Source organism: Cribrihabitans marinus (assembly GCF_900109035.1).
In the GTDB taxonomy this organism is placed as follows: Bacteria; Pseudomonadota; Alphaproteobacteria; order Rhodobacterales; family Rhodobacteraceae; genus Cribrihabitans; species Cribrihabitans marinus.
In genome coordinates this window covers 114,037-225,352 of the sequence record NZ_FNYD01000004.1, presented here as the reverse complement: position 1 = coordinate 225,352, position 111,316 = coordinate 114,037, and the positions used below count along the sequence as shown (strand labels likewise).

At 66.8% G+C, this 111,316-nt stretch carries 109 protein-coding genes (2 of these 109 running past the window's edge); 52 read left to right on the top strand and 57 right to left on the bottom strand.

Going from position 1 to position 111,316, the window contains the following annotated elements; genetic code table 11:
* Positions 1–914: the end of a penicillin-binding protein 1C gene (gene pbpC, locus BMX57_RS08265; protein WP_177175418.1), read on the top strand. Its footprint begins 1,117 nt before the window's first position; only the last 914 of its 2,031 coding nucleotides appear in the window; its start codon lies off the left edge, out of view; it ends in the stop codon at positions 912–914.
* 25 nt (positions 915–939) lie between these two features.
* Here pbpC and BMX57_RS08260 read toward each other — a convergent pair whose 3' ends face one another.
* From BMX57_RS08260 to BMX57_RS08245, 4 genes are read right to left on the bottom strand one after another with little or no spacing between them, the layout of a single operon-like run.
* The gene (locus tag BMX57_RS08260; protein WP_092364973.1) at positions 940–2,982 is read right to left on the bottom strand and encodes a hypothetical protein; all 2,043 of its coding nucleotides are present in this window, start codon (positions 2,980–2,982) and stop codon (positions 940–942) included.
* Positions 2,979–5,741, bottom strand: a complete 2,763-nt coding sequence (locus BMX57_RS08255; protein WP_092364970.1) for a DUF4159 domain-containing protein — start codon at positions 5,739–5,741, stop codon at positions 2,979–2,981. Before BMX57_RS08255 ends, BMX57_RS08260 begins: the two co-directional genes overlap by 4 nt.
* The gene (locus BMX57_RS08250; protein WP_092364967.1) at positions 5,738–6,613 is read right to left on the bottom strand and encodes a DUF58 domain-containing protein; all 876 of its coding nucleotides are present in this window, start codon (positions 6,611–6,613) and stop codon (positions 5,738–5,740) included. The genes BMX57_RS08255 and BMX57_RS08250 overlap by 4 nt, the downstream gene beginning before the upstream one ends.
* The gene (locus BMX57_RS08245; protein ID WP_092364964.1) at positions 6,610–7,617 is read right to left on the bottom strand and encodes an AAA family ATPase; all 1,008 of its coding nucleotides are present in this window, start codon (positions 7,615–7,617) and stop codon (positions 6,610–6,612) included. The genes BMX57_RS08250 and BMX57_RS08245 overlap by 4 nt, the downstream gene beginning before the upstream one ends.
* Positions 7,618–7,680: 63 nt before the next feature.
* On the opposite strand from BMX57_RS08245, the gene BMX57_RS08240 reads away from it, so the two are divergent.
* On the top strand, positions 7,681–8,262 hold the full coding sequence (locus BMX57_RS08240; RefSeq protein ID WP_092364961.1) for a DUF1285 domain-containing protein: 582 nt from the start codon (positions 7,681–7,683) through the stop codon (positions 8,260–8,262).
* A 36-nt stretch (positions 8,263–8,298) separates the two neighbouring features.
* Entirely contained in the window at positions 8,299–9,054 is a 756-nt protein-coding gene (locus BMX57_RS08235) for a hydroxypyruvate isomerase family protein (protein ID WP_092364958.1), read from the top strand.
* Positions 9,055–9,066: 12 nt separating this feature from the next.
* On the opposite strand, the gene BMX57_RS08230 is transcribed toward BMX57_RS08235, so the two are convergent.
* From BMX57_RS08230 to ilvD, 4 genes are all read right to left on the bottom strand, one after another.
* Positions 9,067–9,444, bottom strand: a complete 378-nt coding sequence (locus BMX57_RS08230; protein WP_092364955.1) for a hypothetical protein — start codon at positions 9,442–9,444, stop codon at positions 9,067–9,069.
* An 11-nt stretch (positions 9,445–9,455) separates the two neighbouring features.
* On the bottom strand, positions 9,456–10,217 hold the full coding sequence (locus BMX57_RS08225; protein ID WP_092364953.1) for a DUF6478 family protein: 762 nt from the start codon (positions 10,215–10,217) through the stop codon (positions 9,456–9,458).
* Positions 10,218–10,333: 116 nt separating this feature from the next.
* The gene (locus BMX57_RS08220) at positions 10,334–10,918 is read right to left on the bottom strand and encodes a hypothetical protein (protein ID WP_143057913.1); all 585 of its coding nucleotides are present in this window, start codon (positions 10,916–10,918) and stop codon (positions 10,334–10,336) included.
* Entirely contained in the window at positions 10,899–12,662 is a 1,764-nt protein-coding gene (gene ilvD, locus BMX57_RS08215) for a dihydroxy-acid dehydratase (RefSeq protein ID WP_092364946.1), read from the bottom strand. Before ilvD ends, BMX57_RS08220 begins: the two co-directional genes overlap by 20 nt.
* Before the next feature lie 168 nt (positions 12,663–12,830).
* Between ilvD and BMX57_RS08210 the strand changes: the two genes are divergently transcribed.
* Genes BMX57_RS08210 through BMX57_RS08190 form a run of 5 tightly spaced genes read left to right on the top strand, consistent with a single transcriptional unit; the run spans position 12,831 to position 20,086 of the window.
* Positions 12,831–15,947 (top strand): ABC transporter transmembrane domain-containing protein, encoded by a 3,117-nt coding sequence (locus BMX57_RS08210; RefSeq protein WP_092364943.1) that lies wholly within the window; start codon positions 12,831–12,833, stop codon positions 15,945–15,947.
* Complete coding sequence (locus tag BMX57_RS08205) at positions 15,940–16,827, top strand: CPBP family intramembrane glutamic endopeptidase (protein ID WP_092364940.1); 888 nt, start codon at positions 15,940–15,942, stop codon at positions 16,825–16,827. Before BMX57_RS08210 ends, BMX57_RS08205 begins: the two co-directional genes overlap by 8 nt.
* A 58-nt stretch (positions 16,828–16,885) precedes the next feature.
* Positions 16,886–17,818, top strand: coding sequence for an acetyl-CoA carboxylase, carboxyltransferase subunit beta (gene accD, locus BMX57_RS08200; RefSeq protein WP_092364937.1), 933 nt, complete (start codon positions 16,886–16,888; stop codon positions 17,816–17,818).
* On the top strand, positions 17,815–19,089 hold the full coding sequence (locus tag BMX57_RS08195; RefSeq protein WP_092364934.1) for a bifunctional folylpolyglutamate synthase/dihydrofolate synthase: 1,275 nt from the start codon (positions 17,815–17,817) through the stop codon (positions 19,087–19,089). The genes accD and BMX57_RS08195 overlap by 4 nt, the downstream gene beginning before the upstream one ends.
* Before the next feature lie 40 nt (positions 19,090–19,129).
* Complete coding sequence (locus tag BMX57_RS08190) at positions 19,130–20,086, top strand: PLP-dependent cysteine synthase family protein (protein ID WP_092364931.1); 957 nt, start codon at positions 19,130–19,132, stop codon at positions 20,084–20,086.
* Between the two features lie 7 nt (positions 20,087–20,093).
* On the opposite strand, the gene BMX57_RS08185 is transcribed toward BMX57_RS08190, so the two are convergent.
* Entirely contained in the window at positions 20,094–20,822 is a 729-nt protein-coding gene (locus BMX57_RS08185; protein WP_092364928.1) for a metallophosphoesterase family protein, read from the bottom strand.
* 44 nt (positions 20,823–20,866) lie between these two features.
* Positions 20,867–21,826: a LysR family transcriptional regulator gene (locus BMX57_RS08180; protein WP_092364925.1), complete on the bottom strand. Its 960-nt coding sequence runs from the start codon at positions 21,824–21,826 to the stop codon at positions 20,867–20,869.
* Positions 21,827–21,920: 94 nt separating this feature from the next.
* On the opposite strand from BMX57_RS08180, the gene BMX57_RS08175 reads away from it, so the two are divergent.
* On the top strand, positions 21,921–22,313 hold the full coding sequence (locus BMX57_RS08175) for a heme-copper oxidase family protein (protein ID WP_092364922.1): 393 nt from the start codon (positions 21,921–21,923) through the stop codon (positions 22,311–22,313).
* 37 nt (positions 22,314–22,350) lie between these two features.
* On the opposite strand, the gene serA is transcribed toward BMX57_RS08175, so the two are convergent.
* Both serA and BMX57_RS08165 read right to left on the bottom strand, forming a co-directional pair.
* Positions 22,351–23,946 (bottom strand): phosphoglycerate dehydrogenase, encoded by a 1,596-nt coding sequence (gene serA / locus BMX57_RS08170; RefSeq protein WP_092364919.1) that lies wholly within the window; start codon positions 23,944–23,946, stop codon positions 22,351–22,353.
* Between the two features lie 93 nt (positions 23,947–24,039).
* On the bottom strand, positions 24,040–25,194 hold the full coding sequence (locus BMX57_RS08165) for a phosphoserine transaminase (protein WP_092364916.1): 1,155 nt from the start codon (positions 25,192–25,194) through the stop codon (positions 24,040–24,042).
* Between the two features lie 218 nt (positions 25,195–25,412).
* On the opposite strand from BMX57_RS08165, the gene BMX57_RS08160 reads away from it, so the two are divergent.
* Both BMX57_RS08160 and serB read left to right on the top strand, forming a co-directional pair.
* On the top strand, positions 25,413–26,468 hold the full coding sequence (locus BMX57_RS08160) for an AI-2E family transporter (protein ID WP_092364913.1): 1,056 nt from the start codon (positions 25,413–25,415) through the stop codon (positions 26,466–26,468).
* A 73-nt stretch (positions 26,469–26,541) separates the two neighbouring features.
* Complete coding sequence (gene serB / locus BMX57_RS08155; protein ID WP_092364910.1) at positions 26,542–27,417, top strand: phosphoserine phosphatase SerB; 876 nt, start codon at positions 26,542–26,544, stop codon at positions 27,415–27,417.
* Positions 27,418–27,431: 14 nt separating this feature from the next.
* Here the strand turns inward: serB and BMX57_RS08150 are convergent, their stop codons facing one another.
* Together BMX57_RS08150 and BMX57_RS20655 are read right to left on the bottom strand one after the other, a co-directional pair.
* The gene (locus BMX57_RS08150; protein WP_177175417.1) at positions 27,432–29,612 is read right to left on the bottom strand and encodes a caspase family protein; all 2,181 of its coding nucleotides are present in this window, start codon (positions 29,610–29,612) and stop codon (positions 27,432–27,434) included.
* A gap of 167 nt (positions 29,613–29,779) precedes the next feature.
* Positions 29,780–30,100, bottom strand: a complete 321-nt coding sequence (locus tag BMX57_RS20655) for a hypothetical protein (protein ID WP_177175416.1) — start codon at positions 30,098–30,100, stop codon at positions 29,780–29,782.
* A 222-nt stretch (positions 30,101–30,322) separates the two neighbouring features.
* Here BMX57_RS20655 and BMX57_RS08140 point away from each other — a divergent pair, with 222 nt between their 5' ends.
* Positions 30,323–30,637: a YciI family protein gene (locus BMX57_RS08140; RefSeq protein ID WP_092364901.1), complete on the top strand. Its 315-nt coding sequence runs from the start codon at positions 30,323–30,325 to the stop codon at positions 30,635–30,637.
* 24 nt (positions 30,638–30,661) lie between these two features.
* On the opposite strand, the gene BMX57_RS08135 is transcribed toward BMX57_RS08140, so the two are convergent.
* On the bottom strand, positions 30,662–31,663 hold the full coding sequence (locus BMX57_RS08135) for an asparaginase (protein WP_092364898.1): 1,002 nt from the start codon (positions 31,661–31,663) through the stop codon (positions 30,662–30,664).
* Between the two features lie 173 nt (positions 31,664–31,836).
* On the opposite strand from BMX57_RS08135, the gene BMX57_RS08130 reads away from it, so the two are divergent.
* The 5 genes from BMX57_RS08130 to BMX57_RS08110 all read left to right on the top strand — a co-directional run bounded on the left by BMX57_RS08130 (position 31,837) and on the right by BMX57_RS08110 (position 35,190).
* Positions 31,837–32,367, top strand: coding sequence for an invasion associated locus B family protein (locus tag BMX57_RS08130; protein WP_092364895.1), 531 nt, complete (start codon positions 31,837–31,839; stop codon positions 32,365–32,367).
* A gap of 168 nt (positions 32,368–32,535) precedes the next feature.
* Positions 32,536–33,105: a carboxymuconolactone decarboxylase family protein gene (locus BMX57_RS08125; protein WP_092364892.1), complete on the top strand. Its 570-nt coding sequence runs from the start codon at positions 32,536–32,538 to the stop codon at positions 33,103–33,105.
* Positions 33,106–33,211: 106 nt separating this feature from the next.
* The gene (gene rlmN, locus BMX57_RS08120; RefSeq protein WP_092364889.1) at positions 33,212–34,393 is read left to right on the top strand and encodes a dual-specificity RNA methyltransferase RlmN; all 1,182 of its coding nucleotides are present in this window, start codon (positions 33,212–33,214) and stop codon (positions 34,391–34,393) included.
* Between the two features lie 81 nt (positions 34,394–34,474).
* The gene (locus BMX57_RS08115) at positions 34,475–34,861 is read left to right on the top strand and encodes a phage holin family protein (RefSeq protein ID WP_092364886.1); all 387 of its coding nucleotides are present in this window, start codon (positions 34,475–34,477) and stop codon (positions 34,859–34,861) included.
* A 116-nt stretch (positions 34,862–34,977) separates the two neighbouring features.
* Positions 34,978–35,190 carry a hypothetical protein gene (locus BMX57_RS08110; protein WP_092364883.1) on the top strand — a complete coding sequence of 71 codons (213 nt, stop codon included), beginning with the start codon at positions 34,978–34,980 and terminating at the stop codon, positions 35,188–35,190.
* Between the two features lie 7 nt (positions 35,191–35,197).
* Here BMX57_RS08110 and BMX57_RS08105 read toward each other — a convergent pair whose 3' ends face one another.
* The gene (locus tag BMX57_RS08105; RefSeq protein ID WP_092364880.1) at positions 35,198–36,040 is read right to left on the bottom strand and encodes an LOG family protein; all 843 of its coding nucleotides are present in this window, start codon (positions 36,038–36,040) and stop codon (positions 35,198–35,200) included.
* A gap of 194 nt (positions 36,041–36,234) precedes the next feature.
* On the opposite strand from BMX57_RS08105, the gene dapD reads away from it, so the two are divergent.
* Positions 36,235–37,062, top strand: coding sequence for a 2,3,4,5-tetrahydropyridine-2,6-dicarboxylate N-succinyltransferase (dapD, locus tag BMX57_RS08100; protein ID WP_092364877.1), 828 nt, complete (start codon positions 36,235–36,237; stop codon positions 37,060–37,062).
* A 7-nt stretch (positions 37,063–37,069) separates the two neighbouring features.
* The gene (locus BMX57_RS08095; protein ID WP_092364874.1) at positions 37,070–37,420 is read left to right on the top strand and encodes a hypothetical protein; all 351 of its coding nucleotides are present in this window, start codon (positions 37,070–37,072) and stop codon (positions 37,418–37,420) included.
* On the opposite strand, the gene BMX57_RS08090 is transcribed toward BMX57_RS08095, so the two are convergent.
* Positions 37,417–38,991: a Hint domain-containing protein gene (locus BMX57_RS08090; RefSeq protein ID WP_092364871.1), complete on the bottom strand. Its 1,575-nt coding sequence runs from the start codon at positions 38,989–38,991 to the stop codon at positions 37,417–37,419. The two genes, BMX57_RS08095 and BMX57_RS08090, sit on opposite strands and share 4 nt — an antisense overlap.
* 273 nt (positions 38,992–39,264) lie before the next feature.
* On the opposite strand from BMX57_RS08090, the gene dapE reads away from it, so the two are divergent.
* The gene (dapE, locus tag BMX57_RS08085; protein ID WP_092364868.1) at positions 39,265–40,410 is read left to right on the top strand and encodes a succinyl-diaminopimelate desuccinylase; all 1,146 of its coding nucleotides are present in this window, start codon (positions 39,265–39,267) and stop codon (positions 40,408–40,410) included.
* Positions 40,411–40,475: 65 nt separating this feature from the next.
* Positions 40,476–42,737, top strand: coding sequence for a ribonuclease R (rnr, locus tag BMX57_RS08080; RefSeq protein WP_092364865.1), 2,262 nt, complete (start codon positions 40,476–40,478; stop codon positions 42,735–42,737).
* A gap of 15 nt (positions 42,738–42,752) precedes the next feature.
* Here the strand turns inward: rnr and BMX57_RS08075 are convergent, their stop codons facing one another.
* Together BMX57_RS08075 and BMX57_RS08070 are read right to left on the bottom strand one after the other, a co-directional pair.
* Positions 42,753–43,151, bottom strand: a complete 399-nt coding sequence (locus BMX57_RS08075; protein ID WP_092364862.1) for a DUF1801 domain-containing protein — start codon at positions 43,149–43,151, stop codon at positions 42,753–42,755.
* Positions 43,148–43,846, bottom strand: a complete 699-nt coding sequence (locus tag BMX57_RS08070) for a glutathione S-transferase family protein (protein WP_092365522.1) — start codon at positions 43,844–43,846, stop codon at positions 43,148–43,150. Before BMX57_RS08070 ends, BMX57_RS08075 begins: the two co-directional genes overlap by 4 nt.
* Before the next feature lie 83 nt (positions 43,847–43,929).
* Between BMX57_RS08070 and BMX57_RS08065 the strand changes: the two genes are divergently transcribed.
* The gene (locus BMX57_RS08065; protein WP_092365519.1) at positions 43,930–44,646 is read left to right on the top strand and encodes a helix-turn-helix transcriptional regulator; all 717 of its coding nucleotides are present in this window, start codon (positions 43,930–43,932) and stop codon (positions 44,644–44,646) included.
* A gap of 64 nt (positions 44,647–44,710) precedes the next feature.
* Positions 44,711–46,024 (top strand): lytic murein transglycosylase, encoded by a 1,314-nt coding sequence (locus tag BMX57_RS08060; RefSeq protein ID WP_092364859.1) that lies wholly within the window; start codon positions 44,711–44,713, stop codon positions 46,022–46,024.
* Between the two features lie 80 nt (positions 46,025–46,104).
* On the opposite strand, the gene BMX57_RS08055 is transcribed toward BMX57_RS08060, so the two are convergent.
* From BMX57_RS08055 to BMX57_RS08025, 7 genes are all read right to left on the bottom strand, one after another.
* Complete coding sequence (locus tag BMX57_RS08055) at positions 46,105–47,316, bottom strand: ABC transporter permease (protein WP_092364856.1); 1,212 nt, start codon at positions 47,314–47,316, stop codon at positions 46,105–46,107.
* A 4-nt stretch (positions 47,317–47,320) separates the two neighbouring features.
* On the bottom strand, positions 47,321–48,985 hold the full coding sequence (locus BMX57_RS08050) for an ABC transporter permease (protein ID WP_092364853.1): 1,665 nt from the start codon (positions 48,983–48,985) through the stop codon (positions 47,321–47,323).
* Entirely contained in the window at positions 48,982–49,272 is a 291-nt protein-coding gene (locus BMX57_RS08045; protein ID WP_092364850.1) for a DUF1330 domain-containing protein, read from the bottom strand. The genes BMX57_RS08050 and BMX57_RS08045 overlap by 4 nt, the downstream gene beginning before the upstream one ends.
* Positions 49,273–49,334: 62 nt before the next feature.
* The gene (locus tag BMX57_RS08040; RefSeq protein ID WP_092364847.1) at positions 49,335–50,441 is read right to left on the bottom strand and encodes an extracellular solute-binding protein; all 1,107 of its coding nucleotides are present in this window, start codon (positions 50,439–50,441) and stop codon (positions 49,335–49,337) included.
* Positions 50,442–50,553: 112 nt separating this feature from the next.
* Complete coding sequence (locus BMX57_RS08035; protein WP_092364844.1) at positions 50,554–51,654, bottom strand: ABC transporter ATP-binding protein; 1,101 nt, start codon at positions 51,652–51,654, stop codon at positions 50,554–50,556.
* A 211-nt stretch (positions 51,655–51,865) separates the two neighbouring features.
* Positions 51,866–53,263 carry an aspartate aminotransferase family protein gene (locus tag BMX57_RS08030; RefSeq protein ID WP_092364841.1) on the bottom strand — a complete coding sequence of 466 codons (1,398 nt, stop codon included), beginning with the start codon at positions 53,261–53,263 and terminating at the stop codon, positions 51,866–51,868.
* Positions 53,264–53,334: 71 nt separating this feature from the next.
* On the bottom strand, positions 53,335–53,988 hold the full coding sequence (locus BMX57_RS08025) for a GntR family transcriptional regulator (protein WP_229724216.1): 654 nt from the start codon (positions 53,986–53,988) through the stop codon (positions 53,335–53,337).
* A 170-nt stretch (positions 53,989–54,158) separates the two neighbouring features.
* Between BMX57_RS08025 and BMX57_RS08020 the strand changes: the two genes are divergently transcribed.
* From BMX57_RS08020 to BMX57_RS08000, 5 genes are all read left to right on the top strand, one after another.
* On the top strand, positions 54,159–55,244 hold the full coding sequence (locus tag BMX57_RS08020; protein ID WP_092364835.1) for a polyamine ABC transporter substrate-binding protein: 1,086 nt from the start codon (positions 54,159–54,161) through the stop codon (positions 55,242–55,244).
* A 108-nt stretch (positions 55,245–55,352) separates the two neighbouring features.
* On the top strand, positions 55,353–56,483 hold the full coding sequence (locus BMX57_RS08015) for an ABC transporter ATP-binding protein (RefSeq protein WP_092364833.1): 1,131 nt from the start codon (positions 55,353–55,355) through the stop codon (positions 56,481–56,483).
* Positions 56,483–57,364: an ABC transporter permease subunit gene (locus BMX57_RS08010; RefSeq protein WP_092364828.1), complete on the top strand. Its 882-nt coding sequence runs from the start codon at positions 56,483–56,485 to the stop codon at positions 57,362–57,364. The genes BMX57_RS08015 and BMX57_RS08010 overlap by 1 nt, the downstream gene beginning before the upstream one ends.
* Positions 57,361–58,179, top strand: a complete 819-nt coding sequence (locus BMX57_RS08005) for an ABC transporter permease (protein WP_092364825.1) — start codon at positions 57,361–57,363, stop codon at positions 58,177–58,179. The genes BMX57_RS08010 and BMX57_RS08005 overlap by 4 nt, the downstream gene beginning before the upstream one ends.
* Positions 58,176–59,477, top strand: coding sequence for an NAD(P)/FAD-dependent oxidoreductase (locus tag BMX57_RS08000; RefSeq protein ID WP_092364822.1), 1,302 nt, complete (start codon positions 58,176–58,178; stop codon positions 59,475–59,477). Before BMX57_RS08005 ends, BMX57_RS08000 begins: the two co-directional genes overlap by 4 nt.
* 62 nt (positions 59,478–59,539) lie before the next feature.
* On the opposite strand, the gene BMX57_RS07995 is transcribed toward BMX57_RS08000, so the two are convergent.
* Together BMX57_RS07995 and BMX57_RS07990 are read right to left on the bottom strand one after the other, a co-directional pair.
* Entirely contained in the window at positions 59,540–60,214 is a 675-nt protein-coding gene (locus BMX57_RS07995) for a flagellar hook capping FlgD N-terminal domain-containing protein (RefSeq protein WP_092364819.1), read from the bottom strand.
* A 1-nt stretch (position 60,215) separates the two neighbouring features.
* On the bottom strand, positions 60,216–61,565 hold the full coding sequence (locus BMX57_RS07990) for a flagellar hook-length control protein FliK (RefSeq protein ID WP_092364816.1): 1,350 nt from the start codon (positions 61,563–61,565) through the stop codon (positions 60,216–60,218).
* Here BMX57_RS07990 and BMX57_RS07985 point away from each other — a divergent pair.
* From BMX57_RS07985 to BMX57_RS07960, 6 genes are all read left to right on the top strand, one after another.
* Positions 61,564–61,860, top strand: coding sequence for a rod-binding protein (locus tag BMX57_RS07985; RefSeq protein WP_092364813.1), 297 nt, complete (start codon positions 61,564–61,566; stop codon positions 61,858–61,860). The genes BMX57_RS07990 and BMX57_RS07985 overlap by 2 nt on opposite strands.
* A complete protein-coding gene (locus BMX57_RS07980) occupies positions 61,841–62,200 on the top strand; it encodes a hypothetical protein (protein WP_092364810.1) in 360 nt (119 codons plus the stop codon). Before BMX57_RS07985 ends, BMX57_RS07980 begins: the two co-directional genes overlap by 20 nt.
* 208 nt (positions 62,201–62,408) lie before the next feature.
* Positions 62,409–63,251, top strand: coding sequence for a flagellin N-terminal helical domain-containing protein (locus BMX57_RS07975; protein WP_092364807.1), 843 nt, complete (start codon positions 62,409–62,411; stop codon positions 63,249–63,251).
* 67 nt (positions 63,252–63,318) lie between these two features.
* Entirely contained in the window at positions 63,319–63,690 is a 372-nt protein-coding gene (gene flaF, locus BMX57_RS07970) for a flagellar biosynthesis regulator FlaF (protein WP_092364804.1), read from the top strand.
* Between the two features lies 1 nt (position 63,691).
* Entirely contained in the window at positions 63,692–64,096 is a 405-nt protein-coding gene (gene flbT, locus BMX57_RS07965) for a flagellar biosynthesis repressor FlbT (protein ID WP_092364801.1), read from the top strand.
* Complete coding sequence (locus tag BMX57_RS07960; protein WP_092364798.1) at positions 64,093–64,890, top strand: DUF1217 domain-containing protein; 798 nt, start codon at positions 64,093–64,095, stop codon at positions 64,888–64,890. Before flbT ends, BMX57_RS07960 begins: the two co-directional genes overlap by 4 nt.
* Before the next feature lie 49 nt (positions 64,891–64,939).
* Here the strand turns inward: BMX57_RS07960 and BMX57_RS07955 are convergent, their stop codons facing one another.
* Positions 64,940–66,559 (bottom strand): DUF427 domain-containing protein, encoded by a 1,620-nt coding sequence (locus BMX57_RS07955; RefSeq protein ID WP_092364795.1) that lies wholly within the window; start codon positions 66,557–66,559, stop codon positions 64,940–64,942.
* A 145-nt stretch (positions 66,560–66,704) separates the two neighbouring features.
* On the opposite strand from BMX57_RS07955, the gene BMX57_RS07950 reads away from it, so the two are divergent.
* Positions 66,705–67,322, top strand: coding sequence for a ribonuclease HII (locus tag BMX57_RS07950; RefSeq protein WP_092364792.1), 618 nt, complete (start codon positions 66,705–66,707; stop codon positions 67,320–67,322).
* A gap of 107 nt (positions 67,323–67,429) precedes the next feature.
* Positions 67,430–68,530 (top strand): site-specific DNA-methyltransferase, encoded by a 1,101-nt coding sequence (locus tag BMX57_RS07945; protein ID WP_092364789.1) that lies wholly within the window; start codon positions 67,430–67,432, stop codon positions 68,528–68,530.
* Positions 68,531–68,672: 142 nt separating this feature from the next.
* Here the strand turns inward: BMX57_RS07945 and BMX57_RS07940 are convergent, their stop codons facing one another.
* Both BMX57_RS07940 and mutY read right to left on the bottom strand, forming a co-directional pair.
* Positions 68,673–69,824 carry an alkane 1-monooxygenase gene (locus BMX57_RS07940; protein WP_092364786.1) on the bottom strand — a complete coding sequence of 384 codons (1,152 nt, stop codon included), beginning with the start codon at positions 69,822–69,824 and terminating at the stop codon, positions 68,673–68,675.
* A 19-nt stretch (positions 69,825–69,843) separates the two neighbouring features.
* Entirely contained in the window at positions 69,844–70,920 is a 1,077-nt protein-coding gene (mutY, locus tag BMX57_RS07935) for an A/G-specific adenine glycosylase (RefSeq protein WP_092364783.1), read from the bottom strand.
* A 90-nt stretch (positions 70,921–71,010) separates the two neighbouring features.
* Between mutY and BMX57_RS07930 the strand changes: the two genes are divergently transcribed.
* The 3 genes from BMX57_RS07930 to BMX57_RS07920 are packed head-to-tail and all read left to right on the top strand — an operon-like array spanning position 71,011 to position 73,304.
* Complete coding sequence (locus tag BMX57_RS07930) at positions 71,011–71,517, top strand: DUF721 domain-containing protein (protein WP_092364780.1); 507 nt, start codon at positions 71,011–71,013, stop codon at positions 71,515–71,517.
* Between the two features lie 12 nt (positions 71,518–71,529).
* Positions 71,530–72,192, top strand: coding sequence for a DsbA family protein (locus BMX57_RS07925; protein ID WP_092364777.1), 663 nt, complete (start codon positions 71,530–71,532; stop codon positions 72,190–72,192).
* On the top strand, positions 72,192–73,304 hold the full coding sequence (locus BMX57_RS07920; protein WP_092364774.1) for a CaiB/BaiF CoA transferase family protein: 1,113 nt from the start codon (positions 72,192–72,194) through the stop codon (positions 73,302–73,304). Before BMX57_RS07925 ends, BMX57_RS07920 begins: the two co-directional genes overlap by 1 nt.
* Positions 73,305–73,313: 9 nt before the next feature.
* On the opposite strand, the gene lpxK is transcribed toward BMX57_RS07920, so the two are convergent.
* The 6 genes from lpxK to BMX57_RS07890 all read right to left on the bottom strand — a co-directional run bounded on the left by lpxK (position 73,314) and on the right by BMX57_RS07890 (position 79,647).
* A complete protein-coding gene (gene lpxK / locus BMX57_RS07915; RefSeq protein ID WP_092364771.1) occupies positions 73,314–74,312 on the bottom strand; it encodes a tetraacyldisaccharide 4'-kinase in 999 nt (332 codons plus the stop codon).
* A complete protein-coding gene (locus BMX57_RS07910) occupies positions 74,299–75,528 on the bottom strand; it encodes a 3-deoxy-D-manno-octulosonic acid transferase (protein ID WP_092364768.1) in 1,230 nt (409 codons plus the stop codon). The genes lpxK and BMX57_RS07910 overlap by 14 nt, the downstream gene beginning before the upstream one ends.
* Before the next feature lie 4 nt (positions 75,529–75,532).
* Positions 75,533–75,775 carry a DUF4170 domain-containing protein gene (locus tag BMX57_RS07905; protein WP_092364765.1) on the bottom strand — a complete coding sequence of 81 codons (243 nt, stop codon included), beginning with the start codon at positions 75,773–75,775 and terminating at the stop codon, positions 75,533–75,535.
* Between the two features lie 61 nt (positions 75,776–75,836).
* The gene (locus BMX57_RS07900; protein WP_092364762.1) at positions 75,837–76,661 is read right to left on the bottom strand and encodes an inositol monophosphatase family protein; all 825 of its coding nucleotides are present in this window, start codon (positions 76,659–76,661) and stop codon (positions 75,837–75,839) included.
* Positions 76,648–77,994 carry a TldD/PmbA family protein gene (locus BMX57_RS07895; protein WP_092364759.1) on the bottom strand — a complete coding sequence of 449 codons (1,347 nt, stop codon included), beginning with the start codon at positions 77,992–77,994 and terminating at the stop codon, positions 76,648–76,650. The genes BMX57_RS07900 and BMX57_RS07895 overlap by 14 nt, the downstream gene beginning before the upstream one ends.
* A 126-nt stretch (positions 77,995–78,120) precedes the next feature.
* A complete protein-coding gene (locus BMX57_RS07890) occupies positions 78,121–79,647 on the bottom strand; it encodes a DUF2125 domain-containing protein (protein WP_092364756.1) in 1,527 nt (508 codons plus the stop codon).
* A 132-nt stretch (positions 79,648–79,779) separates the two neighbouring features.
* Between BMX57_RS07890 and BMX57_RS07885 the strand changes: the two genes are divergently transcribed.
* From BMX57_RS07885 to BMX57_RS07875, 3 genes are read left to right on the top strand one after another with little or no spacing between them, the layout of a single operon-like run.
* On the top strand, positions 79,780–80,529 hold the full coding sequence (locus tag BMX57_RS07885) for an SDR family oxidoreductase (protein ID WP_092364753.1): 750 nt from the start codon (positions 79,780–79,782) through the stop codon (positions 80,527–80,529).
* Positions 80,526–81,134 carry an enoyl-CoA hydratase/isomerase family protein gene (locus BMX57_RS07880; protein ID WP_092364750.1) on the top strand — a complete coding sequence of 203 codons (609 nt, stop codon included), beginning with the start codon at positions 80,526–80,528 and terminating at the stop codon, positions 81,132–81,134. The genes BMX57_RS07885 and BMX57_RS07880 overlap by 4 nt, the downstream gene beginning before the upstream one ends.
* Positions 81,131–81,868 (top strand): VOC family protein, encoded by a 738-nt coding sequence (locus BMX57_RS07875; RefSeq protein ID WP_092364747.1) that lies wholly within the window; start codon positions 81,131–81,133, stop codon positions 81,866–81,868. Before BMX57_RS07880 ends, BMX57_RS07875 begins: the two co-directional genes overlap by 4 nt.
* A gap of 6 nt (positions 81,869–81,874) precedes the next feature.
* Here the strand turns inward: BMX57_RS07875 and BMX57_RS07870 are convergent, their stop codons facing one another.
* The 6 genes from BMX57_RS07870 to BMX57_RS07850 form a co-directional block, all read right to left on the bottom strand.
* Positions 81,875–84,325, bottom strand: a complete 2,451-nt coding sequence (locus BMX57_RS07870) for a GcvT family protein (protein ID WP_092364744.1) — start codon at positions 84,323–84,325, stop codon at positions 81,875–81,877.
* A 107-nt stretch (positions 84,326–84,432) separates the two neighbouring features.
* Positions 84,433–85,326 (bottom strand): homocysteine S-methyltransferase family protein, encoded by an 894-nt coding sequence (locus tag BMX57_RS07865; RefSeq protein WP_092364741.1) that lies wholly within the window; start codon positions 85,324–85,326, stop codon positions 84,433–84,435.
* Positions 85,323–87,773, bottom strand: coding sequence for a GcvT family protein (locus BMX57_RS07860; protein ID WP_092364738.1), 2,451 nt, complete (start codon positions 87,771–87,773; stop codon positions 85,323–85,325). The genes BMX57_RS07865 and BMX57_RS07860 overlap by 4 nt, the downstream gene beginning before the upstream one ends.
* A 12-nt stretch (positions 87,774–87,785) precedes the next feature.
* Positions 87,786–87,914, bottom strand: coding sequence for a hypothetical protein (locus BMX57_RS21085; RefSeq protein WP_268236000.1), 129 nt, complete (start codon positions 87,912–87,914; stop codon positions 87,786–87,788).
* Between the two features lie 2 nt (positions 87,915–87,916).
* A complete protein-coding gene (locus tag BMX57_RS07855) occupies positions 87,917–88,540 on the bottom strand; it encodes a LysE family translocator (protein WP_092364735.1) in 624 nt (207 codons plus the stop codon).
* Positions 88,540–89,109 (bottom strand): helix-turn-helix domain-containing protein, encoded by a 570-nt coding sequence (locus BMX57_RS07850; protein WP_092364732.1) that lies wholly within the window; start codon positions 89,107–89,109, stop codon positions 88,540–88,542. The genes BMX57_RS07855 and BMX57_RS07850 overlap by 1 nt, the downstream gene beginning before the upstream one ends.
* A 115-nt stretch (positions 89,110–89,224) precedes the next feature.
* Between BMX57_RS07850 and BMX57_RS07845 the strand changes: the two genes are divergently transcribed.
* Entirely contained in the window at positions 89,225–89,491 is a 267-nt protein-coding gene (locus tag BMX57_RS07845; protein WP_092364729.1) for a DUF1294 domain-containing protein, read from the top strand.
* Here BMX57_RS07845 and BMX57_RS07840 read toward each other — a convergent pair.
* Both BMX57_RS07840 and BMX57_RS07835 read right to left on the bottom strand, forming a co-directional pair.
* A complete protein-coding gene (locus tag BMX57_RS07840; protein WP_092364727.1) occupies positions 89,471–89,923 on the bottom strand; it encodes a GAF domain-containing protein in 453 nt (150 codons plus the stop codon). The two genes, BMX57_RS07845 and BMX57_RS07840, sit on opposite strands and share 21 nt — an antisense overlap.
* Before the next feature lie 71 nt (positions 89,924–89,994).
* Entirely contained in the window at positions 89,995–91,167 is a 1,173-nt protein-coding gene (locus tag BMX57_RS07835) for a thiolase family protein (RefSeq protein ID WP_092364724.1), read from the bottom strand.
* A 93-nt stretch (positions 91,168–91,260) separates the two neighbouring features.
* Between BMX57_RS07835 and BMX57_RS07830 the strand changes: the two genes are divergently transcribed.
* From BMX57_RS07830 to BMX57_RS07820, 3 genes are all read left to right on the top strand, one after another.
* On the top strand, positions 91,261–91,599 hold the full coding sequence (locus tag BMX57_RS07830; RefSeq protein WP_092364721.1) for an STAS domain-containing protein: 339 nt from the start codon (positions 91,261–91,263) through the stop codon (positions 91,597–91,599).
* 16 nt (positions 91,600–91,615) lie between these two features.
* Positions 91,616–92,074: an ATP-binding protein gene (locus BMX57_RS07825; protein ID WP_177175415.1), complete on the top strand. Its 459-nt coding sequence runs from the start codon at positions 91,616–91,618 to the stop codon at positions 92,072–92,074.
* Positions 92,075–92,322: 248 nt separating this feature from the next.
* Entirely contained in the window at positions 92,323–93,900 is a 1,578-nt protein-coding gene (locus BMX57_RS07820; protein ID WP_092364715.1) for a gamma-glutamyltransferase family protein, read from the top strand.
* Positions 93,901–93,913: 13 nt separating this feature from the next.
* Here BMX57_RS07820 and hspQ read toward each other — a convergent pair whose 3' ends face one another.
* On the bottom strand, positions 93,914–94,240 hold the full coding sequence (gene hspQ, locus BMX57_RS07815) for a heat shock protein HspQ (RefSeq protein ID WP_092364712.1): 327 nt from the start codon (positions 94,238–94,240) through the stop codon (positions 93,914–93,916).
* 222 nt (positions 94,241–94,462) lie between these two features.
* On the opposite strand from hspQ, the gene BMX57_RS07810 reads away from it, so the two are divergent.
* Positions 94,463–95,047 carry a transglycosylase SLT domain-containing protein gene (locus BMX57_RS07810; RefSeq protein ID WP_092364709.1) on the top strand — a complete coding sequence of 195 codons (585 nt, stop codon included), beginning with the start codon at positions 94,463–94,465 and terminating at the stop codon, positions 95,045–95,047.
* Between the two features lie 16 nt (positions 95,048–95,063).
* On the opposite strand, the gene BMX57_RS07805 is transcribed toward BMX57_RS07810, so the two are convergent.
* The 4 genes from BMX57_RS07805 to BMX57_RS07790 all read right to left on the bottom strand — a co-directional run bounded on the left by BMX57_RS07805 (position 95,064) and on the right by BMX57_RS07790 (position 101,174).
* The gene (locus tag BMX57_RS07805; RefSeq protein WP_092364706.1) at positions 95,064–95,657 is read right to left on the bottom strand and encodes a LolA family protein; all 594 of its coding nucleotides are present in this window, start codon (positions 95,655–95,657) and stop codon (positions 95,064–95,066) included.
* Positions 95,658–95,697: 40 nt separating this feature from the next.
* On the bottom strand, positions 95,698–98,541 hold the full coding sequence (locus BMX57_RS07800) for a DNA translocase FtsK (RefSeq protein WP_092364703.1): 2,844 nt from the start codon (positions 98,539–98,541) through the stop codon (positions 95,698–95,700).
* A 15-nt stretch (positions 98,542–98,556) separates the two neighbouring features.
* Positions 98,557–99,738 carry an aminotransferase class I/II-fold pyridoxal phosphate-dependent enzyme gene (locus BMX57_RS07795; protein WP_092364700.1) on the bottom strand — a complete coding sequence of 394 codons (1,182 nt, stop codon included), beginning with the start codon at positions 99,736–99,738 and terminating at the stop codon, positions 98,557–98,559.
* A 107-nt stretch (positions 99,739–99,845) separates the two neighbouring features.
* Positions 99,846–101,174 (bottom strand): amidase, encoded by a 1,329-nt coding sequence (locus BMX57_RS07790; protein WP_092364697.1) that lies wholly within the window; start codon positions 101,172–101,174, stop codon positions 99,846–99,848.
* 45 nt (positions 101,175–101,219) lie between these two features.
* Here BMX57_RS07790 and BMX57_RS07785 point away from each other — a divergent pair, with 45 nt between their 5' ends.
* Entirely contained in the window at positions 101,220–102,482 is a 1,263-nt protein-coding gene (locus tag BMX57_RS07785) for an FAD-dependent monooxygenase (RefSeq protein WP_229724213.1), read from the top strand.
* A 12-nt stretch (positions 102,483–102,494) separates the two neighbouring features.
* Here BMX57_RS07785 and BMX57_RS07780 read toward each other — a convergent pair whose 3' ends face one another.
* The 5 genes from BMX57_RS07780 to BMX57_RS07760 form a co-directional block, all read right to left on the bottom strand.
* Positions 102,495–102,680, bottom strand: coding sequence for a Trm112 family protein (locus BMX57_RS07780; protein ID WP_092364694.1), 186 nt, complete (start codon positions 102,678–102,680; stop codon positions 102,495–102,497).
* Complete coding sequence (locus BMX57_RS07775) at positions 102,677–103,321, bottom strand: LON peptidase substrate-binding domain-containing protein (RefSeq protein WP_092364691.1); 645 nt, start codon at positions 103,319–103,321, stop codon at positions 102,677–102,679. Before BMX57_RS07775 ends, BMX57_RS07780 begins: the two co-directional genes overlap by 4 nt.
* A 27-nt stretch (positions 103,322–103,348) precedes the next feature.
* Positions 103,349–104,269, bottom strand: coding sequence for a thioredoxin (trxA, locus tag BMX57_RS07770; RefSeq protein ID WP_092364688.1), 921 nt, complete (start codon positions 104,267–104,269; stop codon positions 103,349–103,351).
* 90 nt (positions 104,270–104,359) lie between these two features.
* A complete protein-coding gene (locus tag BMX57_RS07765) occupies positions 104,360–105,148 on the bottom strand; it encodes an exodeoxyribonuclease III (protein WP_092364685.1) in 789 nt (262 codons plus the stop codon).
* A 207-nt stretch (positions 105,149–105,355) separates the two neighbouring features.
* On the bottom strand, positions 105,356–106,042 hold the full coding sequence (locus BMX57_RS07760; RefSeq protein ID WP_092364682.1) for a response regulator transcription factor: 687 nt from the start codon (positions 106,040–106,042) through the stop codon (positions 105,356–105,358).
* A gap of 161 nt (positions 106,043–106,203) precedes the next feature.
* On the opposite strand from BMX57_RS07760, the gene ribA reads away from it, so the two are divergent.
* The gene (gene ribA, locus BMX57_RS07755) at positions 106,204–107,298 is read left to right on the top strand and encodes a GTP cyclohydrolase II (protein WP_092364679.1); all 1,095 of its coding nucleotides are present in this window, start codon (positions 106,204–106,206) and stop codon (positions 107,296–107,298) included.
* A complete protein-coding gene (locus BMX57_RS07750) occupies positions 107,295–107,795 on the top strand; it encodes a L,D-transpeptidase family protein (protein WP_092364676.1) in 501 nt (166 codons plus the stop codon). Before ribA ends, BMX57_RS07750 begins: the two co-directional genes overlap by 4 nt.
* Here BMX57_RS07750 and BMX57_RS07745 read toward each other — a convergent pair.
* Together BMX57_RS07745 and BMX57_RS07740 are read right to left on the bottom strand one after the other, a co-directional pair.
* Positions 107,779–108,438, bottom strand: coding sequence for a YggS family pyridoxal phosphate-dependent enzyme (locus tag BMX57_RS07745; protein WP_092364673.1), 660 nt, complete (start codon positions 108,436–108,438; stop codon positions 107,779–107,781). The two genes, BMX57_RS07750 and BMX57_RS07745, sit on opposite strands and share 17 nt — an antisense overlap.
* A gap of 107 nt (positions 108,439–108,545) precedes the next feature.
* Positions 108,546–109,496: a porin gene (locus BMX57_RS07740; protein WP_092365513.1), complete on the bottom strand. Its 951-nt coding sequence runs from the start codon at positions 109,494–109,496 to the stop codon at positions 108,546–108,548.
* 283 nt (positions 109,497–109,779) lie between these two features.
* Here BMX57_RS07740 and BMX57_RS07735 point away from each other — a divergent pair, with 283 nt between their 5' ends.
* Positions 109,780–110,262 carry a DUF3576 domain-containing protein gene (locus BMX57_RS07735; RefSeq protein WP_092364670.1) on the top strand — a complete coding sequence of 161 codons (483 nt, stop codon included), beginning with the start codon at positions 109,780–109,782 and terminating at the stop codon, positions 110,260–110,262.
* Positions 110,263–110,337: 75 nt separating this feature from the next.
* Positions 110,338–111,316: the beginning of a leucine--tRNA ligase gene (gene leuS, locus BMX57_RS07730; protein ID WP_092364667.1), read on the top strand. It continues 1,589 nt past the right edge of the window; 979 of the gene's 2,568 nt are visible here — the first part of the coding sequence; it begins with the start codon at positions 110,338–110,340; the stop codon falls past the right edge of the window.

Below are 111,316 nucleotides of genomic sequence, written 5' to 3'. Positions count from 1 at the left end.
ATGCGCCGCGCAATTTCGACGGGCAGTTCCGGGGCGATGTGCGGGTGCGCGAGGCACTGCAGCTGTCGCTGAACATCCCGGTCGTGCGCCTGACCGAGGCGATGGGACCGGTGCGGCTGATGGATGCGCTGCGGCGCTCGGGCGCGGATCCGGACCTGACCGGCGTGCCGGGACTGGCGGTGTCGCTGGGCGGGGTCGGGCTGAGTCTGCGGGATCTGGTGCAGCTTTATGCCGGGCTGGCCAATGGCGGGCAGGCGGTGCGGCTGCACCATCTGCCGGGCAACACCGAAACCGGGGGCCGGCTGATCTCGGAGGTTGCGGCCTGGCAGGTCGGCGACATCCTGGCCGGGCTGGCACCGCCGCCCGGCGCACCGGCGCGGGCATTGGCCTACAAGACCGGCACCTCCTACGGGCATCGCGATGCCTGGGCGGTGGGTTATGACGGGCGGCACGTGATCGGCGCCTGGATCGGCCGGCCTGACGGCACGCCGGTTCCGGGCGCGTTCGGCGGCGACCTGGCCGCACCGGTCCTGTTCGAGGCCTTCGGGCGGCTCAAGCCCGGTTTCGACCCGTTGCCGCCGCCACCGCCGGCCACGCTGATCGTCGGCGCGGCCGAGTTGCCGGCGCCGCTGCAGCGGTTCCGCCCGCGCGGCGCGCGTTTCGGCGATGCGCGGGACCGGGTTCAGCTGCTGTTTCCGCCCGATGGTGCAAGGCTGGCGGGCGGGGACGCGCCGCTGACCGTCAAGCTGCGCGGTGGCGCAGCGCCCTTCACGGTCCTGGTCGACGGACGGCCGTCCGCGACCGGGCAGCGGGCGCGGAGTTTCGAGATCCCGCATCCCGGACCCGGCTTTTCGGCGCTGGTGGTTGTCGATGCCGACGGGCGGTCGGACCGCGCGGCGATCCGGCTGGATTGACGGTTACGGCCCGGGCCAAGTCGGCTCAGCGGCGCCCCTCACGCAGCCAGCCCGCCACGATGAACCCGGCGGCCAGGAACAGCACCAGCCAGGGCGGCAGCAGCGCGCTCTGGGTCACGTCGCGAGTCTCATAGGCGCCGCGCGGGGTCAGCCCGATCCAGCCGCGCCCGGCCGCGGGACGTCCCTCGCGCACGTTGCGGATCGTGGGCAGGCCCTGCTCGAGCCGGAACACGCCGCCGCGCACCGCCTCGATCGCGGGAGCCAGCGCGACATCCGTGGCGATGGTCTGTTCGAACTCGCGCGGGGCGGCCGGGCCCAGGCCGATGACCGCCTCGTGGTCGCCCTCGGCCAGCCGGTAGAGACCGATCTCGGGGCCTTCATAAAGCGCCTCGTAACGTCCGGGCGAGACCTCGCGCAGTTCGACCTCGGTGGTGCTGCCGTCGGGGGTGGTGACGGTCACATCGCCGACCTCTTCCTCGAGCGTGCGGCGGATGATGCGCATGGTCTGGCCGACCGCCTCGGCCCAGAGCGCCTCTTCCTCAAGCTCGGGTTCCTTCATCATCCAATGTGCCAGCCGCCGCAGCAGGTCCAGCTGCGGCCCGCCGCCCTCGTATCCCCGGCTCCAGAGCCAGGCGTGATCCGAGGCCAGCAGCGCGACGCGGCCCTCGCCGACCCGGTCCAGCACCAGCAGCGGCCGCTCGTCGATGCCCTGCATCACCACATGGCCCGAGCGCGGCAGAAGGTCGACCTGGCGCAGCCACGATCCCCATTCGCCGTCCCAGTCCAGCCCGGACGTGACCGGGTGGCGCTCGCCCAGGTCGGTGACGGCGGGGCGGTACCGGTCCTCGATCACCCGCGCGCTTGGCTCGGCGGGCAGGGTGGTGCCCAGAGGCGAGCGGTAGATGCTGTCGGCGGTGGCAAAGTCCGGCCCCGCCGCGACCAGCACGGCGCCGCCCTTGGCGACATAGTCCGAAACGTTGTCGAGGTAGATCGCCGGCAGGATCCCGCGCCGCTTGTAGCGGTCGAAGATGATCAGGTCGAAATCGTCGATCTTCTCCAGGAACAGCTCCCGCGTGGGAAAGGCGATCAGGCTGAGCTCATCCACCGGCACGCCGTCCTGTTTCTCGGGCGGGCGCAGGATGGTGAAATGCACGAGGTCCACCGAGCTGTCGGATTTCAGCAGGTTGCGCCAGGTGCGCCCGCCGGGATGCGGCTCGCCCGAGACCAGCAGCACGCGCAGCCGGTCGCGCACGCCGTTCATCTGCACCAGCGCGGTGTTGTTGCGGTCGGTCAACTCACCCTCGGCCTCGGGCACGGTGAATTGCAGCACGTTGCGCCCGCCATGCGGCAGGGTGACGGGCAATTCGATGTCCTGCCCGACCGGCAGGGTGAAGCGTTCGGGCGGGCCGCCATCGACCGAGATCTCGAGCGGTGCGGTGGTGGCGCCGGGCGGCACCGCGCCGCTGTCCTCGATCCGCAGGGTCAGGGTGACCGGCTCGCCGATGATCGCGAAGGCCGGCGCGTTGTCGACGATCAGGCGACGGTCCCAATCGGTCTCGCGCCCGGTCAGCAGCAGGTGCATCGGCGCCGGAAGCTCGGGCAGGCGGTCCATGTCGTGCACGCGCCCGTCCGACAGCGCGATGATGCCGGCCACCCTTGCGCGCGGCTCTTCGGCCAGGGCGGCGGCCAGCGCGGTCATCATCTCGGTTCCGGCGTCGCCCTCGCCGTCCTTGACCGTCACGCGGCGCAGCTCGGTGTTGTCGCGCGCCTCCAGAGCCTCGACCAGTTCGGCGGCGGCACCGGCGGTCTGCGCGGGGCGGTCGGACAGTCCCTGGCTGGCGCTTTCGTCCTCGACCAGCAGCACGATGTCGGTGAGCGGCGCGCGATCCTCGATCTGGTAGACCGGCCCGGCCAGCGCGGCCAGCACCATCAGCGCGGCCAGCGCGCGCAGTGCCCAGCCCGAAAGCCCACGCCACAGCGCCAGGACAACGCCGGCCAGGGCGAGGGCGGCGACGGCGGCCAGCACCGACCAGGGGATCAGCGGGTCGAAGATCACGGTTCCGGTCATTGGCCCAGCCTGTCCAGCAGCGCAGGCACGTGCACCTGGTCGGATTTGTAGTTCCCGGTCAGCACGTGCATCACCAGGTTCACGCCGAAGCGGTAGGCCAGTTCGCGCTGGCGTTCGCCTGCAAAGCCACGCCCCACAGGAACCAGCGGATTGCCATTGCGGTCCACCGCCCAGGCCGCGGCCCAGTCATTGCCGCCGATCACCACCGGCGTGACCCCGTCATTGAGGTTGCGGAACGGCATCCCCTCGATCTGTTCGGCATCCGGCGGGGCGGCCTCGACCCAGACATCGCGGCCGGTGTGACGGCCGGGAAAGTCCTGCAGCAGGTAAAAGGTTCGGGTCAGCACGTGGTCGCCCGGCACCGGTTCCAGCGGCGGGATGTCCAGCGGCGCCGCCAGGTCCTGCAGCTTGCGGCCGTTGGGACTGGCCGCGCCGAACCGCGCGATATCGGCGTCGCGGGTGTCGAACAGGATCATGCCGCCCGAGCGCAGATAGGCGTTGAGCCTGGCATAGGCCTCGGCCGAGGGGGTCGGCTGAACTGGGGTGATCGGCCAGTAGAGCAGCGGGAAGAAGGCCAGTTCGTCGCGCTCCAGATCGACACCGATCGGGTCGGCAGGTTCGACCGACGTGCGGAAGAACAGCGTGTCCGACAACCCGCGCAGTCCGGCGCGGGCGACATCGTCGACCTCCTTGTCGCCGGTCAGCACATGGGCCAGCACCATCTCGCCGGTGGCGGACAGGGCAAAGTCGGTCTCGCTCGCCTGCTGGGCCTCGGTCGGGTGGGTCAGCATCATCGCCGCCAGCAGCGCGGCGGTGGCGCGGCCCGGACCCAGCCGGCCGGACAGGGCCAGGGCGGCGATCACATCGGCCACCAGCATGGCCAGGGCCAGGCTGAGCAGCATGCCCCCCAGCGGCAGCTCCGGGCGCACGGTCAGGCCCTCGACGGGAACGTCCGCGGGCCAGGCGGCCGGTTCCAGCGTGGCATCCGCGCCCAGCACATTGCGCGCCAGCCGCCGGTCGCCGCTGCGATAGAGGCCCGGCCGCAGGTCCGGGCCGACCGGCGCGGAGGCCAGATCGGCGCCATCCACACCGGGCAGGGTTTCGGCCTCGGAGAGGCGGCCATAGGCGTCCAGCACCTGCACCGGCGTCCAGGTCGTGCCTTCCAGGTCGGCGGCATCCGGCGCCTTGGCCATCGAGGACACCGCCAGCCGTTCCAGCATCTCGACGAACAGGCCCGAGAGCGGCAGGCTGGACCATTCCGCGTTGGCGGTGACGTGGAACAGCACCACCTGGCCCTGGCCCAGCGGCTTGCGGGTGACCAGCGGGGTGCCGTCGGCCAGGGCGGCGATCACCCGGTCGGCCAGCGTGGGATCGGGCTGCGCCATGACCTGCGCGGTGACCCGCACGTCGGGTGGGATCTGCAACCCGTGAAACGGCGAGGTCTCGGGGAAGGGCGCCAGCGTCTTGGGCTCGCCCCAGCTCATCGCGCCGCCCACCGAGCGCCCGCCCGACCGCAGCCGCACCGGCATCAGGGGATGCTCGTCGCTGCGGCTGACGTCGCTGGCCGCCAGTCTCGGCCCGGCGAAGCGCAGCAGCAGCCCGCCCTCGTCGATCCACTCGGTCAGCGCTGCCTCCTCGGCGGGTGAGAGCGTGGCGATATCGGCCAGCACCACGACATCCGGGTTCGCGGGCAGCACTTCGAGCAGGCCGCCATGCAGCAGGTCGGCGGTGGGCACCAGCGCCTGTTCCAGATAGTGCAGCGGCGCCAGCAGCTCCAGCCCCTCGCGATCCTCGCGCCCGGCGATCAGCGCCACCTCGCGGCGGCGCAGGGCGTCGTCGGCCAGCGTCACCGCCCCGGCCGATCGTTGCGCCTGCACCGAGAAGCCGGTGATGCGGGCCCGCAACTCGGCGGGCAGGGACAGCGCGGTCTCGGCCCGTGTCTCGCCTGCGGCGAAGCGCGCGGTGGCCGAGGCCAGCACCCGCGCCGTGCCGGCCGGATCGGTGCCGTCGGCCAGCAGCGTCACCTCGCGGTCCGGCCCCGCCGCCGCGCGCAGCGCCGACAGCTGGATCGCACCGTCGTCGTAGCTGGCGGGCAGCAGGCCGAACACGTCCGCGCCGGTCTGGTAGACCTTGAGGGCGCCGCGATCCTGCAGCGCCGCCAGCAGGCGGTCGCGCCCGGCATAGTCCAGGCCGTCCGAGACCCAGTAGCTGTCGAACCCGCTGTCGGTGCCGGCGATGGCGTCCAGCGCGGCGTCGATCTGCGGCGGTCCGGGTTGCCACGGCGCGGGCGAGAGGCCCGGCAGCCGGCTGCGCCAGGCCTCGGCGGATTGGAACAAGAGCGGCTCGGGCGCGCTCAGGCGCAGGACGGCCACCGGGCGGCCGGCGCGACCGGCTTCGGTCAACTGCGCCTCGGCCAGCTCGATCCGGTCGGGCCAGGTCGGCGCGCCGGCCCAGCTGGCGTCCATCACGATCAAGAGCGGCCCGCTGCCCGGCGCGTCGCGCGACGGGTTCAGCACCGGCCCGGCCAGGCCGATGATCACCGCGGCCACCGCCAGCATCCGCAGGAGCAGCAGCCACCAGGGCGTGCGGTCCGACACGCTCTCGTCGTCCTTGAGGCCCAAAAGCAGCGAGACGGCGGGGAACAGCCGGCGGATCGGCGCTGGTGGCACCGCGCGCAGGATCAGCCACAGGATCGGCAGCGCCAGCAGACCCAGCAGCAGCCAGGGCGCGGTAAAGCCGATGCCGCCCAGAACGGTCACCGCACACCCCCGTCCAGCGCGCGATAGAGCCACAGGAGCGCCGATTGCGCGCTGTCGCCGGTGTGGTGCAGGCCCAGCCGCCAGCCGGTCACCTGGCACAGGCTCTGCAAGGCCGCTTTGCGATCGGCCAGCCGCGCCAGGTAGCGGTCGCGCAACTCGCCGGCCTTCAGCGTCTCATGCCGGAGCGTTCCGCCGACGCTCTGAAAGATGGTGCGGCCCTGGTAGGGAAACGCCTCTTCGCTGGGGTCGAGCACCTGCAACAGGACGCCGCGCACGCCGCGATCCGCGGCCTTGGTCAGTGCCCGTTCCACTTCGGCCATGTCGCCCAGGAAATCCGACAGGAACAGGGCGCGGGCATGGGGTACCATCGCGCGGTGCTCGGGCGGGGCATAATCCGCTTCGGCATCATGCGAGAACATCTCGGCCAGGCGCAGCACCTGCGCATTGCCGCGCCGGGGCGGCAGCGTCGTGCCGGTCAGCCCGACCCGTTCGCCGCCGCGCACCAGCAGGATGGCGATGGACAGCGCCAGCAGCCGGGCGCGGTCGATCTTGTCGGGCAGGGCGGCCTCGGACGCGAAGCGCATCGAGGCTCCCTGGTCCACCCACAGCATCACCGACTGTGCAATCTGCCATTCGCGCTCGCGCACGAATTGCTGGTCGCCCTTGGCCGAGCGGCGGTGGTCGATCAGCCGCCGGCTGTCGCCCACCTGCGCCGGGCGGTATTGCCAGAAATCGTCACCCAGCCCCGCCCGCCTGCGGCCATGCTCGCCCAGAAGGACGGTGCCGGCCAGGTGCTCGGCGCGGGCCAGCAAGGGCGGAATCCGCGCCGCTTCGGCCTCGGCGCGCTGGCGAAGGGCGGGGGGTGTCGTCACGCGGCGGCCTCGGTCCGGGTCAGATCCCGCGCGGTGCTTTCGATCAGGTCGGACAGGCTGTCTCCACGGGCGCGGGCGGCGAAGTTCAGAGCCATCCGGTGCGACAGGACCGGGCGCGCCATGTCGATCACGTCCTCGGCGCTGGGCGCCAGCCGGTTCTGGAGCATGGCACGGGCGCGCACGCACATCATCAGCGCCTGCGCGGCGCGCGGGCCGGGGCCCCAGGCCACGGTTTCGGCCACCCGCTCCGAGGCGCCCGGCTCTTCGGGTCGGAACGCGCGCACCAGGTCGAGGATCAACTCGATCACCGACTCGCCCACCGGCATCCGGCGCAGCAGGGTCTGGGCCTTGAGCAGTTCCTCCTGGGTGAACACCTGCTGCGACAGCGCCTCTTCCACGCCGGTCGTGGCCAGCAGGATGTCGCGCTCGGTGTCCCGGTCGGGGTAATCCACGTCGATCTGCACCAGGAAGCGGTCGAGCTGCGCCTCGGGCAGGGGATAGGTGCCCTCTTGCTCGATCGGGTTCTGGGTCGCCAGCACGTGAAACGGCGCGTCCAGCCGGCGGTCTTCGCCGGCCACGGTCACCGTGCGCTCCTGCATCGCCTGGAGCAGCGCCGACTGGGTGCGCGGGCTGGCGCGGTTGATCTCGTCGGCCATCAGAAGCTGGCAGAAGATCGGGCCGGGAATGAAGCGGAAATGCCGGCTGCCATCCTCGGCGGTGTCCAGCACCTCGGAGCCGAGGATGTCGGCGGGCATCAGGTCCGGGGTGAACTGGATGCGGTTGCCGTGCAGGCCCATCACCGTGCTCAGGGTCTCGATCAGCCGGGTCTTGCCCAGCCCGGGAAGGCCGATCAGCAGGGCGTGACCGCCGCACAGAAGCGCGGTCAGGGTCAGATCCACGACCCTTTCCTGCCCGATGAACCGGCGGGTGATCGAGGCCTTGGCCTGCTGCAGCTTGTCTTCCAGCGCCTCAATCTCGGCGACCAGCTCGGCGGAGTCGGACATGGTTTTCCCTTCCCTGACACTATATGTAGGAGTGTATCGCGCTGAGAGGAAATGGCAAAAACAATGAGCGGACAAAATGCCGTGACACCCTCGCCCGAGGGCATCGCCGAGTCGATCAAGGCGGCTAATACGCGCGGGATCCCGCCGGTGCATGCGTGGAACCCGCCCTTCTGCGGCGATCTGGACATGCGGATCGCGCGCGACGGAACCTGGTTCTATCTCGGCACGCCGATCCAGCGTCCTGAACTGGTGCGGCTGTTCTCGTCCATCCTCAAGAAGGAGGGCGCGCGATATTACCTTGTCACGCCGGTCGAGAAGGTCGGGATCTCCGTCGACGACGCCCCTTTCGTGGCGGTGGATTTCGAGGTGGGTGGGCAAGGTGACGCGCAGGTTATGACCTTCGAGACGCAGGTGGGCGATCTGGCCGTGGCCGGGCCCGACCATCCCATCCGCGTCGAGCGTGATGCCGAGACCGGCGAGCCATCGCCCTATGTGCATGTCCGGGCGGAACTCGAGGCGCTGATCGACCGCAAGAGTTTCTACCGGATGGTGGAGCTGGGCACGCATCGGGACGGCTGGTTCGGCGTCTGGTCCTCCGGGGCATTCTTTCCGATCATCCCCTCGCGGGAGTTGGAGGCCGACTGACGCGCCGGGGGCGGTCCGACCACGTTGCGGGGAGCCATGCCCAGATTTGCCGCCAACCTGACCATGCTGTTTGCCGAGTTGCCCTATGCCGACCGGTTCCGGGCGGCCGCCGAGTCGGGGTTTCATGCGGTTGAGATCCTCGATCCCTATGGGTTTGCCGCCGAGGACACACGCCGCGCCCTGTCGGAAGCCGCTTTGGAATTGGTGCTGATCAACGCGCCGCCGCCCGACCGCGCTGGCGGTGTGCCGGGCTATGCCGCGGTTCCGGGCGGCGAGGGCCGTTTTGCCGAGGACCTGGAGCGCGTGCTGCGCCATGCGGCGGCGCTGGCTCCCGGGCGGATCCATCTCATGGCGGGTGACGCGGCGGGCGCGACGACGCGCGACACTTTCGTCGCCAATCTCAGGCACGCCGCCGACCTGGCGCCGCGGCAGGGCTTTACCATCGAGCCGCTGAACCCGGTGGCCCGGCCGGGCTATTTCCTCAATGACTACAGTCAGGCGGCGGAGGTCCTGGCGGCGGTGGACCGGCCCAACCTGGGGCCGCAATTCGACAGCTACCATGCCCAGATGATCCATGGCGACGCGCTGGCCGTGTGGCGCGAATACCGGCCGCTGATCGTGCATGCCCAGGTCGGTTCGGCCCCCGACCGGCAGGAACCGGGGCCGGGGCCGATCGACTTTGCGGCGCTGTTCGCGGCGATGGACGAGAGCGGTTATGACGGCTGGGTCAGCGCGGAATACACGCCCTCGACCGCGCGGACCGAGGATTCGCTGGGCTGGATGTCGGTATGACCGCGCCTGCCCTCAGGTCGTCTCCAGGCAATGCCGCCGGAAGGCGCGTTTGAGCATGTCCAACTCGGCGCGCAGCAACGCAACCTCGGCGCGCAGGTCGTCGGCCGCCGGTTCCCCGGCGATCAGCGTGAAGTCGCTCAGCCTCGTGTCGGTCTCGGCATCCACGATCAGAAAGGTCTGGACCCCCTCGGCGATGGCCTCGGCCGGGATCGGCACCGACAGCTCCCAGGTGCCGGGCGTATCGCCCTCGGTCAGGTCCACGCCCTCGATGTCGCGATCCAGGTGGCTGACCCGGATCTCGGGCCGGCGGCCGGTCTCGGGTGCGCCGGTGATCCGGCCTTCCCACAGGCCGTTGCGCAGGCGGATCGGGGTCAGCGTCAGGTCGGTCATCTGGGAGCCTCCTACAATGCGGCGCGGCGGACCCGGCACAAGGTCAGGTCGCGCAGCGTGACCTGGTTCATCTCGGGCGCCTCGAAGATCAGGTCGAGCCACGCCTTCTCGATCCGCTTCTCGTTGAGACTGGTATAGGCGAGATCGAACTCGACCATCACCTCGGGCTCGTGCAGGGGCAGCTCGCGCACCAGCTGCTCGGTGTTGGGTCCGTGGCGGATGTTGAGGCGGGCGAAGATCTCGATGGGTTTCTCCAGCTCGACAACCGTGTCCACCCGGATCAGGTGATCGCGGGTCAGCCCGTCGATGGCCTCGGGTGGCAGGTCCAGCACCAGCGACAGGAACGACCCGTCGAAGCGGAAGACATCCATGCGCAGGCCGAAGGGTGCAAGATCTTCCTCGCGCGTGTTGCGCAGCTGGCGCAGGGTCAGTTCCGAGCGGTCGCAATCATGAAACAGCGTGGCCTCGTCGCCCAGGGTCGAGCGCGAGGGCACCGAGGACAGGCCGGGCACCGGCAGCGGGCCGCGCCAAAGCTCGGGCCGCCAGGACCAGTCCCAGCCATGCGGTTTGGGAAAGAAGGTCGCGCCGATCCGGGGCAGCGCCAGACGTCCGTCGGCGACGTGGATCAGCCGGTCGAGATGGCTGCGCAACTCGCGCGCCCGGTTGCGCTGCTCGCGCAGGGCGGTCAGGTCGGTCCGGCCCGCCGAACGCGCGGCGCGGCGCCAGCGGCGCATGGCGCGCATATGTGACAGCCGGTTCAGTATCCTGCTCATACCTGTCTTGCCGCGTTTCGGACCTGTGCGTTCCGTTCTACCGAAATCAGGTCGGCGAGAGAAACACAATACCGCGGGCTTGCGGCGATTTCTGCCTGCCGCGCCCGTTCGCGCACTCAGGAGCCATCGGCGCTGGCGGCGCGGGTCGCCTCGGCGGTCTCGGCCAGGAGCCGCGCGCCGCCGGGACCAAGCGTGTCGCTGCCGTCGCCTGCATAGAGCGCAAGGCCCACGGCCTGCCCGTTGAGAACGAAGGCAGTGCGCCAATGGGTCGGGCTGGCGCCGTCGACCTTGTGGCCGGGATCGGCGAGCAGCAGGTAGGGCCGGCCGCCTATTGTGCGCCGCGCGGCCAGCCGCGCCGAGGGCTTGGCCGAAGCGATGGTGCGGGCGTCGGGCTGCGCGGCGGTGGTGGCGGGCTGCGTGGCCGCAGTGATGAGCGCCAGGTCGCGTGCTGCCGGGGTCCGGCCCATGCCCAGCGTGTCGCAGCGCGCGATCACCGCAAACCCGTCGCGCCCGCGCTGGACCGAGCGGGGGTCGATGCAATAGCCGCTGGGCGCGGCCAGCACGACATCCCCCTCGGCCAGCGCGATCCGTGTCACCCGCGGCGCCGCGCCCGGACCGCTGGGGAGTCCGGCCAGCTCGTCACAGCCGGCCAGAAGGAGGACAGCAGCGGCAGCGGCCCCCTTACAGGTCCATGTACTCATGCTTTTCGGCCTTGCCGCCGGGATGCGTCACCGCGCCCTTGTAGGTCTCGCCGACCAGCTGAGCGAATTTCCACAGCGACCCCGAGGCATAGATCGTCTCGCGCGGGCCGGCCCAGGACGCCTTGCGCGCGGCCAGGTCGTCATCGGACAGATCGACCGTCAGTTCGCCCTTTACCGCGTCGATGGTGATCATGTCGCCATCCCGAAGCAGCGCGATGGGGCCGCCATGCGCCGCCTCGGGGCCGACATGGCCCACGCAGAAACCGCGGGTGGCGCCGGAGAAGCGGCCGTCGGTGATCAGAGCCACCTTCTTGCCCATGCCCTGCCCGGACAGGGCGGCGGTGGTGGCCAGCATCTCGCGCATGCCGGGGCCGCCGGCCGGGCCCTCGTTGCGGATGACCAGCACTTCGCCCTCCTGGTAGCTGCGTGCCTTGACGGCGGCAAAGGCCTCTTCCTCACTTTCGAAGACGCGGGCGGGGCCGGTAAAGACCTGGTCCTCGGCCGCGATGCCCGCGACCTTGACGATGGCGCCCTGCGGCGCGAGGTTGCCCTTGAGCCCGACGACGCCGCCGGTCTTGGTGATCGGGGTCTCGACCGGATAGATCACGCGGCCGTCCGCCTTGCGCGTCACCTTGTCCAGTTCCTCGCCCACCGATCCCCCGCTGGCGGTCATGCAATCCTCGTGGATCAGCCCGGCCTTGCGCAGCTCGTTCATCACCACCGGCAGGCCGCCGGCGTCATAGAGGTCCTTGGCCACGTATTTGCCGCCCGGCTTGAGGTCGACGAAATAGGGTGTGTCGCGGAAGATCTCGCACACATCGTCGAGATAGAACTCGATCCCCGCCTCATGCGCGATGGCGGGCAGGTGCAGGCCGGCATTGGTCGAACCGCCGGTGCAGGCGACCACGCGGGCGGCGTTCTGCAGCGACTTGAGCGTGACGATGTCGCGGGCGCGGATATCCTTTTCGATCAGGTCCATCACCGCCTGGCCCGAGGCCTCGCCGTACTGGTCGCGGGATTCGTAAGGCGCGGGCATTCCGGAGGAATTGAACAGCGCCAGCCCGATCGCCTCGGACACGCAGGCCATCGTGTTGGCGGTGAACTGGCCGCCGCAGGCGCCCGCCGAGGGGCAGGCGACCCGCTCCAGCATGTCCAGGGCTGCATCCGACAGCTGGTTGTTCTGGTGCCGGCCCACGGCCTCGAACATGTCCTGCACGGTCAGGTCGCGGGTGCGGAAATCCTCGGGGATCTCGTCGACCTGCGGCGCCTTGCCCGGCAGGATCGAGCCGCCATAAATGAACACCGACGGCACGTTGAGCCGGACCATCGCCATCATCATGCCCGGCAGCGACTTGTCGCAGCCGGCAAGGCCCACGATGGCGTCATAGCTGTGGCCGCGCATGGTCAGCTCGACGGTGTCGGCGATCGCCTCGCGCGAGGCCAGCGAGCTGCGCATCCCCTCGTGGCCCATGGCGATGCCGTCGGTCACGGTTATGGTGGTGAACTCGCGCGGGGTGCCGGCAGCCGCCTTGACGCCCAGCTTGACCGCCTGCGCCTGACGGCTCAGCGCGATGTTGCACGGCGCGGCCTCGTTCCAGCAGGTCGCGACCCCGACCAGTGGCTGGTGGATCTCTTCCTCGCTCAGACCCATCGCGTAGAGATAGGACCGATGCGGCGCGCGTTCGGGCCCCTCGGTCACGTGGCGGCTGGGCAATTTCGTCTTGTCGAACTGGCGCTTGAGCATGGCGGGCCTCCCGGAGAACTGTCCTGTTGGCAATATCCTTGCGCCGGGGCGTAGACAAGGGCCAAGCGGTCGCGGCGCGGCTTGTAATCGGGCCCGCCAGTGCTTACCGTCTGCTCGGTCCGCTGGCGCCCGCGCCTTGGGCGGGCGCGGCAGGGACGAGGCGGCGGGATGGAGCGCACGCTCTTCTCATTCATCTGGAAACACTCCAAGCGTCAGCAATTCATGCTGCTGCTGCTGACGGTGATCTCTTTTCCCTTCCTTTACATCTCGCTGGAACTGCCCAAGCGGATCATCAACGACGCCATCGGCGCGCCCACCGAACGGGTTGATCTTTGGGGGATCGAGTTCACGCAGGTGCAGTTCCTGATGCTCCTGTGCTTCGCTTTCCTGGGCACGGTGATCGCCGGCGGCTTCATGAAGATGCGCATCAACACCATGAAGGGCGTGCTGGCCGAGCGCATGCTGCGGCGGCTGCGGTATCAGCTGATCGGGCGGATGATGCGCTTTCCGCGACCCTATTTCGCCACCACCAGCCAGGGCGAGCTGGTGTCGATGATCACGTCCGAGGCCGAACCGATGGGCGGGCTGATGGGCGACGCGGTGGCCCAGCCGGTGTTCCAGCTGGGCCAGATGCTGACCATCGTGTTCTTCCTGTTCATGCAGAGCGTCTGGTTCGGGCTGGCCTCGATCGCGCTGATCCCGCTGCAGGCCTGGCTGATCCCGATGTTGCAGCGGCAGATCAACCTGCTGAACAAGGACCGCATCCAGCAGGTGCGCCGCCTGAGTTCCGAGATCGGCGAAAGCGCCGCCGGCATCTCGGACCTGCGCGCCAATGGCGGCTGGCGCTATCGCATGGCGCAGATCAGCGACCGGTTGGGGCAACTCTTCGAGATCCGGTTCCGGATCTACCAGAAGAAGTTCTTCATGAAGTTCCTCAACAACCTGATCACCCAGCTGACGCCGTTCATGTTCTATGCCGCCGGCGGCTACCTGGCGATCAAGGGCGAGATCACCGTGGGCGCGCTGGTGGCGGCCCTGGCGGCCTACAAGGATCTGTCCAGCCCGTGGAAGGAGTTGCTGACCTATTACAACCAGGTGCAGGACATGTCGCTGCGCTGGGAGATCGTGACCGAGCGGTTCGCCCCGCGCGACATGATCGCGGCCGAGCTGTTCGAGGGCGAGCCCGAGGAGATCCCGCATCTGGATGGCGAGATCGAGCTGCGCAATGTCAGCGTGAACGACCAGGACGGCAATGTCGTGCTCGAGGACATCGACCTGACGATCCCGCCCGGCGCGCGGGTGGCGATCCAGTCGACCAAGCCCAACGAACGCACCGCGCTGGCGCTGCTGCTGACCCGCGAGGTGATGCCCAGCCGGGGCGAGATCATCCTGTCGGGCCATCGCCTGAACGATCTGCACCAGGCGGTGATCGCGGCGCGGATCGGTTATGCCCATTCGCGCCCCTACCTGTTCGACGGTACGCTGGGCGACAACCTGTTGATGCCGCTCAGGGTAAGGCCGCGGCAGGCCGAAGATGCGTCTGCACGCCCGAGCCGCACCCAGATCGAGGCCGTGCGTTCGGGCAACAGCCCCGAGCCGGTCGATGTCGACTGGGTGGATCCGGCTCTGGCCGGGCTGAACGACGGTGACGAGATCCGCGACTGGTGGTTCACCCTGGTCGAGGCCGTCGGCGTGGACGAGACGATGGTGCGCCGGATGCTGCGTGCACGCTTCGATCCGATGCTGCACCCGGGCCTGGCCCAGGAAATCGTGGCGCTGCGTCCCAAGGTGCGGGACCGGCTGCGCGAGCGCGGGCTGGACGACGCCTATTTCCGGTTCCATCCCGACCGGTTCAACCCGGCGGTGCCGATCGGGGGCAACCTGCTCTATGCCGCACCGGCGCGCGAAATCTCGCCCGACACGCTGATCGGCGATGGCCGTTTCGTGAAGCTGCTGGAGCGGCACGGGCTGGATGATGACGCGCGCGAGATCGCGGCCGGCGTCATCGGAACGCTCAGCAGGGTATTCGGCCGCGACGGCACCGACCATCCGCTGTTCCGCCGGCTGGGCATGGACGAATCCACATATCTTCGGCTGCTGGAGATCACCGAACGCCGTGCCGAGGGCGGCGATGCCGCGCTGAACGCCGAAGAGCGGGCGTTGCTGATGATCGTGCCCTTCCTGCTGACCGCCGAGCAGATCGGCCCCGGCTTCGACGACAGCTACAAGGAGAAGATCCTGGCCATCCGGCGCAAGCACGGCGAAACCCTGAGACGCGAGACCGCGGACCTGTTCCAACCGGTCGAAGAAGAAAGCTATGTGCCGCGGCTGACCTTGCTGGAAAACGCGCTGTTCGGGCGGGTGTCGCTGATGGCGGGCGCGCGCGGGCAGGAGATCGAGGACGTGGTCGCCGAGGTGTTGGCCGAGGCCGGGCTGCGCCGCCGCATCGCCGGGATCATCTACGACCTGCCGTCCGGTCTGGGCGGCACCAACCTGCCCACCGTGTTCCAGGAGCGAGCGGCCTTCACCCGTGCGGGGATCAAGCGCCCCGACATCCTGATCCTCGACAAGGCGCTGGCCAGCCACGATTCCGACAGCCGGCTGCGCACCCGCCAGAAACTGCGCGAGCTGCTGCCGAATTCGATCATGCTGTTCATGGAGGACAGTTTCGCCCATCCCGAGGCCTATGACCTGTTCATCGAGATCAAGGACGGGCGCATCGACGGCGTGTCGCGCCGCCAGGTCGAGGCGCTGGGCCAGGCCGGCGCGGCCGATTTCAGCCGCAAGCTGGCGGTGTTGGCCGAAACCGAACTGTTCCGCCGGCTGGATGCTCGCAACCAGCGCCTGCTGGCGTTCTCGGCGCAATGGTACGAGGCGGATGCCGGGCAGGTGATATTCAGCCACGGGCAACCCCCCGACGCGGCCTATCTGTGCCTGGAGGGGCGGGCCTCGCTACGTTGGCCGGGGGATCCGACCGGCGCGGAGCCGATCACCTTCATCGAGCCGGGGCGTCTGATCGGAGATCTGTCGATCATCACGCAGAAGCCGCGCACGATGGACCTGGTGGCCGAGGAGCCTTGTGTGTTCCTGCGCATCGGTGCGGAAGAGCTGCACACCGTGATCGAAAGCGATGCAAAAGTGGCGGTTCGGCTGCTGGAGACGGTGGCGAGCCACCTGGTCGAGGCGGGCGATCACATCCGGCGCAGCGGGCTGTCGGTCCCCGAAACCGACGAGCAGGGCGCCCCGGTGGCGCTGGACAGCATGGCGCGACGGCGGAATGTCTAGGCACGCCTATGCCGCTCATGAACGGCTGGTGGCACCGGTCCGGGCGCGACCGCAGCTGTGGCGGCTGCTGGCCGGGCTGGGCGTGATGGCGGCGGTGGTGCTGGCGATGAACGCGCTGGTGCTGATCGCCATCGAGACGGCGGTGCCGCCCGGCCGGCGCGCGGCAATGCTGGCCGGGCACTCGCCGCAGGGCATGATCATCCTGCTGGCCAGTTTCGGCTTCGTGACGCTGGGCGTCGCGGTGGCGGTGCGTCTGTTCCAGCAGCGCGGCCTGGCCAGCGTGATCGGTCCCGCGGGCCCCGCCCTGCGCCAGTTCTGGCGCGTGGCACGGGTGCTGGCCGGCCTGGCCCTGCTGCTGGCGCTGCTGCCGCCTTATGACATGGGTACCCCCCTTCTGGCCAACCTGGCGCCGGGCCTGTGGCTTATGCTGCTGCCGCTGTCCCTGGGGGTGGTGCTGATCCAGGTCAGCGCCGAAGAGATCCTGTTTCGCGGCTATGTCCAGCAGTCGCTGGCGGCGCGGTTCCGCAGCCCGGTGATCTGGATGGGCCTGCCCGCGGCCCTGTTCGCGATGGGCCACTACCTGCCCGCCGAGGCCGGGGCCAATGCCGGGCTGATCGCGGTCTGGTCGGGCGCCTTCGGCCTGCTGGTGTCGGACATCACCGCGCGGGCCGGCACGCTGGGCCCCGCAATCGCGATGCACTTTTTCAACAACGTCGTAGCGCTGCTGGTGGTGGCCCTGCCCGGTCAGCTGGACGGTCTGGCGCTGTTCCTGCTGCCCTATGACATGGCCGATACCGGGCCGCTGCGCGACTGGCTTTTGGTGGACTTCGCGCTGATGCTGGTGGCCTGGCTGGCCGCCCGGGTCGCGCTGCGGCGCTGATTGCAAATCCCGGCGCAGGGCATTATCTGGTGCCGGCAGGTATCCTCAGAGGTCATTCATGAACTGGATCAGCAATTACGTCCGGCCCCGGATCAACTCGATCTTCTCGCGCCGCGAGATGCCCGAGAACCTCTGGCAGAAATGCGAGGATTGCGGGACCATGCTGTTTCACCGCGAACTGAGCGAGAACCTGAACGTCTGCACCAATTGCGGGCACCACATGGCGATCACCCCGCGCGACCGGTTCCGGGCGCTATTCGACGGGGGAACCTTCGCCGAGGTCAAGGTGCCCGAACCGCTGACCGACCCGCTGCATTTCCGCGACCAGAAGAAATATCCCGAACGGATGAAGACGGCCCAGAGAACGACGGGCGAGAAGGAGGCGATGCTGGTCGCCTCGGGCGAGATCGGCCGTACGCCCATCGTGGCGGCGGCGCAGGATTTCAGTTTCATGGGCGGCTCGATGGGCATGTATGTGGGCAATGCCATCATCGCCGCCGCCGAAGAGGCGGTGAAGCTCAAGCGGCCCCTGGTCCTGTTCTCGGCCGCCGGCGGCGCGCGCATGCAGGAGGGGATCCTGAGCCTGATGCAGATGCCGCGCACGACCGTGGCCGTCGAGATGGTGAAGGAGGCCGGGCTGCCCTATGTCGTGGTGCTGACCCATCCGACCACCGGCGGGGTCACCGCCAGCTACGCCATGCTGGGCGACGTGCATATCGCCGAGCCCAACGCGCTGATCTGCTTTGCCGGGCCGCGGGTGATCGAACAGACCATCCGCGAGAAGCTGCCCGAGGGGTTCCAGCGCGCCGAATACCTGCTGGACCACGGGATGCTCGACCGGGTGACACCGCGCGGCAAGATGCGCGACGAGCTGATCTCGATCATCCGGATGCTGCTGGGCCTGCCGCCGGCGGTGCGGGGCGATCTGCCCGCGCCCGAGGCCGGCGAAGGCGACAGCGGGACACCCGCCGGCGACGCCCCGGAAAAATGACTGCGGCCGGATCGGACGTCATCCTGCAACGGATGATGGCGCTGCACCCCAAGATCATCGACCTGACGCTGGACCGTGTCTGGGACCTGCTGGCCGCGCTGGACAACCCGCAGGACCGGCTGCCGCCGGTCATCCACATCGCCGGAACCAACGGCAAGGGATCGACCTGCGCGATGATCCGCGCCGGGCTGGAGGCCGCGGGCCGTCGCGTGCACGCCTATACGTCGCCGCACCTGGCCCGGTTCCACGAGAGGATCCGGCTGGCCGGCGACCTGATCGGCGAAGACCATCTGACGGCGGTGCTCGACGAGTGCTATGCCGCCAATGGCGACCGCAGCATCACCTATTTCGAGATCACGACCTGCGCTGCCCTGCTGGCCTTTGCCCGCAGCCCGGCCGATCATACGCTGCTCGAGGTGGGGCTGGGCGGGCGGCTGGACGCCACCAACGTGATCGCCCGGCCCGAGCTGACGGTCATCACGCCGGTCTCGCTCGATCATCAGCAATATCTGGGCGACACGCTCGAACGGATCGCCGCCGAGAAGGCCGGGATCATCAAGCGCGGCGTGCCGGTCGTGGTCGGACCCCAGGAGCCGGCTGCGATGGAGGTGATCGAGGATGTCGCCGCCCGCCACGGCGCGCCGGTCCTGGCGCATGGGCAGCATTGGCATGTCTTCGAGGAGCGTGGTCGGCTGGTCTATCAGGACGAGACCGGGCTGTGCGACCTGCCGCTGCCTAACCTGCCCGGCGGACACCAGATCGAGAATGCCGGCGCGGCGCTGGCCGTGCTCTGGCATCTCGGGCTTGGCGAGGCCGCGCATGAGGCGGCTGTGACGCGGGCGGAGTGGCCGGCCCGGATGCAGCGGCTGAAGACCGGTCCGCTGGCCGAGGCTGCGCCGGGGGCCGAGATCTGGCTGGACGGGGGCCACAATGCCGCCGCCGGCCGCGCGCTGGGCGCGCATCTGGCGCGCCTGCCCGCGCGCCCCACGTATCTGATCTGCGGCATGCTCAACACCAAGGACGTGACCGGCTATCTGCGGCCGCTGGCGGCGCAGGCGCACGGCCTGACTGCTGTGTCGATCCCGGGCGAGACCAACACGCTGAGCGCCGAGGACACCGCCGCCGCGGCGGGTGCGGTGGGCCTGCCGGCCGATACCGCCGAGAGCGTGGGCGCCGCGCTGGCGCGGATCGTGGCGCAGGAGTCGCAGGCCCGGGTGCTGATCTGCGGCTCGCTCTACCTCGCCGGTCACGTCCTGCGCGAGAACGGCTGACCGGCCCGCGCACCGGGCCGCCAACAGAGGGAGGCGCAAGATGGCCCTGAATTCCGTGATCGAGGCGATCGGGCAGACCCCGTCGGTCTGGTTGGACCGGATGGTGGCGGCGCGCGGGTTGACGGGGCGGATCCTGGCCAAGCTGGACTATCTCAACCCCGGCTTTTCCAAGAAGGACCGCGCCGCGCTGGGCATCATAGAGGCCGCGCGCCGGGACGGATCGCTGAAGCCGGGGCAGGTGGTCGTGGAACTGACCAGCGGCAACATGGGCACGGGGCTGGCGATTGTCTGCGGTATCCTCGGCCATCCCTTCGTCGCGGTGATGAGCCGGGGCAATTCCGAGGAACGGGCGCGGATGATGGCGGCACTCGGGGCGGAGGTGGTGCTGGTCGATCAATGTGAGGGATCGGTGCCGGGCGAGGTGTCGGGCGATGATCTGGCGCGGGTCGAGGCCGAGGCGCAGCGGATCGCGCAGGCGCGCGGCGCGTTCCGGGCAGACCAGTTCAACCATCCGGGCAATGCGCAGGCGCATGAGGTGACGACGGCGGTGGAACTCTGGGCCGACTCGGGTGGCGCGCTCACGGCTTTTGCCGATTTCGCCGGATCGGGCGGCACCTTTGCCGGTGTGATGCGGGGGTTGCGGGCCGTTTCGCCCGGACTGCGCGGATACATTGTGGAACCCGAGGGCGCGGCGGTCCTGTCGGACCAGCCTGTGCGCAACGCCGGCCACCCGATCCAGGGCGGCGGCTATGCCATGTCGGACCTGGCCGCCCTGCGCGAGACCGGCGCGGATGGGCACTTGCAGATCTCGGGCGACACGGCGCGGCAAACGGCTCGGGCGCTGGCGTGCGAAGAGGGCATCTTTGCCGGTTTCTCGTCGGGTGCCAACGTGGCCGCGGCCCTCGACCTGCTGGCCGGTCCCGAGGCGGGCGGCTGTGTCGGCATCGTCATCTGCGACAGCGGGCTGAAATACCTCTCCACCGACCTGTGGGCGTGATGTCGCCTCAGGGGGTCAGCTTCTCGCGCCCCGACCCGGTCAGAAGCCAGGCCTGCCCGTCCTGGAACACCGCCGGGGTCAGCGCCCGGCCATAGCCCGCCCCGGTGTCCAGGTTGACGCGGTTGCCATAGTGCCGCGCCCGGTCCACCGGCGTGTGCCCGTGCACCACCAGCCAGGGGTGGCGGCGGGGATCGTCGTGAAACTCCTGCCGGATCCACAGCAGGTCGTTCTCGGTCTGCGCCTCCAGCGCAATGCCCGGCCGGATGCCCGCATGCACGAAGAGAAGCCCATCTTCCCGGTGATGGTTTCGCAGATCGTCCAGAAGCCGCCGATGCGCCTGAGGAACCGCTGCGCGGGCGCGTTCATGCACCTCGAACAGCCGCGTGCGCTCGCTGACCTCGACACCGTAGGAGGCCAGCGTTTCCGCCCCGCCGATCCGCTCATGCAGCCAGTGATAGCCGACCAGAAGCCGGTCGTCATGCGTGGGGTAGTCGCGCAGGAACATGGCCATCATCCGGTCGTGATTGCCGCGCAGCGCGATCCAGTCGCGCCCCTCGGCCAGCCCGGCGACGAGCCGGTCCAGCACGCCGCGGCTGTCCGGGCCGCGATCGGTATAGTCGCCCAGGAACACGACGCGCGCATCCGCCCCGCCATCGGCCTCGATGCGGGCCAGGGCCTCGTCCATCATCCCGGACTGGCCGTGAATGTCGCCGATGGCGTAGATCGGTTGTGTCATGCCCCTGTGCTAGCCGCGTGGTGCGGCAAAGGAAAGGCCCGCCATCATCCCGCGTCGAGATGCGCTGGCCGGTCTTCGTGCAGCGGCTCCAGCAGGGCGGCGATCTGACCGCGCAGCCAGCGATGCGCAGGCGCGTTGGTGAACCGCTTGTGCCAGATCATCCCCAAGCTGGGCGTCGGTATGGGCATCGGCGGCGCAAAGACATCCAGGCCCAGCCGGTGCTGCAGCCGGCAAGCCAGTTGGCGCGGGACAAGGGCGACATGGTCCGAACCGGCGACGACGGAATGCACGCCGTAGAAACTGGGCAGGGTCATCACCACGCGCCGTGTCCGCCCGACCCGTGCCAGGGCCGCATCGCCCATCGCAGTAGTGTTGCCTTCGACCGAGAACACGATGTGACCCAGCGCGCAGTAGGCCTCCAGCGGAATCGTGTCACCGGGGGCGATCGCCAGGCGGCTGAGTTCGGGATGGCCGCGCCGCGCGATAACGGAAAAATACGATGAAAACAGGCCCTGCCAGTCAAGCCAGCCGGGCAAGTCCGGCTTCGGGATAAGCGCCAGGTCGACGGCATAGGTTTCCAGTGTGTCGATGTAGTTGTCCGGCACCAGATCGACGAGTTGCAGCAGGATACCCGGCGCTTCCGCGGCAATGCGCTCGCCCAGTTCGGGCATCAGCATCTCGGCAAAGAAGTCGCTGCCGGAAATCCGGAAACGCATCCTGGCCGAGGCGGGGTCGAATTGCCGGGGTCCGCTCAGCAGGGTCTCGGCATCGTCCAGAAGTTCGCGCAGCGGCTCGGCGATCGACCGGGCGAACTCGGTCGGTTCCAGACGCTGGCCGCGCCGGATGAACAGATCGTCGCCGAGCGACTGGCGCAGACGTTTGAGCGCGGCCGACACGGCGGGCTGGCTCAGGCCCACGCGCTGCCCGGCGCGGACGGTGGAATGCTCGGCCAGAAGCGCGTCGAGCACGCGGAGCAGGTTGAGGTCGAAACCGGATAAATTCATGGCATCAATAGATCATATACGATCTATCCATTTCAATAATTCAGATTGGCGCGCCACACTGGACAGGACGCATGTCAGAAAGAGGGGAGAGATCATGACCGGAATTGCCCGCCTGTTCATGTTGGCCGGCCTGCTGTCGGTTCTTCTGGGGATGATCTGGGGGATCCAGATGTCGGCCAGCGGCGACCACGGCCTGTCGCCCGCACACGCCCACCTGAACCTTCTGGGCTGGGTCGGGTTCTCGATCTTCGCCTTCTACTATCACCTGGTGCCGGGGGCGGCCCGGAGCCGGCTGGCCTGGCTGCACCTGGGATGCGCCGTGGCCGGGGTGGTGTTGATCGTGCCGGGGATCGTGATGGCTCTGACCGGACAGGGCGAAACCCTGGCCAAGCTTGGCTCCGTCCTGACGGTGCTCTCGGTTTCGATCTTCGCTGTCGTCGTGATCCGCAGCGCGCGGGTTACGGCGCAGCTGGCGCCTGCCGAGTGATGCGCCGCCGCCCTGACCGGGGCGGCGGCGCCCTTTGTCAGGCCACGTCGAATTCCAGCGGCTTGATCTGGTTGAACAGCCCGGTCTCGGCCAGCTTGGCGCGGGCCTCGGCGGGCACCGGTTCGTCGACATAGAGCAGCGCGATGGCCTCGCCCCCGGCGGTGTTGCGGCCCAGGGTGAAGTTGGCGATGTTGACGCCATTGGCGCCCATCGTATTGCCCAGCGCGCCGATGATGCCGGGAACGTCCTCGTTCGTGGTATAGAGCATGTGGCGGCCGACCTCGGCGTCGATGTTGATGCCCTTGATCTGGATGAACCGCGGCTTGCCGTCCGAGAACACCGTGCCCGCGATCGAGCGTTCACGCTTGGAGGTCACCACGGTCACCTTGACATAGCCGTCGAAGGCGCCGGACTTGTCCTGGCTGGTGGTCGAGATCTGGATGCCGCGCTCGCGCGCCACGACCGGTGCCGAGACCATGTTCACCTCGGGGTTCACCTTCTTCATGATCCCGGCCACCACCGAGCAGTTCAGCGCCTCGTGGTTGAGGGTCGATGCGGTGCCGTCATAGAGGATGTTGATGGCCTTGATCGGCTCGTCGGTCATCTGGCCGATGAACCCGCCCAGATGGTCGGACAGCTTGATCCAGGGGCCCATGACCTTGGCCTCTTCGGCGGTCACGCTGGGCATGTTCAGGGCGTTTTCCACCGCGCCGGTCAGCAGGTAGTTCGACATCTGTTCGGCGACCTGAAGGGCGACGTTTTCCTGCGCCTCGCTGGTGGCCGCACCCAGATGCGGGGTGCAGACCACGTTGGGCAGGCCGAAAAGCGGGTTTTCCGTCGCCGGTTCCTGGGCGAAGACATCGAAGCCCGCACCGGCGACATGGCCCGATTTCAGCATCTCGGCCAAGGTCGCCTCGTCGACCAGGCCGCCGCGGGCGCAGTTGATGATGCGCACGCCCTTGCGCGTCTTGGCCAGGTTCTCGGCCGACAGGATGTTGCGGGTCTGGTCGGTCAGCGGCACATGCAGGGTGATGAACTCGGCGCGCGCCAGCAACGCGTCCAGCTCGACCTTCTCGACGCCGATCTTGTCCGCCTTCTCCTGGCTCAGGAACGGGTCGTATGCGATCACCTTCATCTTCAGCCCGCGCGCCCGGTCGCAGACGATGCCGCCGATATTGCCCGCACCGATCACGCCCAGCGTCTTGTTGGTCAGCTCGACGCCCATGAACTTGGATTTTTCCCATTTGCCCGCATGGGTCGAGGCGCTGGCCTCGGGGATCTGCCGGGCGACGGCGAACATCATCGCGATCGCATGTTCGGCGGTGGTGATCATGTTTCCGAAGGGCGTGTTCATCACGATCACGCCTTTCTTGCTTGCCGCCTCCTTGTCGATATTGTCGGTGCCGATCCCGGCGCGGCCGATGACCTTGAGGTTGGTGGCGGCATCCAGGATCTTTTCGGTGACCCTTGTGGCCGAGCGGATCGCAAGGCCGTCATACTGACCGATCACCTCGGCCAGTTTATCCTTGTCCTTGCCCAGGTCGGGCTGGAAATCGACATCGATGCCGCGGTCGCGGAAAATCTGGACGGCGGCGTCCGACAGCTTGTCGGAAATGAGAACTTTGGGGGCCATGGGTATGATCCTGTGTCGAATGTCGGGGAGAGTGCGTGAAATCACGCACCCTACGAATGGTTGCAGGGGGTAGGGTGTGTGCTTGCACGCACCTTATGCGGCTTGGGACTGCGCGGCGATCTCGGTTCGGAAGGCCCAGTCGAGCCAGTCCAGCATCGCCGCGATATCGGCGGTCTCGACCGTGCCGCCGCACCAGATGCGCAGGCCCGGAGGGGCGTCGCGATAGGCGCCGATGTCGAAGGCCACGCCTTCGGTTTCCAGCCGTTTGGCGACCGCCTTGGCGAAACCGGCGCCATCGGTGATGCGCGGGTCGGTGAATTTCAGGCAGACGCTGGTGTTCGACCGGGTGGCCGCGTCGGCGGCAAGGTTGTCGATCCAGTCGCGCGCGTCGCAGAAATCGAACACCGCCTGCGCATTGGCATCGGCCCTTGCGATCAGGCCCTTGAGCCCGCCGATCGAGCGGGCCCAGTCCAGCGCGCACAGGTAATCCTCGACCGCCAGCATGGAGGGCGTGTTGATCGTCGCGCCCGAGAAGATCCCGTCGATCAGCTTGCCGCCCTTGGTCAGGCGGAAGATCTTGGGCAGCGGCCAGGCCGGCACGTAGCTCTCCAGCCGCTCGACCGCGCGCGGGCTGAGGATCAGCATGCCATGCGCCGCCTCGCCGCCCAGCACCTTCTGCCAGGAGAAGGTGGTCACATCCAGCTTGTCCCAGGGCAGGTCCTGGGCGAAGGCCGCGCTGGTCGCGTCGCAGATGGTCAGCCCCTGGCGGTCATCGGCGATCCAGTCGCCATCGGGCACCCGCACGCCGCTGGTCGTCCCGTTCCAGGTGAACACCGCGTCGCGGTCGCAATCCACCGAGGCCAGGTCGACGATCTCGCCGTAGTCCGCGGTCTTGACCACCGCGTCCAGTTTCAGTTGCTTGACGACATCGGTGACCCATCCGGCACCGAAGCTTTCCCAGGCCAGCATCTCGACACCACGCGCGCCCAGCAGGTTCCACATGGCCATTTCGACGGCACCGGTGTCCGAGGCGGGCACGATGCCGATGCGGTACTCCGCGGGGATGCCCAGCAGCTCGCGCGTGCCTTCGATCGCGGATTTCAGCCTGTCCTTGCCAACCGCGGCGCGGTGGCTGCGGCCCAGCGGCGCATCGGCCAGCTTGTCGAGCGTGAATGTGGGGGGTTTGGCGCAGGGGCCGGAGGAAAAACGCGGATTGCCCGGCCGCGTTGCCGGTTGAGCGATGGTCATAGGTGTTACCCTTCCAGATATTCGCCCCTCGTTGGGGAGGGGTGTCCCACGGATGGGGTTAAGGTGCGCGGAGGATTTGCACAAGTCGGAAAATGGCGGTGAATCGTCGCCTGGAGTGTCCGCAGGCGAGAACACGGCGCCTATCGGAAACTTGCGCTTGTTGCGGTGGACTGGTCTTTTGACCCGGATCCGAGTGGCAAGACAGGCCGTGCATCATCATGGATTCGAACACCCAGAACCGGCTGGCAAGCGTCACGCTCTCGATGGCGCTGATCCTGATGATCGGCTGGCTGCTCAAGGTGGGCCAGGCGATCTTGCTTCCGGTGCTGGTGGCGATCATTGCCGTCTACGTGCTGACCTCGGCGGCGGATGCGCTGGTGCGGGTTCCGGTGATCGGGCGTTTGCCGCGCCGATGGCGGCGGTTGCTGGTTCTGGCCGGTATCGTCGCGCTGTTCCTGATGCTGGCGGGGTTCATCACCTCGAACGCCGCCGCCCTGTCCACCGCACTGCCGCGCTATGTCGAGAATTTCGACACGCTTCAGGCTCAACTCCTGGGATATCTCGGCCTGCACGAGCTGCCGAGCTGGGCGAATATCGGGCAGAATCTTCTGGATCTGGTCGATGCCACGACGCTGATGCCCGCGGTGCTGGCGGCGGTCAGCAATGCCGGCACGGTGATCGTGGCGGCCTCGCTCTATGCGGTGTTCATCATGGCCGAACTCGACCGGCTGCCCGACAAGACCCACAAGGCGCTGGCGCGGTACGATCGGGCCGAGGCTGCGCTGGACATTGCGCGCAAGGTAAATGAACGGATTGGCCGTTACCTGGCGGCCAAGACGCTGGTCAACGTGATCCTGGGTCTGGTATCGCTCGGCATACTGCTGGCGCTGGGAATCGAGCACGCGGTGTTCTGGGCGATCCTGATCGGGCTGCTGAACTACGTGCCATATATCGGGTCGATCATCGCGGTGATCTTTCCCGTCACCATGAGCCTGATCCAGTTCGCGGCGATCCCGCACGCCCTGCTGACCCTGGTTGCCCTGTTCGTTCCGCAGATGGTCGTGGCCTATGTGGTCGAGCCGAAATTCCTGGGCAAGTCGGTGAACCTGAGCCCGTTCTCGGTGCTGCTGTCGCTGGCGGTCTGGACCGCGCTGTGGGGCATGATCGGTGCCATCCTTGCGGTGCCCCTGACGGCGATGGTGATGATCGTCCTGGCCGAGATCCCCGCCACCCGCTTCCTTGCCGTGATGATGTCGGAAAGCGGCGATCTCTGACGGGGGCTGGTGCCGGGCGGCGGCTTGCCGCTAAGAAGGGCGCGAGTCGTCGTAACCCCACAGGAGCCCTTCGATGTTCGTGGCCACGCTGCTCTGCGCCCCCGGGTCCCGGTCGCTGGACCCGGCCCTTGTCGAGAACCTGCGCAATGCCTGGGGCGGCGGCGCGGCGGTCTGGCTGAACCCGGACGAGGCGGCCGAGTTCCCGCTGCCGCAGGTGCCGGACAATCGGTGGCAGGTCTGGGACGACCTTCAGGCGATAGGCGTCGACCTGGTGGTGCAGCCCGCCCAGGGACGGCGCAAGGTGATGCTGCTGGCGGATATGGACAGCACCATGATCGAGCAGGAATGCATCGACGAGTTGGCCGAGGAGGCCGGCGTCGGCGCGCGGGTCAAGGAGATCACCGCGCGGGCGATGAATGGCGAGCTGGATTTCGAGGGGGCCCTGACCGAACGCGTGGCATTGCTGGAAGGGCTGGACGAGGCGGTGATCGGCCGGGTTCTGGACGCGCGTATCACGCTGATGCCGGGGGGCCGCGAACTGGTGGCGACAATGCGGGCCAACGGCGCCTACGCGGCGCTGGTGTCGGGCGGGTTCACGGCGTTTACCGCGCGGGTCGCCCGCGACCTGGGGTTCGATGAGAACCGCGCCAACACGCTGCTGACCGAGAAGGGCCGGCTGACCGGCAAGGTGCGGCCGCCCATCCTGGGGCGGCAGGCCAAGGTCGAAGCGCTGGAGCAGATCACCGCGCTGCTGGGCATCGGCGAGGATGCCGTGATGGCGGTGGGCGACGGGGCCAACGATCTGGGTATGCTGTCACGGGCGGGCACGGGCGTGGCGCTGCATGCAAAACCCTCTGTCGCGGCGCAATGCGAGGTGCGGGTAAACCACGGGGACCTGACCGCACTGCTCTATCTACAGGGCTATGCGCAGACCGACTTCGCCAGCTGACGCCCGAGAGGGCGTCAGAACAGGTCGAAGCGCACTGGGTTCTTTGCCCAATAGATCCGTGTCGCCTGAATCAGCCGCTGCAACGGGTCGGTATCGGATCCGAAGGCCAGCGGCACCCCGTATTCCGCGCTGGCGGTTTCCAGTGCCCGCACCGTGGCCGGCCCGACCTGCCCGTCAACCGTGATCGACTGCCCCAGCTCGTTGAGCGCCATCTGCAACGCGCGGTCCAGCGCGTCGCGATCCAGCGAGTCCAGCCGTTCGCGCGCGGTGGCGGCGGCCTTTTCGTTGGCCAGGTGCACCGCCTTGGCCGCACGCAGCGCCGCATCCGCCGGGCCGCGGCCCGGAACGTTGCCGTTCAGGATGATGACCGCGCCATTGGTGCCGCCCCAGCCATCGCCGCGCTCCAGCGACATATCATAGAGGCTGAGCGCCTCGGTGAAGTCCTTTTCGCCCAGCTGTCCGCGCAGGATCATCCGCGCGATATTCGCCGGCGCCACGGGATGCCCGCCGTCGGCGGCGATCTGGTAGAGCTGCCGGGCCTTCTGGGCATCCGGCGGATTGCCGTCCAGCCCGTTCAGGGCCACGAAGGCGAGGTTGTTGTAGCCATAGATATCCTCGCGCAGCTGCGATGCCCTGAGATAGCGCATGCCGCGCTCGGGGATATAGTGGTCGCTGTCCTTGGTCAGGAAATAGAAGCCCAGCTCGTTCATTGAATAGGTATGGCCAAGCTCGACCGACCGCTCCAGCAGTTCGAAGCCGCGCTTTCGTTCGGCCTCGGTTTCGCCGTTGCGCATCATCTCCTTGCCAAGCTTGTGCATGGCAAAGGGATCCTGTTCCGCGATCGCCTCGTCCAGCAGCGCGCGGGCGCGGTTCCTGTCCAGCGGGACGTCGATCACCGCCCGGTCCAGCCGCGGGGTGTCGAGCAGGACCGCCAGCGCGTATTTCGCGCGGATATGCCCGGCCTCGGCGGCGGCCTGGAAGTTGGCATAGGCGTCTTCGTACTGCCGATTGCTCTGTTGCAGCCGCCCCAGCTGATAGCGGAAACGCGCGTTTTCCGGGTTCTGCCGGACGGCCGCTTCGCAGGCGGCCATGCCGCTGCGGATGTTCAGTTCGTTGGGCAGGCGGAACACGCCCACTCCGTTGAGGTCCAGCGCATCGCCGGCCTCGAGATCGCAGGCGTCCATGTTCAACTCGACCGACACATCTACCCGCCGCGCCTCTCCCTGGGCGGACGCCACCTGCAGGGTGAAGCTGTCGGTGACGGTGGTCGACTGGACCTCCTGCGCCCGGATGTCGTCGATTTCGGGTACGAAGGACACCGCGCCTTCCGCTCCGTTCAGGTTGATCAGCCCGTTGCGCGGCGCCTCGATCAGGTTGGCGGTCTGGATGTCCAGGCCCAGTTCCGCCTCGATCGCGTCGTCCAGCGGAACCGTCCGGTCGAAGCGGTCGACGATCGAAATCGAGGTCGATACAAGCTCCACCCCACGGTCCACTGGCTCTTCCTCGGCGGCCGTAGTGAGAAAGAAGGGGCGCACCAGGGTCGAGCTTTCCCACGGCACCTGCTGCCCGCCGGTGGCCGAATGCACCTTTTCCCGGATCAGGGGAAAGAGCTGCTGGATGTTCTCGGCGGGCGCGCTGCGGGCGGCGGCCAGAACCGCCGCCGTATAGGGGCTGTTGCCGCCGACATCTCCGTCCAGCGCGGTTGCGCCCGGTGAAGTGGAATAGGCGATAAGCGAATTCAGTGGCGTGCGGAACACGTCGAACCCGGAGCGGGTCTCGAACAGGTTCGCATCCAGATCGGCGGCCAGCCGGATGTTCGCGAACGGGTTGTCGCGGCAGGAATCCAGGATCGCCACATGGGCCGAACCGCGGGCGGCCAGGGTGTCGATCACCCGGTCCAGCGTCATGGTTTCCAGCGGCAGGTCGTAGATGCTTTCGAATTTTGCGTCGACCGGCAGAAGGTAGTTGCGCCGGCCGATCTGGATGCCATGGCCGGCATAATAGAACACGACGTCCGCGCCCTCGGGGATATTCAGGACCGCCGTGCGCAGCAGCTCCTCGAACTCGCGTTTCTCCAGGTCGTATCCGTCGAACACCTTGAACCGGAAATCGCGCAGCATCGCGGCGATGTCCTCGGCGTCCTTGCGGGCATTGCCCAGATCGGTGGCATCGTAATAGTCCTGGTTGCCGATCACGATGGCAATTCGCTGACCTGTTCCGGCTTGTGTCGTGCGGGGTGCAGCCTGCGGATTCTGGGCAAGTGCTAGGTCGGGAAATGCAAGGCACATGCTCCCCGCCACCACCAGAGACAACGCCAGTCCTGCACCGCGATCAAGAATTCGCGGTTTCATAAGGAACCTCCTCAGCCCCAGCTTTCGCCGCCATCGCCGCCGCCGGTTCCGTCCCCGCCACCGGAGTCCCCACCGCCGCCGGAGTCCCCACCGCCTCCACCACCGTCGCTGTCGCGCGCTTCACCCGGAGCGGAGAAGGGCGAGTCGGTCGTCTCGTGGGTGGTCCGCTTTCGGCCGGTCGAGGTCGTGGATGTCGTGACGGGCGCTGCCGGCGCCGCCGCGGCCGGCTGAACCTGCGGTTGCGGCAGCGGGGCGGGCTCCTCGAACCAGGGCGTGCAACCGGACGTGGCCAGCACGACGCCGAGTGTCAAAGGTGTCAAAATCCTCAACATGAGATCTCTCCAGCAAACGAATAAGTCAAAAACGAATATGTCTGGACAGCTTAGCTGAGACTCCGTTGTTCTGTCTATTCAACATTTACCCTGCGTAAACAAATATTGCCTAGGCCCCGACGCGCCAGAGCGTCTGGCCGTGGGGCATGTCTGTCGGAAAGTCGGGCGAATGATGTATGATGTCGACGGCCGGGAAATCCGGCGGCACAGGGAGAATGCGCAATGCCACAGTTCATCTATGTCTATCACGGCGGCAAGAAGCCCGACACGCCCGAAGAGGGCGAAAAGTCCATGGCGGCCTGGATGGCCTGGTTCGAGAGCATGGGGGATGCGGTGGTCGAGGCCGGCAACCCGGTCGGGATGTCCAAGACGGTCAGCCGGTCGGGTGTCACCGATGATGGCGGGGCGAATCCGGTGTCGGGCTACTCGGTCGTGAGCGCAGAGACGATCGAGGCCGCGACCGAAATGGCCGGCGGCTGCCCGATGGTGGCCGACGGCAGCGGCAGCATCGAGGTGGCGGAAATTCTGGAAATGTGAGTGGTGCGGCCGAGGCCTGGCGGCTCAGGCCGCGGCCAGCCCCGAGGCGGGACGGATCTGACCGCACACCGCACCGCGCCGGCTCCGGACCGGCGCGGCCATGAATTTCTGCGCCGCCGGGTGGTCGGGGTCGAGCACGCCGAGCTCGACCAGGATCGCGGCGATGGCGCAGTTGCTGGCGCGGGTGGCGCCATCGGCGATCTTGAGCGCCACACCGAGCCGGCGTTCGGGCAGGATGGCGACAAAGACGCCCTCGGCCCCTGTCTTGATCGCCGCGGCGCCGCCCATGGCGCGCATCAATTCGGTGCAGGCCCGCCGCTCACCGGCCACCAGTTCTGGATGCGCGGTCATCGCCGCGTAGAGGTCGACCGCGGCCAGACTGGCGCGGTCCGACCGGTCGCGGGCCGAGGCGAACCAGGCCATCGCCCGTGCGATCCCGCGCAGCGACCCGGCGAAGTTGGGGGCCGAGCATCCGTCGATACCATAGGTCGGGCTGGTCTCGCCGGTGGCTTCCTCGAAGGCGGCGCGGCAGGCCTGCTGCACAGGATGGTCGATCTCGACATATTCCGGGCCCGCGCCCATGTGTTGCGCCAGAGTGAGGAAGCCCGCATGCTTGCCCGAGCAGTTGTTGTGCACCTGGCAAGGGGTTTCATGCGCCCGGATCAGCGCCTCGCGCGCCGCGCGGTCATCGGGCACCTGCGGGCCGCAGCGGAAATCGTCGTCGCCCAGCCCAAGGTGATCCAGCCACGCCCGGACCCGGTCGGTATGGATCGCGGCACCGCTATGCGAGGCGCAGGCCAGCGCCAGGTGATCCGGCCCGAGGCCGAACTTGGCCGCCGCCCCCGAGGTGATCAGGGGCAGGCCCTGGATCATCTTCACGGACGAGCGCGGATAGATCACCGCCTCCGGATCGCCCCAGCTGCGCACGATCTGGCCGCTGTCGTCGCAGATCACCGCGTGGCCGGCGTGAACGCTCTCAAGCAGGGAGCCGCGCCAGACTTCGACCATCGGAACCGGTTGTGACATCGAAAAACCTTTTCGTTTCTTGGCGATTTCCCGCCAATCGCTCTTTCGCCCGTGGCGGAAGTTAGGCTAATGTGCGTATGTCGGCAACACGGGGATGCGCGAACCAGACAGGGGGGCAAGCCCTGCACGCATCGCCGGATTTGAGGTAAGAAAAGTCTAGGAGAGCTGGACAAATGCGATTGAAACTCGTCCGCGCGATCGCGGGCCTGTGTCTGGTCGGGCTGGCCAGCGCCGCGGCGTCTCAGGAACAGAGCAGCAACCGGGTGGCCGCAAATGTGGCCTGGAGCGTCTTCGAGGGTGAAAACCCGCGCGAGTGCTGGATCGTGGCTGCGCCCGAGAAGACCGTGAACACCCGGGACGGGCGCGTTGTCGCGGTGCGGCGGGGCGACATCCTGTTGATGGTGTTCTTCCGGCCCAAGGCGGATGTGCAGGGGCAGGTGACCTTCACTGGCGGCTATCCCTTTGCCGAGGGCTCGACCGTGAACGTCAATGTCGGCGGCACCGAGTTCGAGCTGTTCACCGAGGGCGAATGGGCCTGGCCCGCGACCGAGGCGGATGATGCCAAGATCATCACCGCCCTCAAGCGCGGGACCGATGCCGTTCTGACCGCGCGGTCCTCGCGTGGCACCCAGACACAGGACACGTTCTCGCTTCTGGGGTTCACCGCCTCTTTCGAGGACGCCGAGAAGCGCTGCGGCGAATAGCCGTCGGCCCCGGCCTGTCGGATCCCGGTCAAACCCGCTTGTCGGCCGTCACCTCCGCGTGACGGCCTGCGCGCATCCGCACACGGGCGTCTGCGCATGTCCGGGTTTGCGCCGCCCGGACGGCTTCCTAGCTGAGGTTGAGTGAACCGAAGCGAAAGGATGTCAGACATGGCCGAGCCAACGATCCATACGCAAGAGACCGCCCCTGCGGCGTCGAAACCCCTTCTGGAGAAGTCGGTCGAGGCCTTCGGGCGCGTCCCCAACCTGCACGGCGTCATGGCGACCAGCCCGGCGCTGCTGGATGCCTACCAGCACCTGCACGCGCTGGCGGTCGAACATACCGCGTTCACGCCCGAAGAACGCACGGTGGTCTGGATGACGGTCAACGTCGCCAACGAGTGCCATTATTGCGTCCCGGCCCATACTGCCATCGCCAGGACCGAGGACATCGACGAGGCCATCATCTCGGCGTTGCGGGACGAAACGCCTTTGCCGTCCGAACGGCTGGAGGCCCTGCGCCGGTTCGCCCTTGCCCTGCGGGACACACATGGCCGTCCCAGCGCCGGGGCAATCGCGGATTTCCGGTCCGCCGGATTTGGCGAACGCGCGATGCTGGATGTCATCATGATCTTTGCGCAGAAGGTCATGTCGAACTACACCAACGCGGTGTTCCAGACACCTGTGGATGCGGGGTTCCAGAAATTCGACTGGGCCCCGCCGCGCATGGCCGCCGAATGACCTCCGACGCGGGCCCGCCGTTCGCGGCGGGTCCTTCGCAGTGCCTTGGCACATGGCGGCAGTCCCTGTATAGAGGCGCATCCACAGACCAGAATCCGAGCCCGTCATGTCCGCGAAAGCGCCGATCACCCAAGATGTCCTGACCCTTCCCCGGCAACCGGCCGAGGGAAAGGCGAACCTCGTCGGGCTGACCCGCGATCAGATGCGCCAGGCGCTGATCGACTGCGGTACGCCCGAGAAACAGGCGCGAATGCGCACAGGGCAGATCTGGCAGTGGATCTATCAATGGGGCGTGCGCGACTTCTCGGCGATGACCAACTTGGCCAAGGGCTATCGCGCGCTGCTGGACCAACATTTCACCATCGCCATTCCGGACATGGTGTCCCGGCAGGTCTCGCTGGACGGCACGCGGAAATACCTGGTCCGGATCGCCGGCGGGCACGAGGTCGAGGTGGTCTATATTCCGGAAGAGGATCGCGGCACGCTCTGCGTCAGCAGCCAGGTGGGCTGCACGCTGACCTGCACCTTCTGCCACACCGGCACGCAGAAGCTGGTGCGCAACCTGACGGCGGCGGAAATCGTCGGGCAGATCATGATGGCGCGCGACGATCTGGGCGAGTGGCCGGTGCCCGGCCAGCCCAAGGACGAGACCCGCCTGCTGAGCAATATCGTGCTGATGGGCATGGGCGAGCCGCTCTACAATTTCGAGAATGTGCGCGACGCGATGAAGATCGCGATGGATCCCGAGGGCATCTCGCTCAGTCGGCGGCGGATCACGCTGTCGACCTCGGGGGTGGTGCCCGAGATCGCGCGCACGGCCGAGGAGATCGGCTGCCAGCTGGCGGTGTCGTTCCACGCCACCACCGACGAAGTGCGCAACGTCCTGGTGCCGATCAACAAGCGCTGGAACATCGACACGCTGCTGCAGGCGCTGGCCGCCTATCCCAAGGTCAGCAATTCCGAGCGCATCACCTTTGAATACGTGATGCTGGACGGGGTGAACGACAGCGACGAGGATGCCCGACGCCTGATCGGTCTGATCCGCGAGCACGGGATCCCGGCCAAGATCAACCTGATCCCGTTCAACGAATGGCCCGGCGCGCCGTACAAGCGCAGCTCGAACAACCGGATCCGGGCGTTCGCCGACATCATCTACAAGGCCGGCTATGCCTCGCCCATCCGCACACCGCGGGGCGAAGATATCATGGCCGCCTGCGGGCAGCTTAAATCGGCCACCGAGCGGGCGCGCAAGTCGCGGCGCCAGATCGAGGCCGATGCCGGTCTTTGATGCTTTTTGCGCGTGAACCCGTCCCGGTGACGGGCTAAGGTCTTTTTTGCAACCGCAGGACCAATGGAAAGGACGCCGCCGATGTCCCATCGTCTTCTCACGATTGTCGCCCTTCTGATCGCCAACGCGGTCGGGTTGTTGCTGGCCGCGCTGCTGCTGGACGGGTTTTCGATCCAGGCGTTGTCGCTGCTGATCGTCGTGGTGATCTTTACCGTGGTGCAGGTCATCGCCGATCCGCTGGTCACGCGGCTGAGTGAGCGCAACTTGCCGGCCCTGCGCGGCGGTGTGGCGCTGGCGGTGGTCTTCGTCGGGCTGATCGTCACCAACCTGCTGGTCGCGGGCTTTACTGTCGGGGGCATCGCGAACCTGCTGGCGGCCACGCTGCTGGTCTGGCTGGGCGCGCTGATAGCCGGTGTGCTGCTGCCGGTCTACGTGTTCAAGACGTTGCGGGCAGACAAGACCAAGTGAGTCGGCCCGGCCACTTGGTCGCAATTCGGTCTTGAATTCTCCCCAAACCGGGGCAAATTCCGCCCTGTTCAACAGTCAATTTCGCAATCATCAACAAACAGGTTGAGGGGATTGCGATGACTTATGGTGAATTCGGCAGGCCGCAGGTGGATCCGGCCATTCTGGCCCTGATCCAACGCGAACAGTCCAAGGCGCTCAGCGCGCGCGAACTGGAGTTCCGGCTCGCGGGCTATGGTTATGGCATCCAGGACGTAGCCGGCACCCGCATGGTGACCAAACTGCCGCAGGGCACCGCGCTGGGCATCCTGCCCGCCGACCTCGGCGCCTGACGCCCGATCATCGGTCCGGGATCTCGTCGCGCGGCGCGGCGGGGCCCCAGTTGTCGATCAGGTCGACCGCTTCCTGCGCGGTGTCGACATAGCGGAACAAGTCCAGATCCTGTTCCGAGATCGTGCCCGCATCGGCCAGCGCCGCCCAGTCGATCACACGCTCCCAGAACTCGCGCCCGAACAGAAGGAACGGCACCCGGCCCATGCGGCCGGTCTGGATCAGGGTCAGCGACTCGAACAGCTCGTCCATCGTGCCGAACCCGCCCGGGAAGATCGTGATCGCCCGCGCGCGCATCAGGAAATGCATCTTGCGGATCGCGAAGTAGTGGAAATTGAAGGCCAGGTCGGGCGTCACGTATTCGTTCGGGGCCTGCTCATGCGGCAGAACGATGTTGAGCCCGATCGACACGCCGCCCGCCTCCTGCGCGCCGCGATTGCCGGCCTCCATCACGCCCGGCCCGCCGCCGGTCACGATCACGTTCTCGCGGTGCCCGCTGGAAACAGATTTCCGCGTCATCAGCCGGGCGAATTCCCGCGCCTCCTCGTAGTATTTCGACAGATCGGCCAGCGTCTGCGTGCGGGCGGTGTCCTTTTGCGCCGGTTCCGGAATCCGCGCGCCGCCGAACATCACCACGGTCGAGGCGATCTGGTGCTCGTCCAGCAGCAGCTGCGGCTTGAGCAGTTCCAGCTGCAGGCGCACCGGCCGCAACTCCTCGCGGCACAGGAAATCCTCGTCCGCAAAGGCAAGCCGATAGGCCGGGGAGCGGGTCTGCGGCGTGTCGGGCACCTCGCGCGCGGTGCTGCGGTCGGTATGGGCGTCGCGGAACGGGCGGTGGCGGCTGTCATCCATGAGACGGGGATTCCTCGTGTCGGTTCGGCTCACAGCTATCGCCTTCGGCGCGGCAAGGCCAGTGACCGCAGCGCGTCCGGCCCGGGAAATCCGGCAGCGCGGCCAGGCGGCCACTTGCGATTGCGCGTTTGCGCCTGCCGGTCTATAGGCGGGTGCAGTTTTGCCCACCGCCGCAGGAAAAGGGACCGCAGATCATGTCGAACGCCCAGCTGGAAGCCGCAATCGAATCCGCATGGGACGCCCGCGAGGGAATCTCGCCGGCCACCACCGGTGAAACCCGCGAGGCGATCGAGGATACGCTGAACGCGCTGGATTCCGGCCGGCTGCGGGTCGCCGAGCGCGGCGATGACGGTCAGTGGCATGTCAATCAATGGGCCAAGAAGGCGGTTCTGCTGGGGTTCCGGATCAAGGACATGGAACACCAGGCCGGCGGGCCGCAGAATGGCGGCTGGTGGGACAAGGTGGACAGCAAGTTCGCCGGCTGGGGCGACAACCAGTGGAAGGATGCCGGGTTCCGCGCGGTGCCCAACTGCGTGGTGCGCAAATCCGCCTATGTGGCGCCGGGCGTGGTGCTGATGCCCTGTTTCGTCAACCTGGGCGCCTATGTGGACGAGGGCACGATGGTCGACACCTGGGCCACGGTGGGATCCTGCGCGCAGATCGGCAAGGGCGTGCACCTGTCGGGCGGCGTGGGCATCGGCGGCGTGCTGGAACCGATGCAGGCCGGCCCTACGATCATCGAGGACAATTGCTTCATCGGCGCGCGGTCCGAGGTGGTCGAGGGCTGCATCGTGCGCGAGGGCTCGGTGCTGGGCATGGGCGTGTTCATCGGCAAGTCCACCAAGATCGTCGACCGAGAGACCGGGGAAGTCACCTATGGCGAGGTGCCGCCCTATTCGGTGGTCGTCGCGGGGTCGATGCCCAGCAAGAACGGCATCAACCTTTACTGCGCGGTGATCGTCAAGCGGGTGGACGAGCGGACCCGCTCCAAGACGGGCATCAACGAATTGCTGCGCGACTGATCCCGCGGTGGCGACCAGGACCGACACTCCCTCGCGCCAGCAGGTGTTCACCCTTGTGGTGCAGATCGGTCGCAAGGCCGGAGACGGCCTGCCCGATGGCGCGACCGGGGCCGCGCTGATGGTCTATGCCAGCGGAATCGACGAGGCCGAGGCGGTGCGCGAGACGGTGGCCATCCTGAAACATGCCGATACCGCGCCGCTGGACGTGACCGGATACGGCACGCTGGAAGAGCGTGAGGACCAGGGCCACGAGATCGACGACGAGGAACGCGCGCTGATGCAGCGGGCTCTGGACGAGAACGCGGTGATCGTGGCGCAGATGACGCCTTACTATGACAAGGACGCGCCCGAGGCCTAAGCGGCGTGCTGGGCGGTGGCCAGCAGCTGCGCCTCGTAGCTGCGCAGGGTGCGGCGGGCCGCCGGCCCGTATCCCGCGCCGGTCTGCGGGTCGAGCTCGGGAAACAGCGCGCAGATCTCGTCCAACGCCTGGCGCTCGAACAGGCTGGAGGTCTGCGGCCCCGGCAGGAAGCTTTCGGTCGGCAACCCGTCGGAATAGACGACCTGGTGGGCGTCGAACATCAGGTGGACATAGGTGACCTCGCCGCCCTCGCGCCGGGTGACGGAATGGCCGTTCACGAGATCCTTGGCAGCGACCAGCACCTCGGCCTCGCCGAACAGAAGCTCGGCCAGCCCGTCGCGCACCAGCACCCTGTGCTGCGGCGAGACCAGCAGCTGCCGGTGATCCCCGAAAGTGCCGGCCCGGATGCAGATCGGCGCGAAATCCCCGACCGCGGCCACCCTGCGCTGCCCGATCCAGCGCAGCGGCTGCACGCCGCTGTCTCGGGTCATGATGGCATCGCCCGCGCGCAGCGTTTCGACCGGTGCCTCGCCCGCCTCGGTCAGGATCCGGGTGCCCGCGGCAAAGCACGGCACCGAGCTGACGGCGACGAAACCGACATCGCTCTGGCTGCCATTGTCGATCGTGTAGGTGAAGTTGATGTCTTCGATATCGCCGTCGCCGAAAACGGTGATCGTTCCATCGGCGTTCAGCTGCAGCACCTGGCCGGTGCTGAGCGTGACGGTATCGCCGGCGTTGACCGCCTGTCCGTTCAGGTGGGTGATTGTCAGCATTCCGCCCGAGCTGTCGATGTCGTTGGCGGTGACATCGATCGTCGTCTGCCCGGTGGGAAACAGGTTGGCGCTGTCGTCGATGGCCACCAGATCGGTTTGAAGGCTGTTGGCCGCGATCAGCAGGCTGGAATCATAGCTGCTGTCCGAGACATCCGCGATACCGATCCGGATGGTGTTCTCTTGCCCGGCGTTGACGTTCATGGTCAACGTCATGGTGATCGTCAGGCCGTCCATCTCGGTGTTGAAGGCGTCGCCGGTGTTGTCCTGATACAGGTTCTGGTTGCTGCCGTTGCTGACATTGCCGGGGTCGATGTCGCCGTTGCCCACGCTGATGTCGACCTGCGCGCCATTCACCCAGACACCGACGAAGTCCTGGTAGATCGAGTTCTGGAACTCGGGATATTCCTCGGACGCGAACACGAATTGCATCGTCATCGTGTCGCCGGTCGGCACGAAGGTCACGTCGAGATACGCGGCGTCGTAGGTCGAGGTCCCCGCGGCCGCGTTGAAGTCCGGGTTGTTGTTCTCACCCCTCGTGTTGGTTGACGTGTTGCTTGCCCGGTTGGGATCGCCGTTGCTGCGGGTGTAGTCGCGCACGCGCCCCGTTGACAGGATCACGCCGCTGTCGCCGGGCGTCGCGCCGGGCGCCAGCGCATCCCCGTTGGAATAGATCGCCGAGGAATTGCGGTCGCCGGTATAACTGGCGCTGCGGATCTCGACATCGCTGCCAAAGATCTCCTGCGCCATCGCCGTCGCGCTGGCGTTGGTCTGATAGCCGAGTTCGGCGCCTGTTGCCATGTCCTGCCCCTCAGATGACAACACAAGGCAGGGCACGGGCAGGCCGGGCGGAATAATCCGCCTGCCGAATACCGTGCGGGCGCCGCAATACGGCGCTCTTGAGTCAGCCAGTCATGGCTTGCTTGCTCGAAACCCTGCCTCGGGTCCTTGTTTTTCTGAATTGGTATCACACGAGTTGCGTGTCGGGAGCGATTTTGGCGGATTTGCCTTGGCATCGCGGCCTTTTGGTCACAAATGTGGCCGAACCGACAAACAAAGAGGAGCCCCGATCCGATGACCCGAAGTGATGCCGTCCGCCTGACCGCCGACCTGATCCGCTGCCCCTCGGTGACGCCCGAGGAGGGTGGCGCGTTGGGGCTGCTGTCCGATCTGCTGGGCGCGGCGGGGTTCGAGTGTGTGCGGGTGGACCGGGGCGGTGTCTGCAACCTTTTCGCGCGCTGGGGCGCGAAGGGGCACGCGAAGACCTTTGGCTTCAACGGTCACACCGACGTGGTGCCGGTGGGCGACGAGGCGGCCTGGAGCGTGCCGCCCTTCGGTGCGGTCGAGAAGGACGGGATCCTCTACGGCCGGGGCGCGACCGACATGAAGTCCGGCGTCGCCGCCTTTGCCGCGGCCGCGGTGGATTTCGTGCGCGAGACGCCGCCGGACGGGGCCATCGTCCTGACCATCACCGGCGACGAGGAGGGCGACGCGGTGGACGGCACGCGGGCGCTGCTGGATCACATGGACGCGACCGGCGAGCGGATGTCGGTCTGCCTGGTGGGCGAGCCGACATGCCCGGATCGGATGGGCGAGATGATCAAGATCGGCCGGCGCGGGTCGATGACTGCATGGTTCACCGTGACCGGCGTCCAGGGGCACTCGGCCTATCCGCACCGGGCGAAGAACCCGTTGCCGGCCCTGGCCCGCCTGATGGACCGGCTGGCAGGGCATGAGTTGGACAAGGGCACCGACCATTTCGACCCCTCCACCCTGGCCATCGTGACCATCGATACCGGCAATCCGGCCACCAACGTGATCCCCGCGCAGGGCCGGGGCGCGGTCAACATCCGGTTCAACGACCTGCACAGCGGGGCCGGGCTGACCGACTGGCTGCGCAGCGAAGCCGACGCCGTGGCAGCGGAGTTCGGGCTGTCCATCGACATGGAGGTCAAGATATCGGGCGAGAGCTTTCTGACCCCCCCGGGGCCGCTGTCCGATCTTGTCGCCGCGGCGGTCGAGGATGAGACCGGCGTCGCGCCGGTCCTGTCGACCTCGGGCGGTACTTCGGATGCCCGTTTCGTCAAGGACCATTGCCCGGTGGTGGAATTCGGGCTTGTCGGGCAGACGATGCACCAGGTCGATGAACGCGTCCCGACCGAGCAGATCCAGCAGCTCAAGGCGGTCTATGCGCGCATCCTGCAGGCGTATTTCGCATGAGCGGCGATAACTCTCCGGTCGCTTTTGCCCATGACCCCCGCCGCTGGCCGTGCTAGTCCCGGCACATGACGCGCATTCCTTCCAAGCGCGAGATCCTCGACTGGATCTCGGAGCATCCGACCCTCACCTCGAAACGCGATATCGCCAAGGCGTTCGGCATCAAGGGTGCCGATCGCATCGACCTCAAGCGCATCCTCAAGGAGCTTGAGGCCGAGGGGCATCTGGAGAAGCGCCGCAAGACCTATCGCGATCCCGACCGGCTGCCGCCGGTCAGCGTACTGCAGGTCAAGGCGCCCAATGCCGATGGCGACCTGTTCGCGCGGCCGCTGGAATGGCATGGCGAGGGGGTCGAGCCCATCGTGCTGCTGATCCCGCGCGCCAGCGACCCGGCGCTGGGCGAGGGCGACCGGATCCTCGCGCGGCTGACCGTCGTGCACGAGGAGGACCACAATTACGAGGCGCGGCTGATCCGGCGCATCGGGTCGAACCCGCGCCGCATCGTCGGCATCTTTCGAAAGGGCGCCGAAGGCGGGCGCGTCGTGCCCATCGACAAGGCCGGGCAGAATGAATGGCAGGTGGCCGACGGCGCCACCTTGAGCGCTAAGGATGGCGAGCTGGTCGAGGCCGAACAGGCCGGCCCCAAGGCGCGGCTGGGCCTGCCGCGGGCGCGCATCGTCGAACGGCTGGGCGATCCCAGCGCGCCGAAGGCCGTGTCGCTGATCGCCATCCACCAGCACGGCATCCCCGACCAGTTCCCCGACGCGGTGATCGCCGAGGCCGACCTTGCCAAGCCGGTGGGCCTGTCCGGCCGCGAAGATCTGCGCGAGGTGCCGCTGGTCACCATCGACCCGGCCGATGCCCGCGACCATGACGATGCCTGCTATGCCCATGCCGACGACGATCCCAAGAATCCGGACGGCCATGTGATCTGGGTGGCGATTGCCGATGTCGCCGCCTATGTGACGCCGGGCTCTGATCTGGACCGCGAGGCGCGCAAGCGCGGCAACTCGACCTATTTCCCCGACCGGGTGGTGCCGATGCTGCCCGACCGGCTGTCGGGCGATCTGTGTTCGCTGCACGAGGGCGTGCCGCGCGCTTGCCTTGCGGTGCGGATGCAGATCGACGCCGAGGGCAACAAGGTCGGCCACCGCTTCGTGCGCGGGCTGATGCGCTCGGCGGCGTCGCTGAACTATGCCGAGGTGCAGGCCGCCATGGACGGCGACCCGAACGACAAGACCGGGCCGTTGGTCGAGCCGGTGCTGGAACCGCTGTTTGCCGCCTATGAGGCGCTGAAAAAGGCGCGCGGGGCGCGGCAGCCGCTGGATCTGGACCTGCCCGAGCGCAAGATCGTGCTGAGCGACGAGGGCGAGGTGACCTCGGTGGCGTTCCGCGACCGGCTGGACGCGCACCGGCTGATCGAGGAATTCATGATCCTCGCCAATGTCGCTGCCGCCGAGACCCTGATCGCCAAACGCGCGCCGCTCCTGTTCCGGGTGCACGAGGAACCGGCGCCCGAGAAGCTGGAGGCGCTGCGCGAGACGGCGCAAGCCGCCGGGCTGAACCTGGCCAAGGGGCAGGTGTTGCAGACCCGGCACCTGAACGCGCTGCTGAACCAGGCGGCGGGCACCGAAGAGGCCGAGCTGATCAACATCTCGACCCTGCGGTCGATGGCGCAGGCCTATTACAGCCCCGAGAATTTCGGGCATTTCGGGCTGGCCCTGCGCAACTATGCGCATTTCACCTCGCCGATCCGGCGCTATGCCGACCTGATCGTGCATCGGGCGCTGATCTCGGTTCATGGCTGGGGCAAGGACGGGTTGCAGCCGGACGAGATCGAGCGTCTGGAAGAGACCGCCAACCACATCTCGGACACCGAGCGCCGCTCGATGATGGCCGAGCGCGACACCAATGACCGCTATCTCGCCGCCTATCTGAGCGAGCGGGTGGGCAACGAGTTTGCCGGTCGGATCAGCGGGATCGCCCGGTTCGGGGCCTTCGTGAAACTGGACGAGACCGGCGCCGACGGGTTGATCCCGGTACGGACGCTGGGGCGCGAATTCTTCCATTTCGATGCCGAGGCGGGCACGCTGATGGGCTCGGATACCGGCCTGACGATCGCCATCGGCCAGCGCGTCACGGTGCGCCTGACCGAGGCCACGCCGGTGACCGGCGGGCTGGAGCTGGAGCTGCTGTCGATCGAGGATCAGGCGTTGCCCCGGGGCGGGCGCGGCCCGGCCGGTCGGACCGCGCGGCGCAAGGCGGTTGCCTCCAAGCGCAAGCGCGACAAGGTCAAGCGCAAGGTGGAACGCAAGCGCCGGCAGAAGTGATCGCGGCGGCCGGCACTAGCCGGACGGCCGGTGGTGATAGGTCAATGCGCGCGCGACCAGCCACCCGTGCCGTGCCGCGTCGATCTGCGAGGGATCATCGAACAGGACCGCGCGGGTGCCTTCGATGCGATCCTGCTCCGGAAAGATCTGGGTAAACTCCGGGATCAGCCGCGAGCGGCAATGCACGAAAAGCGCAAAGCCGCCGGATTTCGGCACGCCCAGCCGCAGGGTCGATCCCTTTGGTGCAAGATAGGCGGGCTGTCCCCATCTGAGTTCCTCGCGCAGCGGCTGCGCCGAGGGCAGGTCCGCGGCGGTGTCCAGAATCAGCGCGCGCAGCCGCATCAGCCCCACCCGAGCGTCGCCCGGGGTGTCGGCGAAGGCCTGCGCCACGTCGGGATTGTCGATCTCGGTCATGGCAGCAGAATGGCACGATCCACCCGGTCGATATAGTCGCCCAGCAGCCTGTCGCCGGAAATCCGCCGGGTCAGCGCGGTCTCGACAGGCGTGGCGCGCATCGCCGCCAGCATCGGTGCGACGCTCAGATCGGCCGAGGTCGGGCGCTCGCCCATCAGGAAGGGCGATTGCCAGAGAAAGGCTGAAATCGCCTCGAGATCGCTTTCGATCCGGTCCATCCGCTCGCCCTCGTCGAACCGGGACACGCCCTGCGCATCGAGCCCCCTCAGCACCGATCTGCGGATGGCATTGGACACCGGCCGCCGGATCAGCGCGGGCACCTGAGTGAAGAACGTGTCGCGCAGGATCGGCCAAACCGCGTCATTGCCCCAACGGTCGAGGACGACCTGGAAATAAAGGTGATCCTCGACCATGCGGATCAGGGCGCGCGACTGTGCCTTCTGCACATCGCTCAGGCCGGCGTCGAACTCGGCGCCCTGTGCTTCGAGCCAGCGGCGGATGCCGTCGCTGTCGGCGATCAGGCGCTCGGGCGTGCGCAGGACGGGCAGCTTGCGATGCGGCATCTTGCGCGGGTCCAGCAGGTCGGACCGCCGCCAGGGATGGCCGGAGAGTTTCAGCATATAGGCGGCCTTCACGCAGAACGGGCTGGCGCTGAAGAGGCCGAAGGCGGAGGGGTAGGTGAGCAGGGTCAGCATGGCGAACACTCCGATTGTGCTTTGCCCAGCAATAGCGCAGCATGATGACACATTTTGGCATCAGTATCCGGTTTGATCCGACCATGACCCGCACCGCCCGCCTGTTCCAGCTGATGCAAGTCCTGCGCTCCGGTCCGCAGCCCCGGACCTCGGCGGCGCTGGCGCAGGATCTGGGCGTGTCGGCGCGCACGGTGCATCGCGACATCGGCGCGCTGCGCGGCCTCGGCGCCGTGATCGACGGCGAGGCGGGCTATGGCTTCACCCTGATCGAAGACGCGACCCTGCCGCCGCTCGGGTTCACCGACGACCAGATCGAGGCGCTGGTTCTGGGGCTGCGCGAGGTGGAGCTGATCGGCGACCCGGACCTGCGACGCGCCGCAAACGAGGCGCTGCGCAAGTTGCAGGGCCGCCTGCCGCAGCGCCAGTCGCACCGTCTGAGCCATTCGGTGCTGACTGCCACCCGGTTCGAACGCCCGCTGCCGCCCGGTGTCGATGTGTCCGTCCTGCGCCGTGCGGCCTGGGAGGAACGTCGCGTGGTCTTCGACTACACCGACGCCAAGGGTGCCGACACGCGGCGGCAGGTCGATCCGCTGTCGATCGTCTATATGGACCGCTCCAGCATGCTGATCGCCTGGTGCCATCTGAGGACCGATTTCCGGGTCTTCCGGCTGGACCGGATGCGCGGGCTGGAGGAGACCGGGGACAGTTTCCGCCCCAAACGGGTGCCCATGCTGCGCGAGGCGCTGGCGCGGCTCAAGGCCGAGCAAAAAGCGGCTGAGGCCCGGGCGGCGGGCGATTGAACGCTTTGTGCGCGGCGCGATTGGCGGTATCCTGCGGTCGAGCAGACAATCGGGACAAGAAAAAATGAACAGATTGATGAGCGGCGCGGTCCTCGCCGCGCTTTTCGCAAATGGACTCGATGCGGCCCCGACGGAGACCGCGCTGCGACCGGTGGCCCGGTCCTCGGCCGGCTTGGAACTGGCCTCGGCAAATGGCGTCATGCCGTCGGTCCGCCCGGTCGCAAGGCCGGCGACGGCGCCCCGAACCGTGGCGGCGCAGGTCGACGGGTTCGCACCCTGGCTGGACGGGTTCAAGGCGCGCGCGGTGGCCGAGGGGATCCGCCCGGCAACCGTCGAACGCGCCTTGAACGGGGTCCGCCCGGACCCAGAGGTGATCCGCCGCGACCGCAACCAGTCGGAATTCAGCAAGACGATCTGGGATTATCTCGGCACCGCGGTCTCGGACACGCGCATCGCCAACGGGCGCGCGGCGCTGGCGCGGCACGGGGACGTTCTGGAGCGGATCGAGGCGCGCTATGGCGTGGAGAAGGAGATCGTGACCGCCATCTGGGGGCTGGAAAGCGCCTATGGCGGGTTTCGTGGCAGTGACAGCGTGATCCGGTCACTGGCAACGCTGTCGCATGATGCGCGCCGGGCAGCATTTTTCGAGACGCAGCTGATCGCGGCGCTGAAGATCCTGGATGCGGGCGACGTGGGGCCGCGGGCGATGACCGGCAGCTGGGCCGGGGCGATGGGGCACACGCAGTTCATGCCGACCTCCTACCTGGAACACGCGGTGGATTTCACCGGTGACGGAAGGCGCGACATCTGGTCGGACGATCCCAGCGATGCGCTGGCCTCGACCGCCGCCTACCTGGCCGGATTCGGCTGGACCAAGGGGCAGCCCTGGGGCGTCGAGGTGCAACTGCCCGAGGGGTTCGACTATACCAGCGCGCGGCGCGAGTTGACGCGGCTGCCGTCGCGCTGGGCGCAGATGGGCGTGGTGGACATGGACGGGCGCCCGGTGGCCGATCACGGCGAGGCGTCGATCCTGCTGCCCGCGGGCGCGCAGGGTGCGGCCTTCATGATCTTCGACAATTTCGAAGTGCTGGAACGCTACAATACCGCCGATGCCTATGTGATCGGGGTGGGGCACCTGGCCGACCGGATTGCCGGCGGGGACCCGATCCGGGGCGACTGGCCGCACGGAGACCGGGCGCTGAGCCTGGCCGAACGCCGCGAATTGCAGGAGCGGCTGACCCGGGCCGGATTCGACACGCAGAAGATCGACGGTCTGATCGGTCCGCTGACCATCGGGGCGGTGCGCGACTACCAGGCGGCCAACGGGCTGTTACCGGATGGCTATGCTTCGCTGCGGTTGCTCGAACGGTTGAGATAGAAAGAGGGGGCGCTGCCCCCTCTTGGTCCTTCGGCCCAATTCACCCCCGGAGTATTTCCGAAAAGATGAAGCCTGTGCGGTCAGCCCGGTGACATGCCGCGCAGCCGTTCCGAGCGGCGGCGCAGCAGTTCCACCACCGTGAGCAGCGCGATGGAGATCACCACGAGGATCGTCGCGACCGCGAGGATGGTCGGCGAAATCTGCTCGCGCAGGCCGGTGAACATCTGCCAGGGCAGGGTCTTTTGCCGGGCCGAGCCGACGAAGAGCACCACCACGACCTCGTCAAAGGAGGTGATGAAGGCGAACAGCGCGCCGGAGATCACGCCGGGCAGGATCAGCGGCATCTGCACGCGGAAGAAGGTGGTGACCGGGTTGGCGCCCATGTTCGCGGCGGCCCGGGTCAGCGAGCGGTCGAAACCGACCAGCGTGGCGGTGACGGTGATGATCACGAAGGGAATGCCCAGGACGGCATGGGCCAGGATGATCTTGACGTAGCCCACGAAGGTCTTGGACAGGCCGATGTCGTTTTCCAGGAACAGGCCGATCTGCGAGTAGAAGAAGAACATCCCCGTGGCCGAGATGATCAGCGGAACGATCATCGGCGAGATCAAGATCGCCATGATCGCGCGACGCCCGGGAACGTGGGACTGGCTGAGCCCGATGGCCGCCAGCGTGCCCAGGCTGACCGAGATGATGGTGGCGATCGGCGCGATGATCAGCGAGTTGCGGAAGCTGAGCTGCCAGTCGGAATTGGTGAAGAAGTCCTGGTAGTGCTTGAGCGAATATCCCTCGGGATCGAAGCGCAGCATCTCGGGCGTGAAGGTGAAGAAGTCCTCGGCGTTGAAGCTGAGCGGCATGACCACGAGGATGGGCGTGATCAGGAAGATGAATATCGCGCCGCAGATGACCCGGAAGGCATAGTGCCACAGGACCTGGCCCGGCGTCAGGTAGGGCACCAGATGCGCCCGGTAGCGCCCCTTGCCGATCCAGTAGATGAACCAGCCGAAGAACCAGCCGAACAGAAGCCCGACCACGCCGGCGGAAACCCCGCCGATCAGGAAGCCAATCAGCCCGAAGCCGATGAGAATGGCCCAGCGGATCGGGCGCTCCTGGTCTTCCATCGCCATGGCGCCGAAGGCCAGCGCGGCCAGGAGGGCCGCGCCGATCACCAGCCCCAGCAGGGTGCTGCCCTGCGAGGTGCCGACCAGCAGCCCGGCGATGGCGCCGGCGGCGGCCAGCACCGACACCGTGAAGGTCTGCGAGGGGCGGAAGTTCGTGGTTACGAGTTTCATCGGATTACCCCAGCTTCACGTTGTCGATGCCGACGATCTTGTCGTAGGCCCAGTAGAGGATCAGGACGACCACCAGGAGGATCGTGCCGAGCGCGGCCGCCAGGCCCCAGTTCAGCGAGCTGGAGATGTGATAGGCGATCCGGTTGGAGATGAAGACGCCCTTGGTGCCGCCGACGATCTCGGGCGTGATGTAGTAGCCGATGGCAAGGATGAAGACGAGGATCGAGCCCGCGCCGATGCCCGGCACCGATTGCGGGAAATAGACCCGCCAGAACGCCGTCCAGTTGGTCGCGCCCAGCGACTTGGCGGCGCGCAGGTAGGAGGGCGGAATCGTCTGCATCACTGAATACATCGGCAGGATCATGAACGGCAGCAGGATGTGGGTCATCGCCACGATGGTGCCGAACTGGTTGTTGATCATCACCAGGCGCGAGTCGTCGGCCACGAGGCCCAGCCAGACCAGCACGTCGTTTATCACGCCCTGTTGCTGCAGCATGACCTTCCAGGCGCTGGTGCGCACAAGAAGAGAGGTCCAGAACGGCAATAGCACCAGGATCATCAGCATGTTGGCCGTGCGCATCGGCAGGTTGGCCAGGATCCAGGCCACCGGATAGCCCAGCAGGATGCAGGAGCCGGTGATGACCAGCGACATGATCAGCGTCCGGGTGAAGAGCGTGATGTAGATCTGCTGGTTCTCGGGGCGCGCCTGGACGCCATCGGGGCTCTTCATCAGGTCGACGGAGTTGAGGAAATAGCCGCTGGTGTAGTTCGGCGCATACATCTGGATCGTGCGCAACGTTTCGGTGTTGCCCCAATCCTTGTCGGCATCGACCAGCGCGTCCTTGAACGTGAAGTCGGGCAGCTGTTCCTGCGCCGCGGCGACGGCCTGCAGGTGCTCGGCGCCGGGACCGGAATAGGCGGCCACGGCAGCGCGCGTGTCGGGATCGCGCAGATCAAGTGCAAGAGCGGCATAGACCGCTTCCCAAGGGTCCTCCTCGGCGACGGAATCGCCGTCCTCGAAGGTCGTGAAGGTGGCGAAATCCGCGTAGGCGTCGGTCGTGTGCGGCAGCATCTGCGCGATGTCCGCGGAGGGGACATAGCCCAGGTCGCCCCGCGCCCGCTCGTCGGTCAGGCGGCCGAACCGTTCCTTGGCGGCCTCGGCGACAGCCTCGCCGCCGGTTCCGTTCATGATCTCGTACCAGGTCGCGCCATCCTTCAGCGCGGGGGCGACATCCTCGATGACGTCCTGGAATTCCTCGCCGATGTCGTCGAGCCGGCGGCCGCTGGTGCGGAACAGCGAGGACACACCGGTCTGTTCATAGTTCAACCGGGTGCCGAGCTTGGTGTGCTCCTTCGCCTCGGCGGCGACGAACAGGTCGAAATAGATCGATTGATAGACCTCTTCGCCGGGGCCTTCGCCGGACTCGCTGTCCCAGTCCTGCAGGGCGGCCACGGTACGCGGCATCGTGCTGGACACGATCTGGTTCTCGACCGAGCGGAACAGCATGTCGAGGATCGGGAAGATGAAGGTCAGCAGAACGAAGAGCAGCAGCGGCGCGATCAGCATCAGGGCGCGGATCTTCTGCATCCTGAGTGCGCGTGCCAGGCTGCGCTTGAGCGGCGTGCCATCGGCGGCCAGCATCGGGCCGGATTGTGTCGTGTCGGTCATTCTGAGCCCTCGACCAGGATGATGTCGCCGCTCGCCGTGCGGTGGCGGATCTCGGCGACTTTTTGATATTCGGGATCGTGATAGGCGGCGTGGGCCGCCTCGAAGCTGGGGAACTCGACCACGACGTGGCGATCCCTGCCGGTGCCTTCGACGGTCTGGCACTGTCCGCCGCGGACGATGAAACGGCCGCCCAGCCCCGTCAGGATCGGCGTGTTTCGCCGCATGTATTCCTGATAGTCCTCGGGATCGTTCACCGTGACATGTCCGATGATGTAGCCCTTGGGCATGCCGCCCCCCTTCCTGTGTCGGGGCGGGCCGGTATGGCCCGCCCCGGTCGTTCCAAAGCGCCTTATTGCGCCAGCCAGGCCTGGAACTTGGCGTCGATGTCATCGCGGTAGTCGGCCCAGAACTCGTAGTTGTAGAGGAACGTGTTCTTGGCGTTCTCCGGATCGGTCGGCATGTGCGGCGCCATGTCGATGCCCAGTTCGGCGTGCTCGCCGACCAGCGGGGCCGAAGAGGCGCGTGCCGGGCCATAGGAGATCCACTTGGCCTGATCCGCCAGGCGCTGGGTGTCGGTCGCGAACCTCACGAAGTCCTTGACGCGGGCCAGCCGCTCTTCGGCCAGGCCGGCGGGAATGATCCAGCCGTCCAGGTCGAAGACCTGCGCGTCCCAGAGCATGGCGACCGGCTGGTCCTGCTCCTCGATGACCGAGAACAGGCGGCCGTTATAGGTCGAGCCCATCACGATTTCGCCATCCGCCAGAAGCTGCGGCGTGTCGGCGCCGGCCGACCACCAGACCACCTGGTCCTTGATCGTGCCGAGCTTGGCCAGGGCCTGTTCCTGGCCTTCGTCGGTGGCCAGCACGTCATAGACTTCGTCCTTGGGCACGCCGTCGCACAGAAGGGCCCATTCCATGTTGTTGATCGGGCGCTTCTCCAGCGACCGCTTGCCGGGATAGGTTTCCAGGTCGAAGACATCGCAGATGTCATCCGGCGGCGTGTCGCCAACCATGTCGGTGCGATAGCCGAAGGTCGTGGAATACACGATCTGCGGGATGAAGCAGTCGCTGACGATCAGATCGCCGAAATCGTCCTCGGCCGAGGTGCCGTCGGGCGCGGGCTCGAGAAGCTCTTCGGGATCATACTCCATCGCCAGGCCTTCATCGCACAGGCGTATCGCCGATGCCGCAGTCACATCGACCAGGTCCCAGGTGACGTTGCCGGCCTCATTCATCGCGCGCAGCTTGGCCACCGCTTCGGCCGAGCTCTCGTCCCAGACGATGTTGACCTCGGGATTCATCTCCTTGTAGGGGTCCGCGTAGGCGTTGACCTGCGACTTCTGATAGGCGCCGCCCCAGGATACGAGCGTCATGTCATTGGCCATCTCCTGCGCCGAGGCAAGGCCGGCGGCCATGCTCAGAGCCGTGGTGGCCATCAGGATCTTGGTAGTAGTCATCAATCTCTCCCAGTTGTGCCCGTTGAGTCTGTGAGGGACCGGTGAAACGGGCATCAGGCAACCGGCCCCGTGTCCATCGCGCCGGGGCTTGTCCCGGCGCGACAAAGGAAATTCAGGCGTCCAGCGCGCGGCAATCCTCGGGCAGCCAGCCGATCTCGATCTGCTGTCCGGGCTGCAGGCGCTGCTGGTCCGGCGCGTTCCGCGTCTTGATGATGAATTCGTCCTTTCCGGCGACCCGCAGCCGGGTCCGGAAAATATCGCCCATGTAGATGAATTCCAGGACCTCGGCCTTCAGGGTGTGGACACCCTCGCGCAGCCGGTCCTTGTTGTATTCGATCCGTTCGGGCCGGATCGAAACCCGTGTGCGCTCGCCGGGCTGCGAGACGTTGATCGGCTTGCAGTCGATCAGTTCGCCATCGTCCAATTCGACCAGCGCCAGGCCGTTGTTGATTTCCTTCACCGTGCCTTCCAGCGTGTTGTTCTCGCCGATGAACTGCGCGACGAAGCTGTTCTCAGGCTCTTCATAAAGCTGGTCCGGCGCCGCCAGCTGCTGAATGCGTCCATCGTCGAACACCGCCACGCGGTCCGACATCGTCAGCGCCTCAGTCTGGTCGTGGGTGACATAGACCGTTGTGATACCGAGCCGATGCGCCAGGTCAGTGATCTCGAACTGCATCTTCTCGCGCAGCTGCTTGTCGAGCGCGCCCAGCGGTTCGTCCATGAGAACCAGCTCGGGTTCAAAGACCAGCGCGCGAGCCAGGGCGACACGCTGCTGCTGGCCGCCCGATAGCTGGGCCGGACGCCGCCCTCCAAACGAACCCATCTCCACCATGTCCAGCGCGCGCTGAACCTTCTGTTCGCGCTCGGACTTGCCCATCTTTCGAACCTCCAGCGGAAAGCTGAGATTCTCTGCAATGGTCATGTGGGGGAACAGGGCGTAGTTCTGGAACACCATGCCGATACCGCGCTTGTGCGGCGGGATGTTGTTGATCGAGGTGCCGCCCAGCCGGATGTCGCCATGTGTCGCGGTCTCGAACCCGGCCAGCATCATCAGGCAGGTCGTCTTGCCCGATCCCGACGGCCCCAGCATGGTCAGAAACTCGCCTCTCGGCATTTTCAGATTGAGATCTTTGACGACGAGCGTTTCGCCATCATAGCTTTTCTGGACGCGTTCGAATTCAACGAACGCGTCATCGACGGTTGTTTCAGCCAAGGCCGACTCCCCATTGGTTATCACATCGCGGTCTGTGCCGCCTTGGGCCTGAGCGTAGACTCACCACCTTGGGGGTTGCAACCGGTTCGCGGCAGTTTCCGACATGCAAGCGACATTTTGAAGCTTGAAAGCGCCCTGTTGTGGCATGAAAAGGCCGACTGCCTTTAGGCAACCGGCCGGTTGTGCGCAGTTCGGCCAGGCCCGAAAGTCCTCAGGCCGCGGCCTTCAGAAGGCCCTTTTCATTCAACTTTTCGTAAGTTTCATCCAGCGACTTGCGAATCCGGGCCATCATTTCGTCGATATCGCCGGTGTCCAGAATCAGCGGTGGCGAGATGATCATCCGGTCGCCCACATGGCGCATGATCAGGTTGTTGGCAAAGCACATTTCGCGGCACAGATACCCCACGGTACCGGGCTCGGAGGCGAACTTTGCACGTCTGGCCTTGTCCGGCGTCAGCGCGATCGAGGCCATCATGCCGCAGATCGCGGCCTCGCCGACCAGCGGATGGTCCACAAGCGTCGCCCAGGCCTCGGCAAGATAGGGCGCTGCCACGTCCCGGACGTGACCCAAGATATTCTCTTCCTGAAGGATGCGCAGGTTCTCGAGCGCAACCGCGGCGGCCACGGGATGGCCCGAATAGGTGTAGCCGTGATTGAACTCGCCGCTGGAGATCACCTCGGCCACCTCGTCGCAGACGATCGACGCGCCGATCGGGGCATAGCCCGAGCTCAGGCCCTTTGCGACGGTCATTATGTGCGGGCGGATGCCCATCGTCTCGGACCCGAACCAGTTGCCTGTGCGCCCGAAGCCGCAGATCACCTCGTCGGCAATCAGCAGGATGTCGTATTTGGCACAGATCCGCTGGATCTCGGGCCAGTAGGTTTCGGGGGGCACGATGACCCCGCCGGCGCCCTGCACAGGCTCGCCGATGAAGGCCGCGACACGATCCGCACCCAGTTCCAGGATCGCCTCTTCCAGTTCGCGGGCGCGCGCCAGGCCGAAATCCTCGGGGGCCGTGTCGCCGCCCTCGGCCCACCAGTTCGGCTGGTTGATGTGATGGATATCGGGGATCGGCATGCCACCCTGCTCATGCATCGCGGTCATGCCGCCCAAGCTGCCCGAGGCGACGGTGGAGCCGTGATAGGCGTTCTTGCGGCTGATGATAACCTTGCGGTCGGGCTGGCCCTTCATCGCCCAGTAGGTGCGGACCATGCGGATGTTGGTGTCGTTGGCGTCCGATCCGCCCGAGGCGAAGAACACGTGGTTGAGGTCACCCGGCGCAAGTTCCGCCAGCTTGTCTGCCAGGGCGATGGCCGGCACGTGGGTGGTCTGGAAGAACGTGTTGTAGAAGGGCAGTTCGCGCATCTGCCGCGCCGCGACGTCGGCCAGTTCTTGGCGCCCATAGCCGATATTGACGCACCAGAGGCCCGACATCGCGTCGAATATCTCCTCTCCCTCGCTGTCGGTCAGATATGCGCCCTTGGCCCGCGTGATCACCCGCACGCCCTTTTCCCCCAGTTCGGCATTTGCCGTGAACGGGTGCATGTGATGCGCCGCATCCAGGGCCTGCAGTTCGGCGGTCGGCATGTGGTTGGTGATCGCAGCCATGAGTCGCTCCTCGAAGATCGGGTTTGCGACAGAATATGATCAAATTATTTGGAGTCAATCGAATCCGGCCGTCAGACGGATTCCGACAGGGTTCCCGCCATCATTTCCATGCCCTGACCGACATCCTGTTCCATCGCCGCCGCCACTCCGTTGCCGTCGCCCCGGCGCAGCGCCGCAAGGAGTTCCTTGTGGCGATCCGGCAGGCTGCGGGTTCCGAACCGACCGCAGACCACGCGCAGGGACGGGCCGAATCGCAGCCACAGGCGTTCGGCCATGTCGCGCATGATCGGAGCGTCGGACAGGGCATAGAGATCGGCGTGAAAGGCGTGGTTATGGACCAGATAGCCGGTCACGTCTCCTGCCTGGATCGCCGCATCCAGCTGCATGTCGATGCGTTCGAGCCGGTCGATATCGTCCGGCGTCACGCGCCGGGCCGCACGGCGGGCCAGCTCGGATTCGATTGATTTCCTGACATAAATCAGCTGTTCGATGTCCCGCTCTGCAAGCTCGGGAACACTGACCCGGCGATTGCCCTGAAACACCAGCGCGCCGTCCGAGATCAGCCGCCGGATCGCCTCGCGCACGGGGGTCATGCCGGCGTCCAGTGATTCGGTCAGGCCCTGGATCGTCACGGCCTGGCCTGGGGCCAACTCTCCGAACAGGATCATGGATTTCAGCCGTTGATAGACCTGTTCATGTGCCGGTTTTTTTTCGTCCATTGGCATGGGGTCCGGTGCCTTATTTTTGATCATATTCAACGTGCTGGTGCCGTTTCGGGCGGACTGTCTTGTCAGGTCGCGGTTTGCGTGAAAGCATAAACACTGTTGCCGCAGAAGGCAAAACTTGATCAAATCCGGAGAGGCGGGAAGATACCCGTCACCGCAGGGAGATGTCCATGACTACGAAAATCTTGTCGCTCACGGCGACGATCGCGCTTGGCGCAACGGCGGCCTATGCCGAGCAGGTGCGCGTCTACAACTGGTCCGACTATATCGACGAAGGCCTGCTGGCGAAGTTCGAGGAGGAGACCGGGCTCGAGCTGATCTATGACGTGTTCGACAGCAACGAGTTGCTCGAGACCAAGATGCTGGCCGGCGGATCCGGCTATGACGTGGTGGTGCCGTCGGGCACCTTCCTGCAGCGGCAGATCATGGCCGGCGCCTTTCAGGAGCTGGACAAGTCCAAGCTGCCCAACATCGAGAACATGTGGCCGCTGATCGAGGAGCGGACCGCGCAATACGACCCCGACAACGCCTATTCCATCAACTACATGTGGGGCACCACCGGCATCGGCGTGAATGTCGGCAAGGTCAAGGAAGTGCTGGGCGAGGATGCACCGATCGACAGCCTCGAGCTGGTGCTGAACCCCGACAACATGTCCAAGCTGGGCGATTGCGGCGTGCATTTCCTGGACGCGCCGGCCGAGATGATCCCGATGACCCTGAAATACATCGGCGAGGATCCCGACAGCCACGACCCCGAGGTGATCGCCAAGACCGAGCCGGTCCTGCTGGCGGTGCGGCCCTACATCCAGAAGTTCCACAGCTCGGAATACATCAACGCGCTGGCCAATGGCGACATCTGCGTGGCCGTGGGCTGGTCGGGCGACATCCTGCAGGCGCGTGACCGCGCCGTCGAGGCCGACAACGGCGTCGAGATCGAGTATCACGCCGCCAAGGAAGGCGCGCAGATGTGGTTCGACCAGATGGCGATCCCGGTGGATGCGCCGAACCCGGAGGGCGCGCATGTGTTCCTGAACTTCATCATGGACGCGCAGAACATGGCCGCCGCGTCGAACTATGTCTATTATGCCAACGGCAACGAGGCGAGCCAGGAGTTCCTGGAGGAGGACGTGATCGGCGATCCGGCGATCTATCCGGACGAGGCCACGCTGAACAACCTGTTCACCACCACGCCCTATCCGGTCAAGGTGCAGCGCGTCGTCACGCGCCTGTGGACCAAGATCAAGTCGGGCACCTGACCCCCGACGCAGCCGGGCGCCCGTCGATTCGGGCGCCCGTTCTTCAATCGGCCGGAGGACATCAGAATGGGGCAACCCGAGACAGCGCCGCGTTCAGCGACGGGTGAGATGCCGCATGCAGGCGTGTTCGAGCCGTGGAACGACCCGGCCGAAAGCCCCCTGATCCGGTTCCGCAACGTGACCAAGCGGTTCGGCGAGTTCACCGCCATCGACGACCTGACCCTGGATATCTACGAGCGCGAGTTCTTTGCCCTTCTCGGCCCGTCGGGATGCGGCAAGACCACCATGATGCGGATGCTGGCCGGGTTCGAGGCCCCGACCGAGGGCGTGATCGAGCTGTCCGGGCAGGACATCGCGCCGATCCCGCCCAACAAGCGCGCGGTGAACATGATGTTCCAGTCCTATGCGCTGTTTCCGCATCTCAGCGTCTGGGAAAACATCGCCTTTGGCCTGCGCCGCGACCGGATGCCGAAGCGTGATCTCGAGGCGCGGGTCGAGGAGATGCTGCGCCTGACCCGGCTGGACCAGTTCGCGCGCCGCAAGCCGCACCAGATTTCCGGCGGTCAGCGCCAGCGCGTCGCCCTTGCGCGGTCGCTTGCCAAGGCGCCCAAGCTGCTGTTGCTGGACGAACCCCTGGGCGCGCTGGACAAGAAGCTGCGCCAGGACACCCAGTTCGAACTGATGGACATCCAGGAGAAGACCGGCACCACCTTCGTGATCGTCACCCACGACCAGGAAGAGGCGATGACCGTGGCCAGCCGGGTCGCGGTGATGGACAACGGCCGGATCATCCAGGCCGACACGCCGGCGCGGATCTACGAGTCGCCATCATCCGTCTACGTGGCCGATTTCATCGGTGACGTGAACATCATCCAGGGTCGCGCCACGCCGGATGGCGACGAGGCCTACCGGGTCGACTGGGCCCAGGGGCAGACGCCGCTGACGGCCAGTTCGGCCACGCGGTTCGAGCCGGGGCAGGCCTGCCACCTGGCGATCCGTCCCGAGAAGGTCACGATCAGCTCGGACCGCCCGGCCGATGCCGCCAACGCGGTGCAGGGCAAGGTCCACGACATCGCTTATCTGGGCAACCTGTCGACCTATCACGTCGAACTGCCCGGTGGGGTGATCATCAAGGCGCAGACCGCCAACACCCGCCGGCTCTCGCGCCGCAGCTATACCTGGGAAGACACCGTCTGGCTGTCCTGGACAGCCACGGCCGGCGTGCTTCTGGCCGGATGATGCGGCGTTTCCTGCTCATCGCCACGCCCTACGCCTGGTTGCTGGCGCTGTTCCTTGTGCCGTTTGCGATCGTCCTGAAGATCTCGCTCAGCGACGTGGCGCTGGCGCGACCGCCCTATGTGCCGCAATTCAGCTGGGAGGAAGGCATCGGCGCCTTCCTGTCGCAGCTGGACCTTGAGAATTTCGTCTTCCTGACCCAGGACGACCTCTACTGGAAGGCCTACCTGTCCAGCCTGCGCATCGCCGTCATGTCGACCGTGCTGACGCTGCTGGTCGGTTACCCGGTGGCCTATGCCATGGCGCGCGCACCGCAGGAATGGCGCCCGACCCTGATGATGCTGGTGATCCTGCCCTTCTGGACCTCGTTCCTGATCCGCGTCTACGCCTGGATGGGGATCCTGAGCAACGAGGGTTACCTGAACCAGTTCCTGCTGGGCATCGGGGCGATTTCCGAGCCCCTGACCATCCTGAACACGCAGGTCGCGGTCTATATCGGCATCGTCTACACCTATCTTCCGTTCATGATCCTGCCGATCTATTCCGCGCTCGACCGGCTTGACGGCTCGCTGATCGAGGCGGCCGAGGATCTGGGCTGCTCGCGGGCGCAGGCGTTCTGGCTGGTGACGATCCCGCTGTCGCGACCCGGCATTATCGCGGGCTGCTTCCTCGTGTTCATCCCGGTGCTGGGCGAATTCGTGATCCCCTCGCTGCTGGGCGGGTCGGGCACGCTGATGATCGGCAAGGTGCTGTGGGAGGAGTTCTTCAACAACCGCGACTGGCCGGTCGCCTCGGCGGTGGCGGTGATCCTGCTGCTGATCCTGATCGTGCCGATCATCCTGTTCCAGCGCAACCAGCAGAAACAGGCGGAGGCAGAGCAATGATGCGGCTGAGCTGGTTCAACACGGTGTCCCTGACCCTGGGATTTGCCTTTCTCTACATCCCGATGATCATCCTGGTGATCTACAGCTTCAACGACAGCCAGCTGGTCACGGTCTGGGCCGGGTTCTCGACCCGGTGGTATGGCGAACTGCTCCAGAACGAGGCGTTTCTGAATGCCGCCTGGGTCACGCTCAAGGTCGCGGTGTTCTCCTCGACAATCGCCACCGTGCTGGGCACGATGGCCGCCTATGTGCTGGTCCGGGGCGGGCGTTTCATGGGCAGGACGCTGTTTTCGGGCATGATCTATGCGCCGCTGGTGATGCCCGAGGTGATCACCGGCCTGTCGCTTCTGCTGCTGTTCATCGGCATCGGGCTGGACCGGGGCGTGCTGACCATCGTGCTGGCGCATACGACGTTTTCCATGTGCTATGTCTCGGTCGTGGTGTCCTCGCGGCTGATCACCTTCGACAAGTCGCTCGAGGAGGCGGCGCTGGACCTCGGGTGCTCGCAGGCCGAGGCGTTCCGGCTGGTAACGCTGCCGATCATCGCGCCGGCGGTGATCTCGGGCTGGCTGCTGGCCTTCACCCTCTCGCTCGACGATCTTGTGATCGCCTCCTTCACTGCCGGCCCCTCCGCCACGACCCTGCCGATCAAGATCTTCTCGGCGGTGCGGCTGGGCGTCAGCCCCGAGATCAACGCCCTGTCGACGCTCATGATCGCCATCGTTACGGTGGGCGTGATCACCGCGTCGCTGGTCTCCAAGAGAGCGATGGTCCGCCAGCAGCGCGACGAACAGGAAGCCGCGCGCGCGCAATGAGGCGGATATTTCCGGAGTATGCCTATGGGCCCGGCCCGCGGCTGTCCTGTTGGTGGGACGAGACCGTGGATGCGCCGGACTGGCCGGTGCTGCGCGAACAGCGGCGGGTCGATGTCGGCATCGTCGGCGGTGGCTATACCGGCCTGTCGGCGGCGCTGCGCCTGGCAGAACGCGGGGCGTCGGTCGCAGTGGTCGAGGCCGGCCCGCCGGGCTGGGGCGCGTCCGGGCGCAACGGCGGGTTCTGCTGTCTTGGCGGATCCAAGCTGAGTGCTGCCGCGATGACCCGCCGCCACGGCCCGGAGGCCGCCGCCGAGTATCAGCGGGCCGAACGGGCGGCGGTGGATCTGGTGGCCGATCTGATCGCGCGCCACGGGATTGCGGCGGACCGTCACTCGCAGGGCGAGACCGTGCTGGCGCACAGCCGGCGGGCCTGGAGGCGGCTGCGGTCTTCGGGCGAGGACGCCGAGTTGCATGACAAGGTTGCGCTTGCCCGGCTCGGGTTGGGTCATCAGTTTCACGGCGGCATGACCCGCCCGGTGGGGTTCGCACTGAATCCCAGGAAGTTTCTGTTCGGCCTGGCCCATGCCGCCCGAAACGCGGGCGCGGAGATCTACGGCAACAGCCCTGCGGTTGCGCTGGAGCGGGTGCGGGGCGGCCATGCGATCGGAACCGATCAGGGTTTGCTCGCCTGCGGTTCGGTCCTGATCTGCACCAACGGCTATTCCAGCGAGGACCTGCCGCCCTGGCTGGCCGGCCGCTACATGCCGACACAATCGTCAGTGATGGTGACGCGACCCCTGACCGAGACAGAATTGGCCAAGGCCGGCTGGACCTCGGCGCAGATGGCCTATGACACGCGGCATCTGCTGCACTATTTCCGCCTGATGCCCGACCGGCGGTTTCTGTTCGGGATGCGGGGCGGTTTGCGCGCGTCCCCCGGTTCCGAGGCGGCGATCCGGACACGACTGCGCCGGGACTTCGACCGGATGTTTCCGGACTGGGCGCACGTGGAGGCGACGCATAGCTGGTCGGGATTGGTGTGTCTGGCCCGCAACCTGGTGCCGTTTGTCGGCGCAGTGCCGCATCAGCCGGGTGTGTTTGCCGCATTCGCCTATCACGGCAACGGCGTGGCAATGGGAAGTTTCTGCGGCCGGGCCCTGGCCGACCATGTCCTGGGCGCGCCGGAGCCCGCGCCGCGCGTCATGACGACCCCGCCGGGGCGGTTTCCGCTGGGGCGGTATCGCCGGGCGATCATGCCGCCGGCCTACATGGTGCTGGGGCTTCTGGATCGGCTCTGAGGCTTCGGTGCTATTGCTATCGATTCAAGTTGGGGCCGAGGTGAACACAGACTCCCCCGCACTCAGGACGGTTCACGAATGGCCGTCACAAGATCCGCGCGCACGGCCTGCCCTCCCTCGAAGATCAGCACCGCACCGGTTTCGTCGAACTGCGCCTCGACGATGCGGTTGTAGGTGGCGGCGGACCTGTCGCTGATCACGGTTTTTCCCAAGTAGCTCTCCACCGAGAACGTGTACAACCCGGCTGGAAACGCATGCCCGTCGGAATCCACGCCCGCCCATGCAACGGCCGTTGCGGATGGGTCCAGACCGATTCGGTCCACCACGGCCCCGGTGTCATCCCGCACGACCAGCCTTGCGCTGTCCGCTTCGGGCGCAACGGCGGTTTCGACGCTGACGGGGGCGCCATCGAACCGGGCCGGAATCAGTGCGCGCGCCTCCATGCCCACCCATCCGGACAGCCGCGCCATGTCGGAGGCGGTGAAACCTGACACAAGATCGGTGAGCATCTCGTTCGTCTTGACCTGCTGTTCGACCATCGAGAATTGCGCCAGCTGCGCCGCGTATTCCGACGAATCCACAGGCTCTAGCGGATCCTGGTTCCTGGCCTGCGCCGTCAGCATGCGCAGGAAGGTCTCGAAATCCGAGGTCAGCGCCTTGCTCTGTCCGGTTCCAGGCGCCTGCGAGCCGCTTGTAGCGGGAATCACGCCCGCAGTTCCGTTTACCTCTGTGATCATCTCAAAGCCTCATGTCCAAACCGCAATGCAGGGCGTTAGCTGCGCGTTCCGCTGCCGGGACAGCGCCGGTATCTGCGACCGGAATGGCGGAGAGTCCCTGTTCCCTGGGCCGATCCGAAGGATCGCCGCCGCTGCCGCTGAAATCAAAGGCCACGTCGCCATATCCGATCCGCGAGAATTCCTCGGCAAGCTGATCCATGTGCCGGCGCATCAGTTCCTGCGTCTCGGCACGTTCGGTCAACAGCGTCACGACCAGACCAGTCTCGGTCGACCGCACCGAGAGCTGGACGCGCCCGAGTTCCTCGGGGTTGAGCGACAGCTCGAAACGACCCTCGCTTCGCCTCTGCACGGCATCCGACAGTTGCGCGGCAACGGACCGTGCGGTTTCGGCGGCGTGCGCCTGTGGCATCGCCGCCGCAGCAGCCACGGAGCCAATCTGACGCGGGCCGGCCTCCAGCATCCCGGGCGCATCCGCTATCGCGCCATGGGCGCTGTCGCCGCGAAGGTCGGGCTCGAGGGCCGGCTCTGCGATCGCACTGCTGTTCCGGGTTTCAGGAGCTGGCCTTTCCGGGGGAACTGGTCGCGTCCTGGCAACGTTGGAAATTGCTTCGCCCGGGACACGACGTGACGTTTCCGGCGCTGTACCGACAGCCTCCGCCAACTCCGCTCCGGCCTTGGCGGCGGATCGTTCCGGATCGCCTTCCGGTGCCAATGGCAGGGCGATTCGTGATACCGGTGCGGACGGCGGGCTCTGCGGCGCGGCGGCCTGGACCTCCCGGCGCACGGATCCGTCCTGGAAAACCGGATTCGCAGGTTCTCGGGCGCGGAGGTCTGCTCCGGTCCGCTCCAAGGGACCGGAGCGGTGTTCCACACTGCCGCCTTGCTGCTCGCCTGTGGCAAAGGCCAGGTCCGGCCGGCGTCGCTGTGACACCGGCTCGGTGGCCGCCCCCACTCCTGCTATGCGTTCCGGCGCGTCGCTGGGCAAGCCGTCCGCGCTCCCGGCCCCGAAGGCAACCGGAGCAACAAGATCACCCTCCGGATCCTGATCGTTCTCAGGCGGCACTACGGCCTCCTGAGGTTCGGCGGGGTCCTCCGCTTCGGAGGATCCGTTCCCGGACGGCGCGGCATCGGCAATCTGACCGAACACGGCCTCAAACCGTTCGGCCTTTGACGACTCGGGCCGCTCGCGCTGCTCGGGACGATTGGGCGTGTGCGACGTGTCGATGGAAACTGGCAGCATGGGGCACCGGGACGTTTGTTGGCGCGCCCAACCTGCACTGCAACCGGTTACGCATATTTTAACGGGTTCGGTCTTTGCTGGCGAAAACCGGTTCAATTCGAGGAAAGCCATGAAAACCGCTCCGACCTTGCCCGTGGCCACGGGCCACCGAATCGCGCAGGACCCGACTGCGCGGCTGCGCGAGGCCGCCACCGGGCTCGAGGCCCGTTTCCTGGCCGAGATGCTCAAATCCGCCGGAATGGATCAGGCGCGTTCCGCCTTTGGTGGCGGCGCCGGCGAGGACCAGTTCGCCTCCTTTCTGGTTCAGGAGCAGGCCGACCGGATTGCGCGGTCCGGCGGGATCGGGCTGGCCGAAATGATTTTCAATTCCCTGAAGGAGAAGGTGGATGCCAACCGAAACTCATGAAGAGGCCGCGGCGGATCTTGACCGCCTGCTGGACGAGGAACAAGCCGCGCTCCTGGCGGGTGATCTTGAGCGTGTCGCCGAACTGGCCGACGAGAAGGAGCGCATTGCCCGCGTCCTGTCGTCCGGCGATTGTGAGGGGCCAGGCGGCCTGGAATTGCTGGACGCCAAATTGCGGCGCAACCAGCACCTCTTGCAGAGCGCGTTGATGGGGATACGGTCGGTGGCCGACAGGATGGCCGAGATGCGGCGCGTTCGCCGGGGGCTCGAGACCTATGACTCCACAGGGCGCAAGAGCCGGAAGGGCGACATGACCCGGCGTGCCCTGGAAAAGCGGGCATGAGGGCAATTCGGTTCAAATCCGCGGCATCCGGGCGGAGTGGCTTAGCACTCCGTTAGCATATCGCGCGCAATGGTGGCCGGGCACCTTGAAACGCAGGGTGGCGCGATACCGACCAGCGGACATCGCACCCGTCAGAAAGACGTATCGGATCGCCTGAACAGGCGGATGTGAAACCGGGCCCCAGGCCCGAAGACGGAAGGAATATGCTATGTCCAGCATTCTCACCAACAACGGCGCCATGGTGGCGCTGCAGACCCTGAAATCCATCAACGGGGATCTGACCAAGACGCAGAACGCGATCTCGACCGGCAAAGAGGTCGCGACCGCCAAGGACAATTCGGCGGTCTGGGCCATCTCGAAAGTGATGGAATCGGATGTCGCCGGGTTCAAGGCGGTGTCCGAATCCCTCTCGTTGGGCGAGTCGACTGTTGCAGTGGCTTCGGCGGGCGCGGAGCAGATCGTCGACATCCTCGAGGAAATGAAGCAGCTGGCGGTCTCGGCCAACAGCGAAAACGTCGATTTCACCAAGATCAACGACGACATCACGTCGCGCGCGGAACAGATCACCTCGATCATCGGCGCGGCCCAGTTCAATGGTGCCAACCTTCTGGCGACCAACGTGGATGGCGGCAGCGCAACCAGCCTGTCGGTCATCTCGTCGCTCGACCGGGTAGGATCCGGAACGCCGAGCCCGTCCACGATCACCGTGGACACGGTGGATTTCGAGGCGAATCTCGACATGACGGGCCTGACAGGCATCACGGATACGGCAACGGCGGGCACTGCCCTCGGTGAAATCGAAGCCTTCATCAATACGGCTGTCACCGGTGCCGCGGCCCTGGGCGCGTCTGCGGCCCAACTCAAGGGGCAGAACGAGTTCGTAAGCAAGCTGACCGACGCCATGAAATCCGGGATCGGCTCTCTGGTCGACACCGACATGGAGGAGGCTTCGGCCAAGCTGCAGGCGCTGCAGACACAGCAGCAGCTGGGGGTTCAGGCCCTGTCGATCGCCAACCAGGCGCCGCAGACCATCCTGTCGCTGTTCCGCTAAGCGATCCCGGCCGGGGCGATCGGCGCCCCGGCCATCCCCGAGGCACTCAACCAGGTAAGGACAGGACGTGAACGCGTTATCCCGAGCACAACAGGCCTATGCCGCGGCGTCGGCCCCGGTTCGCACGCCGAAGAACATCGAATATCAGGTCATTTCCAGGATCACGCGCAACATGCGCGACGCCGACCGGAAAGGACGCGCGGGGTTCCCGGCCCTGGCCAGCGCTCTGCACGAGAACAGGCAGCTGTGGACCCTGTTCGCGATCGATCTGTCGGGCGACGGCAACGGTCTTCCGCGCGACCTGCGCGCGCGCCTGCTGTCCCTGGCCGAATTCACCCAACATCACACCAGCCGGGTCCTTGCGCGTGAGGCGACCGTTGAACCGCTGCTGGAGGTCAACACTGCCGTAATGCGCGGCCTCCGCACCGGGGCGGCCTGAGATGGCGGGCCTGGTCCTGAAACTGGCCCCGAAAGAGCGCGTCCTGATCAACGGTGCGGTGATCGAGAACGGCGACAGGCGCGGCCGTCTGTCGGTGGTGACGCAGGATGCCAAGATCCTGCGGCTGCGCGATGCGATCCATCCGGACGAGGCGAACACACCCGTGCGCCGCGTCTGCTATGCCACGCAGCTGGTCCTGTCCGGCGACTGCGATCCAGAGGAGGTCAGGCTGTCTCTGTTGCGCCGCATCGAGGAGTTGAGCCAGGTTCTGACCGATTCCGACAGCCGGGCTTCGCTCGCCGCGGCAACCGACGCACTGGTGCGCAATCATCACTACCGTTGTCTCAAGGCCCTGCGCACGCTGCTGCCGCGCGAGGACCGGTTGCTCGCACTCGCGGCAAGATGAGCTTTCAGCCCTTCGTACCCCTTGGCGGGATCGCCGGATGGCGGTTCCTGCAACGCAGCCAGGACGTGCAGTTCCAGGCCTTCAACGCCGCACCGGTCATGGCGCGGGAAGCCGATACCTTCCTGGCGCGGATCGGCGAGATTCGAAGCGCGGCCGACCTGGTGGCCGACCGCACCGTCCTGAAAGTGGCGCTGGGGGCGTTCGGGCTTCAGGACGACATCGACAACCGGGCCTTTGTCCAGCGGGTACTGGCGGACGGAACCAAGGCCGACGACGCCTTGGCCAACCGTTTGTCCGACAAGCGCTATCGGGCCTTCAGCGCGGCATTCGGATTCGGACCCGGGGCCGTTCCGCTGACCGGGCGTCGCGATGAGATGGAGGGCATCGTGGCCCGATACCGCGCGCAATCCTTCGAGCGCGCGCTGGGTGAACAGGACGAGAGCATGCAGATCGCGCTCTTTGCGCAGCGCGAGCTGTCCGGCATTGCCGCCGGGTCGTCGCGAGAGACGACCAAGTGGTATTCCGTGATGGGGCTTCCCCCTTTGCGCGAAATGTTCGAAACCGCGATGGGACTGCCGCGCAGTTTCAGCCAGCTGGACCTCGACAAGCAGCTCGATGTGTTCCGCGACAAGTTGCAGCGCGCGACCGGTTCCGCCGATATCGGCCAATTCGCCGACCCGGCCGCCGTCGAAAAGGTGACCACCCTCTATCTGGCCCGCGCCCAGATACGCGACCTGTCCGCGGGATTGAGTTCCGGTGCGACCGCATTGACGCTCTTGCGCGCGGCCGGTTGAGCGGGCGATCCGTGTGTGGCCGATGATGACCGGCTTGCGTGAGGCCGCTTCAGACCTCGGAGGGAACGGCCGCGCTGGGATCCTGGTCAAGTCCGGCAAGGTGGTCGGACGGTTCAAGTGCCGGGGGAACCACCGCATGGGCCTGCACCGGGTGCGTGACGTTACGTAACTGCACCGGGCCCAAAGGCATGCTGGAGGCTGTCTCGGGCAGCACATCGGCCGAGGCGACGATGCGATGCGAATTGCGCTTGCCATAGTCGCCCAGCCGCGCGGCGACGTTCGCCGCCTGGCCTATGACGGTGAAATCCAGCCGCTCGCGCGATCCGACATTGCCGTAGGTGACCCGCCCGAAGGAGAGGCCGATGCTGCAATCGCCGTCGAATTCCGGATCGTCTCCGCGCATCTCGTCCAGCCGCGCGGTTATCTCCAGCGCCGAGCGGGCCGCGGCCCGGCAGGCTGTTCCACTGTCCTGTTCGGCCGGAAACACGGCCAGGACCGCATCACCGATGAACTTCAGAACCTCGCCTCCGTTTTCCTGCACGATGTCCGAGACGGTCTCGAAGAACCGGTTAAGGAGCGCGATGAACGCCGCCCGACCCAGCCGTTCTTCCAGCAGGGTCGACCGGCGCAGGTCGCAGAACATGATCGCGGCATCTATCTCGTCGCCATCGCCGCGCCGGATCTCGCCGCCCAGTACGCGCGCGCCACTGCGCTTGCCGACATAGGTTTCAAGCAGAACCTGCGCCGTTTCGCGCTGCACGAAGACCTCGTAGGCCCGGGCGACTGCCGAGGAGACCTCGAACACGAGGCCGAGCTGGGCCGTGGTGAAGCCGCCCGGCGCATCGCTGGTCAGGGTCAGCACGTTTATCCGACCGTCCGAAAAGGGCAGCGGCATCGCGACATAGTCGGTCGCACCTTTCGAGCGCAGATCCTCGATGATCGGAAAGCTGTTCTCCGGATGCGCCGCGTCGATGCGTTGCCGCACGCCGCCCCGACCGTTCGAGACGTGGCGCAGCGGACTGTCGCGAAACGACGGGTGATCGTGGATCTCGTAGCTGGGAGCAAAGGTCGAGATCTCGTCCGACTCCCTGTCCCAGATGTGGTGTTTGCCGGCGATCAGCGGGTGCAGGGACCAGATCAAGACGCTCAGGCGCGACAGGCTGAGCCCGCTTTCGGTCAGTTTCCTTGCCAATTCGCGGGTAAAGTCCTCGGGCGTCGTTTGGGCCGAAGCCCCGCGCATGAGCCAGTCGACCAGAGGCCCGGAGATATTGCCGTCATCGGGGGGCCGCAGGATGTTGCGACCCAGATCGACCCGGATCCCGGCATCCGGCATGAAGCCGACATGGCCCTGGATCCCGGCGCTTTCCGGCAGGGCGTCGTCATAGGCCCACGCGGCATTGGCGAACCGCTCGGACCCGATCCGCAAGTCGAAATAGCGCGCGGTTCCCTTGAACGGGCAGAAGGTCTGCAACTCGGTGGGTCGCCCCAACGGCACCCGGATGTCCGCGCGCGGGACATAGACGGTTGGGGCCAGGCGGGTTTCGTACATCACCTTGGCCGCCCGGCTCTGGGCCAGCAGAACACCGCCGCGCCAGATGCGGACCTCCTCGGGCAGGGGACGGATCTCGATTCCATAGCCCTGCGGGCGACCTTCGGGGACTTGCAACATTCCGCGCTCCGTGACTGGTTATTCATAGGATGGGTGCGGCGGCGCCCGATCCAAGGGGTGTCGCGCGGATTTGATGGGCAGGACGGCACGGTCTGCTGTCTTTTTGGGCTTGCGTCGGGCACGGATTCACGGTTTCCCGATTGTCATGGGCAAGCCCGATTACGCTTTGGAAATGGCGCTCATGGCGCGGGGCCGTCGCCGCATCGCCGGCGTCGACGAGGTCGGCCGGGGGCCGCTGGCCGGACCGGTTATGGCCGCGGCGGTCATCCTCGACCCGCAGGCGATCCCCGAGGGTCTGAACGATTCCAAGCAGTTGACCGAGCGGCGGCGCAGGGAGCTGGCACAACAGCTGCACGCGGATGCCCAGGTGTCGATCGCCGAGGCGTCGGTCGAGGAGATCGAATACCACAATATCCTGCGTGCCGCGCATCTTGCGATGGAGCGGGCGGTTGCAGCGCTGGATCCCGCCCCGGATTTCCTGCTGATCGACGGCAACCTGGTTCCGCGCGGGATCGCCATTCCGGCGCAGCCGGTCGTGAAGGGCGACACCCGCTGCGTGTCCATTGCGGCGGCCTCGATCGTGGCGAAAATATGGCGGGATCGGGTGATGGTGGATTTGGCGCAACAGCACCCCGAATACGGCTGGGACAAGAACAAGGGCTATCCGACAAAACAACACAGATCGGCGCTTCAAAATCTGGGGATGACCCCACACCATAGACGTTCTTTCCGGCCGGTTCACAAGATATTGTATCAAGACTAAAACGTAAAACGCTGATTCAAAAAAGAAATTGACCGCGAATCAGCTTTGACTCATCCTTGTCTCAACCAAACGAGCGCGAAAAAGCGCCGTGGAACTTGAGGCAGAAAATGACAACGATCAAGACCCAGGGTGCGGCGGCGCTCCCCCTCAACGCGATTCTGGACGGCGACTGCATCGAGGTGATGAACGGTCTTCCAGAGGCGTCCGTCGACCTGATCTTCGCGGATCCACCCTACAATCTGCAGTTGAAGAGCCAGCTGCATCGCCCCGACAATTCTCAGGTCGATGCGGTGGACGACCACTGGGACCAGTTCGCCAGCTTCTCGGCCTATGACCGGTTCACGCGCGACTGGCTCAAGGCCGCGCGCCGTCTGCTGAAGCCAAACGGCGCGATCTGGGTGATCGGCTCGTATCACAATATCTTTCGGGTCGGCACGGCGCTGCAGGATGCCGGTTTCTGGATCCTGAACGACGTGGTCTGGCGGAAATCCAACCCGATGCCGAACTTCCGCGGCAAGCGGCTGACCAATGCCCACGAGACGATGATCTGGGCGTCCAAGGGCGAAGGTGCCAGATACACGTTCAACTACGAGGCGCTGAAGTCGCTCAACGAAGGCGTGCAGATGCGCAGCGACTGGGTGCTGCCGATCTGCACCGGGCATGAGCGGCTCAAGGACGAGAACGGCGACAAGGCGCATCCGACGCAGAAGCCCGAGTCGCTGCTGCACCGGATCCTGGTGGGCGCAAGCAATCCCGGCGACGTGGTGCTGGATCCGTTCTTCGGCACCGGAACGACCGGCGCCGTGGCCAAGATGCTGGGCCGCGAGTTCATCGGGATCGAGCGCGAGGCCGCCTATCGCGAGGTGGCCGGGAAACGCATCGCGAAGGTGCGGAAATACGACCGCGACGCGCTGCAGGTCACGGCAAGCAAACGGGCCGAGCCGCGCATCCCCTTCGGCCAGCTGGTCGAACGCGGGCTGCTGCGTCCTGGCGAGCAGCTGTTTTCGATGAACCAGCGCCACAAGGCCAAGGTTCGGGCCGATGGGACGCTGGTGGGCGGCGACGTCAAGGGCTCGATCCACCAGGTCGGCGCGGCCCTGGAAAACGCGCCGTCCTGCAACGGATGGACCTACTGGTGCTTCCAGAGGGACGGCAAGAAGGTCCCGATCGACGTGCTGCGCCAGCAGCTTCGGGCCGAGATGGAATAAGGCGGACCGCACACTCACTCACGGAACGACAAAAGCATACCGCCGGTGCCTGTGGCCTGACACATGGCACTTCACCTTGCCCCGCCAGAAATGGCGGGGTTTTTTCATGCGGGCCTGCCGGACGGATACAGGGTTCGGGCGGCTATCTCGGAGGCGGGTTGAGCGCCGTGTTGTAAGGCGTCCAGTCGGTGATCTCGGGATAGTATTGCCGCCGCCAGGCGCGGACGCGCGGGTTCATCACCCGCCGCCACAGGGGCGGGATCATCGCCGCGATTGTCATCACCGGATAGCCATAGGGCAGCTGCGGGGCCTCGTCCGTGCCGTGGTTCTGCAACAGCGGAAAGCGCCGGGCGGGCTTGAAATGGTGGTCCGAGTGGCGCTGCAGGTTGATCAGCAGCCAGTTGGACGCCTTGTGCGCCGCGTTCCAGGAATGGCGCGGCCTGACATGCTCGTATTTGCCGTCGCCGAGGTGCTTTCGCGTCAGCCCGTAATGCTCGACATAGTTGACCAGTTCCAGCTGCCAGATGGCGACGCCGGCCTGCACCAGGAACAACCCGATCCCGGCCCATCCGCCAAGCAATCCGGCCAGCACCAGCATGGCGCCCTGAAGGCCCCAGTAGCGCCAGAACGGGTTGGCGCGGTCGGTCCAGGGCCGGTCCTTGCGGGCCAGCTTGTCCCGCTCGGCCCGGAACGCGGATTTCAGGCACTGGACCAGGACGCGGGGATAGAAGCGGTGGAACCCCTCGTTATAGCGGGCCGTCACCGGATCGCGTGGTGTGCCGACATAGCGGTGATGCACGAGCAGATGTTCGGACCGGAAATGCGAGTAGAGGACCATGGCCAGCAGGATATCGCCCAGCCAGATCTCAAGGCGCGACCGCTGGTGCATCAATTCGTGGGAATAGTTGATCCCGATGGCACCGGTGATCACGCCGACGCCGAAGAACAGCCCGATCCGTTCGACGCTGTCCAGGTGATCTGCCCGCGTGGCATACCAGATCAGGCCGAACAGCGTCACGAATTGCGCCGGCGCCCAGAGCCGCGTCAGCAGGATGTACCAGCGCAGGTCGCTGTCCGGGGTCTCGGGATCGGCGTTGTCGAGGTTCAGGCCGGTCAGCTGGTCCAGCACCGCGAAGGTCCACCAGGTCGCCAGCGGCAACAGCAGCAACCACCAGCCGCCCGCCATCGCCACCGCCCAGGCCAGCGGGATCAGAAGGAACGAAATCCAGAAGGGCAGCGCGCTTTGCCAGCGCGACAGGGTTTCAGAGGGTATGGCGACTTGCGTGTCCGACATTGGCGGGATCCGTTGAACGTCAATCTGTCCGGACGCGGCTGCCATCCGCCGCCGCGCTCCGCCACAGGTCATGGGCCTTTCGCATGACGGTGGGCAGGGCCTGCGGGCGGAACTCGTGCCGGGCGATCGGCTCGAGGCCGTCGGGCGACGCATCCGCCCGCAGTATTGCGCAGCGCAGGCGCAGCACAAGGTGAAAATGCGTGAAGGTGTGGCGCACCTCTCCGGGCAGCTCGCGCCAGTCGGCTTCAAAGGGCGGGGTCTCGTCCGGCGCGTCGCCCCATTCCGGTCCGGGCCAGCCCAGCATCCCGCCCAGAAGCCCTTTGTCGGGGCGCCGTTCCAGAAGCACCGCGCCGTCTTCGCGTTCCGCGAGGTAAGCGATGCCATAGCGCGTCGGCTTGGGCCGTTTCGGTGTCTTCCGGGGCAGGATGGCGGCGGTTCCGCGGGCGCGGGCCAGGCAGGGATCGCGCCAGGGGCAGATGCCGCAGGCGGGCGCGCGGGGCGTGCAGATCGTCGCGCCCAGGTCCATCACCGCCTGTGCGTGGTCGCCCGGCCGTTCCCGCGGGGTCAGTTCGGCGGCCCTGGCGCGCAGGGTCTCCTTGGCGCCGGGCAGCGGGTCGTGGATGTCGTGCAGGCGGGCCATTACCCGTTCGACATTGCCGTCCAGCACCGTCTCGGGGTGGTCGAAGGCAATGGCGGCGATGGCGGCGGCAGTGTAGGGGCCGATCCCCGGCAGGCCGAGCAGCGCGACGTGATCCTCGGGGAACCGCCCGCCGTGGTCACGCGTCACGGCACGGGCGCATTTCAGCAGGTTCCGGGCCCGCGCGTAATACCCCAGCCCGGCCCATTCGGCCATCACATCGGCGTCCTCGGCACCGGCCAGCGCCTCGACGGTGGGCCAGCGGCGGGTGAAGCGGTGGAAATAGTCCTTGACCGCGGCAACGGTCGTCTGTTGCAGCATCACTTCGGACAGCCAGACGCGATAGGGGTCCGGGCGCACACCCGCCAGCCGGTCCTGCGGCGGTACCCGCCACGGCAGATCCCTTGCATGCGTGTCGTACCAGCTCAGCAGGGTCGCTGCCGGATCCGCCTGGGGCATGTCACGCAAGTTTTATTCCTCCGTCAGTCCGGTTTCGCTGGCACCCGAGTACACGGGTCTTACAATAAGGCGCACAACGATGGATTCCAGATGGCACCCAGACGCTCCACTACCCGAGGGTTCGCGCGCACCGCCTCGGTCCTGAACGAACAGATCCGCCGCGCCGGCGAAAGCCGCGGTTTCGCGGTGTCGCGTGTGCTGACCCATTGGGCCGAGATCGTCGGGGACGACATCGCGGCAATCGCCCGGCCGGTCAAGGTGGGCTATGGCCGCGGCGGGTTCGGGGCAACGCTGACCGTCCTGACCACCGGGCCGAAGGCGCCGATGCTGGAGATGCAGAAGGACCGGCTGCGCGACAAGGTGAACGCGGTCTATGGCTACAACGCCATCAGCCGCGTGCGCATCACCCAGACCGCGCCGCTGGGCTTTGCCGAGGGGCAGGCCGAGTTCGCACCCGCCCCCAGGGCGGCGGAGCCCCGCCCCGACCCCGAGGTCGTGGCCGAGGCCAGCCGCGTGGCCGATGGCGCGCAGGACACCGAGCTGCGGGCCGCCCTTGAACGTCTGGCCCGCAACGTTCTATCCAGTCAGAAACGCTGAGAAAGGCATAGCATGACCCGAATCGGAACCGCTATCTGCGCCGTGCTGGCGCTGGGCGCAGGCGGCCTGTGGCTGTCGCAGGCGCAAAACGTACCCGCCGTGTCCCTGATCGGTGCCGCCGAGGCGCAGGAGGGCCAGGTCGATACGTCGAGTGTCGTCGAGATGGTCCAGGGTGCCGAGGATGCCCCCGTCGAGGTGATCGAATACGCCTCGTTCACCTGTCCGCATTGCGCCAATTTCCACGAGGGGCCGTACAAGCAGCTCAAGAAGGACTTCATCGACACCGGCAAGGTGCGGTTCGTCTATCGCGAGGTCTATTTCGATCGGTATGGCCTGTGGGCGTCCATGATCGCCCGATGCGGCGGGGCCGAGCGGTTCTTCGGCATTACCGACCTGATCTATGAGGGACAGCCCGAATGGGCCCGGGCCGGCGGCCCGCCCGAGATCGTGGCCGAACTGCGCAAGATCGGGCGCCTGGCCGGGCTGGAGAAGGACCAGATCGAGGCCTGTCTGAAGGATGCCGACAAGGCGCAGACCCTGGTAACCTGGTATCAGGAAAACGCCGAGGAGCACGGCATCGACTCGACGCCCAGTTTCGTCATCAACGGCCAGAAAGTGTTGAACCAGCCCTATGAGGACCTCAAGGCGCTGATCGAGGACGAGCTGGGCAGCTGATGCCGGCCCCGCTTGCCGGCCTCAAGGTCGTCGAACTGGCGCGTATCCTGGCCGGCCCCTGGGCCGGCCAGACCTTTTCGGACCTGGGCGCCGAGGTGATCAAGGTGGAAAGCCCCGCCGGCGACGACACCCGCGCCTGGGGGCCGCCATTTGTCGAACGCGATGGCGATGTGTCGGCCGCCTATTTCCACTCGACCAACCGGGGCAAGGCCTCGGTCGTCGTGGATTTCTCGACCCACGAGGGGCAGGCGCGCGTACGCGAACTTGTCGCCGACGCGGATATCCTGATCGAGAACTTCAAGGTGGGCGGGCTTGCGAAATACGGGCTGGACTATGACAGCCTGAGCGAATTGAACCCGCGCCTGATCTACTGTTCGATCACCGGTTTCGGCCAGACCGGGCCCTATGCCCACCGGGCGGGGTACGATTTCATCATTCAGGGCATGTCGGGCCTGATGTCGATCACCGGCGAGCCCGACGGCCAGCCGCAGAAGTCCGGCGTGGCGATCACCGATGTGTTCACCGGGATCTATTCCGTGACCGCGATCCTGGCGGCGCTGCACCAGCGTGAAAGCACGGGCAGGGGCCAGCACATCGACATGGCGTTGCTGGACGTGGCCGTGGCGGTGACCGCGAACCAGGCGCTGAACTACCTGACCACGGGAACCGTGCCCGGCCGGATGGGCAACGCGCATGTGAATCTGGCACCCTACCAGGTGTTCGACTGCGCCGATGGGCACATCATCATCGCCACCGGCAACGACCGGCAGTATCAGCGCCTGTGTCGGGTTCTGGGCCTGGACGACATGGCCGAGGCGCCGGAGTTTCGGCACAACAAGGACCGGCTAGCCAACCGCCGGGTGATGATTGCGCGCCTGAACGGGGCAACCGCCACGCGGAGCAAGGCCGCGCTTCTGGCCGCCTGCGAGGCACAGGGAATCCCCGCCGGCCCGATCAATCGTATGGACGAGGTGATGGCCGATCCGCAGGTCGTGGCGCGCGGCATGGAAGTGCTTCTCGACGGGGTTCCGGGTGTGCGCGCGCCGTTCCGGTTCTCGGATGCCGAGCTGGCCCTGCACCGGCCCGCGCCCCGGCTGGGCGAGGACGGCTGACGCGGGGTCTCAGGGCGCCGGGGCGACCTCGGCCAGCGTCTTGCGCAACCGGTCCTCTTCGGCGATCCGCAGGCGCACGGGCAGGGTTATCACCTTGGACCGGAAGCCTGGCGGCAGGCGCACGGCGTCCTTCTCGGTCGTGACCAGCTGTGCGCCAAGCAGCCGGGCCTCGTTCTCCAGCCGGGTCATCAGTGCCGGGGTCAGCGGCTGATGGTCGTCCAGCGCTTCGGCCCGGCGCAGATCGGCGCCTTGCGCGCGCAGGGTGCGAAAGAACTTCTCGGGGTGACCGATCCCGGCAAAGGCCAGAACCGACGTGCTGGTCCAGTCCATGCCGGTCTGCAGCGGCTCCATCACGCCGGTGACCCGGGGCACCGGGACATGCGCGCCCCAGCGGTCGGTGAATCCGGCCTGGGCCTCGGCATCGCCCAGCGTCACGAGCAGGTCGGCGCGCGCCAGCCCCGCCGGCACCGGTTCGCGCAGGGGGCCTGCCGGGATGCACAGCCCGTTGCCGAAGCCTATTGCCGCATCGACCACCACGACCGAGAAATCCTTTTGCAGCGCGGGATCCTGGAACCCGTCATCCAGCAGCAGCACCGTGGCGCCCGCCCTTGTTGCCGCTCGGGCACCGGCCACCCGGTCCGGCGCGATCCAGACATCCGCGAAGGCCGCGATCAGCAGCGGCTCGTCGCCGGTCTGTGTCGCGCTGTGCCGCGAGGGGTCGACCTGTACCGGCCCGGTGAGGCTGCCGCCATAGCCGCGGCTGATCACATGCGGCCTGTGCCCCGCGCGGCCAAGCTGTTCGGCCAGCCAGATGACCGTCGGCGTCTTGCCGGTGCCGCCGGCGTTGATGTTGCCGACGCAGATGACCGGCACATCGGCCCGGGCGCCGGTCCCGTTTGCCAGCCGGCGGGCCGTCGCGCGGGCATAGAGCGCGCCCAGCGGCGACAGCAGCCGCGCGCGCCAGTCGGGCCGGCGCGGATCGGAAATCCAAAATTCAGGCGCGCGCATTGCCCGAGCCCCGCTCGTCCAGCCTGTCCTGGATCATCTCGACCAGCTGGTCGTTCAGATAGGCCCCCTCGGTCACAACTTGCCAGCCGGCCAGAGCCATCTCGGCGGCACGATTGGGCGCAAGCGTCTGCACGACGCCTGTGGACAGCGTTTCGGCATCGCGCACGCTGCGGGCCGCGCCGGCGGCGGCCAGCCGGGAATAGGTGTCGATGTGGTCGCGCACATTCGGTCCGTAGAGCACCGCCGAGCCCAGGGCGACCGCCGTGAGCGGCTCGCGCCCGCCGGTGCCCGAGGTCAGCGAACTGCCCATGAAGCTGACCGGCGCCATCCGGAACCACAGGCCCAGATCCTCGGTCATGGTCGTCAGGAGGATCTGGGTGGAATCCTCGATCGCGTCGCCCGCGTCCCAATCGGCGCAGCGCAGCGATGTCTGCTCGACCAGGGCCATGAACCGGTCGCCATCGGTCGGATCGGCCAGGTGCAGGACCAACAGCAGCCGGTGCGCCAGCCGCAGGGTGCTGCGATGGGCCTGCAGGACCGTCTCGATCTCGTCACCATGTACCCAGCAGGCCAGCCAGACCGGCCGCGCCGCAAGCATCTCGGTGACGCTGGCCAGTTCCTCCTCGGACCAGGAGACGGGGTTCGGCGTCACCCGCATTTCCGCCGAGACCGAGACCTTGTCGCGGCTGACGCCGCTGCGCGTGATGCTGCGGGCGGTTTGCTCGGATTTCACCAGGATGGTGTCGAAACAGTCCAGCGTCGCGCGGGTCAGGTCCGGCAGCCAGCGATGGCGGCGCAGGGGCAGATCGCCCTCGCCGACATCCAGAAGGATCGAGGGGATCTCGCGGTCCGCCACAAGGCTGAGCAGGTTGGGCAGGAGACCGCCGCCGGCCCAGACGCACATATCCGGCCGCCAATGGTCCAGAAAACCGCGCGCCGCCGACATGTGGTCGGCCGGAAGCGGGAACACCGGCAGGCCCGGTTCGCGCCAGGCGTCGGCGTCCTCGGATCCGGGCGCGGTGAACAGGATCTGAAGCCCCGGCCGCTGCGCCATGAGCCTTCGGCACAGCTCGGCCAGCGCCACGAAACGGCGCCTGGTCGCGGACTGCACCCAGAGCAATTCGCCCTCGGGCCGCGGCGGGCGGTCCCCCTTGCCGGTCTGCGTATTGCGCCAGTTCAGCGCCCGATAGGCCGCCAGGCTGAGCGAGCGGCTCAAGACGTCAGCCCAGCTCTTCGGTTGCCGAAGCCTCGGTTCCTTCGTCGCGCAACCGGTGGATATGGGCGATGAAATAGCGCATGTGGGCATTGTCCACGGTGCGCTGGGCCTCGGCCTTCCAGGCGTCATAGGCCGAGTCGTAATCGGGATACATGCCGACGATGTGGATGTCGTTCACGTCCTTGAAAACGCTCTTGGTCGGATCGACCAGTTCGCCGCCAAAGACGAGATGCAGGCGTTGGGGCATTGGGTGTCCTTATCGCAGGGGCAAGGGGGGTGGCGAAAACCTACGGGTTTCGCCCGGCAGGTCAAGGCGCCGGAGGGTCGGGCGGCGTGCCGGGGATCACGGCATCGTCGGGCTCCAGCGCCTCGGACAGCGCCCGATGCACCAGCGGCCCGGCGGCTATGACGCCTTCGACCGTCGGGTGGGAATTGTTGAACCGAAGGGCCGCGCCGTGCCGGTCGGTGCAGCGCCCGCGGGCCTCGCGCAGGATCAGGTCGCCGGCCGCGATGTCCCATTCCCAGCTGGGGCGGAGCGTCAGCATCCCGTCGAAGCGGCCCTGTGCCACCAGGGCAAGGCGATAGGCCAGCGACGGGCGGTAGGCGCGGGCAAAGGCAGGCACGTGGCCATCGCGCCAGTGCGTCGGTTCCAGATTGGGGCGAGTGGCAAGGATCTCGGCCGTGGACAGCCCGGCGGGCTGCGAGGTCGCGATCGGAACAGCGTTGAGCGTGGCCCCCTGTCCCTCGGCCGCCGCGAACAGCCGGTCGAGCAGCGGCAGGTAGATCACCGCGGCCGTGATCCTTCCATGCTCGGCCACGGCGATCGAATGGGCCCAGGTGCGTTTGCCATCGGCAAAGCTGCGGGTTCCGTCGATCGGATCGACGATGAACAGCCGGTCGTGGTTCAGCCGTGCGCCGTCATCCTCGGTCTCCTCGCTCAGCCAGCCATAGCCGGGCCGGGCGGAGGGCAGCATTGCGGCCAGCATGTCGTTCACCGCGATGTCGGCCTCGGTCACGGGGCCCGCGCCCTCGGGCTTGTCCCAGCGCCGCGCCAGCTTGCCGGAATAGCGTGTGGCGATCTCGCCCGCCGCCCGGGCTGCCTCGATCAGCAGGGGCAGGTCACGCGCCGGCAAGGGTCATCCCTTCGATCAGCAGCGAGGGCACCACACGCGACAGCCAGGGCCGCGCGTCGTTGGCGGGCTGGATGCGCAGCAGCATGTCGCGCAGGTTGCCGGCGATGGTGCATTCATTGACCGGATAGGCGATCTCGCCATTCTCGACCCAGAATCCCGAGGCCCCGCGCGAGTAGTCGCCGGTATTGGGGTTGATGGTCGAGCCGATCAGCGATGTCACCAGCAGCCCGGTTCCCATGTCGCGCAGCAGTTCGTCCCGGTCGCTCTGACCTTGCGTCAGGGCGAGGTTCCAGTTGCTGGGCGAGGGGGCCGACGACACGCCGCGCGCGGCGTTGCCGGTCGGGTCCATCGACAGCTTGCGCGCGCTGCCCAGGTCCAGCGTCCATCCGGTCAGGATGCCGTCCTCGACCACCGCGCGGCGGCGGGTCGGCAGTCCCTCGGCATCGAAGGGGCGCGATCCGGACACGCGCAGGCGGTGCGGATCCTCGATCAGCGACAGGCTCTCGGGCAGCACCTGCGTGCCCAGCGCATCCTTCAACCAGGACGATCCCCGGGCGATGGAGGTGCCGTTGATGGCGGCGGTCAGGTGCCCGATCAGCGAAGAGGAAATGCGTTCGTCGAACAGGACCGGAAATGTGCCGGTGCGAGGTTGTCTCGCACCCGTCAGGCTGACCGCCCGTTCGCCGGCGCTGCGCCCGATCTCGTCCGCTCCGCGCAGGTCGCCCTGATGGATGCGGCTGTCGGCGTCATAGTCGCGCTGCATCCCGGTTCCGGTTCCGGATATCGCTACGCATGAGGTCGAGCGGCTGCTGCGGGCATAACCGCCCGAGAACCCGTTGCTGGCGGCTAGATGAACCCGGTTCAACCCGTAACCTGCCGCGGCGTCGGAGACTTGCGTGACGCCTGGGACGGATTGTGCCGCAGCCTCTGCTGCCAGGGCGTCCGCCATCAGCGCGTCGGGTTCGGGTTCGGGCGCCGGGTCCAGAAGGTCCAGCGCGTCGAGATCCCAGTCCCGGGCCAGCTGGTCCGGTCGGGCCAAGCCGGCATAGGCATCCTCGGGCGCTTCGCGGGCCATTGCCACCGCACGTTCGGCCATTGCCGCCAGGGTTTCCGGCCGGCTGTCCGAGGCGGACACGATGGCCTGGCTGCGCCCCATCAGCACCCGCAGCCCCAGATCGGCCGCCTCGGCGCGTTCCGCGTGTTCCAGGGCGCCGCCGCGGACTTCGATCGAGACGGAACTGCCCTGCATCACGATCGTGTCGGCCGCCTCGGCACCGGCGCGCTTGGCGGCGTCGAGCAGGGCGTGGCAGATCTCTTCGGGGGTGCGTGTCATGGGGCTCGGTTTCCTTGGGTTGCGGTCACGAGGTAGCCCCGCGCCGCCGGTGTCGCAAGTCCCTGGGCCGCAATGAATGAAAAGGGCCGCACGCGGCGGCCCCTCGAACACCCGATCTGCGGGGCGCTACTTGATGCGCTGGCCGTTGGCCAGGATCTGGCCGTCCTTGGTGACCTCGATCTTGGAGTTCAGCGTGTCGGGCGCGTCGCCGGGAACCGCCAGCATGCCCATCATCATCCGCGCGCCCATCGCGTCCTGCTCGGCCATCAGGCCCATGCCGATCAGCTTGTCGATCAGGGCGTTGGCGCCGACCAGTTGCAGGTTCGCCTCGCCCGAGGGGGCGGGCATCCCGTCGTAGGTCTCAAGGTCGCTGTTGTCGAACTCGAAATCGCCGGTTCCGCTCAGCCGCGCGCCGACCATCGATACCAGAAGTTCGTTGATCTTGAGCGATTGCAGCTCGCCCGGCGCGGCATCGGTGGCCTCAAGCGTGCTGGCCACTTCGGGATCCAGGAAGTTCACCAGCACTTTCGCCATGCCGGTCGCGTCCAGCTTGACCGTGGCGGGATCGCGCGGCAATGCGCCGGCCGGGTCGAACATGCTCCACAGGATGTCCGACATGGTGAAATCGGTCAGGTTGACCGCAAAGGCGAAGGGCTGTGCCTCATCCTTGGCCTGAACCGGGATGTCGAATTTCATGCCGGCCACGGCCATCGCGATCTCGATCGGGAAGGGCATCTCGGACGACACGATGGTCATCTGCGGCGCCTTCTGCGTGATGTCATAGACGATGTGGTCGCCATTCATCGCGACCTGGAAATCGCCGCCTTCGGAGTTGCTCTCGAACGAGAAGGGCTGCTCGTCGGGGTTGCCGCTGGCCTTGGTCTGGCCGGTCGCATAGGTGAAGCCGCCGCTATAGGCAAAGCCGGCATCGACCATGCTCTGATAGTCGCCGGCATTGAAATCCTTGGGGATGGTGCCGTCGCCGGTGAAGCCCAGCCCGGTCATCTCGCCATTCATCACGATACCTTCGTCCGACTCGGGGTCGTCGAAGGCGACGTCATAGGTCAGGGTGTCGGCCGCCATGCTCTGGGTGATGTCGCGGGCATCGCCGATCTTCATGTTCGAGGTGCCGGTCACACCGGCCAGGTCGAACCCGAGGGTCAACGTGCCCTCGGGCATCTCCTCGCCCTCGGCCTCGAGCGAGACCAGGTCGAACCCGATGGTCTGCGCCGAATAGTCATAGGTCATGTCGTCGGGGGATCCCGACACCACCATATCCATCTGCTGCTGGGTATAGACGAACTCGCCGCGCACCGGCGCATCGTCGGTGGGCGTGACCTCGAACGTCATCGGAAACTCTTCGGGGAAGCCGATGGAAACCGTGCCGTCGCCATTCTCGGTCAGGGTCATCTCGGGGATCGCCAGCATGATCGCGCCTTCGCCCTCGGGCAGGTCCATCGACATCGACATGTCGGTGATCGTGGTGACATTCCCCGAGGTTGTTTCCGAGCCGGTCAGGTCATAGCCCATGCCGCCCATATAGGCCTCCCAGTCGGCCCACACGTCCTGCGCGGTCAGTTCGGCCCAGGCGCCGGTGGAGGCGAAGGCGCAGGCCATGGCGGCGCTGCAGGTGCGGCGATAGAAATGTTTCATTTGAGAACCCTTCTCGATCAATGGCGCGCGTATCGTCTGCCCTCGCGCAGCGGGCGTCAAGGGGCAAGGTCTGGACCTGTCCCGGCTTTGCGCGTAACCAGAAAACAAGGCGAAAATGCGGAGGACGCGGCGATGAACATGCAGGGAAAGACCGTTCTGATCACCGGCGCAAGCCGCGGGATCGGGGCCGAGGCGGGCCGGGTGTTTGCCGCCGCCGGAGCCAATGTCGCGCTGGTGGCCCGCGGACCGGGCGAGATCACCGCCCTGGCGCAGGAGATCGGCGACCAGGCCATGGCGATCCCCTGCGACGTCAGCGATTTCGGCCAGGTTCAGGCCGCGGTCAACGCCTGCCGGGACCGGTTCAGCAGCCTGGACGTGCTTATCAACAACGCCGGTGTGATCGAGCCGATCGCGCATCTGGCAAGGGTCGACCCCGCCGATTGGGGCCGGGTCGTGGACATCAACCTCAAAGGCGTCTTCCACGGGATGCGCGCGGTCCTTCCGGTCATGCGGGAGGCTGGTGGCGGCAGCATCCTGACCGTCAGTTCGGGCGCCGCGCATGGCCCGGTCGAGGCCTGGAGCCACTATTGCGCCTCCAAGGCCGGCGCGGCAATGCTGACCTCCTGCCTGCATCTGGAAGAGCAGATCCACGGCATCCGCGCGATGGGCCTGTCGCCGGGCACCGTGGCGACGCAGATGCAGCGCGAGATAAAGTCCAGCGGCATCAACCCGGTCAGCCAGCTGGACTGGTCGGCGCATATCCCCGCGGACTGGCCGGCCAGGGCATTGCTGTGGATGTGCGGACCGGATGCGGACGAGTTCCTCGGGAACGAGATTTCATTGCGCGATGACGCGATCCGCGCGCGGATCGGCCTGGCATGATCGAGCTGGAGCGGGATGGCGGGCTCTGGATGGTGACGCTGAACCGTCCGGACAAGGCCAACTCGCTCACCTCCGCCATGCTGACCGAGCTGTGCGAGGTCGCCGAGGCGGCCACCGAAGCGCGGGCGCTGATCCTGACTGGGCGCGGCCGGGTGTTCAGCGCGGGCGCCGATCTCGACGAGGCGCGGGCGGGCCTTGCGACCTCGCCTCTGTGGGAACGGCTGTCGGGGGCGATCGCGGCGCTGCCCTGCCTGACCGTGGCGGCGCTGAACGGCACGCTGGCGGGGGGTGCCAACGGCATGGCGCTGGCCTGTGACTTGCGCATCGCGGTGCCGCAGGCCAAGGTGTTCTACCCGGTGATGAAGCTGGGATTCCTGCCGCAACCCTCGGACCCCGCGCGCATGGCTGCGCTGATCGGCCCGGCCCGCACGCGGCTGATCCTGATGGCGGGCCAGAAGATCAACGCCGAGGAGGCCTATGCCTTCGGCCTGTTCGACCGGATCGTCGCGCCCGAGGAGCTTATGGATACCGCCCGGTCGCTGGTGGCCGACAGCCTGGATGCCGATGCCGGGATCGCCGCAGGGATCGCGGATCTCTGTCCATGAGGCTCGCCGCCCTGCGCCTGCGGGTTGCGGACCCGGCGGCGGTCGCGCGGTTCTATGCCCAGCATTTCGGCATGACGGCCCGGCCGGAGGGCGCGCAGTGGCGCGTCGGTTATGCGGGTCGGGATTCCGACCTGATCCTGATGCCCGGCGGCGGCGGGTTCTCCGCCGATCGCGGCCAGCGCTACTGGAAGATCGGGATCACCGTGCCCGATCTCGACCGCGCCGTCGACCAACTCCGCCGGGATGGCCTTGAGGTCAGCGTGCCGCACCAGTTCCGGGACATCGGCTATCTGTGTCACCTGAGCGACCCGGCCGGCTTCCCGGTCGAGCTGCTGCAATGGACCTTTCAGGACAGCCCGCCCGCGCCGCAACAGTCCGGCGGCCCGTTTTCGGCGGCGCGGATCGGCCAGATCACCCTGCGCAGCGGAGATATTTCGGCCGAAACCGAAATCTGGATCGCGCTCGGGATGCGCCTTCTGTCAGTGCAGGAGGTTCCAAGCCACGGCTTCGACCTGCATTTTCTTGCCTTCACCGACGAAACGCCGCCCGATCCCGATCTGTGGTCGGTGGCCAACCGCGGATGGCTGTGGCAGCGGCCCTACACAACCCTGGAATTTCAGCACGTCCCGGGCGCGGAATTCGCCGCGGTGCCGGACCTCCGCGGCATCGAAATCGACGGGCTGCGCGCGCCGCAGAAGGACGCCGCCGGAACCGCGCTGATCCCGACCCGGTAGGCCGGGTCAGGCCTTCACCCGTTCCGCCCTGGGGTCATACATCGGCCGGAGCGACGCCTCGGCGCGCACCCGCGTGCCCATCACGTCGATCTCATAGGTCGAGGCCAGCAGCTCGGCCGCGCTTTCTCCGCGGCAGGGCACATAGCCCATGCCCATCGCGCCGCCCAGATGATGCCCATAGGCACCCGAACTGAGATGGCCCACGATGTCACCGTTCCGGATGATCGGCTCGTTGTGATAGAGCAGCGGTTCGGGGTCGGTCAGGCGGAACTGCAGCAGGCGGCTCCGCAGCCCTTCGTCCTTCTTGCGCAGCACCGCGTCGCGGCCGATGAACTGCGGCTTGTCGGTCTTGACGGCAAAGCCCAGCCCTGCCTCGAGCACGTGATCCTCGGGCGTGATGTCATGGCCGAAATGGCGGAACCCCTTTTCGATCCGGCATGTGTCCATCATGTGCATCCCACACGGCTTCAGCCCCAGATCCTGCCCGGCCTGCCAGAGCGTCTCGAAGGCATGGGCGGCCATGTCGGAAGAGACATAGATCTCCCATCCCAACTCGCCCACATAGGTTACGCGGTGCACTCGGGCGAGGCCCAGTCCCAGCTCGATTTCTTGCGCCGTGCCAAAGGGATTGACCTCGTTCGAAAAATCATTCGGCGAGACGCGCGCCATCAGATCGCGGGCCTTGGGGCCCATCACCGCCAGAACGCCTTCACCCGCGGTCGCGTCGGTGATGGTGACGCGGAGTTCTCCCTGATGCCGCCGCATCCAGGTCTCGTCCGCCAACCGCGCCGCCGCCGGCGTCACCACGAGATACGCGGTTTCCGAAAGGCGCGTGACGGTCACATCCGCCTGGATCCCGCCACGCGCATTCAGGAACTGGGTGTAGACGATCTTGCCCACCGGAACGTCGAACTGCCCGCCGCCGACATGGTTCAGGAATGCGGTCGCATCCGGCCCCTCGACGCGGATCTTGCCAAAGGAGGACATGTCATACATGCCCAGCCCGGTGCGGATCGCGGCATGTTCCGCGGCCACGTTGTCGAAGAAGTTCTGCCGCTTCCAGCTGTAGCGATATTCCGCTTCCTGCCCGGGCCGCGCGAACCAGTTTGCGCGCTCCCAGCCCGCCAGTTCCCCGAACACCGCGCCGCGCGCCTTGAGGTGCTCGTGGAACGGTGTGCGCCGGATGCCGCGCGCTGTGGCCTTCTGCCGATAGGGGAAGTGGTCGGCGTAAAGCAGGCCCAGCGTTTCGCTCGCGCGCTCGGCCAGGTAGCGGCGGTTGCCCTGGAACGGCTGCATCCGCGCGATGTCCACATCGCCGAGGTCAAAGGGCGTCTCGCCATCCTCCATCCATTGCGCCAGTGCCATCCCGGCGCCGCCCGCCGACTGGATGCCGATGGAGTTGAACCCGGCGGCGACCCAGACATTGTCCATCTCGGGCGCCAGACCCAGGTGATAGGCGTCGTCTGGGGTAAAGCTCTCGGGGCCGTTGAAGAACGTGTGGATGCCCGCCTCGGCCAGCATCGGCATCCGGTTGCAGGCGGCCTCGAGGATCGGTTCGAAATGGTCGAAATCCTGCGGAAGCTGGTCGAATTCGAAACTGTCGGGGATGCCCTCCAGGCCCCAGGGTTTCGCCTTTGGCTCGAACGCGCCCAGAAGGAACTTGCCGGCATCTTCCTTGAAATAGGCGCACTCGTCAGGCACCCGCAGCACCGGCATCTGGCTGAGGCCGGCGATGGCCTCGGTGACGATATAGAAATGCTCGCAGGCCTGCAGCGGCACATTGGTGCCGGTCATCCGGCCCACCTCGCGGCCCCACATGCCGGCGCAGTTCACCACCATGTCGCAGGTGATATGGCCCCGGCCGGTGCCGTCATCGGCGATCCAGTCGACGCCGGTGACGCGCCGGCCCTCGCGGGTGGCGCCGGTGACCTTGATGCGTTCGTGGATCGCCGCGCCGCGTTGCCGGGCGCCCTTGGCCAGCGCCAGCGCGATATTGGCGGGGTCGGCCTGTCCGTCGGTGGGCAGCCAGACGCCGCCGGTCACGCCATCGAGGTTGATATGGGGGTATTTCTCCTTGATTTCGGTGGGCGACAGCTCTTCGGCGGGTACCCCGAAGGCCCGCGCCATCGCGGCGCTGCGATACAGTTCCTCCAGCCGCTCGCCGGTCAGCGCCGCCGAGATCGACCCGACCTGCCGCAGGCCCGTGGCCACACCGGTTTCGGCCTCGAGGCCGCGGTAGAGCTCGGCGGAATAGCGCGCCAGCTTGGTCATGTTGGAACTGGCGCGCAGCTGACCGATCAGGCCGGCGGCATGCCAGGTGGTCCCGCTGGTCAGCTGCTTGCGCTCCAGCAGGACGATATCGGTCCAGCCGAGCTTGCTCAGGTGATAGGCGACGGAACATCCGATGACGCCGCCGCCGATGATCACGACACGGGCATTTTCAGGCAGGTCGGGCATGGGTTGCTCCTTTGGTTGGGTTCGGATCGCTGGCGCGATCCGACATGGGCGAGGGGCGCTGCCCCTCGCGCTCCCCGAGGTATTTTCAGCGAGAGGAAAACATGGCGTCAGACAATATGGTGGCCGGCAGTTTGCAGGCGGGTGGCGAGTTCACGGATGTGGGCGGGCCCGATTTCGCAGCAGCCGCCAACGATGGTGGCGCCTTGCGCGACCCAGCCCATGGCGTGGTCGGCATAGGTTCCAGGATCGAGATCGGTGCGCCGTTCAAGCGCGTCGACCGTGGGCGCGTCGGTCAGGAAGCCCTCGGAAATGCGGGTGAATCCGTTGGCATAGGCGCCAAAGGGCTTGCCGAACCCCGCCAGGATCTCGACGGCCGCGGGCACCGCCTCAGGGCGGCAACAGTTGATCAGCAGCGCGTCGGGGCGGAAGTCCTGCAACAGCTGCGCGATGTCGGCGAGCGGTTCGCCGGAGCGCAGGCGCGTGCCGTCTTCGTCCATCACACTCAGCGCCAGCCAGACCGGTTTGCCGCAGCCTCGGGTGCCGGACAACGTGCCTTCGGCCTCCAACAGGGACGACACCGTTTCGATCAGGAAGACATCGACGCGATCCCGCATCAGCGCCACCAGGTCGGCATATTGCCGGGCGGCATCCACCGGATCCGGCTTCAGATCCGGCCGGTAGGAGGCCAGCAGCGGACCCAGCGCGCCGGCCACGCGCCCGCCATGGGTGTCGCGGGCCCGGCCGGCCTGTTCCAGCGCCACCTCCACCAGCTCGGCGAGCCGGTCCTGCAGCCCGACGCGTATCAGGCGCGACCGGTGCAGGGCATAGGTGTTCGTCGTGGCCACGGTGGCGCCGGCGCGGAAATAGTCTGCATGTACCTCGCCCACCAACCCGGGCCGGTCGATCATGACCTGCGTGGACCAGAGCGGCGTCGCACGGTCCTCGGTCCGCCGCACGAGTTCCTGTCCGATTGCGCCGTCCAGAAGGGTAATCGCAGTCATGCCCGCAGCCTTTCGTTCTGCGGATCCCAGAGCGGTTGATCCGGCTGAACTACGGCGCGGTGGCGCGTGCCGTAGATTTCGACCTCCAGCTCGGTGCCCGGTTCGGCCAGATCGCTGCGCACCATGCCCAGCGCGATCGAGGCGCCGACCCGGTAGCCCCAGGCGCCCGAGGTGGTCTCGCCCACGATCTCGCCATCCTTCCAGATGCAGGACATGTAGGGCGCGTCGGCCCCGCCCGCATCGACGATCAGCGTGGCAAACCGTTTCTTCACGCCCTGCTGCCGCTCGGCCAGCAGCGCCGTCTTGCCGGGGAAATCCTGCGGCTTGTCGAGGCGCACGAAACGGTCCAGCCCGCTTTCCAGCAGCGAGTAGTCGGTGGACAGGTCGCCCTTCCACGCGCGATAGCCCTTTTCGATGCGCAGGGAATTCAGCGCCCACATGCCGAAGGGCCTGGCACCTGCGCCGGTCACGGCGTCCCAGATCGCCGGGGCGTCCTCGGCGGCGCAATGCACCTCCCAGCCCAGTTCGCCGGCAAAGGAGACGCGGATCAGTGCGCAGTCAATCCCGGCGACCTTGCCCTCGAAACTGACCGACAACCAGGGCAGGAACAGGTCGTGATTGGTGAGCGGGCCGAGGATCTCTCGCGCCTTGGGGCCGGTGACCAGCAGGCATTCGACGTTGTCGGAATGGTCGCTGATCGTGACGCCCTCGGGCGCCTGACGCCACAGCCATTCGCGGTCGTGCCATTGCGCGGTGGCGGCGGTGATCAGGCCGACATCCTCGTCGGAATGCACCATGACGGACATCTCGGTTGCCACCCGGCCCCGGTGATCGGGGAAATACGCCAGTCCGATCCGCCTTGGCGCGGGCAGGCGCGATGTGGTCAGCCCGTCGACGAAATCCTTCGCCCCCGGCCCCTCGACCTTGAGCCGTGAGAACCCGCTGATCGCCAGGATGCCGCAATGGTCGCGCACCGCCTCGCATTCCGCGCGGATGCGCGGCTCCCACGGACCTGAACGGTCCCAGGTTTGGGTCGCCGCCTCGGAGGTGTCGTCGCCCGGTTGCGCGAACCAGTTGGCGCGTTCCCAGCCGTTATAGGCACCGAAGACCGCACCGGCAGCCTGCAGCCGATCATGCAGCGGCGAGCGGCGCTTGTTGCGCCCCGCGGGCCATTCGTGCCACGGGAAATGCATGGCGTATTCGTGGCCATAGACCTCCATCCCCTTGGCGACGCAGTAGTCATGATCGGTGTAGCCGGTGAACCGGCGGGGATCGCAGGCCCACATATCCCATTCGGTAGCGCCATCGACGATCCATTCGGCCAGAACCTTGCCCGCGCCGCCGCCCTGGGCGATGCCGAAGGTAAAGACGCAAGCCTCGAAGGCGTTGCGGACCCCGGGCATGGGGCCAAGCAGCGGGTTGCCGTCCGGCGCATAGGGGATCGGGCCGTTGATGACGCGACTCACACCGGCGCTGCCCAGAAGCGGCACACGCTCCATCGCGTCGGTGACGATATCCTCGATCCGGTCCAGGTCGTCGGACCAGAGTTGAAAACTGAAATCCTCGGGCATCGGGTCGTCGGGGTCGGCCCAATGGGCGCGGCAATCGGGCTCATAGGGGCCGAGGTTGAAGCCGTGCTTTTCCTGACGTAGGTAATAGGACACGTCCACGTCACGCAGCAGCGGCAGTTTCTTCCCGGTCTTCTTGGTCAACGCCTCGATCTCGGGGATCTCCTCGGACAGCAGGTACTGGTGGCTCATCACCATCATCGGCACCGTGCGCCCGCCATAGGGCTTGAACCATTCGCCGACGCGCTGGGCGTAGTAGCCGGCGGCGTTCACAACGTAGTCGCAGGCGATGTCGCCCTTGTCGGTACGCACCGTCCAGGTCCCGTCATCATGCTGGGTGACACCGGTGGCCGGGGTGAAGCGCAGGATGCGCGCGCCCATATCCCGCGCGCCCTTGGCCAGAGCCTGGGTCAACTGCGCTGGGTCGATATCGCCATCGTTGGGATCATAGAGCGACCCGGCGAGGTCGTGGGTTTCCAGGAATGGGTAATGCTCCTTTGTTTCCTCGGGCGTCAGGATCTCCATGTCGACGCCCAGGTAACGGCCCATGGCGGCGGCGCGCTGGAACTCCTGCATCCGCTCGGCGCTGTGGGCCAGCCGGATCGAGCCGGTGACGTGGTAGTTCATCGGATAGTCGACCTCGTCCGCCAACCGCGAATAGAGGTCGGTCGAGTAGCGTTGCATGTTCATGATCGCCCAGGAGGTCGAGAAGGTGGGCACGTTGCCCGCCGCGTGCCAGGTCGACCCGGCGGTCAGTTCGTTCTTTTCCAGCAGCACGCAATCGCTCCAACCCTTCTTGGCCAGATGATAAAGCGACGAGACACCCACCACGCCGCCGCCGATGATGACCACGCGTGCCTTGTTCGGAAAATCGGCCATGCAAACCTCCTGTCAGCTTTGCGGCACTCCGTCCGCGATGTCGTAATAGTCGCCCTTGTCGGCGGTGAAGATATGCTTTTGCAGCCGCAGGCGGTCGGCCCGGAATTTCACGGCGGCGCACCGGCAGGATCCCGTTGTCATCGTCACCCCCTTGCTTGCGGCAGCGCGCTGCTGCCCAACGCCACGCCGTAGATGATGAAACAGCCGGCCATGACCCGGCGCACCCAGGTGTTGAAGACCGCCCCCAGCGCGGCGCGTCCCATCAGGGCACCGATCAGCGTGAAGCCGGTATAGCTGAGCGCGGTGATGGTCAGCGCGGTGGGCAGGATCACGGTCATCTGCTGCCAGATCGGCACCTCGGGCTGCACAAATTGCGAAAAGGCGGCCAGGTAGCCCGCGACGCTCTTGGGGTTGATCGTGGCGATGGCCAGTGCGCTCAGATAGACGTGGCCGGCCGGCCGCTGGGCGGTCGGGACGGGCCGCGCGGCGTTGCGCCAGCCACGGATCCCCAGCCAGATCAGGACACCCGCCCCGGCCAGCCTGACGACCAGGAAGGCGGCGGGCGAGGCGGTGATCAGGGCGGTGACACCCAGCGCCGACAGCAGCAGGAACGCGGTGGCCTGGGTCAGGATCGCCAGGACGCCCAGCATGGCGCGCGAAAACGGCAGCGACATGCCGTTCGAGATGCAGTTGACCGCGTTCGGGCCGGGGGTGGTCACGAAGACCGCCCAGAACGCGGCGAAGATGATCCAGGCCTCGGCGCTCATCAATATACCGGTGGGGCGATGACCCAGACGGCCACCGCCGGCTCGTCATAGGGGTTGGCCCAGTGATGGGGTTCGTTGCGGATGCGGAAGCTGTCGCCGGGTCCGACCGTGAAGCTGCGCGCGCCGATCCGCAGGTCCAGCTGGCCTGAGATCATGTACCCCACCTCCTGCGTCGGGCGGTGGGTCTCTTCCGGCAGGGCCGCGCCGGGCCGAAAGGTCGAGTGGACGACCTCGAAATCGTCGGTCAGGTCGGGCGAAAGCAGCTCTTCGATCAAGCCTTCCTCGCCCGAACCCATCTGGCGGCGACTGCCGGCGCGAACGACATAGCCTTGTTCGCCGGCGGGCGTGGCGTGATGCGAAAACAGGATCGACATCGGCGCGCCCAGCGCCTGGGCGATCCGGCGCAGGTCGGTGATCGACGGCTCGGACAGGTCGCGCTCGACCTGGCTGATCCAGCCGACCGAGCGCCCGGTGCGCGCCGCGATCTCGGCCAGCGTCAGGCCCCGCGCCTTGCGCAGCGCCCGGATATCCGCCCCGAGCGTCGCGGGTTGTGGCGTGTGATCGGTCATTGCGGACATCCGGTCGTGAAAAACAGCATTGAATTTTCACGATGCGCGGGGTTCGTGAAAATTTCAAGAAAAATTTCACTGGCTGCCGATCCAGAGCGCGGGTATCACCGCAGGCATGTGGCTTGGCATCTACTACCTCTGGGGCATCAATGCGCTGACCGTCGGCCTGATGGGCTGGGACAAGCTGGTGGCGCGCCGCCGGCGGCGACGGGTGCCGGAACGGTGGCTGCTGCGCCTGTCGCTGCTGGGCGGCAGCCCCGGAACCCTGCTGTCTCGGTGGATCTTTCGGCACAAGCGGCGCAAGCAGCCCTTTGTCCGGTGGCTCTGGGCCATCGCGGCGGCGCAGGCGGCGCTGCTTTTGCTAGCGGCCGAATACCTCTGACAGGATCGCGTCCAGACGCTCGGCATCGGTCGGAGTGAAGGCATCGGGCCGGTCGCTGTCAATGTCGAAAACGGCGACGACCTGGCCCGAGGCGTCGCGGACGGGCAGCACCAGTTCCGACCGGGTCGATGCGGCGCAGGCGATGTGATCGTCGAACGCCTCGACGTCAGGCACCAGCTGGATCTCGCCGCTGCGCGCCGCCGCACCGCAGACGCCGCGGTCGAACGGAATGACAAGGCAGCCGTGCCCGCCCTGGTAGGGACCGATCTTGAGCAGGCCGGGCGCGACGACCCGGTAGAAACCGGTCCAGTCGAACCGGTCGTCGGAATGATGCACCTCGCAGGCGACGGTGGCCATCAGGGCCACGCAGTCGGTCTCGCCGTGGGTAAGCGCGGCGATGGTCTTGGCCAGCGTGTCGTAATCGACGGTCATTGTGTCTTTCCCGTCCTGCCGGTGAGAGGGGGCCGGATGCCCCCTCAGTGCCGAGCGCCGCGATGCTCGGTTCAGATCCGCTCGATGGCAATGGCGGTGCCTTCGCCGCCGCCGATGCAGATCGCGGCGACGCCGCGCTTCAGCCCGCGCTTTTCCAGCGCGTTGAGCAGGGTGACGATGATCCGCGCGCCGGATGCGCCGATCGGGTGGCCCAAGGCACAGGCGCCACCGTTCACGTTCACCTTGTCACGGGGCAGGCCCATCTCGTGCATGAAGGCCATCGGCACGACGGCGAAGGCTTCGTTCACCTCCCACAGGTCCACGTCATCCTTGCTCCAGCCGATGCGCTGGAGGAGCTTTTGCGCAGCCGGCACCGGCGCCGTCGTGAAAAGGCCCGGGGCCTGGGCGTGGCTGGCATGGCCGACGATGCGGGCCCGGACCGACAGGCCCTGTGACTCCGCCGCATCCGCCGAGGCCAGCACCAGCGCCGCCGCGCCATCGGAGATCGACGAGGAATTCGCGGCGGTTACGGTTCCACCCTGGCGGAAGGCGGGCTTGAGCGTCGGGATCTTGTCGGGCCGCGCGGTTCCCGGCTGCTCGTCGGCCCCGGTGACGATCTCGCCCTTGCGGGTCTGGACCGTGACCGGGGCGATCTCGTCTTCGAAGGCACCGTTCTCTTGCGCGGCCAGGGCGTTCGACAGCGATTGCAGCGCATAGTCGTCCTGCGCCTCGCGGGTGAACTGGAAGGCCTCGGCGCAATCCTCGGCGAATGTGCCCATCAGCCGGCCCTTGTCATAGGCATCCTCGAGCCCGTCGAGAAACATGTGGTCGATCACCTGCCCATGCCCGATCCGCGCACCGCTGCGCATCTTGGGCAAGAGGTAGGGCGCGTTGCTCATGCTCTCCATGCCGCCGGCGATCATGGTGGCGGCATGGCCCAGGGCGATCTGGTCGAAGGCCATCATTGCCGCTTTCATGCCCGAGCCGCACATCTTGTTGAGCGTGGTGGCCGGCACCTCCTCGCCCAGCCCGGCGGAGAATCCGGCCTGCCGGGCGGGCGCCTGGCCCTGTCCTGCGGGTAGAACACAGCCCATGAGAACCTCGTCGACGGTTTCGGCGCCGGCCCCGGCCAGGGCGGCGCGGATGGCGGTGCCGCCCAGGTCGGCGGCGCTCACCGTATCGAACGCACCCTGAAACCCGCCCATCGGCGTGCGGGCGGCGCCCGCGATAACGACTTCTTTCATGCCTACCTCCTGAGGATTCGGTCCCTGCATACAGAATGGTAAGAATTGGCGTCTAGCCTCTCCGGCAAGAATTGCACCAAGCAGGAGCATGAGATGAGCTTGACCAGCACTGTGCAAGGCGATGCGCAGATCATCACTGTCGAAGCCGAACGGATCGACGCGGCGATGGCCATCCAGTTCAAGGAGGACATGCGCACCGAAACCGCATCGGGGCCGAAACGCGTGATTCTGGACCTGACGCGGGTGGATTTCATCGATTCCAGCGGGCTGGGTGCGATCGTCGCCGCGATGAAGCAGCTGGATCCCGGCCGGCGGCTGGATCTGGCCGGGCCGCGGCCGATGGTGGCCAAGGTCTTCCGACTCACCCGAATGGACACCGTCTTCGACCTCTACGCCTCGCTGGACGAGGCGCTGGCGGCCGGGTCGGCCTGACCGCGCCCTCGCTCACGTGGGCGCAGACACGCAAACGGCCGGGCTGGCGCTGCGGTTTCGCGCCACGGGGATCGCGGCCCGCCGGGCGAATTGCGCCCTGGGCAGCTGGCTGTCCGAGGCCGGGCTGCCCGACGATCGGTCCGAGGATATCCGGATCGCGGTTGCAGAGGCGGTGAACAACATCGTGGAACATGCCTATCTGGGTCTTGCCCCCGGCTGGATCCGGCTCACCGGTCGCAAGACCGCCCGGAGGGTCGAGATTTGCATCTCTGACAGTGGCACGCCACTGCCGGTCGGTCCTGAGACCGAAGGGCATCCGGTGGATCCGCATGCGCTGAAGCGGACCTTGCCGGAAGGGGGGTTCGGCTGGATCCTGATCCGCAAATTGACCAACCGGGTCCATTACAGGCGCGGGGCGGGCCGCAACCTGCTCACGCTCCACTTCGATTTGTCCACGGCGTCCCAGGGGCTCTGAAAGTGCTGTTCTGCTGCGCCATTCAGCCCAGGCGCAAGCCCGGTCGCGCCGTCACAACATTGCCGCAATTGCTCCGCACTCGCGCCCCAAACCGGGGTGATAAAGGTCTTGTAGCTGCAAAGGCTTCCCTCGACGTCGCGCTGCATAGCCCCCACCCAGGGCGCGACGTCGAGGATTTACCCCCCTACATTCCAAGATTGAAATCTCCGGACGGGCGCCTATCGTGGCGTCAAAAAGGAGACATTTGCATGCGGGATTTCCATCTTCCCGGCCGGTCCGAGGTCCTTGCCGCCGAAGGGATGTGCGCCACGTCGCACCCTCTGGCGGCGCAGGTGGCCGTGGACATTCTCAAACGCGGCGGCAACGCGATGGATGCGGCGATCTCGGCGGCTGTGCTGCTGGGCATCTGCGAGCCGCAGATGACGGGCATCGGCGGCGATTGCTTCGTTCTCTACACGCGCGCCGGGAGCGACGAGATCCGGGCCTTGAACGGATCCGGCCGGGCGCCGGCGGCGGCGAATCCTGACAGGTTGCGGGCCCGTGGGCTGAACAGGGTGCCAGATCACGAGCCGGATGCGGTGACAATGCCCGGCGCAATCGAAGCCTTCTGTCACCTCTCCGAGACCGAAGGCGTTCTGGGACTCGACGCACTGTTGCAGCCGGCGATCCACTATGCCGAACAGGGTGTGCCGGTGGCGCCGCGCGTGGCCTTCGACTGGGCGCGGGATGCGGGGCACCTGCAGGGCGCCGCGCGGGATTTCTACCTCATGGACGGGGCGCCGCCGCATGTCGGGCAGGTCTTTCGCGCGCCGGCCCAGGCCGAGGTGCTGCGCCGCATCGCCCGCAACGGGCGCGACGGGTTCTATTCCGGCGAGGTGGCCGAGGACATGCTGGCCGCGCTCTCCGCGCTGGGCGGAGTGCATGAGGCCGCGGATTTCGCCAATGTGTCCTGCCTGCCGACCGAGCCGATCGCCGGGGCCTACAAGGATGTCGAACTGGTCGAGCATCCTCCGAACGGGCAGGGCGCCACCGCGATCCTGCTGCTGAACATCCTGGCACGGTTCGACATCGCCGCAATGGACCCGCTGGGCCCGCAACGGGCGCATGTCGAGGCCGAGGCCACCAAACTGGCCTATGACGCGCGCAACCGCTTCATCGCCGACCCGGATCATGCCGCGCGAACCGAGCACATGCTGTCGCAGGAGGTTGCGGACCGGCTGGCCGCCCTGATCGACCCGGCCCAGGCGATGCCCGACGCCGCGCCGCTGACCGAGGCGGTGCACAAGGACACCGTCTATGTCACCGTGGTCGATCGGGACCGGATGGCGGTCTCGCTGATCTATTCGATCTTTCGCGGCTTCGGATCGGGGATCGCATCGCCGGAGTTCGGGATCCTCATGCAGAACCGGGGCAGCGGCTTCACCCTCGAGCCCGGCCATCCCAACGAGCTGGGGGGCGGCAAGCGGCCGATGCACACGATTATCCCGGGCATGCTGCGCGAAAACGCGCGTGTCACCATGCCGTTCGGCGTGATGGGCGGGGCGTATCAGCCGGCAGGTCATGCGCGTCTGGTCACCAACCTGGTCGATTACGGCATGGGGTTGCAGCAGGCGATGGATGCGCCCCGGTGCTTTGCCGATGCCGGTGTGCTGCGGGTCGAGCGCGGCTATCCCGATGCCGTGCGGCAGGAGCTGCAGGCTCTCGGACACAAAGTGGTCGTGCCCGAGCCGCCGCTGGGCGGTTCGCAGGCGATCCGGATCCGCGAGGACGGCGTGCTGGAGGCGGCCAGCGATCCGCGCAAGGACGGCTGCGCGCTGGGCTACTGACCGGCGGGCCGGATCAGTTCATGTGGAAATGCAGGGGATAGGAGCCGTCGGTCAGCGGGCCGAACATCTCGGGAATATCGGGATGGTCCACCGGTTCGCCGGAATAATCCGCGACAAGGTTCTGCTCGGACACATAGGCGACGTAGAAGCTCTGATCGTTTTCGGCCAGTAGGTGATAGAACGGCTGATCCTTGACCGGCCGGCTGTCCTCGGGGATGGCCTGATACCATTCCTCGGTGTTGGAAAACTCGGGATCCACATCGAACACCACGCCGCGGAACGGATGTTTCTTGTGACGAACGATTTGTCCCAAATGATATTTGGCGCGCAACTTCAACATAAACTAGCCCCTAATCCTTTGTTAATACCTTTGAAAAGCCCTTCTTGTCCATTATTTGTCCGGAATTTCGGGGAAACAGTCTGTGAGCGGCGGCGTAACAGTGCCCTCGCAGCGCGGCCACGCAACCCCCGGTCGGCATCCTTTTCCGGCGAGAATCCGCTCACAGTTGTGATTTAATCCCGGGGCCGGATGCGTTACACTGGCAAAAAAAGCGAGAGGCAGATGAGCAGATCTCTTTGCGTGCTGATGCTGGCACTGATCCTGGTGTCGTGCAGCGGCGGGTCCCGGACCCCGCCGCGCAACCTTGACGACGCCTGCAGCATCGCCCGTGAGCGTCCGGAATACATGAAGGCGTTCCGCCAGACGGAGCGGAAATGGGGCGTGCCGGTGCATGTGCAGATGGCGACGATATACCAGGAAAGCCGCTATCGTTCCGATGCGCGCACCCCGCACCGCTATGCCCTGGGCGTGATTCCGATGGGCCGCCAAAGCAGCGCCTTCGGCTACAGCCAGGCGCTGGACGGCACGTGGGAGGAATACCAGAAGGAAACCCGGAGCCGGCGGTCCAAACGCAACCGGATGCGCGACGCGTCGGACTTCATGGGCTGGTACATGACCAAGAGCAACAGGCGCAACGGCATCCCGCTGTATGACACGCGCAACCAGTACCTAGCCTATCACGAGGGCCATGCCGGGTTCGCGCGCGGCAGCTACAACCAGAAAAGCTGGCTGTTGCGGGTGGCCGACGACGTGGCCTCGCGCGGCGAGATGTACCGGCTGCAACTGATGGCTTGCGGCATGGGCTGACCCGCCGCGCGCGGGTCTAGCGCGTGTCGCTTCCGCGTCGGCGCAGGGTGAACAGCTGGCGGTCCAGTGTCTGACCGGTGTTCAGCGCGCCCAGGATCACAGTGGTCCGGGTGCCGGCGTCGTCGTGAACCACCCATTTGCGCAGCTCGACGGGATTGTCGGTGAACATCAGGTCGATGCGCCCACGCTCGGGGTTCTCGGGATCCTGGGCGGTGACCACGGTTGCGGTGCCGTCAAAGCCGTGCCCGACCACCATGTTGGCCCGGCCCAGATCGACGCGGCGCGCCAGGATGATCGACAGAGGCGTCTTTCGCAGCGGATATTGCTCAGGCGGCTGGTTCGACTTCTGGTCGTCGATCTTGACCGTGCCGGCCGTCACCACCACCAGCGCGCTTTCCGGCGGGTCATATTCGAACCGCATCTTGCCGGGGCGCTGGATCCACAGCTTGCCGGTGCTCAGCGATCCGTCATCGTTGACCTGGGTAAACGAGGTCTCCACGGTCTTGAGCTGGTTGAGATAGGCCGAGACCTCCGACAGGGACAGTTTCTCGGCGGCCCATGCGGGCAGGGCGCCTAAGGTCAGCGCGAGGGCGAAGGCAATCTGTTTCATGACATTCCAGATAGGTGCTCCGCCCTCGATTTGAACGGTGCTATTGCTGCTCGGGCACAAGAATCTCGCGTTTGCCCACGTGGTTCGCGGCCGAGACGATACCCTCTTCCTCCATCTGCTCAACCAGCCGTGCGGCCTTGTTGTAGCCGATGGCGAGTTTCCGCTGAATGTAGGAGGTCGAGCATTTGCGGTCCTTGATCGCGATCGCGACGGCAGTGTCATAGAGCGCGTCCTCGCCGTCGGTGTTGCCGCCGGTGTTCAGGCCCAGCACCGCGTCGATGTTGTCGGCCTTGTCGTCATCCGGGCCTTCCAGCACGGTGCCAACGTATTCCGGCGGACCAAAGGCCTTGAGGTGGTTGACGACCTCCTCGACCTCCTCGTCGCTGACGAAGGGGCCGTGGCAGCGGGTGATCTTGGCGCCGCCGGCCATGTAGAGCATGTCGCCCATGCCCAGCAGCTGCTCGGCGCCCATTTCGCCCAGGATCGTGCGGCTGTCGACCTTGGACGTGACCTGGAAACTGATCCGGGTCGGGAAGTTGGCCTTGATCGTGCCGGTGATCACGTCGACCGAGGGGCGCTGCGTGGCCATGATCAGGTGGATGCCGCTGGCCCGCGCCATCTGCGCAAGTCGCTGGATGCAGGCCTCGATCTCCTTGCCCGCGACCATCATCAGGTCGGCCATCTCGTCGACGATCACCACAATATAGGGCAGGGCCTCGGGGGCGAATTCCTCGGTCTCGAACACCGGTTCGCCGGTGTCGTCGTCGAACCCGGTCTGCACGGTGCGGCTGAACATCTCGCCCTTGGCCAGCGCTTCTTTCACGCGGCCGTTGAAGCCCTCGATGTTGCGCACGCCCATCTTGGACATCTTGCGATAACGGTCCTCCATCTCGCCCACCACCCATTTCAGGGCGACGACGGCCTTCTTGGGATCGGTCACGACGGGCGACAGCAGGTGCGGGATGCCGTCATAGACGCTGAGTTCCAGCATCTTGGGGTCGATCATGATCAGGCGGCATTCCTCGGGCGTCAGCTTGTAGAGCAGCGACAGGATCATCGTGTTGATCGCCACCGACTTGCCCGAGCCCGTGGTCCCCGCGATCAGCAGGTGGGGCATCTTGGCCAGGTTCGCGACAACCGAGTCGCCGCCGATATTCTTGCCCAGCGCCAGCGGGAGGCTCATGTTGCTGTCGCCGAAATCGCGGCTGGCCAGAATCTCGCGCAGGACCACCTTTTCGCGGTTGTCATTGGGCAGTTCGATGCCGATCACACTGCGGCCCGGCACGGTCGAGACCCGTGCCGACAGCGCCGCCATCGAGCGGGCGATGTCATCGGCCAGGCCGATCACGCGGCTGGCCTTGAGGCCCGGCGCCGGTTCCAGTTCGTACATGGTGACAACGGGGCCGGGGCGGACGCTGACGATCTCGCCCTTGACGCCATAGTCGTCCAGCACGTTCTCCAGCATACGCGCGTTCTCTTCCAGCGCCTCGTCGCTCAGGTGGTGGCGTTCGATGATCTCGGGATTGGTCAGCAGGCTGAGCGGCGGCAGTTCGAAGGCGCTTGCGCTGTCGTCGAAGGCCAGCGCCGGCTGGGCCTCGGCCCTGGCGCGGCGCGAGGGCTGCGGCGGCTTGCGCACGGGCTGTTCGACCACGGGTTTGCGCGGCTCGGCCACCGGGATCTGCGCTGCTGCCGGGGCCGCCGGCTCGTCCAGCGGCAGCGGCTCGGGGGCAGGATCGGGCGCGGCCGCGCCGGTCACCGGCGGTTCGGGCGGCAAGGCAGCCCGGCCTGCGGTCAAGGGCGGTTCCGGCGGCAGGCCAGGCGGCGTGGCGTTCAGGACCAGCGGATCGGGTCCGCGCCCGCGCCCCTTGGTCAGCGGACGGTCGGGATCGGGCTCCGGCGGGTGCCCCTCTGCCTGTTTGCGCAGGCGCACGGCGTCATGGATCTTGGCCATGATCCGGTCGCCGCCCGGCATTTCGGGCACATCGGCCACCGGTTCGGGGTCGATGAGTTCGGGCTCGGGCATCCGGTCGGGACGGCGGATCAGGCCGGGCACGCGGGCCAGCAGGCCGGTTCTGGCCTCGGTCGGGGCCAGCATCGGCTCGGGCGCCTCGACCAGCGGTTCGGTCATCTCGTCCCAACCGGCGGGGTCGGCTGCGGCAAGGCGCTCGGCCTCGCGGCGCTCGGCGCGCAGGGCCTGGCGCTGGCGGGCGGCGTGCAGGGTCGCGGAGGCCCCGCGCCCCACTAGGGTCATCAGGCCGCCATAGGCCATGATGATGCCGACCATCACATAGCGCAGGCCGCGCTTGACCTCGGCCTGGGTGAAGCCCAGCACGAAGCTGCCCATCATCACCATGCCAAGCGCCATGACCAGCGACATCAGCTTAACCATCAGGTGCGAGCCGATCGGCAGCAGCGTTAGCAGCGCGCCCATCACCGTGTCGCCGAACAGGCCGCCAAGCCCGAAGCTGTGTGTCTCGCGCCATTCGGCGTCCGGCACCAGCGTGGCGGCATAGATCGCCACGACGGCGATCCAGATCGGGGCAAAGATCACCCGTCCCAGGGCGCGGTCCTCGCCCTTGTGCAGCGCGAAACGCAGCCCCCAGGCGATCAGCACCAGCGCGATGGCCCAGCTGCCCCAGCCGACGATCATGAACAGCGGCGCGGCAATGGACGCGCCGAGGCGGCCGGTCCAGTTCTGCACCGGGGCGTCGGTCGAGACCATCCAGTTTGGATCGTCCGGCGTGTAGGATCCGATCATCGCCGCCGCCAGAAGGCCCAGCGCGATCAGCCCGATACCCAGAAGCTCCTTGCCCCGTTTCTCGATCGCTGCCTGCATGTTGCTGTCCAGCAGCGGATCACGGCTGCGCGTGTGATATGATGCCATGCCTACCCTCGTACCTCATTCATAAACACAGTCGCGGATCATGGTGAGCCCGCGCCGCAGTTCTGTTTTTGGGGCCACCATCGCGACCCTTATGTATCTCTCGCCCGGATTCTGGCCCGCGGGGCCTTGCGCCAGATAGGCGCCGGGCAGCACTCGCACCCCCGTCTCGCGCCACAGTTTCGCCGCGGCCGCTTCGCCGTCATCGACGGGCAGCCACAGGAAAAAGCCCGCCTCGGGCGGAGTGTATCCGCGAAGGCCGCCCAGGATCTCGTCGGCCAACCGGTATTTCTCGTGGTAGAGCGCGCGGTTCTCGGCCACATGCGCCTCGTCCGTCCACGCCCGCGCGGCGGCCGCCTGCAGCGGTCCGGGCAGCGGCGCCCCGGAATAGGCCCGCAGCTGCTTGATCCGGCGAATTGCGTCAACGCCCCCGGCCACGAATCCCGACCGCAGCCCGGCCAGGTTCGACCGTTTCGACAGCGAGTTGAACAGCAGGACGCGCTCGGGGTCGGCATCCATGTCGCGCGCGGCGCTCAGCACGCCCGTGGGCGCGGTGTCGCGATAGATCTCGGAATAGCACTCGTCAGCCAAGATGCGGAAATCGTGACGCTCGGCCAGGCCGATCAGCCGCGTCCAGTAGTCATCGGAGGCGACGGCGCCCTGCGGGTTGGCGGGCGAGCAGACATAGGCCAGCGCGGTGCGGTTCAGGATGTCGGCCGGCAGCGCGGAATAGTCGGGCAGATGCCCTGTTTCGGCCGTGGCCGAAACGAAATACGGCTCGGCTCCGACCGACAGGCCGGCAACCATGTAGACCTGATAGAACGGGTTCGGGCACAGAACGACGGGTCGCCCGCCGCCCTTGGTCTCGGGGCACAGCGCCATCGCGGCGTTGTAAAGCCCCTCGCGCGTGCCGTTCAGGGCCATCACGTTCCGGTCCGGGTCCATGTCGACCCCATGGCGCCGGCCGATCCAGGCGGTGACGGCGCCCAGCAGTTCGGGTGTTCCGTTGTTCGGCGGATAGCCCCGGAACCCCGCGGCATTCGCGGCGATCACGTCCGCGACCCAGGGGGGAAAATCATGTTTGGGTTCCCCGATGGACATGTCCACAACCTCACCCCCCGGCTCGAGCGGGTCGAGCAGGGCGCGCAGGCGCGAAAACGTATAGTCCGGTAGGTTCGAGAACCGCTCGGGGAAATTCATCACTACTGCCTCGGTTACGGGATCGTTCCGTCCCGTTTGATGCCAAGGTACAGATGCCCCGCCACCCCGTCCAGACAAAGTGGTGCCGGAACAGGGGATTGTGGCATTCAGGTCAAGGCCGCCTCGGCCGCCGCGCCCAGGCGCAGCAGGGCCTCTTCGGTGTCCGGCGGCGCCATGAAGGAGATGCCGCAGCTGGGCGTTCCGCTGGGCAGGGTCAGCGCCGTCAGCCCCATCAGGTTTCCGATCCGCGTGTTGCGCAGCGTCAACAGGTTTTCGGTCACGTAATAGTCATCATCGCTCATCAGGCGTTCGCGGTTCGGCGGCAGGTTGGGCGAGGACGGGACGAGAACCGCGTCATACCCGGCCACCGCCGAATCCCATCCCGCCCGGCAGGCGTCCAGCCTGGCCCAGGCGGCGACGTATTCGGGCCCGGAGAAGGCCTTGCCACCGCGGAAGCGTTCAAGGATCGGGGCGAACATGGCGTCGGGCCGGGCCTCGATCACCTCGCGCCAGAGCCCGTAGGCCTCGGTTGTATACAGGATCGCGGACAGGTCCATCGCGTCGCGCAGGGCCGGCACCTCGATATGCACGATCTCGGCCCCCGCCTTGGCCAACTTGTCCAGGGCGTCGGAATAGGCCGCGCCGGGCGTGTCGCGCAGGTCGTCCATCGCCACGGTCTGCAACGCGGCCAGGCGCCGGCCCTTCAGGCTGGCGCCGCGCAGGTCGGCGGGCTTGCCGCCGTCGAGCAAGGCCAGCATCTGCGCGGCATCCTCGACCGACCGGGCCAGCGGGCCCACGGTGTCGAACTTCAGGCAGAGCGGCACGATGCCCTCCAGGCTGATCCGACCCGAGGTGGTCTTGAGCCCGACCAGATCGTTCCACGCCGCGGGGATCCGGACGGACCCGCCCGTATCCGAGCCGATGGCGCCGGCGGCCAGCCCGTGTGCAACCGACGCCGCCGCCCCCGAGGAGGACCCGCCGGGCACCGCTTCGGCATCGTTGATGCAGGGCGGCGTTTCGGTAATCGGATTGAGGCCCAGCCCCGAGAAGGCCAGTTCGCTCAGATGCGTCTTGCCCAGGCAGACCGCACCCAGCGCGGTCGCGTTGGCAAGTGCCACCGCATCGCGGTCCGGCACACGCCCGCTCAGCAACGCCGATCCGCCTTCGGTCGCGATGCCGGCGCTGTCCACGTTGTCCTTCCAGCTGATCGGCACGCCGTCCAGCAGCGACCGGCGCAGGCCCAGCCCGGCCCGCTTGCGCGCGGTATGGGCCTCGGCCAGGGCGCGCTGGGGCGTGGTGCGGGCATAGATCCGGTCGCGGTCGCCATGGTCCGCGATGGCGTCGAGATAGCATTGGGTGAGGTCGACAGGGTCGATCCGGCCATCCGCAATGCCGCGTCCCAGATCGCTTGCGGTCATGGTCAGCCAGTCGCTCATGTCGTCCTCCTTGCAATTGGCCGGACGGTAGCGACAGGACCGCACATGGACAATCCCGAAAGCCGGGGCATATTGCGTGTCATGAACGACGCATCCCGGATCCTGATCGTGGGCGGCGGGCTGAACGGCCCGGCCCTGGCGCTGGCACTGGCCCAGGGCGGGCATGAGGTGACCGTCATCGATGCGCTGCCGGAGGCGCAGCGGGAGACCGACGATTTCGACGGCCGCGCCTATGCGCTGGCCCTGGCCTCGCAACGGCTGTTGCAGGCGGTCGGTGTCTGGGACCGGGTGAGCGACCAGGCCCAGCCGATGCTGGACATCAAGGTGACGGACGGCCATGCCGGTGCCGGGCCGTCACCCTTCTTCATGCATTTCGACCATGCCGAGATCGAGGAAGGCCCGATGGGTTACATGGTCGAGGACCGCCACCTGCGCCGCGCCTTCCTGGCCGCGATGCGCGAGGCGCCCGGCATCAGGACGTTGGGCGGCGCGAAGGTGGTCGCGCAAGAGGCACATCCGGGCGGCGTGTCCGTGACGCTGGACGACGGGACGGTGCTGGACGGGCGGCTGCTGGTCGGCTGCGACGGCCGACGCAGCGGAACCGCGACGCGGGCCGGGATCAAGCGCACCGGCTGGGAGTACGGGCAGACCGCCCTGGTCTGCGCGATCGAGCACGACAAGCCGCATCATGGCGTGGCGCACCAGTTCTTCATGCCGCCGGGGCCGCTGGCGATCCTGCCGCTGACCGGTAACCGCAGTTCCATCGTCTGGAGCGAGCGGACCGAGATGGCCGCGCGGATCCACGCGATGCCGGAGCCTGACTATCTCGAAGTTCTGCGCCCGCGATTCGGCGATTTCCTCGGCCGGATCGGGCTGGCGGGGGGGCGGTATGCCTATCCCCTGAACCTGACGCTGGCCAACAGCTTCGCGGGCGAACGGCTGGCCCTGGTGGGCGATGCCGCGCATGGCATGCACCCGATCGCGGGGCAGGGGCTGAATGCCGGATTGCGCGACGTGGCCGCGCTGGCCGAGGTGGTGACGCTGGCTGCGCGCCGGGGCGAGGATATCGGTGCGCCCGATGTGCTGGCGCGCTATCAGCAGTGGCGGCGGTTCGACACGACCGCGCTGGTGCTGGCGACGGATGCGTTCAACCGGCTGTTTTCGAATGACAATCCGGTCCTGAGGCTGGGCCGGGATATCGGCATGGGCGTCCTGGGCGCCTTGCCGTCGCTGCGCCGTGGGTTCGTGCGCGAGGCGGCGGGGTTGACCGGCGACCTGCCCGTGCTCCTGCAGGGCCGGCCGATCTGAGCCGGGCGCAGGTCAGTCCAGAACCCGGGCCTCGTCGACCAGCATGACCGGGATCCCGTCGCGGATCGGATAGGCCAGGTTGGCCGCGCGCGACACAAGTTCCTGGCGGTCGGCGTCATAGCTCAGCGTACCGTGGGACTGCGGGCAGATCAGCGCCTCGAGCATCCGGCGGTCGAATTTCGGGTCCTGGTCGGTCATTGCAATGTCTCTTCGTTGTTGCCGCCGCGCAGGGCGAACTCGATCAGTGTGACCAGCGTTTCCCGTCGTGTCGCCAGGCAGGGTGCCTCGAGCAGAGCCTGCTTGTCCTCGGGGTCGAAGTCCAAGAGCATCGATAGCGAGTTGATGAGCAGTTCGTCATCCGCCTCGGTCAGGGTGTCCCAGTCGGTGGACAATTGCTGCGCGGCGAAAAAACGCTTGAGCAGACCCAGGAACCGGCCGCGGTCAAACCCGGTATCCTGTTCGCCGCGCCCCAGGTCGCGTTCGAAGCCCGACCAGGAGACCTCGCAGCGGCGATAGGGGGTGAAGCCCTCGATCTCGGTCCGGATCCGGAACCGCGACATCCCGCTCAGCGTGATCATGTAGCGGCCATCCTCGGTTTCCGAGAATTGCGTGACCCGGCCGGCGCAGCCGATGGCGTGCAGCCGCTTTGCCGATCCGTCGCGTCCGGCATCGGGCTGCACCATGCCGATCAGCCGCTGCGGCGTCTTGAGCGTATCGTCCAGCATTTGCAGGTAGCGCGGCTCGAATATGTGCAGCGGCAGCCGCGACCGGGGCAGAAGAAGGGCCCCGGGCAACGGGAAGACCGGCAGCATGTCCGGCAGGTCTGCGGGTTTCATCATCCCTTCAAGTCTAGCCCTGATATGCGATCAGGCAAATATCATCGAACTCAGCTTGCGCCGGCCGTTCAGGACGACCGGATCGTTTGGCTTGAGCGCGTCGAAGATCTTGAAGAGCTGTGCCTTGGCGGCCTCGTCATTCCACTCCCGGTCGCGGCGGAACAAGTCCAGAAGCTGGTCCACCGCCTCGTCGACCCGGCCGGCCGCGTGCAGGGCCAGCGCCAGGTCGAACCGGGCCTGGTGGTTGTCCGGGTCGGCCTCGACGGCCGCCTGCAGGTCCGAGACCGGACCGGCATCGGCGGCCTGGCGCGCCAGTTCCAGCTGGGCATGGGCGGCCTCAAGCTCGGCACTCTTGGAGATTTCCACCGGGGCGCCGTTCAGGATCGCCTCGGCCTTGTCCAGATCGTCCATCGCGATGTGCGCCCGGACCAGCCCGCCATAGGCGGCCGCGTGGTTCGGATCCTCGCCCAGGATCGCGGCAAAGGTCTGCGCGGCGTCGACAGCGGCGCCCTGGCTCAGCATCTCTTCGGCGGCCTCCACCGCGTCGCCCAACTGGTCGCCTCCACCGGCCTCACCGCCGGCGGCCGCGACCACGCGGTTGACGAATTCCTTGATCTCGGATCCGGGCAGCGCGCCCTGAAAACCGTCGACCGGCTGGCCCTGCCAGAAGGCATAGACCGTGGGAATCGACTGGATCCGCAATTGGCCGGCAATGGCCTGTGCCTCGTCGACATTGATCTTGACCATCTTCACCGCGCCCCTGGCGGCGGTGACCGCTTCCTCCAGAAGCGGGCCCAGGGTCTTGCACGGGCCGCACCAGGGTGCCCAGAAATCGACGATTACCGGCACCTGCTGGCTGGTCTCGACCACGTCAGCCATAAAGGTGGCCTCGGACCCGTCCTTGATCAGATCACCCGCGGGGGCGGCACCAGCACCGTTCAGAATTTCCATGTCAGTCTCTCTCCGGTTCGAATTCGCCCCTTATATGAAACCTGCGGCGCCGGAAACCAAGGGGGTCTGGCAACTGGCCGCCTTATGGCGTCAGAGGTCGAAGGTCGCAAAGACGGGCGCGTGGTCGCTGGGTTTCTCCCAGCCGCGCGCATCGCGCAGGATGCGGCTGGAATGGCCGGCATTGGCGATGTCGGGCGTGGCCCAGACATGGTCGAGCCGCCGGCCCTTGTCGGCGGCGTCCCAGTCGCGGGCGCGGTAGGACCACCAGCTGTAGAGCTGCCCGTCAGGGATGTCCTTGCGGGTGATGTCGACCCAGCCGCCGGCATCCTGGGTCTCGGCCAGTTGCGCGACCTCGACGGGAGTGTGCGAGACGACCTTGAGCAATTGCTTGTGCGACCACACGTCGTCTTCGCGTGGGGCGATGTTCAGATCCCCGACCAGGATGGACTTGCGCGGCGCCTCGGTGTGAAACCAGTCGCGCATTTCGGTCAGGTAGTCGAGCTTCTGCCCGAACTTCTCGTTCACCTCGCGGTCAGGAACATCCCCGCCGGCAGGCACGTAGAAGTTGTGGATGACCACGCCGTTCTCCAGCCGGGCGGCGATGTGGCGGGCATGGCCGAGGCCCGCGAAATCGCGGTCGCCCACATCCTCGATGGGCAGCTTCGACAGCATCGCCACGCCGTTATATCCCTTTTGCCCGCGGGCCACGATATGCGGATAACCGAGCGCGGCGAACCCTTCGGTCGGGATCTTTTCGACCGGTGACTTGCATTCCTGAAGGCACAGGATGTCGGGCGCCTCTTCGCGCAGCAGCTTCTGCACGATGGGTTCGCGCAACCGGACCGAGTTGATGTTCCAGGTGGCAAGGGTAAAGGGCATGCGTCCGAGGCCTTCTTGATCCGAGGTCGCCGCAACCTAGCCCGCACCGGTGCCGGATGCCATGCGCAAACGCGCAAAAAAAAAGGCCGGGCACGAGGCCCGGCCAGTCCAACAGGGAGGTAGAAGTTATACCGTATGGTAGTAACCTCTTCGATCAATTTAAAGATGCAAGCGGGATAAGCACCTTGATCTGTGTCAAGCTTGCACTCACGCGACCAGGCGATAGCCGCCGGATTCGGTGACCAGAAGCCGCGCGTTCGACGGATCGGGCTCGATCTTCTGGCGCAACCGGTAGATATGCGTCTCGAGCGTGTGGGTCGTCACACCGGCGTTGTAGCCCCAGACCTCGTGCAGCAGCACGTCGCGCGCGACCACGCCGTCGCTGGAACGATAGAGGAATTTCAGGATGTTGGTCTCTTTCTCGGTCAGCCGGATCTTGCGGTCTTCCTCGGTGATCAGCATCTTCATCGCCGGCTTGAACGTATAGGGGCCCAGCTGGAACACCGCGTCTTCGGATTGCTCGTGTTGGCGCAGCTGCGCGCGGATCCGCGCCAGCAGGACCGGGAACTTGAACGGTTTGGTCACGTAATCGTTGGCGCCGGCGTCCAGCCCCAGGATCGTGTCGGCGTCCCCGTCATGGCCGGTAAGCATGATGATCGGGCTCTTGACGCCCTGCTTGCGCATCAGGCGGCACAGCTCGCGCCCGTCGGTATCCGGCAGGCCGACATCGAGAATCACCAGGTCGTAAAGCGCCTCTTTCACGCGCTCCGCGGCGCTCTGGCCGTCGCTGGCCTCGAATACGTCGAAATCCTCGGTCATCAACAACTGTTCGCCCAGCGCCTCGCGCAGGTCCTCGTCATCGTCCACCAGCAGGATTTTCTTGAGTTGAGCCATCGTCCGTCTCCATCACGATTTCGTTTGATCTGTGGGCAACCGGCTGGCGGGGCAAGTTTTGCTGCAGCGCTTTCACGCCCTCGTGTCTCCCGCGGTCAAATTGTTTCACATTTCGACAGTCTGCGACTAGGAAAGGCGGGCACAACGCCGGAAGATCCCAGATGAGCCTGACCCCCGACATCACCGAGTTCCTGGCCCGCGCGCGGGCGGATCTGCGCATGGGGCTGCCGGTTGTGCTGGTCGGCGACAAAGGCGCCGGGCTGCTGATGCTGGCGGCTGAAACGATGGCGCCGGAGCGGCTGGCCGACCTGCGGGCACTGGGGGATGCGCCGGTGGTGGCGATCACCGCCCGGCGGGCCGAGACGCTCAAGGCGCGGGCCTATGACGGCGATCTGGCGCGCGTGATCATCCCGGCGGATGCGGATATCGGCTGGGTCCGGTCGGTCGGCGATCCGTCGGATGACCTGAACCGGCCGATGAAGGGCCCGCTGGAAACCCGGCGCGGCGGCGGCGCCAGCCTCTATCGGCTGGCCATTGCCCTGGCGAAATCCGCGCGCTTGCTGCCCGCGGCCGTGGCCATCGCGCTGGAGGATCCCCACGGATTCGCGGCGGCGCGCGGCCTCACGCGGATAGATCACGGCGGTGCGGCGCCGCACCTGACCGAGCGCAGCCCGCTGCACCCGGTGGTCAGCGCCCGCCTGCCGATGGAAGTGTCCGAGGCCGGCCGGCTGCATGTCTTTCGTCCCGAAGATGGCGGCGAGGAGCATTACGCCATCGAGATCGGCCGCCCGGATCGCGAGGCGCCGGTCCTGGCGCGGCTGCATTCGGCCTGTTTCACCGGCGACCTTCTGGGCAGCCTGAAATGCGACTGCGGCCCGCAATTGCGCGGGGCGCTGGCGCAGATGGGGACCGAAGGCGCGGGCGTCCTGCTCTATCTGAACCAGGAGGGGCGCGGGATCGGGCTGGCCAACAAGATGCGGGCCTATTCCCTGCAGGACCAGGGGTTCGACACGGTCGAGGCCAATCACCGGCTGGGGTTCGAAGATGACGAGCGGGATTTCCGCCTCGGATCGGACATCCTCAAATCGCTGGGGTTCAGCGCAGTGCGGCTTTTGACCAACAACCCCGCCAAGATCGCGATGATGGAAAGGACCGGTATTGCGGTGACCGAGCGGGTGCCGCTCAAGGTGGGCGAGACGGTGCATAACCGGGGCTACCTGGCGACAAAGGCGGCCAAGTCGGGCCACCTTCTGTGACACCGTTCGATCTGGTTCTGACCCGGCAGGGGGTCCGGTTCCGCGGGTGCCGCTTTCCCTGCGCGATCGGGCGGGGCGGTGTGTCGCGGGACAAGCGCGAGGGGGATGGGGCATCGCCCGCAGGCACCCATCGGATTGCCGGTATGCTCTACCGGGCCGACCGCATCGCGCGACCCGCAGAATGGGCGCAGCCGATCGGGCCGCGGGACCTGTGGTCGGACGACATGCGCGATGGGTGCTACAACCAACTGGTCCGCGCGCCGCACCGGTTCAGTCACGAGCGGTTGCGGCGGGCGGATCCGCTCTATGACCTGGTCCTGATCACGGACTGGAACTGGCCGGCTGCCACGCCGGGGCGCGGCTCGGCGATCTTTGTGCATCAATGGCGCAGGCGGGGCTATCCGACCGAGGGCTGCATCGCCTTTCGCCGCGACCACCTGCGATGGATCGCGGCGCGGATCGCACCCGGAACGCGGCTGATCATCCCGCCGCGCTGACCCGTTCCCCGAAAATCGCCGATCCGACCCGGACATGGGTGGCGCCCAGGGCAATGGCGGATTCGAAATCGCCGCTCATGCCCATCGACAGCCCGTCCAGCCCGTTGCGCGCCGCGATCTTGGCCAACAGCGCAAAATGCAGGCTGGGTTCCTCGTCGAGGGGCGGGATGCACATGAGCCCGCGCAACGGCAGATCGAGGCCCCGGCATTCGGCGATGAACTCGTCGGCCTCGGCCGGCAGGACGCCCGCCTTCTGGTCCTCCTCGCCGGTATTGACCTGAACGAACAGATCCGGGCAGCGGCCTTCTTCCTGCGCGAGGCGGGCGATCGTGCGCGCCAGCTTGGGCCGGTCGACCGAGTGGATCGCGTCGAACAGTTGCATGGCCTGGCGCGCCTTGTTGGTCTGAAGCGGTCCGATCAGGTGCAGGTCGATTCCGTCAAAACGGTCCTTGAAACCCGGCCATTTACCGGCGGCCTCCTGCACGCGGTTTTCCCCGAAAACCCGGTGGCCCTGTTCCAGCACCGCCTCGACGCGGTCGTCGGGTTGCAGTTTCGAAACAGCGATCAGGCGGACGGATCCGGTGTCGCGGCCCGCCTCCTTCTCGGCCCTGGCAATGCGGGTTCTGATGTCCTCGAGCGGCATGGCTGTCTCCAACTCCGGTCCGGGCGCAGAGAAACCGAAACCGGCGCAAAAGAAAAGGGCGGGTCCGAAGACCCGCCCAGAACTTTCACCGTCAGGTGAGGTTCAACTTAGAAGTTGAACTGCACACCCAGGTCGCCAACCATCTGGTCGACACCGGCGGTGTCGTTTTGGCCGATGCCGCCTCTCAGCGACACGCCGCCGCCGAGGTCCTGCACCACGCCCAGACCGAAGGACTGGGTGTCGTTGGTGGCCGAGCCGTCACCATAGGAGAACATGACGTCGGTGGCTGCGCCGACTTCGTAGTTGACCGACAGACCGTAGAAGGTGTCGAAGTTCGCGCCGGTCGGATCGAGATCCGAGCTTTCGTCGCCCACGAAGATCACACCGGTGAACGCGCCGAAGGTGGCGCTGGCGGTCAGGACCAGCATGTCGGAGCTGTCTGCACCGGCACCGATCGGATCGTTCTCCGAGTAGCCCAGAGCAACGGCCCAGTTGGCACCCGAGTACTGAGCGCTGATGCCGTACTGCTCACCTGCACCGGTTTCTTCCGGCGAGAAGGAGGCCGACACGGCGAAGTCGCCGAAGGCATACTGAGCGAACACGCCGTTCACGCCGGCGCCGGTCGAGCTGTAGGCGTCGAACGCATAGTCAACACCGGTGTACTGGCCGGTGAAGGCGCTCAGGCCCGGCTCGAAGCCGTAGTAGTTGGGCAGGTTGTCGATCACGCCGGCGATGTTGCCAACGTCAACGCGGAAGCCTTCGTACTGGGTGGTGAAGCGCGCGCCGTTCAGACCGGCGGTGCCGGCGGTGTTGAGAGCGCCATTGTCATCGGCCTGCATACGAACACGTGCCGAGAACTGCACGCCGCCATCGGTTTCGGCAGTGCCGTCGATGTTCAGGCGGAAGCGCGATTCCAGGAAGGTGTCCGAAGCGGTCGAACCAGCCGGCTGCTCCGCATAACGGAGACCAAAGCGGCCGTAGCCGCCGAACGTCACGTCTGCAGCTGCGACACCGGCGGTGGCGACCAGCGCAGTCGAAGCGAAGAGAATCTTTTTCATCGTTTTTCCCTCGGATTTCATTTCTTGCCTCAAGCGCAGCGCAGATCGAGCCCCGCCCTGAGCATGGGCATCGTGTCGCTCTTTTTGCCCCCTTTTCGCAAGCGCCCCGGCAACGGCGCGGGTATTTGTTCCCTCAAATGGTGCAAGGATGTCACAGTGATTTTGCCGAAGGGCCGCGAACCCCAGCAAACAAGCGCTTTTCCACGGGAATTACCTGCTTGTTGCATCGCTGCCGCTTGTCTAAAACTCCGACTGGAACCTGTCGGGTACGGATTGGAAGACGATGCGCAGAACAGTGAAATTTGGCCTCATCGCGTTGCTGTCGGTTCAGGTGGCCTGCAGCCCGGCGGCGACGAGCACCAACCGGGCCGGCGACCCGCGGCTGACCGGCGGCAACCCCGACGAGATCACCGATTTCGAGGGCCGCTCGACCATCTGGGATCTGTTCGGCCCCGACGACACAGAGAACAAGGTGGGCGTGAACAAGTATCTCTGGGCCGCCTCGCTGGATGTGCTCAGCTTCCTGCCGGTGCAGTCCGTCGATCCCTTTACCGGCGTCATCGTCACCGGATACGGAACGCCGCCGGGCGGCGGCCGCTCGTATCGCGCCACGGTGCACGTGCGTGATCCGGCGCTGGACGCGCGTTCGCTCAACGTGTCGCTGCAATCGCGCGGCGGGCCGGTCAGCCGCGACACCGCCCGCGCGGTCGAGGATGCGATTCTGTCGCGGGCGCGGCAGCTGCGTGTCGCCGACGGTAGTCTCTAGCAACCCGGGCCGATTGGCACTATCACCACGCCGGGCCCGCAGCCCGGCGTTTTCAGTCAGGAAGGATCGCAGCCGATGTCGCGTTATTCCGCCACCGAGATCGAAGCGAAATGGCAAAAGGCCTGGGACAAGGCCGGCGTCTTCGCGGCAACGCGCAGTGCGGACAAGCCGAAGTATTACGTGCTCGAGATGTTTCCCTATCCGTCGGGCCGCATCCATATCGGCCATGTGCGCAACTACACGATGGGCGACGTGATCGCGCGCTACAAGCGGTCCACCGGGCACAACGTGCTTCACCCGATGGGGTTCGACGCCTTCGGGATGCCGGCCGAGAACGCGGCGATGGCCAGCGGGGGCCACCCCAAGGACTGGACCTATGACAACATCCGCGAGATGGTCGCGCAGATGAAGCCGATGGGGTTTTCCATCGACTGGTCGCGCATGTTCGCCACCTGCGACCCCGACTATTACGGCCAGCAACAGGCGCTGTTCCTCGATTTCCTCGAAAAGGGCCTGGTCTATCGCAAGAACGCGGTGGTCAACTGGGATCCGGTGGACATGACCGTACTGGCCAACGAGCAGGTCATCGACGGCAAGGGCTGGCGATCCGGCGCCGAGGTCGAACGGCGCGAGCTGACGCAATGGTTCTTCCGCATCTCGGATTTTTCCGAGGAATTGCTGGATGCGCTGGACGGGCTCGAGAACTGGCCCGCAAAGGTGCGGCTGATGCAGGAGAACTGGATCGGCAAGAGCCGGGGTCTGCAATTCTCCTTCGACCGCACCGACGAGGGCGGCCCGATCGAGGTCTATACCACCCGCCCCGACACGCTGATGGGCGCAAGCTTCGTGGGCATCTCGCCCGATCATCCGATCGCGAAGGCGCTGGAGGCCGAGAATCCGCACATCGCCGATTTCGTCGCCCGATGCCGGCGCGGCGGCACCACCGAGGAGGCGCTGGAAAAGGCCGAGAAGCTGGGGCTGGACACCGGTATCCGGGTGAAACACCCGTTGAACCCCGATTGGGAACTGCCGGTCTGGATCGCCAATTTCATCC

Excerpts from the sequence above, each read along its gene's own strand:
- BMX57_RS08260 (WP_092364973.1), bottom strand. The coding sequence starts at position 2,982 with ATGACCGGAACCGTGATCTTCGACCCGCTGATCCCCTGGTCGGTGCTG.
- BMX57_RS08245 (WP_092364964.1), bottom strand. The coding sequence starts at position 7,617 with ATGTCCGACTCCGCCGAGCTGGTCGCCGAGATTGAGGCGCTGGAAGAC.
- BMX57_RS08240 (WP_092364961.1), top strand. The coding sequence starts at position 7,681 with ATGAGCGGACAAAATGCCGTGACACCCTCGCCCGAGGGCATCGCCGAG.
- BMX57_RS08235 (WP_092364958.1), top strand. The coding sequence starts at position 8,299 with ATGCCCAGATTTGCCGCCAACCTGACCATGCTGTTTGCCGAGTTGCCC.
- BMX57_RS08230 (WP_092364955.1), bottom strand. The coding sequence starts at position 9,444 with ATGACCGACCTGACGCTGACCCCGATCCGCCTGCGCAACGGCCTGTGG.
- BMX57_RS08225 (WP_092364953.1), bottom strand. The coding sequence starts at position 10,217 with ATGAGCAGGATACTGAACCGGCTGTCACATATGCGCGCCATGCGCCGC.
- BMX57_RS08220 (WP_143057913.1), bottom strand. The coding sequence starts at position 10,918 with ATGAGTACATGGACCTGTAAGGGGGCCGCTGCCGCTGCTGTCCTCCTT.
- ilvD (WP_092364946.1), bottom strand. The coding sequence starts at position 12,662 with ATGCTCAAGCGCCAGTTCGACAAGACGAAATTGCCCAGCCGCCACGTG.
- BMX57_RS08210 (WP_092364943.1), top strand. The coding sequence starts at position 12,831 with ATGGAGCGCACGCTCTTCTCATTCATCTGGAAACACTCCAAGCGTCAG.
- BMX57_RS08205 (WP_092364940.1), top strand. The coding sequence starts at position 15,940 with ATGTCTAGGCACGCCTATGCCGCTCATGAACGGCTGGTGGCACCGGTC.
- accD (WP_092364937.1), top strand. The coding sequence starts at position 16,886 with ATGAACTGGATCAGCAATTACGTCCGGCCCCGGATCAACTCGATCTTC.
- BMX57_RS08195 (WP_092364934.1), top strand. The coding sequence starts at position 17,815 with ATGACTGCGGCCGGATCGGACGTCATCCTGCAACGGATGATGGCGCTG.
- BMX57_RS08190 (WP_092364931.1), top strand. The coding sequence starts at position 19,130 with ATGGCCCTGAATTCCGTGATCGAGGCGATCGGGCAGACCCCGTCGGTC.
- BMX57_RS08185 (WP_092364928.1), bottom strand. The coding sequence starts at position 20,822 with ATGACACAACCGATCTACGCCATCGGCGACATTCACGGCCAGTCCGGG.
- BMX57_RS08180 (WP_092364925.1), bottom strand. The coding sequence starts at position 21,826 with ATGAATTTATCCGGTTTCGACCTCAACCTGCTCCGCGTGCTCGACGCG.
- BMX57_RS08175 (WP_092364922.1), top strand. The coding sequence starts at position 21,921 with ATGACCGGAATTGCCCGCCTGTTCATGTTGGCCGGCCTGCTGTCGGTT.
- serA (WP_092364919.1), bottom strand. The coding sequence starts at position 23,946 with ATGGCCCCCAAAGTTCTCATTTCCGACAAGCTGTCGGACGCCGCCGTC.
- BMX57_RS08165 (WP_092364916.1), bottom strand. The coding sequence starts at position 25,194 with ATGACCATCGCTCAACCGGCAACGCGGCCGGGCAATCCGCGTTTTTCC.
- BMX57_RS08160 (WP_092364913.1), top strand. The coding sequence starts at position 25,413 with ATGGATTCGAACACCCAGAACCGGCTGGCAAGCGTCACGCTCTCGATG.
- serB (WP_092364910.1), top strand. The coding sequence starts at position 26,542 with ATGTTCGTGGCCACGCTGCTCTGCGCCCCCGGGTCCCGGTCGCTGGAC.
- BMX57_RS20655 (WP_177175416.1), bottom strand. The coding sequence starts at position 30,100 with ATGTTGAGGATTTTGACACCTTTGACACTCGGCGTCGTGCTGGCCACG.
- BMX57_RS08140 (WP_092364901.1), top strand. The coding sequence starts at position 30,323 with ATGCCACAGTTCATCTATGTCTATCACGGCGGCAAGAAGCCCGACACG.
- BMX57_RS08135 (WP_092364898.1), bottom strand. The coding sequence starts at position 31,663 with ATGTCACAACCGGTTCCGATGGTCGAAGTCTGGCGCGGCTCCCTGCTT.
- BMX57_RS08130 (WP_092364895.1), top strand. The coding sequence starts at position 31,837 with ATGCGATTGAAACTCGTCCGCGCGATCGCGGGCCTGTGTCTGGTCGGG.
- BMX57_RS08125 (WP_092364892.1), top strand. The coding sequence starts at position 32,536 with ATGGCCGAGCCAACGATCCATACGCAAGAGACCGCCCCTGCGGCGTCG.
- rlmN (WP_092364889.1), top strand. The coding sequence starts at position 33,212 with ATGTCCGCGAAAGCGCCGATCACCCAAGATGTCCTGACCCTTCCCCGG.
- BMX57_RS08115 (WP_092364886.1), top strand. The coding sequence starts at position 34,475 with ATGTCCCATCGTCTTCTCACGATTGTCGCCCTTCTGATCGCCAACGCG.
- BMX57_RS08110 (WP_092364883.1), top strand. The coding sequence starts at position 34,978 with ATGACTTATGGTGAATTCGGCAGGCCGCAGGTGGATCCGGCCATTCTG.
- BMX57_RS08105 (WP_092364880.1), bottom strand. The coding sequence starts at position 36,040 with ATGGATGACAGCCGCCACCGCCCGTTCCGCGACGCCCATACCGACCGC.
- dapD (WP_092364877.1), top strand. The coding sequence starts at position 36,235 with ATGTCGAACGCCCAGCTGGAAGCCGCAATCGAATCCGCATGGGACGCC.
- BMX57_RS08090 (WP_092364871.1), bottom strand. The coding sequence starts at position 38,991 with ATGGCAACAGGCGCCGAACTCGGCTATCAGACCAACGCCAGCGCGACG.
- dapE (WP_092364868.1), top strand. The coding sequence starts at position 39,265 with ATGACCCGAAGTGATGCCGTCCGCCTGACCGCCGACCTGATCCGCTGC.
- rnr (WP_092364865.1), top strand. The coding sequence starts at position 40,476 with ATGACGCGCATTCCTTCCAAGCGCGAGATCCTCGACTGGATCTCGGAG.
- BMX57_RS08075 (WP_092364862.1), bottom strand. The coding sequence starts at position 43,151 with ATGACCGAGATCGACAATCCCGACGTGGCGCAGGCCTTCGCCGACACC.
- BMX57_RS08070 (WP_092365522.1), bottom strand. The coding sequence starts at position 43,846 with ATGCTGACCCTGCTCACCTACCCCTCCGCCTTCGGCCTCTTCAGCGCC.
- BMX57_RS08065 (WP_092365519.1), top strand. The coding sequence starts at position 43,930 with ATGACCCGCACCGCCCGCCTGTTCCAGCTGATGCAAGTCCTGCGCTCC.
- BMX57_RS08060 (WP_092364859.1), top strand. The coding sequence starts at position 44,711 with ATGAACAGATTGATGAGCGGCGCGGTCCTCGCCGCGCTTTTCGCAAAT.
- BMX57_RS08055 (WP_092364856.1), bottom strand. The coding sequence starts at position 47,316 with ATGAAACTCGTAACCACGAACTTCCGCCCCTCGCAGACCTTCACGGTG.
- BMX57_RS08050 (WP_092364853.1), bottom strand. The coding sequence starts at position 48,985 with ATGACCGACACGACACAATCCGGCCCGATGCTGGCCGCCGATGGCACG.
- BMX57_RS08045 (WP_092364850.1), bottom strand. The coding sequence starts at position 49,272 with ATGCCCAAGGGCTACATCATCGGACATGTCACGGTGAACGATCCCGAG.
- BMX57_RS08040 (WP_092364847.1), bottom strand. The coding sequence starts at position 50,441 with ATGACTACTACCAAGATCCTGATGGCCACCACGGCTCTGAGCATGGCC.
- BMX57_RS08030 (WP_092364841.1), bottom strand. The coding sequence starts at position 53,263 with ATGGCTGCGATCACCAACCACATGCCGACCGCCGAACTGCAGGCCCTG.
- BMX57_RS08025 (WP_229724216.1), bottom strand. The coding sequence starts at position 53,988 with ATGCCAATGGACGAAAAAAAACCGGCACATGAACAGGTCTATCAACGG.
- BMX57_RS08020 (WP_092364835.1), top strand. The coding sequence starts at position 54,159 with ATGACTACGAAAATCTTGTCGCTCACGGCGACGATCGCGCTTGGCGCA.
- BMX57_RS08015 (WP_092364833.1), top strand. The coding sequence starts at position 55,353 with ATGCCGCATGCAGGCGTGTTCGAGCCGTGGAACGACCCGGCCGAAAGC.
- BMX57_RS08010 (WP_092364828.1), top strand. The coding sequence starts at position 56,483 with ATGCGGCGTTTCCTGCTCATCGCCACGCCCTACGCCTGGTTGCTGGCG.
- BMX57_RS08005 (WP_092364825.1), top strand. The coding sequence starts at position 57,361 with ATGATGCGGCTGAGCTGGTTCAACACGGTGTCCCTGACCCTGGGATTT.
- BMX57_RS08000 (WP_092364822.1), top strand. The coding sequence starts at position 58,176 with ATGAGGCGGATATTTCCGGAGTATGCCTATGGGCCCGGCCCGCGGCTG.
- BMX57_RS07995 (WP_092364819.1), bottom strand. The coding sequence starts at position 60,214 with ATGATCACAGAGGTAAACGGAACTGCGGGCGTGATTCCCGCTACAAGC.
- BMX57_RS07985 (WP_092364813.1), top strand. The coding sequence starts at position 61,564 with ATGAAAACCGCTCCGACCTTGCCCGTGGCCACGGGCCACCGAATCGCG.
- BMX57_RS07990 (WP_092364816.1), bottom strand. The coding sequence starts at position 61,565 with ATGGCTTTCCTCGAATTGAACCGGTTTTCGCCAGCAAAGACCGAACCC.
- BMX57_RS07980 (WP_092364810.1), top strand. The coding sequence starts at position 61,841 with ATGCCAACCGAAACTCATGAAGAGGCCGCGGCGGATCTTGACCGCCTG.
- BMX57_RS07975 (WP_092364807.1), top strand. The coding sequence starts at position 62,409 with ATGTCCAGCATTCTCACCAACAACGGCGCCATGGTGGCGCTGCAGACC.
- flbT (WP_092364801.1), top strand. The coding sequence starts at position 63,692 with ATGGCGGGCCTGGTCCTGAAACTGGCCCCGAAAGAGCGCGTCCTGATC.
- BMX57_RS07960 (WP_092364798.1), top strand. The coding sequence starts at position 64,093 with ATGAGCTTTCAGCCCTTCGTACCCCTTGGCGGGATCGCCGGATGGCGG.
- BMX57_RS07955 (WP_092364795.1), bottom strand. The coding sequence starts at position 66,559 with ATGTTGCAAGTCCCCGAAGGTCGCCCGCAGGGCTATGGAATCGAGATC.
- BMX57_RS07950 (WP_092364792.1), top strand. The coding sequence starts at position 66,705 with ATGGGCAAGCCCGATTACGCTTTGGAAATGGCGCTCATGGCGCGGGGC.
- BMX57_RS07945 (WP_092364789.1), top strand. The coding sequence starts at position 67,430 with ATGACAACGATCAAGACCCAGGGTGCGGCGGCGCTCCCCCTCAACGCG.
- BMX57_RS07940 (WP_092364786.1), bottom strand. The coding sequence starts at position 69,824 with ATGTCGGACACGCAAGTCGCCATACCCTCTGAAACCCTGTCGCGCTGG.
- mutY (WP_092364783.1), bottom strand. The coding sequence starts at position 70,920 with ATGCCCCAGGCGGATCCGGCAGCGACCCTGCTGAGCTGGTACGACACG.
- BMX57_RS07930 (WP_092364780.1), top strand. The coding sequence starts at position 71,011 with ATGGCACCCAGACGCTCCACTACCCGAGGGTTCGCGCGCACCGCCTCG.
- BMX57_RS07925 (WP_092364777.1), top strand. The coding sequence starts at position 71,530 with ATGACCCGAATCGGAACCGCTATCTGCGCCGTGCTGGCGCTGGGCGCA.
- BMX57_RS07920 (WP_092364774.1), top strand. The coding sequence starts at position 72,192 with ATGCCGGCCCCGCTTGCCGGCCTCAAGGTCGTCGAACTGGCGCGTATC.
- lpxK (WP_092364771.1), bottom strand. The coding sequence starts at position 74,312 with ATGCGCGCGCCTGAATTTTGGATTTCCGATCCGCGCCGGCCCGACTGG.
- BMX57_RS07905 (WP_092364765.1), bottom strand. The coding sequence starts at position 75,775 with ATGCCCCAACGCCTGCATCTCGTCTTTGGCGGCGAACTGGTCGATCCG.
- BMX57_RS07895 (WP_092364759.1), bottom strand. The coding sequence starts at position 77,994 with ATGACACGCACCCCCGAAGAGATCTGCCACGCCCTGCTCGACGCCGCC.
- BMX57_RS07890 (WP_092364756.1), bottom strand. The coding sequence starts at position 79,647 with ATGAAACATTTCTATCGCCGCACCTGCAGCGCCGCCATGGCCTGCGCC.
- BMX57_RS07885 (WP_092364753.1), top strand. The coding sequence starts at position 79,780 with ATGAACATGCAGGGAAAGACCGTTCTGATCACCGGCGCAAGCCGCGGG.
- BMX57_RS07880 (WP_092364750.1), top strand. The coding sequence starts at position 80,526 with ATGATCGAGCTGGAGCGGGATGGCGGGCTCTGGATGGTGACGCTGAAC.
- BMX57_RS07875 (WP_092364747.1), top strand. The coding sequence starts at position 81,131 with ATGAGGCTCGCCGCCCTGCGCCTGCGGGTTGCGGACCCGGCGGCGGTC.
- BMX57_RS07870 (WP_092364744.1), bottom strand. The coding sequence starts at position 84,325 with ATGCCCGACCTGCCTGAAAATGCCCGTGTCGTGATCATCGGCGGCGGC.
- BMX57_RS07865 (WP_092364741.1), bottom strand. The coding sequence starts at position 85,326 with ATGACTGCGATTACCCTTCTGGACGGCGCAATCGGACAGGAACTCGTG.
- BMX57_RS07860 (WP_092364738.1), bottom strand. The coding sequence starts at position 87,773 with ATGGCCGATTTTCCGAACAAGGCACGCGTGGTCATCATCGGCGGCGGC.
- BMX57_RS21085 (WP_268236000.1), bottom strand. The coding sequence starts at position 87,914 with ATGACAACGGGATCCTGCCGGTGCGCCGCCGTGAAATTCCGGGCCGAC.
- BMX57_RS07855 (WP_092364735.1), bottom strand. The coding sequence starts at position 88,540 with ATGAGCGCCGAGGCCTGGATCATCTTCGCCGCGTTCTGGGCGGTCTTC.
- BMX57_RS07850 (WP_092364732.1), bottom strand. The coding sequence starts at position 89,109 with ATGACCGATCACACGCCACAACCCGCGACGCTCGGGGCGGATATCCGG.
- BMX57_RS07845 (WP_092364729.1), top strand. The coding sequence starts at position 89,225 with ATGTGGCTTGGCATCTACTACCTCTGGGGCATCAATGCGCTGACCGTC.
- BMX57_RS07840 (WP_092364727.1), bottom strand. The coding sequence starts at position 89,923 with ATGACCGTCGATTACGACACGCTGGCCAAGACCATCGCCGCGCTTACC.
- BMX57_RS07835 (WP_092364724.1), bottom strand. The coding sequence starts at position 91,167 with ATGAAAGAAGTCGTTATCGCGGGCGCCGCCCGCACGCCGATGGGCGGG.
- BMX57_RS07830 (WP_092364721.1), top strand. The coding sequence starts at position 91,261 with ATGAGCTTGACCAGCACTGTGCAAGGCGATGCGCAGATCATCACTGTC.
- BMX57_RS07820 (WP_092364715.1), top strand. The coding sequence starts at position 92,323 with ATGCGGGATTTCCATCTTCCCGGCCGGTCCGAGGTCCTTGCCGCCGAA.
- hspQ (WP_092364712.1), bottom strand. The coding sequence starts at position 94,240 with ATGTTGAAGTTGCGCGCCAAATATCATTTGGGACAAATCGTTCGTCAC.
- BMX57_RS07810 (WP_092364709.1), top strand. The coding sequence starts at position 94,463 with ATGAGCAGATCTCTTTGCGTGCTGATGCTGGCACTGATCCTGGTGTCG.
- BMX57_RS07805 (WP_092364706.1), bottom strand. The coding sequence starts at position 95,657 with ATGAAACAGATTGCCTTCGCCCTCGCGCTGACCTTAGGCGCCCTGCCC.
- BMX57_RS07800 (WP_092364703.1), bottom strand. The coding sequence starts at position 98,541 with ATGGCATCATATCACACGCGCAGCCGTGATCCGCTGCTGGACAGCAAC.
- BMX57_RS07795 (WP_092364700.1), bottom strand. The coding sequence starts at position 99,738 with ATGAATTTCCCCGAGCGGTTCTCGAACCTACCGGACTATACGTTTTCG.
- BMX57_RS07790 (WP_092364697.1), bottom strand. The coding sequence starts at position 101,174 with ATGAGCGACTGGCTGACCATGACCGCAAGCGATCTGGGACGCGGCATT.
- BMX57_RS07785 (WP_229724213.1), top strand. The coding sequence starts at position 101,220 with ATGGACAATCCCGAAAGCCGGGGCATATTGCGTGTCATGAACGACGCA.
- BMX57_RS07780 (WP_092364694.1), bottom strand. The coding sequence starts at position 102,680 with ATGACCGACCAGGACCCGAAATTCGACCGCCGGATGCTCGAGGCGCTG.
- BMX57_RS07775 (WP_092364691.1), bottom strand. The coding sequence starts at position 103,321 with ATGATGAAACCCGCAGACCTGCCGGACATGCTGCCGGTCTTCCCGTTG.
- trxA (WP_092364688.1), bottom strand. The coding sequence starts at position 104,269 with ATGGAAATTCTGAACGGTGCTGGTGCCGCCCCCGCGGGTGATCTGATC.
- BMX57_RS07765 (WP_092364685.1), bottom strand. The coding sequence starts at position 105,148 with ATGCCCTTTACCCTTGCCACCTGGAACATCAACTCGGTCCGGTTGCGC.
- BMX57_RS07760 (WP_092364682.1), bottom strand. The coding sequence starts at position 106,042 with ATGGCTCAACTCAAGAAAATCCTGCTGGTGGACGATGACGAGGACCTG.
- ribA (WP_092364679.1), top strand. The coding sequence starts at position 106,204 with ATGAGCCTGACCCCCGACATCACCGAGTTCCTGGCCCGCGCGCGGGCG.
- BMX57_RS07745 (WP_092364673.1), bottom strand. The coding sequence starts at position 108,438 with ATGCCGCTCGAGGACATCAGAACCCGCATTGCCAGGGCCGAGAAGGAG.
- BMX57_RS07740 (WP_092365513.1), bottom strand. The coding sequence starts at position 109,496 with ATGAAAAAGATTCTCTTCGCTTCGACTGCGCTGGTCGCCACCGCCGGT.
- BMX57_RS07735 (WP_092364670.1), top strand. The coding sequence starts at position 109,780 with ATGCGCAGAACAGTGAAATTTGGCCTCATCGCGTTGCTGTCGGTTCAG.